The organism is Haloarcula vallismortis ATCC 29715 (genome assembly GCF_000337775.1).
Lineage (GTDB): Archaea > Halobacteriota > Halobacteria > Halobacteriales > Haloarculaceae > Haloarcula > Haloarcula vallismortis.
In genome coordinates this window covers 1-108,664 of sequence record NZ_AOLQ01000065.1, presented here as the reverse complement: position 1 = coordinate 108,664, position 108,664 = coordinate 1, and the positions used below count along the sequence as shown (strand labels likewise).

Here is a 108,664-nt window from a genome sequence, read left to right as displayed (position 1 = left end):
AGAACCTCGAACTGACCGCCGACAACGCCGAGGACATCGCCGAGATCGCGCTGGAGACCGACGACCACTCGCTCAACGTCGACAGTTCGACGATGCGCCGCATCCGCGAGTTCACCGACCAGGTCAACGACATCACCGAGCTTGCGGTTCAGGCGGCCGTCGACCGCAACTACGACACTGCGATTCAGGTCCGGGAGCTGTACAAGGACATCGGCGACAAGGAACACGAGATCCTCGACGACCTGCCGGAGATGGACAACGAGGCACTGCTGGAAGTGCGTGAAGTGCTCGTCAGCCTCCAGCAGACGGCCGAGTTCGCGGTCCGGAGCGCCGAGATTGCGACGAATCTCGCGCTCAACGAGGAGTCCGAACACACGACCATCGAATAGCTCGGTACTGTCGGACGTGGCCGACTGGCTACGGCTCTCTCCTATCCGAGGAGTCCGCCGTCGTCGGTCTCTGTTTCAGTCGGAGTGGCAGTCTCTGTCCCAGCTACAGACTCAGTCGGAGTTGGCGTAGCTGTGTCAGTCGCAGTCTCTGTCTCGCTGCCGTCCAGTAGGCCGTCGTCCGTTTCTGTGTCCTCGCTGCCCAGTAGGCCGTCGTCTGTCTCCGTCTCCGTGTCGCTCGGTGTCGGGGTCGCCGTCGATTCACCGTCTGTCGTCGAACTAGCTGCCCCGTCGCCGGAATTGTTAGCGGCCTCGTCGCCGGTCGGGTACTGTGCCTTGTTGCCGAAGATGTCCGTCTCGATCTCCTGCTGGTAGTCGATGGAATCGAGGTCGACCCGGAACTGCTCCCCGCCGCCCTCAAGCACGAGATAGAAGTCGATGTAGAGGTCCGTTCGCTGATTACGCTGGAGATGCGTCACCCACCAGCGGTCTAAGTTCTCGTTCTGGATGGCGGTGTTCGCTTCCAGCGTCGTCTCCTGACCGGGACTGAGGATGTAACCGCGGTCCGTCTCGCCCTCGCCGACGGTCACGTCGTTCATCCGAATCGTGTAGCCGACCTTCGTGACCGTGTAGGGGTACGGCTTGGGGTTGTACACGTCGAACGCGAGGTTCATCGGCGTCTCTGACTGGGTGAGGTTCTCCTGGTCCCACGCGCCGCGTGTCTCGTTGATGTAGAGTACGGGGTCCGAGACGAGCGGCTGGTTCGCTTCGACCGGGCGCGTCTCGCTACTGTTGAACTGTCCGAGGAGGTCCGTCTCGATGGTTCGTGCCTGGCTAGCGGACACCGACCGCCCGCCGAGCGCCGAGGACGTGACGGTGGCGTCGATACCGACCGTGGTCGTCTCGCCGTTGTCGATGTGGGTGACCCACCACGGCGGGATGCGGTCGTTTTGCATCTCGGTGCTGAACGGCAGCGTCGTGTTCCCAGTCCCAACTCCGACGCCCTCCTTGGCCCCTTGTGCCATTTCCACGCCGTTCATTGAGATGGTATAATTGATTGCCACGCCGCCAAGCTGGACACCGACGGGGTTGGGGTTGTTCACGGTCAGATTCGTCGCCACAGCGGTCGTCTGGTTCGAGACGCCCGCGAAGTGGTTGTCCACGGACGTGACGCTGGGCGCACCCAGCACGCCAAGCGCAACGCTGCCCCCCACGGCAGCGGCGGCGACGACGACCAGAACTCCAACTATTTTCAACCGGCCCATAGTTGCACATCCATCTTCGACGGGGAGGTATATGTCCTGTGGCTCCAGCCCGAATGAACTAAGTGGGCAACACCGAAAGCGTCGTACATGAGTTCCAAGGCGTCCAAAAGCGACATGGGGATGGGTCTGGCCCTGCTGTTCGGACTCGTCTCGGTCGGTGCAGCCGTGGCCACAGCAACCAACAGCTACAACTACGCTATTTTGCACGCACAGGAGCTTGATACCGGCAACCTGCTGGTGACATCGGGCGGCGCGTTCGGGCTCGCGATGCTGGCCGCGGCCGTGGCTATCGTGGCCATCCACGCCTACGACGCCTGATACCGGTATCAGCTGCGAGAGTGTGAAGGGAACCGTTAAAAACGCTGAGACCTATTCTCTAGTATGGCCGATTACAGCAAGGAAGACCGACGCATTCTCGAATATCTCCGGGACAGCGTCTCGCGTGGGGAGAGTTACTTCCGCGCGAAGAACATCGCTGAGCAGCTCGGCCTCTCGTCGAAGCAAGTGGGCGCGCGACTCCCACGCTTAGCTGAGGAGGCCGACGAAGTCGATATCGAGAAGTGGGGACGCGCACGGTCGACGACGTGGCGTGTCACGCCGACTGGATAGCGGCCGCCGGGTTTTGCGCACTGTGATAATCGGTGGATTCATCGGACAGTAGTTCTCAGTATTCCCCATGACTGTCCGGGTCGAACGAACGATGACTGTGCCGGCCACACCGGAGCGTGTCTGGGAATTCATCACTGACCCGGATAAACGGGCTCGGCCAATTAGTGTCGTCACCGACTGGGAAATCATCGACGACACGCACGCGAACTGGTCGATCGAGCTCCCGATTCCGGTGGTCAACCAGACAATGACGGTGAAAACTGAAGATGTCGAACAGCGTCGCCCGGAGTACGCTCGCTTCATCGGTCGTTCGAAGGTGATGACCGTCCAAGGTGAACACGAACTCGAAGAGACAGCCGACGGCGGCACGAAGCTGACGAACCGGTTCATCGTCGACGGCAAGCTGCCGGGCGTCGAACGATTCTTCAAGCGGAACCTCGACGACGAGATGCAGAACCTCGAACAGGCGCTGCGGGACGACCTCGAAGTCGAAGCATGAGGCTCACGCTCGCCCAGCTAGACGTGTCGTCGGGCTCGGTGGCCGAGAACGTCGGCCGTGCGACGACCGCTATCAGGGACGCGGCCGCGGACGGCGCGGACCTCGTCGTGCTTCCGGAACTGTTCAACGTCGGCTACTTTGCGTTCGACCGCTACGCTCGCGAAGCGGAAGGGCTGGCGGGTGAGACACTCGGTCAAATTCGAAGCGTCGCCACGGAGCACGACGTGGCGGTACTGGCCGGGAGTATCGTTGAGGACCTTGAAACCAGCGCTGACAGTGGGTTCGACGTGCCTACAGATGAGGGGCTGGCGAACACCGCTGTGTTCTTTGACCGTGACGGAGAGCGCCGGGCGGTGTACCGAAAGCACCATCTGTTTGGCTACGATTCTGCAGAATCGCAGTTACTGGAGCCGGGTGAGACAGTTCCGACTGTCGACTTCGAGGACTTCACGGTCGGGGTTACCACTTGCTACGACCTCCGGTTTCCGGAGCTGTACCGCCACCTTGTTGACGAAGGCGTAACGCTGACGCTCGTGCCAAGTGCATGGCCCTATCCGCGCGTCGAACACTGGAAACTGTTCGGTCGCGCTCGCGCCGTCGAGAATCAGCTGTACGTCGCCACAGCGAACGGCGTCGGGGAATTCGAGGACGCAGAACTGCTGGGTCGGTCGACGGTGTACGACCCGTGGGGAACGACGCTGGCCAGCGCCGACGACCACCCGGCGCTGGTGACTGCCACCCTCGACCCCGCTCGCGTCAATCAGGTCCGTGAGGAGTTCCCGGCGCTCGCGGACCGCCGGACGGACTGGTCATAACTGCAATCGTCGTTTTACAAAAAGCGGCTTTTGAGCGTTCGCCGTCATTATCCCGCTCTCAGGAGGAGTACGTCTCGTATGGCTTCGCGAATCAGGGTCCTCGCTGTCGTCGGTCTCCTCCTCCTTGCCGGTTGTACTGGCATGGGCGGGAGCGGCGATGCAAGCGAGGCACAGGGCGGCGGTGACGGCGCACAGATGTCCGGCGGCGACGGGTCAAGCCAACCCGTCGAAGCGGACGCCGGGGCAAGCGATGAGGCCGGCGAGAGCATTCAGGCCGGCGACGCAGCGGCTGACCGCGCTATTATTCGCAACGGGCGGATGGTCATCGAGGTGGAGAACTACTCCACGACAGCCGACGCAATCGCCGCCCGGGCTCGCACGACCGGTGGGTACGTGAGCGACTCGAACCGCGAACTCCACCGCGACGGCAACGAGACGTGGTACACCGGCTATATCGTCGTCAGAGTGCCCAGCGAGGAGTACGAACCGACGCAATCGATGGTGAGCAAACAGGGGACGGTGCGCTCCGAGGAAACGACCACAAACGACGTGACCGACAAACTGGTCGACCTCGAAGCGCGGCTGACGAACCTCCGGGAGCGCCGCGACCGGCTGCGGACCTTCTACGAGCAGGCAAACAGCACCGAGGAGTTGCTCCGAATCGAGGAAGAACTGTCGTCGGTCCAGAGCGACATCGAACGTCTCGAAGCCCAGAAGCGTTCGCTCGAACAGCGGGTCGCCTATTCGACGTTGCGTGTCGAAATCCGCGAACCAGCCCCGGAGCCGTCGGCTCAGCAAGTGCCGTACCACGAACGGTCACTGGTCGCTGCGTTCCTCTCGTCAGCCACCGACGTGTACGTGTTCACCCGAGGCCTGCTGGTGACTGCCGCGAGTCTCGCGCCGTGGCTCGTCGCCCTCGCCGTCCCAGTTGTCGGCGGCCGGCGACTCCTCCGCAATCGGTCGCTGCCGCTGCTGGGCCGACGTGGCGGGTCGGAATCTGGCACAGAGGGCGGCGGCAATGGTAGTGACGACCCACAGCGGGAATCCACTGCGGCACCGGATACAGAGTCGCCTGATGACCAGACGTAGCTGGAACCCGACACCGGGCCTTTTTTGCGTGTGCACTCGCTACGAGTAGCTGCCGGCAAGGCGCTTTTCACGTCGATGCCGGCGCTAACGCCCGTCTCGCTGCTCGGCCACTCGGCGTCGCTCGTCCGCCAAGGCTGTCCGGACAGCCTTTTCACTCCTATCCCGGAGTCGACCCTTTCGCCTCTCCTCGCCTTTCAGATACTACCGATCTAGAACGTTCACTCAGAAGATACTGCGACGACGATACGCAGCGGGCACTGCGAGCTACCGCGTCCGTTCCCGCGCCAGCGCTTCCCGGAAGTGTTCGGGGGTAATCTCCACTTCGCTGGCGTTCTCTGTCGCCTCTTCCGGGCCGTAGGCAGACGCGACCTCTCGGATCGCTAGCATCGACGCTTCCCGGACGACGGCCTCAAGCTCTGCACCGGAGAAGCCGTCAGTCTCTTCGGCGAGGTCCTCGATAGCGACCGTCTCCGCGAGCGGTTTCCCCTCGGTGTGGACGGCCAGAATCTCTTCGCGGGCTTGGTGGTCGGGGTTCGGCACTTCGACGTGCTGTTCGAGACGGCCCGGCCGCAACAGCGCGTCGTCGATCATGTCCCGGCGGTTGGTCGCGGCCAGCACGACCAGATTGGGGTTCTCGGTGATGCCGTCCAGTTCGGCGAGCAGTTGCGAGACGACGCGCTCGGTGACCTCGTTGCCCTGCCCGCGGTGGCTGGCGATGGCGTCGATCTCGTCGAGGAAGATGATACTCGGGGCAGTCTGTCGGGCGCGCTCGAACAGTTCCCGGACGGCTTCCTCGCTCTCGCCGACGTAGCGGTCCATGATTTCGGGACCGGCGACGTGGATGAAGTTCACGTCGCTCTCGCCGGCGACGGCCCGAGCGAGCAGGGTTTTGCCGGTCCCCGGAGGCCCGTACAGCAAGATGCCACTCGGCGGGTCGGTGTTGGTCGCGGTGAACAACTCACCGTACGACAGCGGCCACTCGATGGTCTCGGTCAGCGTCTGTTTGACATCGGACAGCCCACCCACGTCGTCGAAGGTCGCGCTCGGCGACTCGGCGACGTATTCCCGCATCGCGCTGGGGTCGACCGTCGCGAGCGCGCTTTCGAAATCGTCGCCGTGGACGTCGCCGTCGTCGCGGTCGGCCCGGAGCGCGGCCATCGCGGCTTCGGTGGTCAGCGACGCGAGGTCGGCCCCGACGAACCCGTGGGTCTGTGCGGCGATGCGGTCCAGATTCACGTCCTCGTGCAGCGGCATGTCCCGCGTGTGGACATCCATAATCTCGCGACGGCCGTTCTCGCCGGGGACGCCGATCTCGATTTCGCGGTCGAAGCGGCCGCCACGGCGCAACGCCGGGTCGATGGCGTCGACGCGGTTCGTCGCCCCAATGACGACGACCCGGCCGCGGTCTTCGAGGCCGTCCATCAGCGTGAGCAACTGGGCGACGACCCGGTTCTCCATGTCGGCGTCCTCGTCGCGAGAGCCGGCGATGGAGTCGATCTCGTCGACGAACAGGATAGCCGGGGCATTGGCCTCAGCCTTCTCGAAGGCCTCGCGCAGGCGTTCCTCGCTTTCGCCTTTGTACTTCGAGACGATTTCGGGGCCGGAGATGGTGTCAAAGTAGGCGTCAACTTCGTTGGCGACGGCACGGGCGATGAGGGTTTTCCCCGTCCCGGGCGGGCCGTGGAGCAACACGCCGCTTGGCGGGTCGATACCCAGACGGCGGAACTCCTCGGGTTCCGAGAGGGGCATCTCTATCATCTCGCGGATGCGGTCCAGTTCCTCGTCGAGGCCGCCGATGTCCTCGTAGCTCACCCCGGACTCAGTCTCGGCGGCCGGTTTGTTCGCCGCTGTTGCCTCATCGGATGGCGACTGACCCGTATCGCTGCCGCCGTCGAGGCCGGGCAGCACAGTCACTGCCGTCTCGCTGGTGACCCGAACCGGTCCTGACGGAGACGTTTTGCGGACGAGGAACGTCCCCAGTCCCTCGATGTGCGTCCGCTCGTCGGCCTGGATAATCTGGTCGACTAGCCGCTTTCTGGCCAGGCGCTCGTAATCCTCGCTGCCCGGCATCGGTTCGACCGGCTGGATGGCTATTTCAGTGGCTTCGGAGACTGTCCCGCTGGTCACTGTCACCGTGTCGCCGATGTTGACGCCGGCGTTCGCTCGGGTGTCTGAATCAATGCGGACGAACGAGCCGTCGTCGTCGTCATCTGGCCAGACCTTCACTACCGTCTTATCCTCACCCTCAATGATAACAGGTGAGCCACTCAAAACACGTAGCTCGCTGCGTGCCGAGTCTGGCAACCGTGCGATACCGCGCCCGGCGTCGCGCTTGTTCGCACCCTCGACGGTGAGTTCGATACCGGCGTCAGTGGACCCGCTCATGGCGCTTTCTTGCAATCGAACTTCCTTGAGGGTTCCCGTTGTGTTGCGGGAAAATAATATACGGGCGGCCGTCGGAATCTCTGGTATGGTTGTCCAAACCGAGCGAGACGAGGTCACGTGGTACAAGTGCGAGACCTGTGGCCTGATGTTCGACGACCAGAGCGACGCGCGTCAGCACGAGGAGAACTGTGACGACGAAGACCCGTCCTACATCCAGTAACGGTCCTCGTTCCGCGGTCACGTCCGCCTCACGCAGGCATCACGCCTCGACGATTTCGAAGCTCCGCTCGCCGAGTTCATCCTCCTCGAAGACGAACACGCGGCCGTTTGTCACCTCGTAGTCCACCTCGACTTCCGTCCGCATCTGATTGTCCCGAACCGTAACTCCCGGGAACAGTTCGTCTTCCTCGCCGTCGTCGAGGATGACACGTCCGACGCCCGTCTCTTCGAGAATATCGTCATGTGTGCGGAGGTCGTTGACGTACACGAGGATACCTGACGTCTCCGTCTTGTCGGTAATCAGGACGTGTGTGTCTTTCCCCGGCGCTGTCTGGATACTCCCTTCGACCGCCGTTGGGACGCCGTGATAGAACGCCTGCCGACCGTCGAGGTACTCCACGACGATGCCATCCTCGGTCAGCTCGACCGAGACGGTGTCCGGTGCGATGTCCGACCGGTTGCTCATACTGGCAGTTCCAGCGGCGCGCTGAAAAGTGACGCGTTGTCCGCTTCGTCCGGTGCTGGTCGGCAACTCACCTCGGACAGCACCAGCAGACGGGGTGCGAAAGGGACTAGTGACTCGCCTGTCTCCGTCTCAACATGACGAAGACCCTCGTCGTTGGCCTCGACGGAGCGAGCTGGGAACTGCTCGACCCGTGGATCGAGGCCGGCAAGCTCCCGAATCTGGCCGCGCTGCGGGACACCGGAACGTGGGCGGGGACGCGGAGCTGTCTGCCACCCGTGACCTTCCCGAACTGGAAGTGCTACTCCTCGGGGAAAGACCCCGGCGGATTCGGCGTGTTCTGGTTCGAGAACGTCGACCTCGCCGCGGGCGAAATCAACGTGATGAACGGCGGCGACTACGACACCGCCGAGCTGTGGGACTATCTCAACGACGAAGGCCAGTCGGCCGGCGTCATCAATATGCCCACGATGTACCCCCCGCGGGACATCGACGACCTCGTCGTCGCCGGCGGCCCGGACGCCGTCGAGGGCGAGTACCGCTCGATCAGTTCTGGCTACACCTCGCCGCCGGAGCTGGCGGAGGAACTCGAAAACCGGTTCAAATACAGCGTCCATCCGGACCCGCTCCTGTCCTCAAATGACGAGCGTGGCGCGGAGGTCGACGCTATCCTCGACCTCTTAGAGAAGCGCTTCGAGGTCGCGACAACGCTCATGGACGAACGGGACCTCGATTTCGTCCACGTGACGCTGTTCTATCTGAACGTCCTCCATCACTTCTTCTGGGACGACGAGCCGAGCCTGCGCGCGTGGCAGCTCGTCGACGAGTGGGTCGGCCGGCTCGACGACCGTACGGACCTGAACCTCGTCCTGATGTCCGACCACGGCTGTGACGCGACCCAGACGGAGTTCTACATCAACGAGTGGTTGGCCGAGAACGGCTATCAGGTCCGAGACACGAGCGTCGACGCCGTGCTCACCCGGGTCGGGCTCGACCGGGAGAACCTGCTCGCAGTGGCGAAGCGAGCCGGATTGGTGGATACGCTTGCTCGCGTCGTCCCGGAGTCCATCCAGCAACTGGTCCCGCAGAAAGACGGCGTCAAGCGGGACCGTAAACTGGAGGCCATCGACCTTGAACAGACGAAGGTCGTCGCGAGCGGCCAGGGGCCGGTGTACATCAACTCCCGGTTCGACGTGGAATCGGTCCGTGAGTCGTTGATGGCCGATCTGCGCGAGGTCGAGGATGAACACGGGCCGCTGTTTACCGACGTGTACCGGGGCGAGGACGTGTACAACGGCCCCTACGTCGACGCCGGTCCGGAGGTCGTCGTCGACCAGCGACCGGGCGTCCACGTCAACGACGGCATCGGCGGCGGGACCATCCAGAGCGGTCCCGACCGCTGGGCGGCCGAGAACACGCCGTACGGCATCTTTGCCGCCAGCGGGCCGGACTTCGAGCCACAGGGCGAACTCGACCGTATCAGCATTCTCGACATCGCACCGACGGTGCTGGCCGCCCACGGCTGTCCCGTCCCGACTGATATGCGCGGCGAGGTGCTCCCGGTGTTCGACGAGGACCCCGCCGTCGGCGAGCGCGACCCGCTTAGTATCGAGGATGCGGTCGGAAGCGACGACGGCGACGCCGTTGAGGACCGCCTGAAGCAACTGGGGTACATGGAGTAGCCCCGACCGTGTCAGCGACTGGCGTCGAATGAGTGAACCCAATGGGATAAGTAGCCGCTCCCGATACACTCCGGTATGGTTAGCATCGATCTGAACAACAGCCAGCGAACGATGCTTACGACGCTGGTAAACAGGTATCAACAGACCGGTGAGGCGGTCACCGGCGAGACAATCGCGGAAGAGATCGACCGAAACCCCGGCACGGTGCGGAACCAGATGCAGAGTCTGACCTCGCTGGGACTCGTCGAAGGCATTCCCGGCCCGACGGGCGGGTACAAGCCGACATCCGAGGCCTTCGACGCGATCGACCGTCAACAGATCGACGAGGCCGAGAGCGTCGTCGTCGCCCACGACTACGAGCGCGTCGACGTCACCGTCGAGGAAATCAACTTCACCAACGTCCACGACCCGGAGAAGTGCCGCGCCCGGTTCCACCTCCAGAGTTCGGTGCAGGACTTCAGCGAGGGGCAGGCCGTTATCCTCGGACCAACACCGATTTCAAAGCTCGTCGTCGCCGGGACGGTTGTCGCGGTCGACGAATCGAACAGCGAGATCCTCCTTGACGTTGCGAAAATCGACGCCCCTGTCGAAGAACCGGACAAGTAAGCGAGCCATACAGCTGGCAGGCTAAGACGGCTGCCTCAGAAGTCTTGATTCAGGGGTCGACCCGGTCAATCCACAGCGTCGGCGTCTCTATTTCGTCTTCGGTGGGGAGGGTGTCCGGTGAGTCCCAGACGCGCCCGGCCGCGGCGACGCCGCGGGCATCTGCGACTGTGTCGAAAAACGCTTTTCCGCGTTCGTACTGCTGTCGTTTCATCCCGAGACCGAGCAGCCGGCGCATGAGCGACGCGATGGGGCCACGTCCCTGTCGGCGCTGATCGACTTTCCGTCGCAGGTCGTCGTACTCGTCGTCGAAGGCGCGGTCCATCAGCAGTTCCGCGTACCCCTCGACGGCGGTCATCGTCGTGTCGAGTTCGCCGAGTGTCGCCCGGTCGATATTGCCGTCGGTGAGGTTGTCGATGGCGTCTTCCATCGCTGTTTCGAGGTGGTCGGACAGCCACGGGGCCGCGCCGAACTCCGCTGCGTGGGTGACCTCGTGGAACGCGATCCAGCGGCGGAATCGGTCCCGCTCGGCGTTCAACTGGTCGGCGACCCGGTTGATATTGGGGCGGACGAAGTACAGCGCGTGGGCGTCGTTGTCCGCGAGCAAGACGGGGTCGTACTGGCCAAGAACGTTATTGCCGAGGAACGACAGTGCAACAGCCATCGAGCCGGTGTTGACGACGCGGGCGATGCCGGGCATGTACTCGGCCTGCTGTTCAATCGGCTCCATCACGCGACTGAACGTAGCGACGTTGGCGTCGATCCAGTGGTGGCGGTTCTGGATTTCGACAGTTTCGGGCAGATCAAACGCGAGTTCACCGACCTCTCGGACGCGGTCTCTCGCGTCCCGAACGTCGGTCGCGTAGCCGTCGCGTTCGGGCGTCTCGACGGTGAGGTCACCTGTATCGGTGGCGCCCTTTGCGGCGTCGGCGACAGCACTCCAGTCGATGGGGCCGTCGCCGGTCGCGCCGGCGACAGCCTGCACACTGTGGTATAATCCCATACGTCTGAAATGTGGCGGGAGAAAATAGGCCTTCTCCCTGTGAAACCGACGACCCGCGTTCGGTTCGGAGGCGTGGCCTAGCCGCTACAGGTCGACATCGCTGTCGTCAGCGTCTCCGGACCCGCCGAGATACAGGCGCAAAATGAGCGCGACAGCGACGACAACACCGAGTCCGACAAGCGCGAGGCGACCGACACTGGGGCCACTGCCGCCTTCGGCGTCCGTTTCGTCGCTCGCTCTATCCGTCCGCGACCACCGCGACTTGCTGTCTGATTCGTCTGCATCGTCACTGGCGCTGAACGGCGCATTCGCAGCAAACTCCGCACCGTCGAGATGCACTTCGAGGAAGGTGAATTCTGCCATAGTGACAGTTCGACGCCGCGGCTCTTAGCCGTGGCGGTACCGAGTGATTCCGTCCGTGTGCAGTCCGCTGTTTTCATGACCACGGGGCAGTTATCGCACCTATGGACACACGACGACGAGAGTTCCTTGAATCGCTTCTGACAACGCCCGGCCCGTCGGGGTACGAGGCCGACAGCCAGCGGGTGTGGCTCGACTACGTCAGCGAGTTCGCCGACGAGGTCCGAACTGACGATTACGGGAACGCCGTCGCCAAAGTCGAAGGTGGCGACACGACTGTTGCGCTCGCGGGCCACGGTGACGAGATCGGCTTCATCGTTCGTGACTTCACCGACGACGGCTTCGTCAAACTGGGCCGCATCGGCGGCTCAGACAAGACCGTCTCGCGCGGGCAACACGTCACCATTCACACGGCCGACGGGCCGGTATCGGGTGTCGTGGGCCAGACCGCGATTCACCTCCGGGATTCAGACGACGACTCCGTCCCGGAGATCGCCGAACAGCACGTCGACGTGGGGGCCGAAGACGGCGACGAGGTCGAGTCGCTCGTCGACCGCGGCGACCCGGTGACGTTCGTCCAGACGCTGAGCGAACTGGAGAACGGCCGCCTCGCCGCGCGGGGGATGGACAACCGCATCGGTATCTGGGCGGCCGCGGAGGGGCTCCGACGCGCGGCAGAGTCGGATGCAGACGCAACGGTGTACGCCGTCTCCACGGTCCAGGAAGAGGTCGGCGTGCAAGGCGCGAAGATGGTCGGGTTCGACCTCGCGCCGGACGTGGCTATTGCCGCTGACGTGACTCACGCGACGGACGCGCCCGGCTCGCCCGGCAAGGCCGCGACGGGTGTCGAACTCGGCGCTGGACCGGTCGTCGCTCGCGGGAGCGCGAACCATCCGGTCGCCGTCGACGCCCTCCGAGAGACGAGCGACGCCGAGGACATCGACATCCAGTTGCAGGCGACGGGTATCCGGACCGGGACCGACGCGGACGCCTTCTACACCTCCCGCGGTGGGATTCCGTCGGTCAACGTCGGACTGCCGAACCGTTATATGCACACGCCGGTCGAGGTTATCGACCCCGACGACCTCGACGCGCTCGCGGACCTGCTGGCCGGCTTCGCCGTCCGAGCGGCCGACCGAGCGCCCTTTCGCGTCGACGTGTAGGATATCGGACCAGTAGGCGGCTGTGCCACCGCGCAAACGGTACGTTTAAGCGGCCATCACTATCCAAACCGTACATGAGTGGACGACCGCTGGATGTACTCGAAGCGTCCCTCGGTGAGACAGTCACCGTACAGCTGAAGGGTGGCGAGCTGTTCGAAGGGGAACTCACCGGCTACGACCAACACATGAACCTCGTCGTCGAGGATGAAGACACAACGATTATACGCGGCGATAACGTCGTCTCAATTACTCCATGACTGGCGCAGGAACTCCGAGTCAGGGCAAGAAAAACACCACGACGCACACGAAGTGTCGTCGCTGTGGTGAAAAGTCGTATCACACGAAAAAGAAGGTCTGCTCGTCGTGCGGTTTCGGCAAGTCGGCCAAGCGGCGTGACTACGAGTGGCAGTCGAAAGCGGGCGAATAACACACTCAACACAAATGCACGAGAAGTGCGGCGTTGTTGGCATCTCTTTGGAGGACCGTGACGCCGCCCGACCGCTTTACTACTCCTTGTACGCGCTTCAGCACCGCGGCCAGGAATCGGCCGGTATCGTCACCCACGACGGGTTCCAGCAGTACAGTCACGTCGAAATGGGACTCGTCGGTGACGCATTCGACCCCGGCGACCTGGAGGCGCTCAACGGCTCGAACGGCATCGGCCACGTCCGATACCCGACCGCCGGAAGCGTCAACGCCTGCTGTGCCCAGCCCTTTTCGGTCTCGTTCAAGTCGGGGTCGCTGGGGCTGTCCCACAACGGGAACCTCGTCAATGCCGACGAGATCGGCGACGAACTGGCCGACCTCGGCCACGCCTTCACCTCGGACGGCGACACTGAGGTCATCGCCCACGACCTCGCGCGTAATCTCCTAGAGGAGGATCTGGTTCGGGCCGTCAAGCGGACGATGAACCGCATCCACGGGTCGTACTCGCTGACCATCATGCACGACGAGACGGTCCTCGGCGTGCGCGACCCGCAGGGGAACCGACCGCTGTGCATCGGCGAACTCGAAGACGGGTACGTGCTGGCCTCCGAGTCAGCCGCCATCGACACGCTCGACGGCGAACTCATCCGGGATGTCAAGCCCGGCGAACTCGTCGTCCTGCACGCCGACGGGACCGGCTACGACACCTACCAGCTCGTCGAGCCCGAGAACACGGCCCACTGCTTCTTCGAACACGTCTACTTCGCGCGACCGGACTCGACCATCGACGAGAACCTCGTTTACGAGGTCCGGCGCGAACTGGGCCGCAAGCTCTGGGCGGAGTCCGGGGTCGAATCAGACGTGGTGTTGCCGGTTCCAGACTCCGGGCGCGCGTTCGCCTCCGGCTACGCCGAGGCCGCACAGGACGACGGCTCGGACATCGAGTTCGCCGAGGGGCTGATGAAAAACCGGTACGTCGGCCGCACGTTCATCATGCCGACCCAGGACGAACGCGAGCGGGCCGTCCGACTGAAGCTCAACCCCATCAAGTCGACCATCGAAGGAAAAAGCGTCACCATCATCGACGACTCTATCGTCCGCGGGACCACCTCGACCCAGCTGATTCAGCTGCTGAAAGACGCCGGGGCCGAGGAGGTCAACGTTCGCATCGGCGCGCCACCAATCGTCGCACCCTGTTACATGGGCATCGACATGGCCTCCCGGGACGAACTCATCGCCGGGAACCAGTCCGTCGACGAGATCCGCGAGGAAATCGAGGCGGACTCACTGTCGTATCTCTCTATCGACGCCATCGCGGAGACGCTTGATAAGAGCCAGACAGACCTCTGTCTTGGCTGTGTCACGGGCGAATACCCCTACGACATCGAGGGCGAGGCGACGGACCGCGACGTTGCCCGCCCCGATATCGGGACGCAGTCGAGGCCGGCTGACGACTAGCGTCGGCGGTGCGGGCTGTCACCACATTTTTCCGCAGTCCGAGCGAGGAATCGCGCATGCCAGGGCCGTCCTTCCTCGCAACCGACCGCACCGCCCTCCGGTCCCCGGAGCGAGACGATCTCGACTGGATACAGCGCGTCTTCCACGACGAGAAGGTCTGGGGACTGGGCACGTACGCCCGCCCCCCGACCAGCGACCAGATGGAGACCTTCTACGAGGAGACGCTCTCCGATGAGGACTCGGTTCATCTGCTGATCTGTGCCGACCCGGCTGGAAGTCCCGGCGCAGTCGAGGACCGAACCGAGCCAGTCGGACTTGTCGCCATGACAGACCACGACCCGGAGCGGGGCACAGCTGAACTGGCTTACTGGCTCGACCCGGACGCCTGGGGACAGGGGTACGCCACTGAAGCGGCGGGCAGACTGGTCCAGTATGGCTTCGACCAGCGGGCGCTCCGGAAGTGGTCGGCGAAGATCGTGGGCGGAAACGACCGCTCCGTCGCAGTGGTCGAACGACTCGGATTCACGGAGGAAGGGACCCACCGAGAGGAGTGGTATCTCGACGGCGAGTGGCGCGATATGCTGTGGTTCGGCCTGCTCCAAACGGAGAGCAACTGATAGTGACTATTGCGAGTCAGTACCACATCGACCGCACGACAGCGTGTGGTCGGAGCGGCAACCGGTCGCAACAATCACTGTGACGCTACCAGACCAGATACAGCATCACGTACACAGCGATGCCCATCGAGAAGGAGATCAGCCACAGCCCTGCGGCCAGCTTGCCGGCCCGCGGGTGGTTCGTCGACGGTAGCTCCGAGACAGGGTAGGTGTAGGCCAGCAGCAGGACGTAGTACACTGCCGGGATGGCGATGATGGCAAGCAGGATGTGGACAGCGAGAAACGGCAGGTAAAAGTACGTCTCGACGACTGACGGACCGGTGAACTCCGTTGGCCCGACAAGCGTTATCCGATAGAGGTACAGCACGAGAAACAGGGCGAACAGGCCAAACGAGGAGACCATTAGCTTCCGGTGTCGGGTGACGTTGCCACGGCGGATTGCTCGAACGCCACCGACGATTGTACCGATAGCGAGGGCGCTGACTACAGCGTTAGCGTGGGGGATCGCTCCGAGAACGCTCGCGGGCGCAGCGGGGAGAGCCGACTGGGGAATCGCCCCGAGAACGGCCCCAAACACGAGGGCGAGCGACACAACCGTCAACAGGCCAGTGAGTGCTGGCACGCGATACCGCGCCTGAAGATCCATATCACGACTCCGGACTGGACGCAAAATACGGTTTCGAGTCACGTACCGCGAGGCAGGATCGCTACGTGGGTTCCGCTGACGGCCGCTCAACGCCGGCTACGTTCAGCCGGACCCGTCCCATCGGTTCGTTGGAGAACCCGATTTCCCATCCGTGACCCTGTGCGATCTCCCGGATCACAGCGAGATGGAGCCCGACCCCCTCGTCACTGGAGGCGTAATAGAGTTCAAACGGGCCCTCGTTCTCCACCGCTACCGGGATACTGTCGTGCTCGAAGGCGAATCCGTCGGCCGTGTCGATGATCGTTATTTTCCCGGTATCCCCCTGCTCCATAGCAAGCCGGAAGAAGTTCTCTGCGAGCTGACACAGCCGGCTACTATCGGCCAGTATCGTCTCGGTACAGTCGATTTCGATAGTCGACCCATCGGTGTTGACCGTCGTCCAGGCGTCCGCCATCACGTCGGAAAGCGTGACCGGCTCGACGGTGTACTGCCGGCCGCCCTGTCGGGCGATCTCCATGAGGTCGTCGATGAGAAACGACATCCGGGTGTGGCTTCGCTGGATGGCGTCGAACTCCTCGGCGGCGTGTTCAGCAGCTAACAGGTCGACGCGTCCCATCGCCGCCTGAAGCGGGTTCCGGAGTTCGTGTGAGATTATCTGTGCGAGCTCTCGGAGCCGTTCTTTCTGCTGTTCAAGTTCCGTCGTCCGCTGCTGGAGCGCGTTTTTCGTCTGGCTCGCGTCGATAGCCAGCGCAATATTGTGGCCGACCTCCCTGAACGTATCCTGTTCTTCCGTGTCGAAGATATCGACACGGTCAGCGTACACTCCAAGGACGCCGTAGGACGTCCCATCGTACACCAGTGGGACGGCGAGAGCGCGAACACAGTCCGTCTCCAGTGCATTCGTGTCGTCCCCAGACGCTGTCGGGTCGATATCTGCAACGACCAGTCGGTCTTCTGATTCGGCACGGACCAGCGGCTCCGGCGCGGTGATAGTGACACTGTCGCGCTGTGACCCCAGCGCTCGAACGACCGGCCTGTCGTGCTGACAGGTCACCGTACAGGCCTCGCTGTACCTGTCCGTGCCCGCCAGAACCGCCGTGACATCGCGTTCGATGTCCATCCGAGACTGTGAGCGGATGAGGGCCTGATTGACGAGTCGGACGGCCTCGTTGAGATGTTTTCGTTTATTCGCCCGCTGACGGGCCGGGCTGGAAGCGACGGCTGCGTCGACCTGCGCCAGTAGCCGCTGGTGAGCGTCACTCACTGTACTCGGAACGTAGCCGAACACGTCACGGCTGTAGGCCTCGCGGGCGATGTCGCCGTTTGTCACCTCAGCAAAGAGGATAACCGGAAGCTCGGGCTGCTCCCGTTGCAGTCGGTCGAGAAGCGTCAATCCACCGAGGTACTGTGTTCCGTCCGGGTTCTCCACTTCGCAGTTCGTGACGACACAGTCAGTGTCGTACTCGTCAAGCGCACGCTCCAGATCACGGACACCGTCGAATTCGCGGACGGTGAGACCACTGTCCCGGAGCATCGAAATCGCAGCCCTGTCCTGACGTGGACTGCGAACGAACAGGACGGTGGGCTGTGGCTTCATCACCCTTCCGAGGAGATACACACATAAAGAAGTTACACCCTATCTTTCTCTACAGCTGTCATTTCCTCTTCTCAGCGACGCTACCGCCCAGTTCAGGGGACGATTTATACACACAGCACCGTATTCTCTGATGATGGCACACACGGGGCTGGAAACGCATCGGACCCAGTCGGCAGTCATCGCTGCGATACAATCACTTATTGACTCTGCTACCGAGAGTCTAACGATTGCGGTCCCGAAATCAGCTCTCTCTGTGTTTGTGCCCCAACTAAGCGCCGCTATCGAGCGGGATGTACTGGTGCTGTTACTGATCCATGGCGACGCCCCAGCGCCGACTCCAGCGTACGAGAATATTGCAACGGCGGTCAGGACAATCGAGAGCGGTATCACCCCGCTACTCGTGACCGCCGATGTTCGGCGGGGACTCACCGGCCACGTCGGGATGGTGACTGACTCGGGAGTGGACCGTCAGGCAACGGAGTTCGACAATGAGAACCTCGCTCACGACGAGTTCACGATGTTTCTCGGCACCCACTGGCTGATGGGGACGGAACACTACGTCGCTCCCGTGTGTGCGTTCCCGCGGACGTTCTCCACATTCCAGTTCGCAGTACTCATGGCAGCGCTGGCGCTGCGGGCGGGGACGCCGATCACTGCTCGTGCTCGGGTGGTCTCGACGACGGACCGAACGGAGACGACGATATCGGGACCGGTGATAAACGTCCGCCAGAGCATCGTTTACCCCGCATCGAGCAAGAACCCGGCCGAGCGGTCACTCACTATCGAAACCGATGCCGGACCGGTCACTGTCGGTGGGACCGGTGCTACGAAGGAAACCTATGAATGCCGCGAAATCACGCTGGACAGCGCTGACGGGGAATGACGTAGCGAAAAACCGCCTGCAGTGGGGAAAAGTCGGCGTCGGTGTGTCGACCGTCGTTACTGGAAGGTGCGGCTGGCCGTGCTCTCGTCGGCGACACCGGGTTCGGCCCGGTCGAAGCGCTGTTCGATTTCCTCGTAGCGCTCGCGGGTCTCCTCGGTGACGCTGGGACCGACTTCTTCGAGCGCGTGCTCGAAGTGGTCCATCGTCACGCGGACGTTGCTGACGCTGTCGCCGATTTCCTCGGGGTCCACGCTGTTGATGAACTCCCGGGTCGCGGCCATCGACGCCTCGCGGGCGACCGCTTCGATGTCCGCGCCGACGTAGCCGTCAGTGCGGCGGGCCAGTTCGTCGAGGTCGACGCCGTCGGCCAGTGGCTTGTTCCGGGTGTGGACCTGGAAGATGGCGCGGCGGGCGTCCTCGTCCGGGACGGGCACGTGAACGTGCCTGTCGAGGCGACCGGGGCGCAAGAGCGCGTCGTCGATGAGGTCCGGCCGGTTCGTGGTCGCGACGACCACGACGTTCTCCATCTCCTCGATGCCGTCAAGCTCCGTCAGGAGCTGGGAGACAACGCGTTCGCCAACACCGGAGTCGGTCGTCCCGCCGCCGCGTTCGCCGGCGATGGAGTCGATCTCGTCGAAGAACACCACAGTCGGGGCGTTCTCGCGGGCCTTGCTGAACACTTCGCGGACGCCCTTCTCGGACTCACCGACGAACTTGTTCAGCAGCTCCGGCCCCTTCACCGAGATGAAGTTGGACTGGGCCTCGTTGGCGACGGCCTTCGCCAGCAGCGTCTTCCCGGTGCCGGGCGGACCGTACATCAGCACGCCCTTTGCGGCTTCGAGGTCCATCGACTCGAACACGTCTTCGTACTCCAGAGGCCACTGGATGGTCTCTCGGAGCCGTTCCTTGGTGTCTTCGAGGCCACCGACGGAGTCCCAGGTGACATCCGGGACTTCGACGAAGACCTCCCGGAGCGCGGAGGGCTCGATGCCCTTCATCGCCTCGCGGAAGTCCGTGTCGCTGATTTCCAGGCGTTCGAGGACCTCGGCGTCGATCTCGTCGGATTCGAGGTCGAGCTCGGGGCGGATACGTCGGAGCGCGTTCATCGCGCTCTCTTTGGTCAGGGAGGCGAGGTCAGCGCCGACGAAGCCGTGGGTGTTCTCGGCGTAGTTCTCGATGTCGATTTTCTCGGAGAGGGGCATCCCGCGGGTGTGCACCTGCAGGATCTCCTTGCGGCCCTCCTTATCCGGGACGCCGATCTCGATTTCACGGTCGAAGCGGCCACCACGGCGCAGTGCCGGGTCGATGGCGTCGACGCGGTTCGTCGCGCCGATGACGATGACCTGCCCGCGCTCTTCGAGCCCGTCCATCAGGCTGAGTAGCTGGGCGACGACGCGCCGTTCCACGTCGCCCTGCGTCTCGCCGCGCTTGGGGGCGATGGAGTCGATCTCGTCGATGAAGACGATGGCGGGGGAGTTCTCCGAGGCCTCGTCGAAGATCTCGCGGAGTTGCTCCTCGCTCTCGCCGTAGTACTTCGACATGATCTCCGGGCCGGAGATGGTCGTAAAGTACGCGTCAATCTCGTTGGCGACAGCTTTCGCCATCAGCGTCTTCCCCGTGCCGGGCGGGCCGTGGAGGAGGACGCCCTTTGGCGGTTCGATGCCGAGCTGCTGGAACAGTTCGGGGTGGCGCATCGGCAGCTCGATCATCTCCCGGACCTGTTCGAGCTCCCGGTCGAGGCCGCCGATGTCCTCGTAAGTCACGTCGGGCGTGTCGCGGGCTTCGGGCGCACCCTCGCCGCTGTGGACCTGCTCGGCGGGCATCTCGCTAACCTGAATGTCCGTGGAGTCGGTCACGACGACCGTTCCGGATGGTTCGGTCTCAGCGATTTTCAGCGGAATCTTCTGGCCGGACATCGAAGAGAGCGGGCCAAGGCCGAAGCTCACTGGTACCGTCTGGCCCTGCGTGACGGCTTGGCCGCTGAGGTTGTTGCGAATCATCGGGCCGACGTTGCCCCGGACCCGAAGGTTCTGGGGCAGCGCGACGGTGACCGAGGTCGCGGGGTTCACGTCGGCTTTCTCGATATTCACGTGGTCGTCGATACCGACGTTGGCCTCCTGGCGGAGTTGGCCGTCGATACGGACGATGCCGTTCCCCTCATCCTCGGGGTAGCCAGGCCAGACACGGGCGACCGCGCGACTGTCCTGCTTTCCTTCGAGAACGATGTAATCGCCGTTCTCGAGATCGAGTTCGTCCATCGCGGCACGGTCGATAGCCGCGAGGCCACGGCCGGCGTCTTTCTGTTTGAGTGGTTTAACAGTAAGTCTCATCAGTTATCTCCCTCCTCCTCTGACAGTTCGATAGTGAGGACCCCGTGATTCATAAACGCTCGTGCGTCGCCGGCAGGGATCTCCTGTTCGTGCTGGTGGCCGTCCGCGACGACGATGACGGTCCCGTCGACCACATCGACACTCGCATCGGCGGCAGGTCCCACGTCCGCCGCGAGCACGACGGTGTCGTCGTACTCGAATCGGCGGAGGGGCGTCTCGTCGAACAACTGCTGTTCTGAAGTCATACTAACTCAAAGTAAGCGAGGTAAGTATATAAATCCATCGCAGAAATACGCCATACGGCAAAAAAATTCAGCGAGTTGCTTGAATGCGGTTCACACCTGTTCTTGTCGCGCCAACCTTTTATCCACACCGCTTCCGAACCGTGGTGCATGAACTGGGTCACCCACGACGGGCGAGTCACGACGTACAGACAGGCGCAGTCTGCTGGTACAGGACCGACAGCGCTGTATGTCCACGGCAGCGGCGCGACACACCGCGTGTGGGGGCATCAGTACGCCCCATCCGGACCGACCCATCCCGCCGTCGCGCTGGACCTGTCAGGCCACGGAGAGTCCGACGATATCGACACTGGGGCCGGGACCGCGACGCTCGACGCCTACGCAGACGATGTGGTCGCTGTGGGGCAGGAGACGGACGCAGATGTACTGGTCGGGAACTCGCTCGGTGGGGCCGTCGCCCAGTGGGTCGCGCTCGAACGGGACTGGTCGCTCGAAGCCATAGTGTTGCTGGGGACCGGCCCCGAACTCCCGGTGTTCGACGGGCTCCAGGAGTGGCTTGCGAACGACTGGGACCGCGCCGTCGAGTTCCTGCACGACCGGGACCGCCTGTTCCACGATACCGACCACGAGGCCCTGTCCCGCTCCCACGAGGAGATGGAAGATGTCGGGCAGGCAGTGACACGCCGTGATTTCATGACCTGTCACGAATTCGACGTGCGTGACCGACTCGGCGAGATTGACGTACCCGTGCTGGCTATCTGCGGCGAGCACGACAAACTGACTCCGCGTGCGTATCACGAGACGCTTGCCCGCGAGGTCCCCGACGGCGAGGTGTCGTTCGTCCCCGACGCTGCCCACCTGGCGATGGTCGAACAGGCCGGGGTGTTCAACGACATCCTAGCGGAGTTTATCGAGGATGCGGTTTGAGAGATCCTGCACCAGCGCCACCGAGACACACAACTACTGACTGTAGGGGGCTACAGCGACCGTCACAGTTGCGACTGTTCTGCTGAAGCCGATGGCAGTCGAATAGTGATGACCGAACCCCGTGGCGTATTTTCGGCAAACGTGATGGTTCCGCCGGAGGTAGTGATAGTCCAGTAGGCGATCCAGAGACCCAGCCCGTTGCTGTGCTTGAGAGCTGTCTCTGTCCCCGTTTCGATCACTTCCTGCTCCCGGTCAGGGAGCCCGGGACCGTTATCAGCGACCGCAACCGTAACTTTCCCGTCAGCCGTGGGTCCAGTGACTGTCACCGATACCTCTGGGACCGACTGGTCGTTGTGTTCGGCCGCATTTTCCAGAACGTTTCGCAGCGCGGAGTCGATCAAATCTACGGCAGATACCGTCGCCCGGTCCGGCCGTTCGACGCGAAACTCCGCGTCTGGATACGTCCGTTCGAGGTCAGCTATTACGTCTGCAACGACAGCGCTGAGATCGACGGTCGTAGTTTCGACTGCCCCGTCCCCGACGAACCGCTCTAGGTCGCGGGCCTTCTCGCTTAATGTGACAATATCCTCGCCTTTCCGTTTGATTCGCTTCAGTTGTGGCTGAGCCTGCTGTGATTTGAGGAGGTTCTCAGTGGTCCCCAGAATGACCTGCATATCGTTACGGATGTCGTGGCGGAGGACGCGGTTGACGACCTCCAGGCGCTGGCGCTGGCGCTCGATGCGTTGTTCGCGCTGTTTGCGCTCGGTTACATCAGTCAGTGTGATCAGTTGTCCCGTGACTGTGCCGTAGCCACGATACAGCGGTGTCTGTCGGACTTCGTATGCTCGCTCTTCGCCGTCCACGGGAACGGTAATTTCGGCACGGTCAGGGGAGTCGTCGGTTGGCGAGTCACGGAGGTCCATCAAACTGGGAAGCACATCTCCGAGTGGCCGGCCGATCCACGCTGCCCCCGATGTCCCGATAATGGCTTTCGCCTGTGGATTGAGATCGATGACAACGTCGCGTTCGTCGACGACGATGACGGCCTCTTGCATCGACGCGACGATCTCGTCCCGGGCGATTTCTCGGGCGGCAGGAATGATCTGTAGCAACTGCCGACGAAAAACAGCGCCCCCCAGAAGGACGCCGGTGAACACGAATCCGATCTTGGTCAGGTCAAATACGCTCGAGACGCCGGTCAGATACAGGACGTTCCCGCTCCACGGGAGGAGTGCTGCCAGGCTGAGTCCAAGTGCCTGCGTACGGTAGACGCGTCCTGAGAGTAGCGCCAACTTCAGAATGAGGCCGGTCCCCACAGCCATCACGGTATACGCGTAGGCGGTCCACGCCCAGAACGCGGGGCCTCGCTCTGTTACCAAAACGACGAGTGATCCGCTGAAGGCCAACTCCATCGAGGACCAGAACAGCCCATGGTACTGGTTCGTCCACGCGAGCGAGATCATCAGGGCAGGCCCGAGGAGTATGCCACCCAGCTCTTTCCGGGTCGGAAGGCGAGTCTGACCCGTGTACTGGATAGTGAACAGGAGCCACGCGACGGGAACGGCTCCAATTGCGGGATACATGAGCTTGAGTGCGAGGCGCTTAGTTGCAAGGTCGGCTGCCCCGAGTTCAACCAGAGACATCACCGACCACCACGCGATTGCAAGCATCAAAAAAGCCAGAGAGCGAGACCCCGTGCAGTCGCGATAGTACACGCCAACGCCAGCGATGAGAAGCGAAACTGCGGCGGATAGGAGTGGAGTAAACAGATACCAAGAGAACTGGAACTTCATTCCTACTGTTGAACTCCGTACCCCACATGTATGCGATTAATAGACTTTAAACTACCAGATACACCGCTCAATATCGAGCCTTATATGAGCCTAAGCGGAACTGAACGGCTGACGCTGTTGGCGTCTTACTCTCCGGGGTAGACCCACGGGCCGAGCGCGAAAAACAGCAGGGCAATAGCGAGCATCGCCCGTGGCCCGGCCCGGAAGAACGCCGTCGGCGCAACAACAGCGACCGTCTGCACGACACCCATCGGAACCGCGGTTTTCGGCCCCGGCTTTGGGTAGTCGAATGGCGCGACCATCGCAAGTGAGAGCGCGAGCGCGCCAACACTCAGCACCAGTGGGTTCGTGACGCCGCTCAGATACGCCGTCGCGATGATGATACTCCCAAGCGTGTTGGGCATCCCCGGCCGCTCGTCGGGAGAATCGAAGTACGTCGAGTAGAATGCCGTCCTGACGATGGAGCACACGACGTATGCGGAAGCGAGCAACACGAGGCCGACGAACACGCCCGGATTGGCGGACTCGATACCGCCGTATGCGTCTGTCAACAACACGTAAAGAAAGAGGCTCGGCGTCGCGCCGAACGAGACCACGTCAGTCACGGAGTCAAGCAGTGGGCCGACCGCCGAACTGTCGCCGTTCCGGGCGACGATTCCGTCGATTGCGTCGGCAATGACCGCCAGCAGGATGAGCCGAGCGGCCAGTTGCAGGTCGGTGAACGCGATGGCTCCGGCGACGAATCCGACGACGGCATTGCACAACGTCACCGTGTCGGCGACACTGAGTCGTCGGCGTACCTCGAAGCCCATGGTTCCCCGGTTGGCCACGGCGTATATGAAGGACTCGAAAGCGAACGCGCCGCGGTTCCGACCAGCCATCCATCACTCGTCTGGGAGTTCGTGGCCGAAGCGGAGGCGAGCAGCGGTGGCGAGCGACCCGACGACGAGGATGACCAGTTCCCAGCCGCTCCGGGCGATGGGGAACACGCGGTCGACGGCCTCAGGTTCTCGCTGTCCCGGGGTGGGGTCGACACCGGTACTCATCTGGACCTCGCTGGAGTTGCCCATCGATTGGGTGGTCGAGCCACCGCTTCCGTCGCTCCCGCCGCCGCTGGGTGTCTGAGCGGTTGGCTCGGGAAGTTCGACGAATGTCTGGACGATGCCGCGCTGGCTCGAAAGTTCGAGGTGGCCGCTGAGCTGATAGAACTGGTCGTACAGCGGCCAGAAGAGGTTCGCACCGCCCGTAATTAGGTCCAGCAGTACGTGACCCACTGCGTACACGATGACACAGAACCAACTGACCCGAACGCCGTAGGCCCCCCAGCGGCCCTTGATATACGACTCCTCCCGCACGTACAGGTCGACCGCGATGAGGAGGGCCAGCACCGCCGGGATGACGAGGTTCGTCGTCGCGGCCCGGTGGCCGGCCTGCCAGTAGAGGCCGATGAACGCGTCTATATCGGGGAATGTGACGACGAGTATCGACAGGAGAAGCGACCGTTTATCGAATGCAGCACCCAGTAGCGTCGCAGCGAGTAACCCCACAAAGGCGTAGTGAACCACCAGCGAAGGCATATAGATATCAGTACTACCACAAAAATGAGCGTTGTGGTGGGCTCTATCAGAATGAGAAACTACCCCACTTGATTAATATGGTCACAGTAAATACATTGTCAGTGGGGAACTGGTGGGGTGGAACGGCACCCATTAACACTTCTATCGATAGGAGCGACACGGCGAGTCAAAACAGCGAAAAAGAGAACCGCCTAGTCTGCCGTGATTTCCTGCTGTGCCGTGGTCGCCTCATTCTCCATCGGGACCACGAGCTTGTAGAGCCCGTACAGGGCCAGGACTAGGATACCGGCGAGGACCAGCCCAGTCCGCAGCGTCGGATCGATCATCGGAGTTGCGATTATCTCGCCCGCGTCGTTGGTCAGCGGTGCCGCGCTGTAGGGCTTACCCGCCAGTATCTCCACGATGCCGAGGACGACGACGCCCAGCAGCATCAGTCCGCCGCTGAGTGCCATCGCCGCTTTGTCGATGACGGTGGTGTGTTGTTGCATTGGTGGTCACCTCCTTAACCGAGCAGGTACCTGAGCTTCGGGTGTCGTTTGACCAGTTTGGTCTTCTCGATGATGGCGTCGAGGCCATAGTAGCGGCCGGTGGCCAGCACGATCATCGTCATGAACAGGAGCAGGCCCATGAAGTCGCTGTTGACCAGCCCGTGGCCGAACTCCGCGTTGCCGATCCAGAACAGGGACATGAAGAAGACCCCGAACACGGAGGCGAGCCTGACCAGCGCGCCGACCATCAGGCCGAGCCCGATGAGCGTCTCGCCAAGCGGGACCATCGCCTGAATGAGCCAGCCAAGGTGCTCGCCCATCAGCACGGGGATCGGACCGAGTGCCGTGCCGGTCATTTGCCTGAGGTACGCCGGCCCGTAGGTGTAGGCCAGTCCGTCCTCGATGAGCTTCGTTACGCCTGCGTGGAAGAACCACCAGCCGGTCACGACACGCAGGAACGCCAGCCAGTACGCGGTCCAGGCCCCGCCGAGCTCGAGTTCGAACTCGTCTGCCAGGGGGTTCGCCGCTTGATAGGACATCTGTGTCACCTCACATGTGTACCTGCGTGGTCAGGTAGCATATAAATGAGAGCGTGTTCCCACCGATTGAAAACACATCTCAGCGCCTGAGAAGGGAGATATCGGTGATTGATCATGTGACAATTCGTTCGGCTGCGGGTTTTTATGTACGTTGCCCAGCCGTGGGACCCACCCACGGGCCACCGTGAGGTTCAAACCCTCCATGCGACTACGCTACGACACCAATGGTACTCGAACTGACGGGCGAACACACCACGGCGCGGGTGATGGTCGACGACGAATCGCTCGTCGAAGCAGGGTGTCGGGAACAGATCGAGACGCTCATCGACCACCCGGCGTTCACCGAACCGGTTCGGATCATGCCGGACACGCACTGGGGGGCCGGCGCACCCATCGGCTTCACGATGCCACTTGGCGACCGTGTCGTCCCGAATATCGTCGGCGTCGACGTGGGCTGTGGGATGGCCGCGACGAACCTCGGTCCGAACCTCCCGTTAGAAGACGAGGAGCGCGAGCGACGCGTGCGCGAGGCGGTCCCGATGGGGCGGTCGGTTCACGATTACGACGACGCAGTCCACTTCGTCGAGGAGTTCCCGTTCGAGCGGGCCAACCGCGTCTTCGAGCAGTTCGACGCGGCCTACGCCGAGCGCTTCGGCGAGCACATCGACCCCGTCGAGTTCGACTTCGACGGCTACGACGAAGACTACTTCGAGGCGCTGTGTGACCGCGTGCTGGCCGACCAGCGGCAAGGAATGGGGTACATAATCAAGAGCGCTGGGACGCTGGGCGGCGGGAACCACTTCGTGGAGTTCGGCCAGGCCCGCGAGTCGGGCGACTACTGGCTGGTCATCCACAGCGGCTCCCGGTACCTCGGTAAGTCCGTCGCCGAGTATTGGCAGTCGACGGCGACGGACCGCCGGACCATCGGCGAAATCCGCGAACAGATTCCCGAGGAGTACGTCGAGTACCTGAAGTTCGACCCGGACACCGTGGAATCACGGGACCTCTACGCGTGGGTCACCGGCGGCATGGGCGAGTCATACATCCGGAAGGACCGACTTCGCCGCGAACTGGACGGTAAGGATATCGAGGACGCCTTCGACGAGCTGGGGACGGTACAGGACGCTATCCACAGCAGCGACGACGAGGACCGCAACACGGACCTCGATTGGCTCGAAGGCCGCGAAGCCCACGGCTACCTCGTCGACATGCTGTTCGCCCAGCAGTACGCCCGCTGGAACCGCGAACTGATGAGCGACGCAATCTGTGACGTGCTGGACGTCGACCCCGTCGACCGGTTCCAGTCGATTCACAACTACATCGACTTCCGCGACCTGACCATCCGCAAGGGGGCGACCCCGGCCCGCGACGGCCAGCGGCTACTGGTCCCGTTTAACATGGCCGACGGGTCGATTATCGCACGCGGGAAGGGTAACGATGAGTACCACCAGACAGCGCCACACGGCGCGGGTCGCGTGATGAGCCGTCGGCAGGCCCACAGCGATATCGACATGGACGAGTTCGCCGCGGCGATGGACGGCATTTACTCGGAGTCCGTTATCGAAGGCGTCCGGGACGAAGCGCCGATGGCATACAAGGACGCTGACGCGATTCTTTCGGCCATCCAGCCGACTGCCGAAGTCGTCGAGTACGTCGACGCCGTCCACAACCTGAAGGCGACAGAGTAAGCCAACCTGTTAGTCTGGCAGAAAGTGATTTGGCCGCGAAGGCCTTGGGTCCTGTATGACCATTCTCGTTGCGGTCGCCAACGACTCAGTCTCTCCGGCAGTCATCGATACTGCGGTGCGACTCGCCGACGGACTCGATGAGGAACTGTACGTCGTCCACCTCGTCGACGAAGACACCGCCGACGGCACGGCCATGCAACTCCGGGACGAGATGCGTGACCGGTTCCGCGACGCCACCGCCGTGGCAACGGTCGCTATCGAACACGTCGGTCGGTCTGCAATGCGCTCGGGCACACGGATTGGAAACGAACTGCTCGAACTCGCGGCTGACGTGGACGTTCAGCACATCGTCATGGGCCACGAGCCGAAGGGGCTGGCTGGCAAAATCCGTGAAGGCGACGCGGCGGTTTCCGTCATCGACGCCGCCGACGTCCCGGTAACAGTCGTTCCGGAGAGGTCGTCCGACGCCTGAGCGCCACAGGAGTCGTTATAGGCCAAGTTCCCGGCCGAGCACCATCCGCTGTATCTCGCTCGTCCCTTCGCCGATCTCCATGAGCTTTGCGTCCCGGTAGAACCGCTGTGGCGCGAAATCCGTCGTGTAGCCGTACCCGCCAAGCACCTGAACGGCGTCCTCGGCGACCTGCCGGCAGATTTCGCTGGCGTCGAGTTTCGCCAGCGACGACATGCGCGTCACGTCCTCGCCGGCGTCGTACATCGTCGCCGCCTTGTGGGTCAACAGGCGGGCGCGCTCGATCTTGCGGTCCATCTCGACGATCTTGTCCCGGACGGCGTCGAACTTCGAGATGGGACGGTCGAACTGCTCGCGCTCGGTGGCGTAAGACTTTGCGGCCTCGAACGCGCCCTGTGCCAGCCCCGTCGAGAGCGCGGCGATAGAGATGCGCCCGCCGTTGAGCGTCTTCAGCGTCTGCTCCCAGCCGTCGCCTTCCTCGCCGAGCAGGCGGTCCGCGGGAACCCGGCAGTCGTCGAACTGGAGTTCGCAGGTCGGTGAGGCGTTCAGTCCCATCTTCTCCCACTCGGTGGTCACTTCCCAGCCGTCGTCCTCGGGGGCAACGATGAACGTCGAGATGCCGTCGTAGCCGGCCTCGGGGTCGGTGACGGCCTTGACAAGTATCGACCCGGCGACTGAGGCGTTCGTGATAAACTGCTTGGTGCCGTTGACGACGTACTCGTCGCCGTCCCGCTCGGCCGTCGTGTCCATGTCGCTGGCGTCGCTCCCGCTGCCCGGTTCTGTCAGCGCCCACCCGCCGAGTTGGTCGCCCGAAGCCAGCGGCGTGAGCCACCGCTCCTTCTGAGCGTCGGTGCCGAACAGCTCTATCGGCTTGGTTCCCAGCGAGGTGTGGGCGACGTACGAGAGGCCGATACTCCCGGAGACGCGTCCGAGTTCCTCGGCGACCAGCGCGTACATCAGTGTATCGCCGCCCAGCCCGCCCCACTCCTCGCTGATAGGCACGCCCATCACGTCTAGCTGGCCGAGTTCCTCGAATACCTCGGCCGGGAAGCGATGCTCCTCTTCTATCTCCTGTGCTACCGGCTGAATCTCGTTCTCGCAGAACTCACGGACCGAATCCCGTATCATCCGGTGTTCGCCCGGCACGTCGAACTCCATACCAAGCGTAGGGGCTGTGTGAATAAATACCACAGGTGCGGACGCAAGCCATTTGCCCGTCGACGGCGTTTCCTAGAGAGAATGGCGTTCCGGCGACTCCTCCGCGGGACGGTCCCCTGGGAGCAACTCGAAGGCGTGGTGCAGGCGGTAATCGAACGGTATAACGAGCCCGCGGCCCACGTAACGTTTCTGGAGGCGGACAACTGGCTCTCGACGCCGCTGGTCGTCAACGACCAGTGGTTCGTGAAGGTCATCACGGAGCAGAACTCGCTGGTCCACACACTGTTGACCGCCGGCCGCAATATCGGCGCATTTTCCTCGGGGACGGAGGGCTTTTTCGAGCACTTCGGGACGCCCTACGAGATGGCGGAACACGAACTGGCGGCGACCCGGCGGATGCGAGAAATCGGCGTCAACGCTCCCAAGCCTATCGAGGCGTTCGAGTACGACGGGATGGGCATACTCGTGCTGGAGTACATCCCTGACTTCGAGCCGTTGGACAACCTTTCACCCGAGACGGTCAAGGGACACAGCCCGGCGGTGTTTGAGTTCCTCCACCGAATGCACGAGGACGGCCTGGCACACGGCGACTTCCGCTGTGAGAACGTGCTCGTGGCCCACGACGACCTGTACTTCATCGACGCAACGAGCGTCCGCGCGGCGGCAATCAGCGACGCCCGTGCATACGACTTAGCCTGTGCGCTGGGGGCGCTGGAGCCGCTCATCGGTGCGCCGGCTGCCGTCTCCGCCGCCGCACGCCACTACGATATGTCTGAGTTGCTGGCTGCGGAGGAGTTCCTCGACTTCGTCAACATCCGCCCGGACCACGACTTCGCCGCCGCTGAAATCCGTGGGGCCGTGGAGAAACGCGCATAGGCTGGCGCGGAACGGCCTCAGTCCGCTGGGGTTGCCTCGACTGCCCGGCTTCTGGCCACGACGCCGATACCGACGAGCACGACGGCCCCGCCGGCAATGGTCGACGGCCCGGGTAGCTCCGCGAGCAACAGCAGCGCCAGCAGCGCGCTCCCGACCGGCTCGCCAAGCAGCGAGACGCTGACCATGCTGGACTCGACGTGTGCCAGCGCCCAGTTGAGGACAGTGTGGCCGAACACGCCGGGGCCGACAGCCATCGCGAGAAACAGCGCCCACTCCCGCGGCGGGTAGCCGGTGACGGGGTGGCCCGATGTGATGACAAAGGCGAGCAGGCACACCGCCGCGACGCTGTAGACGACAGTCACGTACGGAATAAGTGGGAACCGCTGGCGGAGCGAGCGCCCGGCCAGCACGTAGCCAGCGGCCATGATGCCGCCAACGAGGGCCAGGGCGTTGCCGTACAGTGGCCGCGGGCCGATGGTCCCGCTGCCGAGCAGCTCGCCGATAGACATCACGACGATGCCACCGATAGCGACCAGAATGCCCGCGGCCGTGCCACGCGTGACGCGTTCGTCGAGCAGCGCCCAAGCGCCGACGGCGACGAACAGGGGCTGGCACTGGACCAGTGTGACCGATGCCGCGACACTGGTCCACGCCAGACTCTCGAACCACGCCGCGAAGTGAACGGCGAGTGCGACACCAGTCGCCGCAGCCGCCAGTACGTCCTGCCGTGCGAGCCGTCCGAACGCCGACCGATGCCGTCCCAGCGCTAGCGGGGCCAGCAGTGCCGTTGTCAACAGAACACGGTAAAACGCCGCCACCGACGCCGCGGCATCGCTCCACCGGACGAGAATCGCGCTCGTACTAACGGCGAGGACGGCGACGACGAGCCCCAGTCGCGGGTCGATTCGCGGCCCGGTCACGGCCATCCTGCTCCGTTGTGACGCAGCGACAGCACAGCCCAATCAGTTACAGCGACGACACGTCCTCTCATCCCGTGGCAGTATCCGACACGGGGATAAAGAAACACCGGATATCATAGTCGGGTCCGTCCCGTCCGCAAGCGAGGGTGTGCTACCCTTCGAGTAGTTCCTTCGTCTGCTGATGGCGATACCGAAACATCGGTTCCATCCCGAGACACCCGAATGGGCCAAGTGCCCGCCCAAGCGGCCCGCCGGGCAGTTCGAACTCGACGTGGTCGTGGACGAGCGTTTCCCTGTCGCTCAGCGCCCGAAACGTGTGCGTGTGCTCCCAGTGGGGGAACGGCCCCTCCGCCATCACGTCACGGAACATCGCTTCGTCCTCGCCCTCTTCACGGGCGACGATATTCGAGACCCACTGCTGGCGGGGCGGCACACCAAAGGGCTTTATCGAGGATTCGACGACCGACCCGGCGGTCAGTTCTTCAGGGTTTGGCTCGCCATCTGGTCCCCGTTCTGCCTCGATGCGGATGTTCATCCAGTCGGGAGTCAGGGCGACCAGTCCATCGCCCGTCGCGTGGAATTTCCAGACCTCTGACAGCGGAGCTTCGACGCGAACCTGCCGCTCGTAAATGTCCATACACGCAGTAGGGGAAGCGTTGGCAAAACACCCGCGATAGCCGCGACTGATTCCGGAATGCGGTCAGGGCCAGATGCCGCCTTCCTCGGCGGCGGCGACGACCCGCTGGATTGCGACGACGTACATCGCCGTCCGGAAGTTCGGCGCACCGGTCTCCTCATAGGTCTCGACAAGGTCGTCGAACGCGTTTGTGATGATGGTCTCCAGTTCATCGTTCACGCGGTCTTCGGACCAGTAGAACCGCTGGCGGTTCTGGACCCACTCGAAGTACGACACCGTGACGCCGCCGGCGTTGGCGAGGATATCCGGGAACACCGCCACGTCACGTTCGGTGAGAACGTCGTCCGCGTTCGGCGTCAGCGGGCCGTTTGCCGCCTCCACGACGATGTCGGCCTGTACATCCTCCGCAAGGTCGCCGTCGATAGCGTTTTCGAGCGCCGCTGGGACGAGCAGGTCCACACCCATCGTCAGCAGCTCTTCGTTCGTCAGCTCCTCTGTTGCGCCCTCGTAGCCGGCCAGCGACCCGGTCTCGCTCTTGAACGCCTTCGCGTCGCGTGCGTCGAGCCCATCGGGATTGTAGACCGCTCCCGAGGAGTCCGATACTGCGACGATGTTTGCGCCGAGGTCCTCGATGAGTTTTGCCGCCACGGAGCCGGCGTTCCCGTAGCCCTGCACAGCCACCGTTGCGTCTTCCATGTCTTTGCCGAGATAGTCGAACGCCTCGCGGGCTGTGAGCATCACGGAGCGGCCGGTGGCTTCCACGCGGCCTGCGCTGCCACCCGACTCCGGGGCCTTCCCGGTGATGACGCCGGGTTCAGTGGTGTTCTCCAGCGTCTCGTAGGTGTCTTTGATCCAGTTCATCTCGCGCTGGCCGGTGTTGACGTCTGGCGCGGGGATATCCCGGTCCTCACCGATAATCGGGCGAAGTTCCTCTGCGAACGACCGTGTTATCCGCTCGATTTCGCCAGCCGAGTACTGGCGCGGGTCGATTTCGATGCCGCCTTTCCCGCCGCCGTAGGGGATGTTTACCGCAGCACATTTATACACCATCCAACCAGACAACGCTTTGACTTCGTCACGCGTGACCTGTGGATGATAGCGGATTCCACCCTTGTACGGCCCTCTGTCACCGTTGAACTGTGAGCGATAGGCACGAAACACCTCGACGGAGCCGTCGTCCATCTCCACGGAGAGGTTCGTCTCAAGCACTCGCTCGGGGTGTTTCAGCCGTTCGAGTACGTCAGTCGAATATTCGAGATAGTCCGACGCGTCGTCGATTTGCTCCTGTAAACTCTCAAATGGGTTTACCTCAGGCGACATACGTGTAACGTCTCAGACTGTGGGCAAAAGGGTACCGCCGTCCATGGGATTTTCCAGACAACAATTACCCACAACGGAGCCCGTTGCCAAACGGAATGTCTGTGACGGCGTCGCCGTAGGCGACGCGAGCCGCGCGGGCTGTCGGTCCGGTGAGCGAACGAAAGCTGAGGACAGTCTCCCCCACAGGGTAGCTACAGGCTAATCAAGAGGGCCGTGTTGATCACGACGGCCACTACCCAGGGGAGCGCCAGTCCGAGCGGGACGACGACGCCACGCTGATCGCTCAGCAGTTGGCGGGTCACCCCCGCCAATCCGAGAACACCAACTTTCGTCGCTCCGAGGACAGCGATCCCGAACGTCTCTATCGCGGCCCGCATCACAGGGTTTCCCTCGTGTAGGCCGTGCTGAAGGCCAACGTGTGTCAGCCACACGTCGACGATAAGAGTCACGGCGACTACCAGCCATAGTTCTCGCTCGACGGCCGCGAGTTCGTCGAGCAGGGCGCTACACCACCCGTCGATGGTCCCTACCGGGACCGGTCGGTCCGTTGTGAACACGTCACCCTCCGCAACCACGCCCCCACGTGGTCTGTTATTCCATTGTCACCCCGTGTATTAAATACACACTGTTTACTACTGAAATCGAATATGTAGGGACTGTATACTCCAGAGAAACGTGATGCCAACGGGCACACTTTCAACAACGCGTTCGGTGCCCTGGTGGGTCTCGTCGATAGTCACCGCCCGACATTATCACCTCTCATAATGGTGGCGTACCATTGATATCGGGTGCCGGGCTACTCATGTACTATGAATGCCGCCGGTCACCCGCGAGAGACGCCGCTGTCGGCCGGGTGTCGTCGCTGGTGGCTTCCGCTTCTCGTGGTACTCCTATTGCTCCCGTTGCTCGTTGCCCTTACTTCTGGCACGGCCGCGGCCGAAGACACCGAGTCACCGGAGTGGGGCAATGCGACGCGGGGCAACGCTACGACTATCGAGGTGTCTCTGTACGACGACGGCGGGTCGCTAGACACGAGCACGATTCAGGCGGCGGATTTCGACCTAACTACTGGCCGAGTAGAGAACGTCTCGGTCGCATCGATCAACGCCTCCGGAGCAAACAGGACGGGGGTGCGCGTGTCACTGCTGTTAGAAACGAAAGTCGACACGGACAACGTCACCGTTAGCCTCCGTGACACCGGCATCATCACTGATGAAGCGGGGAACGAGCTTCCTCGCAAGTCAGTCACCGCTACCGGGATGGACTCCGTCGTACCGAAGTATCAGTCGTTCGATGTGAGCCGCGTCAATAGCTCCACCGCCCGCATTTCTGTCGGGATGCACGAACCGATACAGCAGCTCCGAGTCTCCGTCGGTGGCCCGTCGATAGACACACTCAACGTTTCGGGATTCACCGAACGCACCGGTAACACAGTCACGTATACACGAACGTACATGTTTCCGGAAGAAGGCGAATACTCGTTGCTTTTGATGTCAGTGACCGACGAGAACGGAAACGAGAACTCTTTCGGACGACAGCAAACGTTCCTCTACGACGACTCTGCGCCGAACGTCACCGTCACTGGGCCGGAGAACGCAACCGTCGGCGAGTCGGTGACCTTCTCCACAGCGGAGACGACAGACGATCAGGGCGTCGACTCGGTCCGGTGGCAAGTTGGGAGCGATACCATTCTGACCGGCGAGAACATCACCGTGGCGTTCGCCTCGCCCGGCAGTCACGAAGTCACAGTGACAGCTGCTGATCCGCTGGGCAACACGGAAACCGTAACCAGAGTCGTGTCTGTGACAGGGAATGGAACCGCCGGGAACGTGACCGTGCGGCAGCCGAACGCGACCACAGCGAACGTCTCAGTGAACGGATCCGGGCAGGCACAGCGGATTCAATCCCCGGCGGGGGCACTCGTCACCGGGCAGAACGGAACGCTGGAGCGACTTGCTGTGTCGTTCCCGCGTAACGAATCCGCCGCACTCGTTATCCACGCTCGTCAGCCTACGTCGGCGTTTGCAACCGCCACCGGCCACACCAGCATCAGCCGGTTCGACGTCGACCACGGCTCCGTTCCGGCCGAGGACGCGACGTTCACGTTTACTGTCGACCGTGATGCACTGGCGACGGTCGGTGCGGAACCCGATGCCGTGACACTGTTCCGGAGCGGCGACAGGTGGATGCCGCTGTCGACTGAAATCGCCAGCCGGAGCGAGTCACACATCGTCTACCGGGCCACATCGCCGGGCCTCTCGACGTTTGTCGTTGGTGTCGAGCAGACGCCAGCGACAGACGTGAATGCGGAGGCAGCGACGAATGACTCGGAAACGTCGGCGGCCGAATCTGAGACGACCGAGACACCGACAGAAGAGCCCGGGCAACCGGACATCGTGGTTACGAACGCCACGGCTGTTCCATCGACGCTCAGCCCGGGCGACCAGACTGTGATTACCGTCGAGCTGGAAAACCGGGGGTCTGCGAGCGGCGACCACAACGTTATCATCTCGCTCAACACCTCGATACTGACAACGCGGACAGTCACTGTCCCTGCCGGTGAGACGCGAACGACAGAGTTTGCCCGCTCTGTTCCGGAAAACACCACTGGAAAACTGACTGTCGATGGGCAACGCGTCGGGAACGTGACGGGCGACAGCGGTGGCCTCCCGATTCCAGCGCTCCCGTCGGTCGGGGTTCCGAACCCGCTTTCGCTTTGGCCTGACGGCATCGTCGGAACCGTTCTCGGCGGGCTACTGGGCGTCGCTGTCGGGCTGTACAGCGTCCTGAAAGCACTGGCAATATACCTCGGCTACTGACTGACAGAAGTTGGGTCGTCAGTCCATATTCGCTTCGAGCCGGTCGATCAGATCGTCGTTCCCGAGATACAGCGGCGTCCGTTCGTGTAGCTCGTCGGGTTCGATTTCGAGCAATGACTGTTCGCCGTCGGAGGACCGACCGCCGGCCGACTCGAGGATGTAGGCCATCGGGTGTCCTTCGAACTGGACCCGGAGCTTTCCTTCGGGGCGGGACTCCAGTGCGGGGTACGAGAAGATGCCGCCGTAGGTGAGCACCTGATTGATGTCTGCGACCATCGCCCCGCCGTAGCGGAGTTTGAGTTCGTGGCGGACGTCCTCAGCGTAGGATTCAAATTCGTCGGTCCAGGAGTCGACGCCGCCGCCGAACCCGAACACCGTGGGGTCTTCAGGGACCGACACCTCGTCGTCGACAATCCGCTTGTCACCGTCTTCGAGGATGTACTCGCGGACGGTGCCGTCCCGAGCGACGACCATCGAGGTGATGGGGCCGTAGATGACGAATCCGGCTGCGAGGAGATTGGTGCCGACGGTCGGCGGCTGCCCGGTGTAAACGCCGAAAATCGTCCCCATCCCGCTGTTGGGTTCGAGGTTGCTCGACCCGTCGAGGGGGTCCATCGCCACGTGGAGGCGACCATCTGTCGTTTTCACCTCTGCGCGTTCTTCGCTGGCGTAGGAGGCGACACCGTCGATATCCAGCACCCGCTGCTCGAAAAGTTCGTCGGCGCGCAGGTCAGCCGCAAGCTGGTCGTCACCGGTGGGGTTGACAGAGTTGCTCTGGCCACGGTAGTCGGCAACAGCGCGGCGGACATCCGGCGTCGTCGCGGCGATGGTGTCGATGACTTCCGTGACTGTCTGCTCGGCTTCGGTGGTCGAGATGTCGAGTGACTTACTCATTTGTCAGATGTAGGGGCAGAGACTGGCCGTACGGAGACCAGTCGGATTTTCTCCAAGCCTGCTGCCCGCAGGGCTCTCTCATCACAAGTTCCTTCTCCGGCACATCATAAGTATCTTTTTGCTGACATTTACTACATTTCGAGTGAATATTCTGCCGCGGGGCAGTGCTTGCCGCTAAGCCTGTGACAGAGTGTCTCGGTAGATTTCTGATTCTGTGACGATTCGATACCGTCGGCAGACTTACACGACCACCGGTCGAAGGCGCAAGTATGCATCTTGAAACAGTCGACACCGTCGGCGTCGTCGGCGCGGGAACGATGGGCAACGGCATCGCACAGGTCGCAGCGACAGCCGGCTACGATGTCGTCATGCGCGATGTGACAGACGAGCTAGTTGCCGCCGGATTCGAGGACATACAGGCGAGCTTCGAGACACTCGTTGCGCGCGACACAGTGACAGAACAGGAAGCAGAAGCGGCCACAGCCCGCATCACCGGGACCACCGAGATGGACGACCTCGCAGCTGCTGACCTCGTCGTCGAGGCCGTAACGGAAGACATGGATATCAAGCAGTCTGTGTTTGAGGAACTCGACGCTGTCTGTGGGCCGGACACGGTGCTAGCCAGCAACACGAGTACGCTCTCGATTACAACGATCGCCAGTGTCACCGAACGGCCCGAGCAGGTCCTCGGGCTCCACTTTATGAACCCCGTGCCAGTGATGAAAGGTGTCGAGCTTGTCGTCGGTGAGAAAACCAGCGACGAGACAGTGACGCTGGGCCGGGAGTTCGCCCACGACATCGGCAAGGAGACCTGGGAGGCCGACGACAAGCCCGGGTTCGTTGTCAACCGCGTGTTGATGCCCTGGATCAACGAGGGCATTCGAGCGTTCGACGAGGGTGTCGCCGACAAGGCCGACATCGACCGCGGGCTGACCCTCGGGACGAACGTCCCGATGGGACCGCTCGAACTGGCCGACCACATCGGCCTCGACGTGGTCCTTGACGCCTCTGAGACGCTGTATGAGGAGTTGGGTGACCGCTACAAGCCGGCATACCTCCTCAAACGGAAAGTCTCGGCCGGCGACCTCGGCAAAAAGTCCGGCAAGGGCTTCTACGACTACGACTGACAGGTCCCCGGTGGCAAATGCCGACCGTAGCGGACTGAGTACGATACCCGGCAACGGGCCGCGCGTTGGCCAACAGTAAAGACCCAACCAGCGTTACAATCTTTCATGGACTTTAGCCCCACACAGGAACAACGCCAGATACAGGACATGGTCGCGGACTTCGTCGACGAGGAAGTCAAGCCACGGGCGGCGGAGATCGACGAAACCGATGAGTTCCCGTGGGATCTCGTCGACGAGATGGCCGACCTCGGCCTGATGGGGATGCCGATTCCGGAGACGTACGGCGGGGCTGAACTGGACTACCACAGCTACGCCATGGCCCTCGAAGAGATTTCGCGTGGGAGCGGCGGGCTCGGCACAATCGTCGCCGCACACATCTCGCTGGCCTGCAACATGATCTACGAGTTCGGGAACGAGGCTCAGAAAGAGACCTATCTCACGCCGCTGGCAGCGGGCGAGGAAATCGGCGCGTTCGCCCTCTCTGAAGCGGGTGCGGGCAGTGACGTGCCGTCGATGGACACTACTGCCGAACCGGTCGACGGCGGTGACGCCTATCTGGTCAACGGCGGCAAGCTCTGGATTTCAAACGGGTCTGTCGCCGACACCGTTGTCCTGTTCGCCAAGACCGACCCCGAGGCCGGCAACAAGGGCATCTCGTCGTTTATCGTCCGCCCCGAGGAAGACGACGGCTTCATCGTCGAAGGGACCGAGCACAAACTCGGCGACAAGGGCTGTCCGACCGCCGAACTGCGGTTCGACGACATGCGAATCCCCGCCGACCGTATGCTCGGCGAGGAAGGCCGCGGGTTCGTCCACGCGCTCAAAACGCTCAACGGCGGGCGCATCACCATCGCGGCCCGCGGCGTCGGCATCGCTCAGGCCGCACTGGACGAGGCGCTGCAATACGCGCAGGACCGCGAGCAGTTCGACCAGCCAATCAGCGACTTCCAGGCCATCCAGCACAAACTCGCCGACATGGACACAAAGACCCAGGCTGCCCGCCTGCTGATGCACCAGGCCGCGGATAAGAAGATGGCCGGTGAGTCCTTCGTCAAGGAGGCCGCACAGGCCAAACTGTACGCCTCAGAGGTGTCTCGCGAAGTGGCGAACGAGGGCATTCAGGTTCATGGCGGCTACGGCTACACGAAGGACTTCCCGGCCGAGCGGTTCTACCGCGACGCCAAACTCAACGAGATCTACGAGGGGACCAGCGAAGTGCTGCGCAACACTATCGCGAGCGAACTGCTCGACTAAGGGAGCGAAAGCAGCCCTTCGACGACGACCGCGCGCGTGAAGTAGAACGGTTTGCCGTCCGCCCGGTAGCGGTTCGCGCTGATGGTCCCCAGCGCCAGAAGTACCGCCACGCCGACGGTCCCGGCGAGCATTCCGACGAGTGTCGATGGCTGCTTGGCCGCCTGTGCGAAGACGAACGTCGCGACGCTGGCGAGGGCTGCGAACGGGAGGGCGTCAAGGCCTGCCAAGAGGAGTGACCGAGACAGGGACATATTTTATTCTGTATAGGCATCCAGTAAAAAGATGGGGTCACCGCTTGGCAGTGGCGTCGCCACTCTCGGTTTAGTCCTCCTCGCCGAGCGCCTCGCGCATCCACTCGAACTGGTCCCGAAGCCGTTGCTCGCCGGCGTCTGTCAGCGAGTACTTGTCAGCGATACCGTCTTCGCGGTGGGAGACAAACCCGGCCGATTCCAGCGCGTCGAGCGCGCCGTAGAAGCTCTTCGGTTCGATTCGCGTGTCATAGCGGCGTTCGAGCCGCGTCTTCAGCCGCTGGCCGGAGAGTTCACCGTCCTCGGCGGCGGCCAGCAGGACACACATATCGCGCCGGCGGCCGCTCTGGAGCCACTTGGCCATAGGTGTCCGGTCACAGCCGCCCGGTTTCGCGTTTGCGGTTCCGAGCGGACCGCCAAGTTCGCATACCCCCGGTCCCTAGAACCGCCGATGACCGATTCCGAACTCCCCGTCGAGGCGTCGGCCGACGGGATCACGGCCACATATCGAGAGACGGACGAGGAACGGCTACTGATCTTTGAGAGCGATGGCGGGAGCGCCGCGGTCGCACAGAACATCGAGGGGTACGCGATGCTGAAGGTTCGGCCGACCGCCGACGGCGACGAACTGGAGCGGTACTACGGCTTCGACATGGCACTCGACCACGCGGCGGAACTGCTCGGTGTGTCTCCAAACGCGCTTCCGGTCCCAGAGCCGGCTGCCGACATGGGGATGTAGCCACCGGGCGACGGCGGCTGTCCGTGTGATTTGTGACCTGACAGCGTGACGGAATGCATTGCGTCGACTATCCGATTCGGCTACTGGTATGTAGGTGATGACGAATCGACTCGTGAGAGACTGTCATCGGAGCCATCCAGTACGTGTCCCGTAAAAATAGCAGTATTTGTGATATGTCCACCAGCGTAGCGGTATGTGTCGAACAGACACCACGAAACCGTTCCGGTAACCGTCATATAAGTATTATAAACTTCCTTTAATAATCACTGCCAGCCCTCACTCGCATGGTCGATTTCACTCGACGGCAGGTGCTTTCACAGTCGGTGGCTGCTGCGCTTGGGGCCAGCGTCATCGGCGTGGCAAGCGGGGAAGAGGTCAACGAATCGGACACACCGGGCGCGCCCAGCGTCGCCGGGAGTCTCAAACGCTTCTCGACGACGGCGTTCGGCGCGGAGGTGACCGGGCCGTTCGTCTTCGAGGACGGGTCGCTGCTGTATAGCCTCCAGCACCCGGAAGGGGAGAATCCCGAACCGTTCGGACGGGCCGCGGTGGGCTATTTCAGCGGTTTCCAGTTCGAGTTCGACGGGAGCAACGACGATTTCCCGGAGGTGGGGGTTCCGGACACCGAGGAAAAACAGCGTCAGGTCCGGTCCGCGGCCGGTGACTACGAGGTCCTTATTCAGGGCCGCGAAGAGATTCAGGGCGGCGAGGAGCGCCTTGGTGTCCCGCAGACACCCGACGGCGTCGACCTTACTGCGCTCAATGGAAGCAGTGGTGGCTATGGGCAAAATCCGGACTGCAACCAGTTCGTCGCAACAGACGACGAGGGAACCGAAGGATATCTGTTCACAAACTGGGAGAACTACCCTGGTTGCATCTCGCGGGTCCCGATAAGCCAGGATGAAAGCGGTGAGTGGAGTGCTGATGTCGGTTCGGACATGACGCTCAACGTCGTCAACACTGAGCCGTTCCGCGATATCGGCGGGACGTGGGTCAACTGTTACGGTGACCTCAGCCCGTGGGAGACGATGATTTCCGCCGAGGAGAACTACAGCCACCCGCGCGTCTCATACACGTACACAGTGGGCGACATCGTGGAGTCCGGCACCGGTGTCGGAAAAATCGGTGGCTGTCAGTTCTGGAACCGTCCGAACCCGTCGGAAATCGGGGCGGCACTCGGTGACTACGTTGAGGCCGGTGACATTGAGGAAGAGTTCACTATCCAGGGCTACTGGTCTCAGGCCGGCGTCGAGAAGGCGGCGTACTACCTCGGTGCGGACACGGTCGACCAGACTGAGGACGGGAACGATATGACGCTAATCGATGACGTCTACCCGAACCCGTACCGCTACGGGTACTTCGTCGACATCCGGGAACCGGCTGCCGAGACGCCGAGTCCGGTGAAGTACTACGTCATGGGTCGGGCCGCCTGGGAAGCACCCGATATCCAGGGCGACCAGCGGACTGTCTACGGCTGTTCTGACGGCGATAGCAAGGGCATCTACAAGTTCGTCGCCGACGAGCCAATTCCGGAGTACGACAACACCGACGACATCGCAGGCACGCTGTACGCGCCAAAGATTACCAACGACGCGGCCAACGTCGCCGAAGCCGGTCAGCGTAACTCTCCCGCACAGACTCCGCTGGAAATCGAATGGATAGAGCTCGGTCACGCCACGAACGGCGAGGCTGCCGAGTGGATCGCGGAGTACGACGACGTCACGCAGGCCGACTACATCACGGAGCACACCGAATACAGTGTAGACGAAATCGGGACGGATGTCTCGGTGTCCGACGCGGTCAGAGAAGCCGACCTCACAGTCCTCCAGAGCGCAAGCGGCAATCAGAGTTACATCACGAACGAGGAAATCGTCGAGTGGGCCGAGCAGTACGAAGCTAACGGCCCCAACGGCGTCGACGAGGAACTCCGTCGCGTCCCATTCCTTGAGACCCGTGCAGCCGCCAAAGAGATTGGCGCGTCTATCGAGTTCAACAAGGCCGAAGGCGTCGACAGTGTCGATAACTCCCAGCCCGGTGATTTCATTTACTTCGGCATCTCTGAGTTCAACGATGCGCTCGCGGACGACGAGGGCGACATCCAGATGGACCGCGTCGACGGCGGCGTCGTCTACCGCGGGGTGCTGGAATCGGACTACAACGTCTCGACGCTCGAACCGGTCATCACTGGCCCCGACTTCACCGACTCGCCGGAGGACGCCGACGATGCGCTTCGAAACGTCGACAACGTCTACACGATGCGTGACGGTCGCGTCCTCTGCTGTGAGGACGGCTTCGGCGGTCCCGCGCGCTCGTACCCGAACGACGGGCTCTACGTCTACCAGCCCGACGTCGTCGTCAGCGCTAACTCCGCCGCGGTCGGCAGTGGATCGACGGGACGTGTCCAACTGACTGCCTCGTCGCTTCCCGCTGGCTTTTCAGGCGCTCGGCTCACCGTCAGCGTCTCGAATCCCGAAATCGCGTCTATCACCGGCGTCTCATTCCCGGACGCGCTCGGACTCACTGAGAGTTCTATCAGCGACGACGGCTCGTCGGCGACAATCCGTGTTGCCGATGTCGACACCAACGTGCAGTCCGGCGCGATGGACATCTCACTCGCAACGCTCGATGTCCGAGCCAACGGCGGTGGTACAACCGACCTGCGCGTCTCCATCGAACAAATGGACGACGAGGCCGGAAACACCATCGAGGCAGAAACTCGAAACGGCATCGTCGTTGGCGGCCCGCAGACGGTCGTCGGCGACGCCGCGCCGACTGACCCTGATGGCGACGGCCACTTCGAGGATCTCAACGGCAACGGCCGCCTCGACTACGAGGACGTGCAGGTACTGTTCTCGAACATGGACTCCGACAGCGTCCAGCTGAACACCGGCGCGTACGACTTCAACGAGAACGGCAAGATCGACTTCGCGGACGTGACGGCACTCTACGAAGAGGTCAACTGACGACCGCGACCGAGACTCCTCCCATCTTTCGATACAGCAACACAATGACCGACGACACCACTTGTTCCATACGCGGTTGCGTCCGTGCCACAGGCATCCCGCTCGCGCTCGTCGCGCTCGTCTTCCTTGCAGGGACGGTCCCCGCGCTCTCTGCAGGGCAGAGCACGCCGACAATCAGCATCGAGACCGACCCCGTCGCCGCCGGTGAAACGGCGGCTGTCTCGGTCGTCCTCACCGGCGCGCCGGACGGACTGGCCGGCTACCAGATCGAACTCGCAGTTGGCGACCCCGCCGTCGCCCGATTCGAGAACGCGAGCTACCCCGACCGCCTCGGCCTCACGACCGACCCCGTCATTAGTTCAGACGGCGGGACGATCACGCTTGAGGCGGCTGATCTCGACGGGCAGATCCAACCCGGTGCCAGCGACGTGGGGCTCGCGACGGTCCAGCTCGCTGGCGTCAGCGGCGGCGAGACGCAGGTGACCGTCACGTCGAGTCAAATCGATGCCGACGGCGGCGGCGCAGTCGAGCCAGCGACTGAGCCGACAGCGCTTACAGTCTCGCCAGACGCGTCGACGGAGACAGCGGCCGCTGTGGCTGAAGCGTCTACATCCGCCAGCGAGGCCGCAGCCGAGTCAGCGGGCACCGCAAGCGCCGCGGGTGCCACAGAGGGCGATGCCGCGGGCGACGGCGGCGAGCAGCCGACGACCGGCGCGAACGGGTCACTTCCGATAATGTTGACCGTCGCCGCACTCGCCGTGATGGCGGCCCTCGCAGCTAAAATCAGCCGACAACCGTAACACCAGACCAACCGATCTATGCCACAATCAGACACCGCTGCCGCACCGACGGACAGCACCACCTACCGCGAGTACATCCTCGATATACGTATCGTCGAACGAACGACAGGCGAGGGTGACACACGGTATCGATTCGAGGCCCCGGACCACGAGGGCATCGAGTTCGATGCCCCCGAGATGGCGACGCTGTACGCCGACGTGTACTTCGACGTGAACGGCTTTCAGGAGGCCGGGACTGGCGAGCGCGGCGTGCCACCGACAGTCATACAGGCTGGCCGTGATACGCTGGTCGCTTACTTCCTCACCCAGCACGATGTCGATGTCCACTGGGCCGCATCGTTCTACGGTGAAAAACCGGAGAAAATCGAACGGTACGTCTCACGCGTTCGCAAGCGAGCGACCAAGATCCGCGACGGGGCAAAAGAGCAGGGCCACGCCTGATATCGGCCGCCGCCGGCTCACTTCCGACCGAACAGTCGCTCCCTGAGCGAGCGTGACGACGGCCGTTCGGTCAGCAGGACTGGTGTATCGAGCGTTTCGATCAGGTCGAACACCAGTGAGCCGCGGACGATACGCGAAAGTAAGCCGCGCTCTGTCGCACCGACGATGACCAAGCTGTAGTCGCGACCAACTCGCTCTATCGTGGTCTCGACATCGCCGGTTTCGATGTGAATGTCGGCATCCGACAGGTCGTGTTCTGTCGCCCACTCGCGGATGAATTCGCGACCGCTTGCATCCTCACCGGGGTCGACAACGTGAAGCAGTGAAACGGCCGCGTCGACAGTTTCCTGCAGGGCACTGGCGACCTCCGCCGAGAGGTCCGACGAGAGACCGCCGGCGGTCGGAACCAGAACGTCACTGATGTCCAGATCCTGCCCGTCCAGCACGAGGAAGTCACACGGCAAGTCGTGTGCCAGTTCGTCGAGCGTTCCTTCGGCGCGACCGCCAGCGAATCGGGTGCCGCCGTAGCCCATCACGACGGTGTCGGCGTCGTTCGTCTGGGCCGCGTCGAACACTTCCTCGATGCCGCGGTGTGAGAGAATCGTCTTCGTCTCGATTGGCACGTCGAACGCCGCCGCGTCGGCCTTCGCATCGTCCAGCAAGCTTTCGGAGGAGGCGTCGATCTGTGCCCGGTTCGCGGCGGCAGTCTCCAGTGCCGTCTGGTCGGGAACCGTCACAATGTGCGTCGCGAGCACCCGGCCGCCCTTATGTTTCGCCAGCGCGCCAGCGAGGGTGATGAGCGCGCTCTCGGTACGTGGGTTCGCCAGGGCGACCATGATGGTCGGTCCCCCGGTGCCGTTTGGTGCGACCGCGTCGGCCGCGTTCACCACCTGGTCCGGGAGCTGTTCCTCACGGTTGCTGATGTAGTCGGAGAGCACACCGTGCTGGGTGGTCTTGCCGCGTGCGTAGACGAAATACCAGACGATTGCGACGAGCACGAATCCGGCCGACAGCGCGATCTCGATACGGTCCATGAACGCGACGAGTCCGAGCGACAGCACTGCGCCGAGTATCGGCGTGATGGGGTAGAGCGGCACGGTAAAGTCCGGGTCGTACTCCGGCGTGTCGGCCTCGCGAAAGACGATGAGCCCCACGTTCAGCAGGGCGTAGACGATGAGATGGAGGACGCTGGCCGCCTTCGCCAGTACCTCGATATCACGGCCGAGGAACGCGATGAACACGATGATGAGGCCGCCAGTGACCAGAATCGAGCGATACGGCGTGGCGTAGTTCGGGTGGATTTCGTTGAGCCAGTTCGTGACGATCTTGTCTCGGCCCATCGCGAAGTTGATCCGGGCCGAGGCCAGAATCGACGCGTTCGCGGAGGAGGCCGTCGCCAGCAGCGCACCAACAGTCATTATCGCCGCAGCACCGGCGGCCACGCCGCTTATCGGGCCGATAGATGCCGGGAACGCGACCTGCGCGGCCTGTGCAACCGGCGCGTCCTGGCTGAGGTCGGGCCACGGGACGACGCCGAGCATTGTCGTCACGAGGATAGCGTAAATGACGGTTACGATACCGACACTGCCGATAATCGCAATTGGGAGGTTTCGACCCGGGTTCTTCAGCTCCTCGGCGACAGTGGCAATCTTCGCGTAGCCCAGGAACGAGACGAACACGAGTGCCGTTACCGGGAGAATCGCGCCGGTCCCGAACGGGGCAAGGCCGTCCTCTCCGGCGAGCGTGGCGTAATCAAACGAAAAGAAGCCCGCAGCGGCAAAGACGGTGAGAAGCGAGAGCAGGATGAAGACGATGACTGTCTGGACGCCGCCGGTCTCTTTGGCACCGATGTAGTTGACACCGACGAATATCGCCCCGGCGATGAGCGCCCCTATCTGAATGGAATTGAGGAAGGCCACGTCGGGCAACGGGACGAAGACAGCGAGATACTGGCCAAAGCCGATACAGTAGAATGCCGAGGCGAAGGCCAGCCCCATCCAGTCGCCCATCCCGGCTATCGAACCGAACATCGGCCCGAGCGATTTGTTGATGTAGTAGTACCCGCCGCCGGCTTTCGGCATCGCCGTGCCGAGCTCCGAAACCGAGAGCGCGTTCACCATCGCAATCAGCCCGCCGACGACGAACGAGACGACAACGATGGGACCGGCCGCGTTCGCGGCAACCCCCGGAAGGACGAAGATACCAGCCCCAATCATCCCCGATGCCGATAGTCATCGCCGATACCAGCCCGATGTCCTTCGCCAGTTCGTCGTCGCTCATCCGTCCGAATCCTGCTTTGGCAGTGCGATTACCGGAATCGCTGCGTTCGTTATGAGCTTCAGTGAGAGGTCCCCGGAGAGGAACTGCATTATACGGCCACCACCGCGGGACCGGTACGCGATAGCGCTCGCCCCGACCTCGTCTGCGGCCTCGAAGATGGCCTCAACAACGTTGCGAGCGTACGCGGTGTGGCCGTCGGCGTCAGGGAACACCGTCCTGACAGCCGCGTACGATTCCTCGGCCAGTTCTTCTGATTGTTCGACTGGCGTTTTATCGGGAACACCTTCGCCCTTCTCAACGACGTGCAGCGCCGTCACCCGTTCCGGGCCATACGGTTCGAGCCCAGTCGCAGTGCGAAGTGCATCGCTTTCGTTGGCAACCGGTAGCAAGACATGTTCGAGAATGTCCGTGGGTGCCTCGTTGTGGCTACTGCTCATACCTCGACGGAGTAGGTAGGTCGGTAAGAATGTATCTACTTTCATCGCTTATCCGAACCTAGTTTAAATATAAAATTCTGCCTCCGGAAAAATTGGCCACTGCTGACGAAACCGCCACAGCGGTCCCCGTCAGGACGTCAGGAGGAAGCAATAGTGTCACACTGTGCCAATCAAAGTCCCACACTGGCGTCGGGCTTCCAGTCGGCTGTACATCTGTACCGAATGTTGCGATATCAGTGTAGAAATCCCCGGAGATAGGACCAGTCAACAGTATCACAGTATATTCGGCAGACCGCGCTGTTGGAACGTGGGCCTTTTTCATATCGGGAGTATGAGCGTCTGTTAATGGTCGGTGATCAGTGATGTCGGTTCGCGTCGACTGGCGACAGAGTATCGCCTTGACCGGCACTGTGATCAAGTATCTCGCCGTCGCAATGCTGGTCCCACTCGGAATCGCTTTGCTGTACGGCGAAGATACCGTTGTCTTCCTGATTTCTATCGCGGTCGCAATCACGGTGGGCGTGGCGCTGGAGCAAGTCAGCGACAGTCACGAACTCGGGCCACGCGAAGCACTGCTGTTTGTCGGCCTCTCGTGGGGTGCTGTCGCGGTTATCGGCGCGATCCCCTACGTCATCGCCGGGCATGGGACTGAATCAGCGCTCGGTGAGCCTGTGAACGCGCTATTCGAGTCGATGTCCGGATTTACGACCACTGGCGCGACTGTCACCAACGAGATCTCCTTCGACCGCCACTCCCACGCGCTGTTGATGTGGCGACAGCTCTCCCAGTGGCTCGGCGGGATGGGGATTATCGTCCTGATGGTCGCCATTCTTCCGGAGGCAGCCGTCAACGGGACGCAGTTAATTGAATCAGAGGCCCCCGGCCCCGAACTCCAGAAGCTGACCCCGAAGATAGCCGAGACCGCGCGCCTCCTCTGGCTGTTCTATCTGGGTTTTACCGTTCTGTATATCCTCATCCTCTTGGGCCTCGGGCAGACCTCGCTGGCCCCGAACATGGACGCCTACAACGCCGTTGCCCACGGCTTCACGACGCTGCCGACCGGTGGGTTCTCGCCGCAGGCCGAGAGCATCGCCTACTTCTCACCGGTCGTCCAGTGGGCCGTCATTCCGTTCATGCTCATCGCCGGCATGAACTTCGCGCTGTTTTATCTCCTGCTGCAAGACGAGTACGCGGCCTTCCTGCAGGACCGCGAACTTCAGGCGTACCTCGGCGCGAACGCCGGCATGGCCGTCATCCTCTGGGGGCTGCTCTTTACCGGTTCAGCGCCGCCGCTGGAACTCGGTGGCGTGACTCAGGGGGCGCTGGAGAACTCACTCCGACAGGCGACCTTCCAGGTCGCGTCGCTGCTGAACTCGACCGGGTACGCGACGAGTAACTTCGCAGAGTGGGGCAACACTGCGAAAGGAGTCCTGCTGTTCACGATGTTCATCGGCGGCTCAGCCGGGTCGACCGGTGGCGGTATCAAAATCGTCCGATGGCTCGTCGTGTTCAAAAGTATCCGACGGCAACTGTTCACGACAGCCCATCCCAGCGCCGTCAAACCAGTTCGGCTCGGCGGGAAGGTCATCGACGAGGACGTTATTAATGCGATATACGGGTTCACACTGCTATACCTGCTCACGTTCGGTGTCGCGACGGTGTTTCTCCTCCTCGATGCAGGCCGTACCGGGCTCGAACTGACTGTCTTCGAAGCGATTAGCGCGAGTCTGGCGACCATCGGGAATATCGGTCCCGGGTTCGGGTTCCTGGGGCCGTTCGGGACCTACGAGTTATTCCCGGACACCAGCAAACTGCTGATGATATTCCTCATGTGGATCGGCCGACTGGAGATCATCCCGGTGTTCGTGTTGTTCACCGGTGCGTTCTGGAACGAGTAACAGCGGCGTTCGTTTCGCTCGGAACGTCTCCCACCGTGTCTGGCGGACTAATTATATGCTGTCCTGACGAACGTCTCAGTATGCCAAGTCCTTCTGACGAGCCGACGCCGCCTGCGGGGGTCCCAGCGGAACTGGCTACGGAACTATCACAGTGCACGCCGGACGAACTCCGCAATGCCATCATCTACGCACAGGAACTGCTGCAGTTCCACCATGAGACGGCGTCGCCAGTAGAGCCCGGGCCCAACGAGGAGATTCTCCGGGCAACCAAACGTGACGGCTACACTGAGGTTGTGAAGCGAACGACCTGCACCGAGGGCTGTGACGACTGTCCGCACGGTCCGTATCTCTACCATGTCAAAGAGGAGTCCCGTCCAGAGGGCGGGAAGCGGGTACACTGGATGTTCCTCGGAGATGTGTATTCCGATGACGAGTGAGTGGAAACAGGGCGAACACGCAACTACGGGTCCAGACCGTACAGCCCGGCGCGGATGAACACGAGTATCGGGATTATCTCTAGCCGGCCGACCCACATGTTGAGGACGAACATCCCCTCTGCAAGCGGGGACATCGACGGGCCGGTGATACCTGAAGAGAGGCCGACGTTCCCCTGTGCGCTGGCGACCTCGAACAGGGCGTCGGCGTAGCCAAACGCCGGGCCCGCGACGTTGGTGAGCACGATACTACTGGTGACGAGAATGATGAGCCACAGCAGCGTAACGATGGCCGCTTCGCTGAACTCCCGCTCCATCGACTCGCGGTCAAGCGTCCGGTCGCCGATGCGGGCCGTAATCACCGCGTTTGTCGGGAGGAACACTCGGGAGAACTGCCAGACGATACCGCAAACGATGGTGTACCCTCGGATGATTTTGATGCCGCCAACAGTGGACCCCGCGGCGCCGCCAAGCACCATCGCGCCGGCCACGAGCACCTTACCGCCGGCCAGCCAGCGACCGATTGGTGCCGACTGGAAGCCGGTACAGCTGAGGGCGCTGACCCACTGGAACGTCGAGTCCCGGACCGCATCGAGCTGTGCGGCGTCGAGCATCGGCACCGAAAACGGCAGGACCGACTGAGTGGCAAACGCCTCAGTCGTCGCGGGCACGGACCACACGTTCTGTGCGGAGAGACCGACGACACCGAGTGCAAGCAGGATGAACAGCCAGCGGGTCTGCAGGTCCGACACCAGTTCGCGCACCTGCCGGTCGTGCAGGACGACGTAGTGGACCGGGAACGCAACCGCGCCCAGAATCATAATCGGCAGCAGGACGGTCTCGACGAGTGGTGAGTTGTACGTCGCAATCGAGTTGTCCGTGACAGAGAACCCGCCGGTCGTGAGGCCGGTCATGGCGTGGTTGAGCGCCTGCCATGCGGCCTCCCATACTGGGAGGGACTCGGCGTACGCGCTGTCGCTTGCGAGGATGGCCCCGAACAGAAGGGCGAACGAGAGCACTGTGTAACCGACGACGAGTTTCCAGACCGTTCGGACGGTGGAGACGACGCTCGGATGGATTTTCTCATCGCGGGCCTCGCTCTGGTAGAGCGCGTAACTGCCGCTCCCGGGCCGTGACAGAATGGAGACGGTCAGGACGATGACGCCGACGCCGCCGACGTACTGGATGAACGACCGCCACCACTGGACTGCGCGCGGCAGCGAGGGCTCGTGGATCGCCATCGTCAGGCCGCTCCCGGTCCACCCGCTCATGCTCTCGAAGAAGGCGTGCAACGGGTTCCGGAAGTACGCCAGACTGGAGAGCGTCGTCGTGCCGCCGACCCTGATTGGCTCCCACGTACTCGTGTCCGTCCCGACTGGAACGAACGTGTCCATGACGGCAGGCGGCGTGAACCAGGCGGTCAACAGGAACGGTATCGCCCCGAACGTGGCCACCATCAGCCACCCGCCGGCGGCGATGACCATCCCGTGTTTCATCTGTGGGGCCGGTGCGTCGGTGAACCCACGGTTTGCGAGGCCCCCGACGGCGGCGGTCATCCCGGCCGCAGTGAAGAATCCCAGAGCGGCGTAGAACTCCCGAAAGCCCAGTGCGATAACGGCCGTGATCGTCATCAACCCGGCCTCCATCAGCAAGAGGGAACCGATGTCGCGGGCGATGGTCCGGATATCCGCCGGGAACAGCCCGTCGTTCCGCCGTGACATATCAGCTGTGGTCCTCGGAGTGACCGAAGATATCGGTCACTTCCGGTGTCGCCCCTTCGCCCGAGTAGACCGTGAGCAAGTCGTCGGCCTCGATACGCGTATCGCCACGGGGCGTTATCGGGTCGCCGTCACCGTTGCGCTCGATGGCCACGATGAGCGTCTGACCGCCGATAAGCCCCTCTTCGTTGGCCTCCTGCAGCGTTTTGCCCGCAATTGGCGCGCCCGGCGTGACCGTTATTTCGAACACTTCCGCCTCGTCGCCGATACGCATGAAATCGACGATAGACGGCCGCTTGACAGCCCGGTAGAGGTACTCGGCGATGAGCCGCTGTGGGTTCTGCATCGTGTTGACGCCGATCTGGCGGAACACGTTCATGTGCTCTGGGTTGTGGACGACAGAGACGATATCCGGCACTTCCAGTTCCTGTGCCAGCAGACAGACCATGATGTTCGTCGCGTCCTGATCGGTTGTCGAGATGAGCGCGTCTGCACGGTCCGCACCGGCGTCCTCCAGCGTGTCCTTCGACGTCGCATCGTCGTTGATAACGAGACAGTCGTACTGTCTCGATGCGCGTTCCGCCCGCTCTTCGTTCCGTTCAATGACGACGACTTCGTTGCCGCCCGCTGTCGCAATTTCGAGCAGCGGCGACCCGATATCACCAGCGCCGACGATGACGATATACATTTTTACCAGTGTACTGAACCGACGGTTGAAAGGCTACCGTTCTCAATTATTGGCCGAAAACTGCGGCAGTTCGTCCCGTAGGTACCGTCTGTTCCCAAAGCAATATACTGTCCCCGACTGAATCCCCCGGTATGGCACACCTACCCGGGCAGTTCGACCATCCGGCGTGGCTGACAGCCGCCGGGACGCTCGCCGGCTATGGCATCATCCTCCTGTTCATGTTCCTGTTGCTGTTTATTATCCCGTACCTCCTGTTCCCGGCCTGAGTCGAGTCCGTACCGCTCAAATTCACTCGTATCTCGAATCGATGAGAAACCCGAGCGAGATGAGGCCACAGACCATCGACAGGAACCCGATAATAGCGAGGCCAAACAGCGGGTCGTCGCCGGAATACGTTATGAGTCCGTCGAAGGACCCGACGCTGAGTGCCCAGAGCCCGACTGTCAACACCAAGTCCGCGTACGTGTTCCAGCTGTCCTCGACAGCGGGTTCGAGACGGGCGAGCCACCATCTAGGCGTGTCCTCCTGAGATGGCGGCCCGCGGCCAAGGAGCTGGCGAACTGCGGGCCGTCCGCCCGCGACGGCAAGTGCAGCAGTAGCAAGCGCCCCAATCCCCGCCAGCGCCGACACTGGGGCCGCCCGGACCTGCAACAACAGAAACAAGCTGACGTAGCCCAGAACCGCGATGCCTGCCGTGAGTCCCCGGAGTGCATTCCCGATGCGCATGCCTTGTTGCTGTTTCCTTCGAACTGACCGGTATAGTGTTGCCCGTCTTACTGGGACACAATCGCTTCGGCTGTGACGGCCACCGTGACCGTACAGGGGTATCGCAGTTAGTAAATAGGTCCACGCGGGAGTACAGGTCGATGGAAGGGAAGGCAGCAGCGCCCGCAGCGGGGACGGTGCTTAACGCGCTCGCGACCGGCCGCGGCGCGGCGTTTGCTATCGACGAGTACACGACAGCGACCGTCACGCTCACCACAGAGACCGACAGCGTCACCGGCGAGGTGGACGGTGCGCCCGACGCCGACACGCGGCTCATCGAGCGCTGTGTCGAGTACGTTATCGACGCCCACGGTGGCCCACAGAACGTGGGCGTCCCGGCGGTTTCTGGCGGAACCGTCCGCACCGAGAGCGAGGTCCCGATGGCCTCGGGACTCAAAAGCTCCAGCGCGGCCGCGAACGCGACCGTCATGGCGACGCTCGATGCGCTCGACGCGACCGAGCGGATGAGCCGTGAGGACATGGCTCGCCTCGGCGTCATGGCCGCTCGCGACGTGGGCGTCACCGTCACCGGGGCCTTCGATGACGCGTCGGCGTCGATGCTTGGCGGCGTCACCGTCACCGACAACGAGGACGACGCGCTCCTGGCCCGCGAGGAGATCGACTGGGACGTGCTCGTCTGGACACCGCCGGAACAGTCGTTCAGCGCCGACGCGGATGTCGAGCGCTGCCGGCAGATCGCACCGATGGCCCGCCTCGTCGAGGACCTCGCGCTCGACGGCGACTATCAACGGGCGATGACGGTCAACGGCCTCGCGTTCTCGGCCGCGCTGGATTTCGAGACGGACCCCGTACTCGACGCGCTCCAGCACGTCGAGGGCGTCTCGCTGTCCGGGACGGGGCCGTCCTTTACCGCCGTCGGCGAGCGAGCGGCACTCGAAGCTGTACAGGACGCCTGGGACGAGCGACCCGGGGAGACATGGCTGACGACGACACAGACCGAGGGAACACACACAGTATGAGTACAGACCCGAACCCAGAGGACATGTCGCTGGACGAACTGCGCGACGAAATCCGGACTATCGACCGCGAGATCGTCGAGAAGATCGCACAGCGGACCTACGTGGCCGACACCATCGCACAGGTCAAAGACGAGAAGGGCCTGCCGACGACCGACGAACAGCAGGAACAGGCCGTGATGGACCGCGCCGGGGACAACGCGGAGCAGTTCGATGTCGATGCGAACCTCGTGAAAGCGATCTTCCGGCTGCTGATTGAACTGAACAAGGTCGAGCAAAGAGAGAGTCGGTAGCTAGTACTCCCAGAGACGGTTGATCCGCGATTCGATGTCGGGATGGGCCGCACGGAGCGCGTCGACGTCGGTTTCACCGTCGATATTGATGACGTGGACTTCCCCCCGTTGACCGCCGTATACGTCCTGAAAATCGTAGACGACACCGAACACGTCGACAGCGTCGGGAACGTCGTCGCTGCTGGAGAGGAACTCGACCTGTCTGTCGACGTTGTACTCGACGAGTCGGTTGATCGCCGCCGCCCGCTCGATGTCCCCGGGGAGGTGTTCCAGCGCCGGTTCGAGGTGTGGCTTGAGCACGCCGAGACAGTGCTCGATACCAGCCGGCTCATCAAGGCCGTCGGTCAGGTCGTCATACGTCGCCGTCACCGCACCACAGCCGGTGTGCCCGATAACGACGGCCGTTTCAGTCATCGTATGCGCGATGGGATACAACACATCACCCGAGACCGCCTCGCCGGACGCGGTCCGCTGGATGACTCGGTTTCCGATATTACTGCAGGTAAAGAGATGCCCCGGCTCGCTGTTGCCCCACAAATGGTCCTGAAGGACCCGCGAGTCAGAGCAACAGACCGTGACAGCATCGGGGGTTTGGGAGTTTTGGACGTTGTCGAACCGGTCCCGGAACGCCGCCGCGTGATCGGCGTTTCCGGCAAGTAAATCACGTAATAACTGGCTCATGCGTGGGCAGATTGCCGCCATGAAGTAAACTCATTGGACTTCGGCAGTGTTGCCCTCTCAAACCCAACGCCGACTCGGGGCCGTGTCCTGAACACTCTGGCTACCTCAAGAGCGTTTTTGAAACCAGATTTGAAGGGGTTTAGACGTACGACTACGGTAAGAACAAACGAACAGACTGGTCTGGAAGAGTAATAACATGCAATCGGGAGGATTTCCACCCGACTGCGGGAGCCACTTCGTTCGTCTCGCGTGGCTCAAATCCGCCTCGCAACAGTTCTGCCGCTCGCGTTGTAGCTCGCCGCAGGAAATGGGGTCGGAGGGTAATCAGCAGACGGCGGCCGGATATTACCCTTCAACGATGCGACTGAACGACTGATTGTGTTGATACCTGTCATTCTTCTAACTCCAGTTGGTCGACGAACGCACGTCGTCGCTGTTCCAGTTTCTCGACATCGCTCGCCTTGTCGTAGTAGCGCCGGAGAGTGTCCGGGTCGCTGTTGACCCGCTCGCCCACGGCCTCAAAAGACAATCCAGAGTTCAGTTGCCACGTGATCGACCCCGTTCGGATCTGGTGAGGAGATCGGGACGATGGGCACTGACTCGCGTTCTTTCTTTGAGTCCACTCGCACGACCGTGCTTCCTTCCCGTGAGGACAAGGCGACGCGATACACGGCACCGTGGCGTGGTACACCCAATTCTGAATCGTTGAGGCGGCCGGTCGTCCCTGCCGCCCACACAGCAGCGGCCTCCGACCGCTGTCGTCTCGCTTGTCAGTCCGAACTTCTGCGAGATAGGTGTCGATAACCTCGCAGGTTTCAGCCGGCAATCCAACCGGTCGCTCGCCATCCTCTTTCTTCTTGAGCGGTGTCGACTCCGGATGGTGTCGGAACCACACGAGTTGTTCGTCCGGCTGATAGTCCGACACGTCAAGCGAATGAATCGCTCCGAGGCGGGCACCGGTGAACCAGAACAGTTCCAGCACAACGTGGCGCTGGCTCGCATACTTCACCTTCGAGTTCCGGTAGTGGTTGATTAGGGCTCGCGCATCGTCCGCCTCAAGCATCGTATCGTTGGTTTCATCGCTCTGGTCCAGCTTCGGGACATTGACCTTGTGGGAAAGCATGTCGTCGACGGCTTCGATATCAGCAGCGTATCCCAGCCACACGCGGAGCGAGGTCATTTGCCCCTTCACCGTGGTTGGCGCGAGATCCTGCCCCTGCCGGAACAGCTTGAACTGTTCCAGATGCCAACCAGTGATATCGCCGATAGACCCGATTGAGTCCTGGTCTTCGGCCCATTCGACGAACTGCCGAAGGCGCGTCTCGTAATCTCGAAGCGTTTCGTCGGTGTAGTCCAGCTTCTTGGCGTCGAGGAACATCTCGTACACCTCACGCACCGACAGTTCGCTGGGGTTCTCGACTGGGGCCGTCACAAGTTCGCCCCCTGCCCGAACCTTTCCGAGCAGCATCGCAGTGCTGCCTTGCGAGAGTGATACGCCGCTCCGCAGACGCACTCGTGTTTACCCTCGGACTCGCCACGCAGTCGGCGGGCCGCGTCGGCCCACGACTCGCCCTGGCCATCTGAGACGCCGACCGAGTCGATATCCGGCCCGACGTTCATCGGTCCGAGAGGTACGACTGGACTTTTTCGCCGCCGTCCGTCAGACCGTATATTCTCCCCTTCTTACGGTCTTCAGACACCAGCAGCTCCACGAGGTCATCCTCGCGCATCTCGTTCAGCGCACGAGAGATATGCGCGATTTCCTCGTGAACCGCCTCCGCGATTTCCGACGGCGTTGCGGGACCTTCCGCCAATTCCCGCACTACTGCCTCGCGGTACTTCGACGACTTCACTATCGAGACATCGTCGAAGTTCACATCAGCGCTCATGCCGGGAACACCCCGACATTCGCTGTCTTGGTCACCGCATACTTATCACGCTTCGATACCTCACTGTCGTTACGGGCCGGGATAAGGCCCGTCGCGTTGGTTTCGTACATCCTTCATCCACGGAACCACCTTTTCGGGTCTGCGTGCCAGCGCAGACCCATTACGATACTGAGATTCGTTCAGAGACCTCAGTGGTAGTTCCTACTCCCTACATGAACCTGCCATGTTATAGATGTTATGGTCGGGCTAATTGGTAAGTAAGCACTCCTTAATAGTACTATCCGCCGGATTCAGGTGCCGAGTCCATCGAATAGTATTTGATGAGGCGATCTGGGGCTTGGATGACTATCTGGGATGATCGTATCCTCGAAATCGCCAGAGAACGTGATTCAGTAACTCCTAAAGAACTCGATGAATCCGGATATTTTAGAGTCTCGAAACAGCAGATATCCCGTCGTCTCGCCAAGCTCCGAGACCACGGTTTGATTCAACACCTTGGGAACGGTGTCTACGTGATCACGGAGCGCGGTGAACGCTACCTTGATGGGGAGATATCGACTTACGTCGACGAACCCGATGAGGTTCCTGATGCGAATGGGGGCGACGATGGTGCGGCAGGTGCGAGTGAACCAGAAACGCAGGGTAACAGACAATGAGAAAGAGCGCACGCTGGATGACAAGAGAGGATGATCGGATACTTGACCACCTGTCGGGTGAACGTTGGTCGACGCCAGAAATCATGTCACAAGAACTGTTCAAACAGGTCTCTCCGGGACATGTTAACGACCGGCTTCTCTACCTCGAATACGCCGGGCTGGTAGCTCGGATGCATAACGACACATGGGAGCTGACTTCTCGCGGACAGCAATATCTCAGCGGCGATCTCGATGCGTCACATCTACCGCGGCCCTCACGTGGGGCCGTATTTGGCGAATTCACGCCGAGCCCGCTGCTTCCGCACTTATGAGCCCGGCCGGTGCTACCTCTCCGCGAGCTGGCAGACGAAGAGATCGTGGAATTAGAGGACGAGCTTCAGTCGTGAACCTACTAACAGCACGCGAGAATCCCTGATTAGTTGCACACGCTAATTTTCTGCAACAAGGTCGTGCTGTGAGTCGGTGATCCGTGCTGTCAGCAGGCCATCCTAATCTTCCGAGAAACTGATATAATCGCGGTGGAACTCGTCTGTTCGGTACCGTTGTTGACCCAACGTCATGAACCGACTGGCGCGGATCGGCGGGCGCTTCCGTTCGGAGTCTTCGAGGTGCTGTCGCCGGGCCTTCGTGTTCGCGGCCACCCACGCGTTGTAGGTCGTCATTCCGAACAGGTACAGATACGTCCGCATCCCGAGGTTCGTGCTCTTGGTCGTCGGAAGGAAGTGCTGCTTGTAGACTGAATACGCCGATTCTACTGCCCACCGATAGTGATAGTACTCCCGCAACGCGCGGGCCTCTGCCTCTGAAACGTCCAGATTCGTAATGAAGGTGAACCACCGCATTCGATTGTTCGCCTCGAAAACGTCCTCTGCATCTTCCTCTTCAACGAACTTGGCGAGTGTAGACTGGTCCTGCCGCCCGGTCGCCCACTCCGCCTCGGGATCGATAAAGTCCGCGAGACGCTTCTGTGCGTCATCACTGGACGTACCGAGCTTGGACTGGTACTCTCCGAACAGCGTCACGTCGGCCCGCTGCGGCGGTGTCTTCGACTTGTTAATCGTGTAGTCCGTGGCGCCGAACGTCTGTCCGGCGTTCTCCCACTCGTCGGTGTACTTGGCGACGTGGTGTCGCGGGTACGAGATGACGAAGTCGATTCCGCGCCCTTTCAGGTGGTTGGCGATGCGACCGCTGGCGAAGTCCGCGTCCGCGAGGATCAGCCCGATGTTACAGCCACGGTCTTCGATGGCATCGAGGAGATCGTCAAGACGTTCGTCCCACCGTTCACCGTCCATCTGGAGCTCGTGCGCGAGCTGGAACGGCATCCCGTCCGAGACCGCGACCCCGGAAAGGATCTGGTAGGCGTAGTGCGTGTTCTTCAGCTTCTCGGTACCGACCACACCGTCCATCTCCCCGGGTTCACTGCTCCACGTCGGGATGTTCGTGGTGTCGATGGAGATCGGCAGGTCGCGCGACCGAAGCGTTTCCGGATACACCGCATCGAGCAGCCGCTCAGTCCACTCGTCGAATGTTGCTTCCCACTCCTCGATGCCGACGCGGTAGATGTCGTTTCGGAACGTCTCGGCGTCCTTGAACACGTCTGCGCCCTTCTGGAGTCCCCGATTGTCCGCGAAGTTCTCCAGTTCCCCTTCCGGCGTCCCGTTGCTGTCGCAGAGGTGAAGGCTGAAATCGAAGTGTTGGCCGTAGTCCGTCCAGGTGGCGAGTTCCTCGTTCTTGGAGATGGGCATGTCGTCTCGGAGCAGATCGAGCACGCCGTGAGCGTAGCCGCGCTTGCGCTCGACGGGGATCTCCGTGATTCCGCCGTTGTTCGACAGCCGCCGTTCGTCGATGTCGGGGAACTCGTAGCCGCGTTTGATACCAGCGATTTCGAGCTTTCGAGCCGTGTTGTTCACGTACTCGGTCATCCGTGAACCCATCCGGTCGTTCAGCGAGTTGCGGATCGTGTTCTGGTGCGGGATCGAATCGAAGCCGAGAATCTTGTGAACGGGAACGTCATCCTGTGCGTTCGACCGAATGAGGTGCCGCCGCAGCTGCGGTGCGTTCCTGAAGCCAAGGATCTGGTCGTAGACTGCGAGTCGAATAACCGGGGCATACAGCAGCGCATCACGGCGTTTGGTGTTATCGTCCTGCCACGGGGCGAGCCCTTGGTCGGCGTGTCCGGCGAGCACGGCGATGTGTCGTCGCCACTCCCCGCCCTCGAAGGCGTTCAGGTCACAGCCCCACAGGTCGCTCGCGGTGTGGATGTACCCCCACTCGCCTTTCAAAAAGTCGGCGTCGGCGTTGGGATCGATGTACGTTGGCAGGCGGTCGTGTGCCGGGGGGATTTCGTTGGGCTCCTCTTCGTCAGAATCAGAGTCAGGAGCCACGGTTACTCGTTCTGAGACATTCTGGATATTTATACGGTCAGGGTACCGATTTCACTCTAAGTCCCTTCTCGGGTTTTCCTCACCACCATCAGGGAAGACCTCACGGAGCCGCTCATCACAGTCAGGACACCGTTTGGTGGTGTTGAGTTCTTCACCTGTCCGCTGACACTCGGGGCAGATCCATTCGATACGCTCGCTTCGCTCCTCTGCAATTTCAAGCATCGACTCCCCGATCTCCATTCGGTCGCCATTCGAGGGAAGAATCCGCTGCTCCTCGACGACACGGACGGTCGTCGTATGTCCCGTCTCTTCCTCGTGTTCCTTACGGAGTTTCTCCGCTAAGTCCCATATACTGTGTTCACCACCGATTGATTCGTCACAGTCCTCGCATTCCCATCCGATAAGCCACCGTTCGCTGCTACTCATCGAAACTCACCACCTCGGGGGCAACCGTTCCAACGCCTTCACAGAGCGGGCACTCGCGTTGCTTCACTATCTTCGCCGGGCCAGGGCCGACCGTTCCGTACCGGCGTTTCACCGTTCCTTCGCCCCAACAGTAGGGACATTCTTCGGCTCTGTCTTCAGTTTCATCAGGCATCTGGATCACTCGCCACCCTGACGAAGTAGGCCAGAACCCGGCAGTTGTCGTTATCACACCGCCACTCTTCCCACGCCTCGGGGCGCTCCCCCTGAGTGAGATCGTGTGTGCCGTGTTGAGCGCAGTTCGGGCAACACTCTGCGTCTCGACGTATTTGTTCCTTAACGCTCTCAGACATGCGGATCACGCTCCAGTACCGTCGTTCGCCAGTTCGCCGGGACTTCCTCGCGGTCTACTTGCTGAACTGCCTTTGGGATGATCGTCCCGTCGCCTGCACGCGTCCAGTCGTCGATTCGATACCACGTCTCGCCGTCAGGACTACGTCCCCATCGGACGCTATCAAGCATCTACTTAGCCCCCTCTACGATGAAGTACCGACCATCGAACCGCCATACGCGACCGCATTCACAGGTGTGTTTCTCACCTTCTTCTGCGGTGTTGGGTAACGGACAGTCCAAATACGATTCGTGCTCAACTGACTTTTGGCTCATGCGAAATCACCCAACGCACTCTGCCCGCTGTTCCCGGCAGCAACGCTCGTGTTGAGTTTTTCGCGTGTGGCCTTCGTGTGGCAATCCGGGCACATCCCGCCGTAGAGAATACCTACATACCGTTCATCGCCACATCGTTCACAGATGAGCGGCCAGTCTGTCACCTCGAACCACCTTCTTCGGAGAGCGTCCTGGCCCACACGTCTTCGTCGTACCAGAGACACTCGGGACAGTCCATCCACGTCGAAATGGGATGTCCGCAGGTCGGACAATCGTAGTAGTGCCTGGTGACTTCCCCCTCGATAGAGTCTTGATGCGTCTCAGCGCCGTCGTAATCGAGCGTGTCAACACAGACCGCGGGCCGTCTAATTTTCCCATTAGACATCCTGACCACCGTCCGATGGGAAGGAGTCGGTGATTTCACCGACTTTGGTGTGCAACGATTCGGCTGTTTCTCTGTCATCTGAGTATTGAACGTCCCTCTTCCCGACTTCCTGTTTCATCATCTCCCACAGATACTCTGCTTCATCCTCTGTCAGGTTGAGCGGCGGTACCTTGTCGCTCATGATCCACCTTCGATGCTCCCCTTTTGGTTTGAAGCAAACGGCTTCTCTGGTCCACTTGCGTTGAGACAACCGATCACGATGTCGGTCCCCCCGTCCTCGAACTCGTAGTATCGGCCACCTACACGGTCGCAATTTGGGCACCTGGCCCACTGAATACACGCTTGGTCGTTACACTCGGCTCCGCCTTCTTTGCCGAAGTGAAGCGTCTCTCCGCAATCGCACCAAAATCCAGAGCGTTGGTCTTCACTGGACATCCAGACCACCTTCGTTTTCTACGAACATGTTCCCACACCAGTGGCAAAACCAGTCAAACTGGTCATCCATATCTGAAATCTCATCAAGCTCAGGATTGTCGCAACCTTCTACTGGACATGATCGCTCTTCTTGGCTACTCTGCGCCATACCAGCCGATAACGTCTCCATCTCCATAAATCTATATGTTGTAAACTACATCGTATGTGACACCGTTAAGATTACAGTCGTAAAGGACAAAGTGAACATAGAGGACGAGAGACGTGTCTATCACAGTGCCACACGAACTGAACCGGGCGGACAAGCGCATACTCACCGCTCTACAAGGCGGTGTCCGGAATCCAAGCTGGTTGGCCGAAGAACTGGACTACTCGCGGCAGTACATCCACCAGCGGCTCCAGCTGCTCGTGGCCGCTGAGTACGTCTCGAACCTCGGCCACGGACTCTACGAACTGGAAGAGCTTCCGGACGAGATCGAGGACGAGTAGAACTGTGTCAAGATTAGGTTAAGTCCGATAGTAAACGACACAAATAACGTAACTAACCCGAAAAGAAATGGCAATAAAACTCAGAGAATCAGCGTGTGCAACTAATCAAGGATTCTCGCGTGCTGCTAAGTCGCCGAAACTGTTGTAGACCCTGTTGCGACCGTCTCACCATCGTTTTGGAGGCGAATTGTTAGCTCATGGTCGCCCGTCGAAACGAGCAGGTCATCAGGATATACATATTCAGTATTGCCACTCCCTGATTCAACGGTCGCCGCTGAACCGACGGATGCCGTCTGAGTTACGCCATCGATGCTGAGTTCAACAGCATCATATTTCAGTGGTAAATCGCCCGTGTTCCGCACCGAAAATGACAAAGACGAGAGTTCGACTTTGTCCGTTCCATACTTCCCGAAGAACGTCGTGTCAACATCGCCGATATCACCCTGTGCCCCGCTGAATCCATTCTCGACTGTCTGGGATTCAGAAGACCCGCCACTCTCGATAGTGAGCGTTACAGGAACTGTTCCACCCGATTCAGCAGTGTACATATGGCTATAGAAGATTGTGGAATCGTCGGCCGGCTTACTGTACTCGAATGTTGTAGTCCCGTTGTCTGCTGTGAACGACTCGCGCAGGTGATCTTCGCCAGCCACTGTGGCATGTGCAGTTAGATCACCAGGCACTTCGCCGGTATTCTTGACTGTGAACTCTACTACCTCCAGATTTTTCCCATCCCACTGCGGGCTGACCGATTGGAGTGTGAGATTCGCCGCGGTGGCCGTATGAGGTATCCGCTTCTCATCAAATCCCGCCGGCGATTTTGCCAATATCTCCACCTGTATTTCGCCCGCCGTCGTCTGTTTGAACAAATCGCCATTCATTTCGTAGGTAGTCGTGCCACCGGGCGAAACTGTGTCGTTGAACGTTCCAGCGAACTGTTCTCCCTGGTGACTGAGTTCGACATTCGATTTGGTTTGAAGGTCGCCAGTGTTGGCTACGACGACTGTGGCACTCGTTAGCGTCGCTCCATCCCAAGACGTATTCACAGACTTGATCGAAACGCTGGCCGCATCGAACGACTCATTGAACGCCCCTGTACGAGTTCCTTTGTCGAAATCCATTGAGATGCTCCCGCGTACGTCCCCAGGATCCTCGATTTGGATTTCACTATACCGGAGTGGTACAGTCACTGTCTCCGTTTCATTCGGTTCAATCCACGCCGATTGACTCACTTCTTGAGACATCCCACGAGCTTCGACCTCGCTACCTTCCAGCTTCGCGGGTAAATCGCCCCGATTTCTGACATCCACCCGGACTGTCTTGAGTGTCTCTCCCGACCATGAATCCCTCACCGAGACGACTTCAACATCTGAGCCATTGAACGTCACTGAGTGCTCTACTTGCGTCTCGCCGCCTTGTTGGACGATGATTTTGTACTCTCCAGGCCGCGGATCTGGCATGTACATCGCCCCGACCGATTGATTTGGTTCGAGGGTGTCTTCGTTGACAACAGCGCCACTGGGGCTTTGAAGCAAGACTTTCGAGTAGTCACTCACGGTATAATTGAACGTAACTGCTGGCCCCGATTCCGCCACAGTTGTGCGGACATCTGATACTGACGGTCCAGACATGCCCAGAAACCCGGTACAACCCGCAAGAAGCATTGTCGCTGCAACTGCTAAACTCACAACCGCGTGCCGCTTACTTACCATTTGTCTACACTACTCAATCAAGTGTGGGATAATCAAATTCGGGGTTTACGTCCGCTCTTCCAGCTTCGCCGCCCGCTTCTCGCCGATCCCGTCGACCGCCCGAAAGTCCCCAGCATCGGCCGCCCGTAGGTCCGCCACGCTGTCGAACTCGCGGGCGATCTCTCGCGAGAGTTCCTCGCCGATGCCGTCGACATCATCGGCCATGTCACGAACGACCCGTGCTCGGTCGTCGACCAGCACCTCCAGACGGCGCTCCAGCTCGGCTTCCGAGAGGTCGCCCTCGACGTAGGCCTGATGCACCTGCTCGACCGGCGTCAGCTCCGGCTCGTTGCTCTCCAGGCGGTCGACAACCCACTGTGAGAGCCCGGACCCACGGATTGATGCGAATGTCAACACGGCCCCGATGACTCCGGCCCAGAGTTCCGGGTTCATATCTCGGTGCGATTCCGCCCGCAGGCCGGACACCAGCCCGTCCGCCGTTGTTCCGCCGCACAGCGTACGCAGGCCACGAGCGTCACGTCATCGGTGCTCATGAGTCCTCCGGACTGCCCCAGTAGCGCCGGACGTAGACACCTTCGAGCGTCGTCGGCTGGAGCACCCAGTTCACTGTTTCGCCCTCGTTCGGTGCGTATTCGTCGCCGACCACGACGACTGGCGCGTACTCACTCCGCGGCCGTGTCTCTCGCCACGGCAAGAGGCGATCCAGTCGGTCCGGTTGCTCGCCCACTGCCAGCACGACGACCGTATCATCGCCGGCGAGTTCATCGAGCCGCCGGCCCGTCGTGTAGTTCTTGCGCTCCTCGTGGTCAAGCACTTGTATCACGTCGCCCAGCACCTCTTTTGGCGTACCGCCACCCACCTTTGCCGGCGTCGTCGCTGTGCCCCAGTAGCTGATGAATTGGCCGATCCCCATCGCTGTGCCTATCACCCCGACCAACAGCGCCGTCGAATCGTTGGCATAGACGCCCAGCGACAGGACGACAGCGCTCGAAGCGAGTAGCGACAGTTTGACTTTATGCGCCCGAACCTCCGCTTTCAGATCGCTTGGGACTCTCGAATGTGACATTACAGTGCCTCCGCGATTGCTTTCAGTGTCGCCGATGCGCCGTCTCGAAGCATTTCGCTGGCCGGCCCGAGAACGCCATCGAGAGCGTCGTGCATCAGCTCTGGATTCGGATCGAGCCATCCCAGCCCGATCGCCACAGCCAGCGCCACCAGTACCACGACGCCGTAGACGACCATCGAGCCGCCCACTGCCGCCGCCATGCCCGCGTACTTCTTTCCTTTCAGCAGGTAGTACGCCGCCATCACGAGCGAGCCCGCAACCATCACCTGCCCGCCGACCCCGAGCTGGCTGAGCAGGTCCAGCAGAACGCTCATTTCTGGTTCCCTCCGTCGGCCTCGATGACGATGTTCTGCGTTTTCTCCGGCGAGCGAATCGACTGAATGAGCTGATACGCCAGATACAGGCCGCCAGCCACCAGAATCGGCCACACCTGTGAGTTGACGATGGCCGTCAACAGCGATTCATCGCTCAGTACCTGGAGTGAAACGACCGTCGCCGAGACGACGATGAGCGTCCAGCGTTCCATGCTGAACTCGTCGAACTCCCGGAGCGCCACGAATGACAGCGCCGAGACGGCCGCCGTCGCCACGATTACCAGCGACCCCGACGGCAGCACGATGATCTCGGCCTGGATAGCGGCCAGCCCGATCGCCGTCGCGACTGCCACCGCGACCGTCTGGTTTCCGAGCACCGTGCGGACGAGCTGCGCGCCGCCGCGGGTCAGCCCGCCGAGCACGCCGCCGACCGCTGGCCCCAGAACTGGAATAGATGCAGCAGCTGACTCGATGCCTTCAGCGGCGTTATTCCCGGCGTTCGTGACCTCTTCGTCGCGGCGAGCTATCACCAGCAGCGCACCGATGGCGAGTGCGACGCCCAGCAGTGGGACGATGTTGCCCAGCGGGTCCTGTGTCGAGACGCGGGACAGTGTGCCACCGCCTCCGTCGCCGCCGGAACTGCTCGCTGTCGAGTTCTCCAGCAGGAACGTCAGCGTCTCGCCGCTGTCGTCGTCGGTCAGCGTCAGCGGCGAGTTCGCCGTCCCCGAGTCTCGGCCGATGCCGTGGGTCTGTGAGTACAGCGTGTACTTCTCGCCATCCTGAGCATTGATGAGCGTGTAATGCACCGTGTCCGGGTCCGTCTGACCCTGTTTCGCCGTCCAGACTGGCTGTGTCTTGTTCGCGTCGTCGACTGTGACGACCACGTCGCCCGAGGTCGCGTTCGCCTCGACTGGAATCGTCGAGACGTTCAACTGCTCATCTGCCGAGGCCTTCGGAATCCGGAGGCGTTGGTCGCCACCCGACAAGACGCGCACGTCCTCGGACGCATCAAACGTCGCGTCGTGGACGTAGTGGATGCGGTGGTACTCGGCGGTCTGTGGCACCTGAATGTACGAATCCGAGTTCCACGAGTCGACGCGAATTCGGCTGTCGAGTGGGTCACCGGTCGTCGTCGGCTCCGTGACCGTGATCGCACCGTTGTTTACATCTGCCATCGAGCCCGTCGTCCGCACTTCGATTTTATCACCAGCCACGACAGAGCCCAGCTGCACAGTCAGCTCCGTGTTGTTCAGATCGTAGTTTCTGGAGTCGACTGACGACCATGAGCCGCCGTTGACGCGCTTCTCGACCCGCTTAATCGATAGCACCTCTTTCTGGTGCGGTATCGTCAGCGTCGCCGACGAGCGGTTTGAGGCGTAGGTTTTCGAGACGTTGTACTGTTCGAGCCATTCCGTCTCTGTCGTCGTCGTCGAAATCTTGTCGCTGGCGTCGTGACTGTAGTCGAAGCCGACCTGTGGCGTCGGGGCGTCAGCTGACAGCGTCCCATCGCCGACAGCAATATCTACCGTGTTCGTGCCGGACTGGAGCCATGCCGTATCGGTCGTGAGTGGTGTTTTTGAGCCGTCTGCCAGTGTCCCGGAGTGTGTCGTCGTGTTGCCATTGACCGTCACCGCCGGATCGACCGTCTGTGTGCGCTCGGTCATGCTAACTTCAACGTCCACAGCCCCGGTTGTCGTCGAAATTGTTGCCGAAGATCCTGTATCGAGGTTTGGTAAACTCTTGGAGCTGGTCTCGCCTTCGGGTAAGATGCCAGAGTAACTCGCGTCAGGCGAGTCGTCTCCGTCGATGTCGATGCTCGGGTCCTCGACCGCGGTCCGCTCCGTCCATGAGAGATCCCACGAGGGAGCCGGGCCGGCCGCAGTTGTGGTCGAGACGCTGTTATCGCCGGTCGAGAGTCCGTCGACGGACTTGGTTGTGGTTGACTCCCCGGTCTTGTAAATACCCGACCACGACGCTTCTACGTACCCGTCGCCGTCGATATCGATGTCGGGGTCCTCGACCGCGGTCCGCTCGGTCCAGTCGAGAGAGTAGTCAATTTCGTGTCCCGCCGAGCTTGAGAAATCCAACGATGACGAGGCTGTGGATAAGTCAATTGTGCGCGTCTTAGTCTCTCCATCGTTGAAATTGCCGAAGGTAGCCGTTGCACCGTCATCCGTAGATGCCGAGAGGTCCGTTACCTGTCCATCTATGGACACATCAACATCAACAGCTTGCTGGTAGCTATACCAACTACCTGTGTACTTTGTGGCCCTAACACTGCTTGGGGCAGTGTCTACTGCGAGATTTAATGTGTCCGAAGTCCCATCATTATCGGTGTTTGTGGACACAAATTCGAGATGGTACGTATTCCCTGCTGTGACCGACTGTGGGTTATCAACGGGAATGGACTGATCTCCCGTCGACCAACTTGGGTCCCAACTGTTTGTTATCTTATTGTCTTTTGTGAGAGATTGGTCAGCTTCTCCGCTAACTAAATAAACATCAACAGCGGGATTATAGTCATCTCCGTAAGTGCCCGCGACGTTGATTGATAGACTCTCTATGTCTCCAGTTGAACCGGGAGTTATCTCTATTTCGGACGAATGTTTCGTGTCACTGCTGCCGTCTCCGATTGCCAGAGACATATCATCATCCGTCGTACCATCCCCATAGTCGTTAACTGGGTTATAAGTCGACGACGAGCCGTAGCCCGTCACGGTCAGAGTTGGGTCGCCGCCGCTCCCGTCCGTTGGTTCGAGATTCCCGCCGACCGAGAGCGAGGTCGACGTTGACGGTGAGACACCATTTGCGGATACCGAGTCCGTAGTTGTGGAGGTATCGCCGGTCAATTGGACGGACTCATCGGTCGGGTTGACGTTTCCGCCGACTGAGACAGTCCCGCTCCCGGTCCCGGACGCGGTCGCGGATGCGGTCTCCTCGTGACCGGAAAACGTCACGGATGCATCGGTCGCGGGGTCCGTCCCCGCTATCTCCAGATCGAGAGAGTCTCCGTTAGCGAGCGCGGCTCCGGAGACGGTCTCGGTCTCGGTTGAGGTCCTGCCCGTCAGGTTGATATCGAAGTTCGATACGCTGTCGAGATCGTTGATATCGTACTGGTACTGGGTGCCATCGGCTGCCTGCGATCCTGACAAGACGACTTCGCCGCTGAACGTGACCGTGTTCGTCGAGAACTGCTCGACGTAGAAAGCCACATCGTCCCCTCGGACGTGCGTCGGCGTCGCGTAGGACTCACCACTCTCGTGCTCGATGTACGCGGTCTGTGGGACGCCGCCGACGGACTCGTTGAACCAGTTCGCGGGCACGGACACCCATCGTCCCTCGTGGACACGGGAGTCGTCCAGCACCAGCGCCGGCTCGCCGTCGACGGTCGTCGCCGACACATCCATCGTCTGTGAGCCTGCCGACGCCGAGACTTCTGTGGGCGCTTCGACACCGCCGCTGGCCGTCTCAGTGTGGCTCTCAGGCAGTGCTCGCAGTTTATCAGGAGCCTCCGTGTCCGCTCGCGCGGTCTGGACTGGTTCCGGCGTCGAGAGCGTCCCCTTCTTGACAGTCTCATTGGTCGCTGGCTCGCCCCCACCGAAGAACACTGGAGCCGCGACTGCTGAGGCGACCAGCGCCATCGCGATGACGACGATCTGGAGCTGCTCGCCCGAAAGAGGCAGGTCGTCAATCACACCGACTCACCCCCATACTCGACTTTCAGCGAGTGGTCGATCGGGCTCGGGAAGTACGGGATGTTCGGGAGCGGGTACTGGAACGCCGATTCGTTCCACGGTAAAAACTGCCCGACCTGCCGCCCTGACGTGATATTGCGGTCCATCGGCACGTCCGAGAACCCGACCACGTCGCCCTTGCTCGTCGGATTCGCGCCGGGTGCCATCGAGATACGCCAGCGGATCTTCCGCCGGATCATCGAGTGGATGTCTTTCTCGCTGTGGCCGAACATGAATATCGAGAGGCCCGTTTTCCGGGCGTCGACCAGTGCATCGCGGAACATCTCGATTTTCTGGTAGTGTGCGAACTCGTCGGCGCGGGCCGCTTCGGGAGCCACGTCGCCGATCTCGTCGAGAATCACACTCATCCAGTTGTACGGCCCTTCCTCGACGCGGGCGAGTAGCCAGCCGAACCACCAGTGTGACAGCGGGTCCTCAGCCGTGAACTCGACCTCGTCGTACTGCTTCTCTTCGGCGTTCTCGTAGATATCTTGGACGCCGCGCATCTCCGGATCGGGATACACGACGTGGAACATGCCCGGTTCGATGAGTTCTTCGTTCAGTTGTACTGGGTTCTCGTACCGGACGACCTCGCGGACAACGTCCTCCAGGGGCACGCGCACGGTCTCGTCCGAGGGCTTCTTTGGGACGAACTTCGCCGTCACATCGAGCCCTTCCGGGAGACAAATGCGGGCGTAGCGGTGGAACGGCAGCCATTCGGAGCGAGACGGCGAACCTCTCCAGATGATCGCCTCGTCGTTGGCTTCCATCAGGCGAGCCGCCAACCACAGCGCCGTGTTCGACTTGCCCGAGCCGGGTTCGCCGATCGCCAGCCAGTCCGTGCCGCCGTCGTGGAACTTCGGATTGTCCGAGTCCCACGTGTGCTGGATGATGTCCGGCAGCAGTTCCTGTTGCCACTTGTAGCCGCCAGCCTCTGCGTAGGATCTGCCTTTGGCCTCCTCGTGGCCGTATGTTGCCTGCCAGTCGATGCTCCCGAAGCCCGAGAACTGGTCTTTCATCTCCCGTACATCGGACTTCCGGCCGCCGTGGCCGGTGAACTGCCGACTCTTCGTGAATGGGTCCGGGAGCTGTTCCAGTAGCTTCTCGCGCTGTGCCGCCGTATCTTCCGGTGATTTCAAACTCATGCGTCAAGCGTGTCCTGTCCGTTGCTGCTGTTTTCGACCGCTTCCTGTGCTTTCTCGCCCATCTCGCGAGCGCCTCGGATGCACGACGAGAGCGGTTCTTGCAGGAGGTACTGATACCGCCCTGGATGGGACTCGCCAGTATCTGTCTGGAGAATCCCGTAGGCCCACGAGTGCCGAGACTTCGCGATCGGGTAGTCCGATGCGTCGACCCACTCGCCGAAGGTCGCCGCCTGGAGGTCGCGTTCCCACTCAGCTATCGCTTGGCGCGACCCGAATCCTGTCAGTGCATCTGTCAGCGCTGCTTTCTGGCGCTTTTCGAGTTCGGTCAGCGCCGGTCGGAACGCTACGGCACCGCCGAACATCTCGATCTCCGGCGTCTGGTCGTCGACGTACTCGGTGACGTTCTCGCGGAACTCGCGATAGGCGGTGTCTGCCGCCGACGTGACCGTGATGGCGAGTTGGTCGCGGTACGTGCGCGCTGTGTCTGTGTCGACGGCTCGGCTGCTGTACTGCCTGCCTGTCAAGTACTGTGCGTCGAGTCGTTTGACGAACTGCTGGTAGAACTGCGGGTCGAGCTTGCCGAGTGTTCTGACGTTCGCTCGCGCCGCCCACGAGAGGATTTCCTCCAGCGATTCGAAGCCCTCTCTGAGGTCCGCGATCATCTCGTCTTGGTCGCGCTGGAGCTTTGCCAGCGCTGGGCGTTGATGCCGCTCGAACTCGTGGCGGCGACCACCCCCCGGGCCGCCCCACTCTGTACTACGCGCGCGTGTCTCTGCGCTCGCGCGCTGATCCGCGCCGGCGTCGGTGTCGCTAATCGTCACCCACCCCCTGATTCTGCGTCGTCGACTGCGTTTCGTCGATTTCCCACGAATCGCGGATGTTCTCGCCGAATCGGTCCCGGAGCGTCTCGATCACGTCATTGATCTGCTCGATCGTCTCGAAGTCCTGGTCGGCAACCAGCTCGTGCAGGTCCTCGAACGTCGAGGCCTCGCGGTACGTCGCTCGCTCGTGGGCAAGCACCGCGCGCGCTTCCGAGAAGTGGTACGGTGCGGGCTCGAACGACAGCTCGCCGTCGCGGGCCGTGTAGCCCGACACGACGCCCGGCAGCAAACCACCGAGCATTGCCAGCGACGGCACGCCGAACGCCGCCAGCAGGCCGTGGTAGGCGATGAAACCGCCACCGACTGCGGTCGCGATGAACGGCCAGTTCAGCCGACCGAGTGGCGAGAGGAGCTTATCGAGCGTCGACTCTGGCGGTTCCGCGTCGTCGTCGGGCTCGGTGACGATCGTTGGCGAGAACTCCAGTCGCGCCGGCTTGTGATGTAGAGTCTCGTCGGCCACCGGATCGATCTCGTATTTTTTCGAGACATCGCCTTTCGCGTTGTTGACCGTCTCCAGTTCGCTCTCGTCGACTGAGGCGGCGTCAGCCCAGTAGCGAGCGAGAAACGGCCGAATGCCCGTCGCCGGCATGTAGACCTTGCCGTCGCGGCGGACGATATCCCGGAGTAAGATCTCTTCCTCGCGAGCGTCCTTCGACTCGTCGCCGCTGACGGCCGTGACGCTTTCGAGGTCCTTCTGGTTGAATTCGGCTTTCTCAACGTCCTGATCGCGGATGCCGAGCATCGCAACGAACGACAGGACGGCGATCGAGAGGCCCGCGATGTAGGGTGCTTTCGACAGGACGGCGGCCGTCTGCCACGTCGCAGCGATCAACAACAGCAGCGCCAGGAATCCGAGGATGAACAGCCACCACGTCGTTCCCTTCCGAGCGCTCGTGACGGTTCGGTCGAGGAAGTGGACGGCGGCCTTCCGGCCGACGAAGATTCCCGGGATTGCTGGCAGTAGGATGTTCATCGCACCCCAGCGCCAGAGGTCGCCCTTGCTGTTGATGTCCGTTCCCGGCGCGGCCGTGAGCGGGTTGCTCCGGTGCTCGTACGTCCAACGAGCGCCGTCGACACGTTCGCCGTCGCGCTCCAGCCACATCGTCATCTGAACGCGGTCGTTGTAGTGAGAGTACAGCCCGATCGGGATCTGGTTGTAGCCCGCGCTCATGTTGAACGAGACGCGCTGTACCGACTGATTCGCCGCGTACTGAAACTGCGTCCCGTTCTCGGTCGAGCGCGTGTGGTCGTTCCAGTAGACCACGACCAGCTCGTACTCGCCGACTGCGTCACCGTAGGCCGTCCCGTAGAGCTGGATGCGGTCCGACTGGATGTTCGTCCCCGGGTCGGCCCAATTCATGCTGGTCTGGAGCGGGCTCGGTGGAGAGTGTCGCACCCCGACCGACCCGGAGATGGGTTCGCCGAGATTCCGCACTGATGGCGGGGCTTCGGCGTCGTGCACGCCGCCGGTTGTGAGGTCCGACCGCTCGAACGGCCCCGGCGGCGTCCAGTCCGACGCCGGACGGGGCGTCGCGGTCGCCGTCTCGTTTGCTTGTGCGGCCACTGCCGGGGCCAGCAACGTTGTTGCTACGAGTAGCGATACAACGACCGCGACGCCCCGCCTCATAGCAGGACGCCTCCCACGTCAGTGAGAATCGGAGCCACGGCGGCCCCGCCGCCCGCGACCGCGTCGACGATGGCGTCGGGAGACATCTCCCACGGCAGGCCGCCGAAGATGCCTGTCAGCGTATCGCCTGCGACGCTTGCGGCCTTTTCCAGGCCGACTGTCGCTTCTGTGATGGCCGTTCCGGCGATGCCGCCGCCAGCCGCCTGTCCGGCGCTGATATCCGGTGCCATCAGCGCCCCCCTCCGTTACGGAGATGGCTGTAGAACCACAGGGCATTCCCCGCGATGTACAGGAGAATGGCGGCCGCCGCGACCACATCTACAGATGGGTTTCGGGTGATGCTCAGCAGCATCACTCCGAACACCCCCAGGTTACTCGCTAACATCAGCCCGCTCCCGTCGCCGGTTTTTAGACGGGCTGGTAGCTGCTTGAGGCGGTGGGCCGCCATCAGCTTCCCCTCCACGAGTCGAGTTTATAGACCGCGAGGAAGATGCTGATTCCAATCAACAGGAACTGAATCCCGCTAATATTGCCCAGTAGGCCCTCAATTCCCAGCGCGCCTGCGACGCCTGCCAGCATCGTCGTGAACGCGAAGGGCTCGGCGGAAATCGCCATCACCAGCTGGTTGCCCATCTCCAAGCCGATACCCGCGCCGGCCAGCCCGGCTGTCCACGACGACGTAGCGACGCGCTTCGTCCCCGATGCCGCTGTGCCGGCTGCTGACGCTGTTCGATCTGTTCCCAGGGCCACGACGACGCCGACAACTGCGACCGCTGCCAGCAACGCTGTCGCCATCTCAGGCATGGCCCTTTCCTCCGATTCGAGTCGTACCGCTGTTTGCGTGTGTCATTGGTCTACCTCTGCGATTACTTTCTCAACGACCTGAGTGAGCAGTTTGAGCCCGTAGGCGACGCCCAGCACAACAGCGACTATCTGGACGTTCCCAGACAGCCACGACAGTGCGCCGAGTTCGACGTTTGGTAGCACGGTGAACGCGAAGATCGACGTGCCCGTGAACAGGATCGACAACTGCCCCCACAGGACGCCCAGCACCGCGTCGATGACGGGGAGCTGGAACAACTGTGCGAGTGACGTGACGACGACGCTCAGGGCCGTCGCTGGATGTCTGACTATCTCTCCTACTGATATCATTTTATCAGCCCCCCGCCGCCCGGGATCACGTCGATGATGATGTAGACGACCCGCTCAAGCAGCAGGACGACGACAATTACCTCAGCGACGACAATCGCCGCGATGACGATTGGGCCTGCCACGCCAGCCGCTCCGGCGAGGTTGAAGATCGGCTCGTTCAACGACTCGATACCCGACAGAATTGCGTCGCCGGCCGGTCGCGCGCTACCGATGACTGCATTCGCGATCGCCACCGGTAGGTCCGCCATCCCGATCTGTTCCTCAGTTGCGCCGTCAAAAACGGCGGGCTGTGTTCCAGCCAGTACGACGATGATCCCGTTGAGAATCGCCGTCATGATGCCGAATATCCCCTCAAGCAGCGCCGAGAGGATGGCCCCCAGAACGAAATTCCGCGGGTTGTTCAGGAACTTCAGCATCACGTCCGAGTTCGGCAGCACGCCCAACACATCGTCGCGGGATATCTCCAAGTCGACTATCGGTGCCATCAGAGATACCTCCCTTTGAGGAAGTCGATGCCCGCTGAGACGACGTAGAACGTCGCCAGAACAACGATAATCGATATCGGGAGTGCCAGCACGCCGAACTCTGCGAGCGAGAACGACCACGCGCCACGGATCGCCGCGATCCCGGCGTCGACCGTGACCTGATACAGACCGTCGCTCGGTCGACTCAGGAACGGCGCGTCTGGGATCGGCTCAGTGCCGCCGAAGAAGAACGACTGGATGGCTTCGAGATACCGCGTTGCTGCCTCGACGGCACCCTGGACGATGGCCGACACACCCGTCGCGATAATCGCCACGGTCGAGCCGATGATCGCCGCGCCGAGCCTCGTCCATTTCACGCCGCTTGCGAGTGGGAACGAGTTCTCGCCGAGGTTGACGAGCTTCATCGTCCCGTCGTCGTTCTTCACGACTTCAAGGAGTTTCTTGAAGCCGCCCAGTGCCGGTATCGTCTCCGACCCGTCGAGCAGGCGTGCCATGCGGCCGCTGTCGCCGTCAGCCATCGCTACGCACCCCGTTGACGGTCTGGGGAGGCGATGGCCGAATCATGTTATTCGTCCTCTCCCTTCTCTTCGTCTGTTCCGACCGCCAGCGGGCCGATATCCGGAATATCCGGGAAGCCCGGAATGGCGATGAAGTCCGGCGTCTCCTCCTCTTCGAGGAACTGAATCATGATGAAGAACGTCACCAAGACGGTCACCATGGCTGCCGGGAGTGCGAACGGACCGAACTGGTTGGCGATGCCGATAGCAGACGCTTCTGCGCCCGCTGTCAGCACGCCGAGCGGCTCAATTACCGTCGCCTCGAAGAACGCCGGAACAAGTTCCGCGCCGGAGTCCAGCGGACTCACCAGCAGTGCGAACACTGACTGAATGAAGTTGATCCCGCCCTGGGATATTGAGAGGCCGACCCCGAAGATCGACCCCTGGAGCAGCTTGCCGAGCGAGCCGCCACTGTTCAGGAAGTTAATCGTCCCGTTAAGGACAGAGTTCGGGCTTCCATCCCCGAAATCCAGTTCTGCCATTGGCTTAGAACACCCCGATCTTGCGCCCGGTGACGAACGAGAGCAGTCCGCCGATGATCGCGCCGGGGAGGCTGACGATCGTGTCGACGATGCCGCCGGAGCCGCCGCCAAGGACACCGCCGCCCTTACTGTCGGTCGTGTCGGACTGGAGTTCCTGCTTTTCGTCGCTCGTGATGACGTAGTCGTAGTGGATGACCATGTTCGTCCCGACGCTGACAGTGCTGTCAACCGAGACGTTCGCGCCCTGCGTACCGTAGGAGCCGGTCTTATCCGTCCACGAGGAGATGTTCGTCATCTCCGTGTCGCCCGTGCCCTCCGCGTATTCGACGGTCTGGTACCGGGTGTCGGGCATCTCGACCGTGTCCTTCAGCTCCGCGTTGCTGTACGAGAGGTCGTAGGATTCCGGAAGCTGGAGTCGGTAGTAGGCGTCGACACGGCTGTCGAAGCTCGGGTAGCCCTCAGCTGCGGAGAACTCGAACAGCGTGTCTTCGGATTCGAGTTCGCTTGCCTCGAACAGCATCGGCACGGTCACGTCGTTCAGCCGCGCATCGTCGAACGTGCTACCCAGCGTGTCCAGACCAGTCACGGAGATAGTGCCGGCGTTGGACTCGTTGACCTCGTAGACGGTTTCGGAATCGTCGAGTTCACCGTCGCCATCCGTGTCGATGCGCTGGGTTCCGAAGTCCCACTTGCCGAACTTGTCGGCGTTCAGCGCGTAGATATCCACGTCAGCGTTCGCGTCGGAGACGACCACGACGGTCTTCTGAATCTCGCCCATCGTGCCGTCACCGGAGCCGCTGACGGCCATCTTGCCGACCTGTCGCTGGAACATGTAGCCGTCGCCAGTCGCGGAGGCGATCTGCTCCTCGCCGCCGGTCTGGGACGGGTTCGCCGTGGCACTGACGTAGTCGCCGTCAGCATCGACCGCGCGCACCTCGACGGTCGCGCCGGATTCCAGCGTGTTGATGTTCATACCGACCTGAAGCATTCGCTTCTCGGCGTCCGAGGTCACGGAGAAGTTGCCCATCGTGAACTTCGCCACGTCGCCGCTGGCCTGCGAGCTCGTCGAGAGCGAGACCGCGTCGACGCCCGGTTCGGGACTCGTGTCCGCGATGGTCCCCGTCCCGGCGGAGCCGCTCATATCCTTCGTCCACTCGACCGCCTCAAGTGCTGAGGTGTCCGATTTGGCGTGTGGGAACGCGCCGTAGTCCGTTTCGTTGACGCCGTCCAGGGCGTACGAATACGGGTTCTCGACGCTACTGTTCAACCGCGCGTTCATCGATTTCAGTTCTCCGTTGTCGGCCTCATACTGCTCCGCCGACCAGCCCATTTCGTGCGTGGACTTGGTCACGTCGACCTCTACTTCCGGATTCTGTGCGACACTGCTGTTGAAGTTCGCCGCGGCCGCGATGCCGGCGAGTGGCGACGCTGCCACCAGCACCAGCATCCCGAGCGCGATCACTGTCTGTCGTTTACTCATTGATTAGGAGTGGCGGTGTTCCGGTCGCCAGCCGTGGTTTCGAGTTCGTTCAGAAGCGCCTCGTCGCGGACCGCCCCGCTGCCGTGCTCCTCGATCCCGTCGATGAGCTGCTCGCGACGAGATCGGCCGTCGCCGTCGGTCGCGAGTGTGTGAGCCGAGCCGCGCTCGTCGAGGTTCTGCTGAGCGCGCTCGGTTAGGTGGCCGACAAATCGACGGCCGCCGAGGTACAGCGCCGCGGTGACGATGGGGGCAGCCATAACCAGTGCGGAGAGGCCGGCCCAGTCTGCGGTCGCCAGGACCGCCGTGATTGAGGCGTAGCCCCCGAGGAGAACGAGTCTCACGCGCCACCTCCTGGCGCGGCCCGAATCTGATCGTCGTCGACGTAGGTCCCGACGGCGAGCACGAGGCCGCCCAGGACACTGCCAGAGAGAGCCATCGCGACGGCTGTCTCAATCACACGCCACCTCCGACCAGTTCCCTGGCGGGAAGATCGCGGCTCGCGCCAGCGGCTTCCTGGTGGGCTCGCTCGCGGCGGCGCTCGTCGACGTTGTGCCAATCGATACGATACGGTCGTTGCGCGGTCTCGCCCGCGCTGTCCGGCGGATTCTGGCCGCCGGCCCGTCTGGTTGACATGGGTAGGGGTACTCCCCCGCGGCTTCGCCGCGGGTTAGGCGCGTCGGCCAGACGGTCTGGTATAAGTGTCCGTAATGGCGTTCCGCTCGGATATCCGAGTGGCTGGCCGCCCGGTATCCTTATGGGATACCGTCTCGCCGCCGCTCATATGGCGAACATCCACCAACTACGTCGCATCGGCTCGAACTCATCTGGCGATAAAGTCGGTGTCGAGCTGCCCCGAGACGATATCGAACTCGAAGGGCTACTGGATGAAAATGGAGAACTGACCGATACACCACAAGTCGCCATCAGCCGCGTCGACGACGGTGAATGGCGCATCGAACGGCTCGGCGACCAGGCCTAACCAGTCGATCATTGTTCGTGCCATCTCCAGAACCGGTCTACTACGATTCCTAAAACCATCACTATCGGCGCAGCAGCAGTACCGAGAGCCTCGATTAGTGTGAACGCGCCCATCATCGACGCGAGATATCCCCATCCTGCTACCCAAGTTCGCCAGTAGAGCAAGATCCCGACCGCCGTTTCAAGCAGTGAGCGGTTATCTTCGTCCGGCCCGTTCCGAATCCAGTAGCCGAGCTTTTCCGTCGTCTGGGACGGAGTGTTCTCAGTCACACTCTGTCACCTACTCCGATATCCCGTAGGCACGTTCGACAGATTGCCCCTTTCGCGCTCTCATGAGCCGGGTAAACGTCATTTCCGCAATAGTCGCACTCCTGCACATAGTCCTCTCTGTCGATACTAACCGGCTTGGGCGTATTCTCGGGGTTCAAATCAACTCACCACACTTTGGACAGCGGAACATTTTCAGTCCGGTCCCAACGAGTTCCGTTTCTATCTCGCTGGGGTCCGACCGCTCCCCGCACTCGGGGCATGGTGGACCCGCCGAAATACCCTCAAGGATAGGTTCAGATTCGCCAATCAAACTGTTGACCAATTCCCCAATCATTTCACGTATCCTCCGTTCCATCGGCGTTCGTAGGCGGCCACGAAGGCCCTCGTGCGAGCAGGTGGACGCACTCTACGCAGTACTCAGTTCGTTCAGTCGCGCTCGTTCGACAGCCGTAGCTTTTGCACCACGTCATGACGAGTCCTCCGTTCCTTTGCCGGAATCGGACCCTTCGATACTGGCATGGTTTTCGGTTGCGAGTTTCTTTTTCCGCCGCTCAAAGCGCCGCTTGCGCTTCCTGTCCAGGCACTCAGTCACGAGGTCGTAGGCATCCTCGTTGAAATCATAGCTATGCAGCGGGTAGTCGAACGACTCCGCGGCGATAGGTGCCACTGAGATGCCGTCTATCTCTATCATCAGGGCGCTGTCTCCGTTGACCAATTCAACAGTGCGGCCGTCTCGGAGCGATTGGAAAATCACGTCCGATAGTGTGCGGTCAACGCTGTGGGCGCTATCACGAGTGGGTAGGTACATCATTGATCTGTTTCCGTGCCGTCGTTGCGCATCTCCTCCGGGCGCTCGCCGAAGAAGATAGCCCGAAGATTCCGCTTTCGGGCGGTATTGAAGACTTTGGGGAGGCGGCTCGTGTCGTCATCTTTCGGCGTATTTCCGGTCATGGTTGTTTCAGGAGATCGGGACAGTCCTCGGCCCGTCGCTCCGGATTAGGGTCGCAATCAGGATGATAGTAGTCCGCTCCGTAGCTATGCCACTGTCCGTTTATTTCCTGACCGCACTTTTCACACTCCGGTACGGGCGTAGCGTCGGTCATCGTTCCTCCAGCACGTCACGCGGCTGTTCCTCGATCGTCGGTGCGTCGAAAGTCCGCCCCCAGTCGCACGACTCACAGCGCATCGCGGTCATGTGGTCCGGCCCGCATTTCACCTTAGTAGCGCCGCCACAGTCGGGACAGGCGAACTTGCTGTCTCGCCACTTGTACGGCGGCACTATTCAGAACCCTCCGTTCCGTCGGCAGCCTGCCGGTCAGCGTACTCTGCCGCCCGAATCAGCGCCTGCCCGAGCTGGCGAGCGCTGTCGGGATCGAGCCTCGCACCGGTCGACGCTTTCCGGGACTCGCCTTTCCAGAACCCGGCGAGATAGACGGACCCGCCGTAGATCTCGTCGACGCGCCACCGTGCTTGGATCTCTTCGGCGTACGCGTCGAACGACTCCCCGGACATCCGGAAGTCTGAGTTCGCCGTTGGTTCGACTTCGTACACCTCGCTCGCGTCACCGAGATCGTCGTCTCGGATCGCCTCGTTGTCGCTGCCCTGCATCCATCCGGGATAGGTCCACCCGTTCATCAGAGCCATCCCACCTTTTCCCGCTCTCGGGCCTGTACGTCTGGCGAGAAGGTCCCGCGGTAGGCGTCGAGGAACGTTTCGAGATCTTCCCAGCCGCCCCAGTCACAGACCAGCAGTGCGTCCACCTCCGCGCCCTTGAGCGAGGTCGCCCAGGTTCGCCGGAGGTCGTGCATCGTCAGATAGGACCAGCGCGGGTCCTCAGATTCCGCCAGTTCTTCGCGGGCCGTCCCTATCCAGCGCCGGAGAGTTCGCGTCGTGACGCCGACCTGCGAGCTTTGCGAGGTCACGATGGGATGGCTGTCCGATTCGGCACGATACTCCGCGGCCGTCTCGATCGTGTTCTTCAGACTCGCCGGGATTGGTGTCTCGCGGTACTTGTCTCCCTTGCCCTCGTGGACCAGCAGCATCGGCCCCGCGTCTGTGTCGACTACGTCGTTGTCCGTCACTCGCGTCACCTCTTCGGAGCGCAGGCCGCACCGAGCGGCCAGCGCGAACGCCAGTCGCTGGGACGGACCCGATGCCGTCTCCAGCAGCAGTTCCACTTCGTCGTTCGAGAGCCATACTTTCCTGCCGTCGCGATCGTCGTGTTCTGTCGTGTTCATAGTGTCCGGTTGGCTGGTTTCGCGGTCAGTTTCGGCACTGTTCGACTGGTCTGGGGAGTGATTCGGGAGTCAATTCGGGGGTGAACTGTCCGAGACTCCACCAGTTCTCGGACACTCACTGCTCACCACCTCCGACGATGGCCGGGTCGAGAATCTCCGACCACCGCAGCTGGGCGCACGTGACTTCGCTCCTGTCGACATCGTACCACCGGCCGCGGAGATGCTCATCGACGATGCTCGCCGGGACGACTGCTCGGTTCCCCCGCATCCGGGTCTCGTGAACCCACAGGTAGACCTCGCGAGCGTTGTCTCGGAGCCGCGAGTAGCGGTCACACGCCGCCGCGAACTGCTGGCCGTCCTTCGTCCACCGCAGGACGAAGCCCGGATCGTCCGGGTTGGCATTGGCTCGTGGCAACGTGTTCGTCTTCGTATGTGAGTTGCCGATGGATGCACGCCACTCCTCGGGGTCGAGACGATCCATCTCCGTCGCGATGTCCTTCGTCGTCTGTGCGAGCGACGCCTCGAAGTCCCGGTTCGGTTCGCGACGACTGGCCGGCGTTCGGTCGAATCGAGCGGGCCAATCGATGCCCGTCATGCCGACTCACCCCAGTTGAACTGGACCCCGCCGTGTGCGACGGCATCATCGTCGTAGACGAGACTCGTCGGGATATCATGGCAGTGAGCCAGCATCCGGGCCATCTTTCGGGCGACTGTCGCGCAGTGTGCGTTTGTTCCACTCACCCAGATCACGTCGTCCTCGACGGTGTAGATGCGGTCGTTGAACTCACGTGAGAGGATTTCCGACACTTCCTCCCGGTCACTGACAGCCGCGTTCATGCGAAGATCACCCGGACGCCGTTGAACTCGTGCTCAACTGGATTCCCGCACTCGGGGCACTCGACCGGTCGGCCCGGAACGTGGATGCGGTTGTTTTCGTCGATGTAGGCCGGTTCGTCCAGCTCGATAGTTTCGGGCTCGTGGTCGCAGTACTCCGGATCTGACGGGTCGATGTGGTTGCTCGCTGCGACCCCGCACTGGAACTCGACCTCCGTCTCGCCTTCGAGGTGCTTCTCTGCTGGCGTCGTGAAGTCGTCTAAGTCCTGCCCGCCGTCGGTGACGAGCTGGTCGTCGTCGAGGTCGAACTGGTCACGAAGCCAGTGCGTCAGCGGCTTCGTCCGCCCGTCCCAGTAGTAATAGTGGCTCTCCGTGATGGCCTCGATCTGCATCAGCGTGCGAACGTCAGTCGCCCCTCGCTCGATGTCGTAGACCTCTTTCGCCTTTGCGAACCCGGCTGCGTAGGCCTCCAGCAGCCCCTCGTTCAGTTCGTCACGCTTCTGCTCGTAGTCGCCGGTACGCCCGTCGCTGTCGGTGTTCTCGCTCATGGATTCAGTTGGCTTGTCAGTCATCGCGCTGTCCTCCGTCGGTCGCGACCGCGTCTCTCGGGATGTCTTCGCCGTCGGGCGTCTTTCGCTGGCGGTAGCGCGTGTCGAGTCCTGCCGCCTGCCGCTCGATAGTCGCCGGGTCGGCACAGGACGGGCAGCCGTGTAGATCGCCGTCCCGGCCTTTGCGAACTCGGTAGTAGCGCCGTGAGACGTGCGCTCCGCAGGCATCGCAGGACGGCATCAGTTCTCACCTCCGTAGCGTCGGCGGTTGAACGCCGCTGCGAGGTCTTGCTTGCGCGATTTGATTCCCTGAATCCGCGAATCCAAGGTCTCGAAGTACTCCTCCATTTCTGCCGTCGTCGTGGCGACGTAGTAGCCGGAGTTGCTGGCGACGATCGGGAGGTCGCGGTCGATCATGACCTCCTTGATGAGTTCCCGCGTTTTCGGGCTCGCTTCGCCGTCGCCGATCTGGAGTTTCTCAGACAGTTCGGCCGACGTGATGGCTTCCTCGGGCGAGGTCCGCCCGCGGAGTTCGTCGTGGATCTGGTCCGCCAGCGGTTGCGAGGTCGGACCAGCTGCGTCGGTCGACATCATCGACCACCCCACGAGTGGTTTTCCGAGATGTGTTCGTCCACGCGGTTCGGCGGGATGTCCGCCTCGCAGAATCCGCACTCGACCGGCGCGATCGTCACGAGGTCGACTCCCCACATGCGGGTGTCCGCTTCGAGGAGTCCCATCGCGCTGAGCGGTCTGAGCAGGTTCCGGCGGACCAGCTTCTTTTCTACCTGGGTGAGTTGGGCTATGTGCGTCTCTGCCGTCTCCAACTCCACCCGGCCGCCCTGCTCGTCCAGCCACTCGTAGGCCGTTAGCTCGTCGTCTGAGAGGTCCGCCATCCGCAGCGTGCCGTCCGCGGTCGCCTCCGTTCGGATGGCGTCTCGAATCGTCTCAGACTTGTTCTCCGCCGAGTCGAGATGTTCGCGGAGTTTCGGGTCGCTGATTTCGACCGTGTAGCGCTTGGACTGCTTCGACTGGTTCGACGCCATCAGCAGGACACCTCCCCGGCCAGCCGTGCGTGTGCCCCCTCGCGCGTAACGCTATATTTCCGCGCTCGGTCGCGCCCCCGGGCACGTAATAGACTATTATGAGCACCGGGGAGGGGGTTTATGAATTTTGGTAGATGTGCAGCGTTAGGTTCTGAAACTTCGGAAACCTGCGTTTGAGCAGTTATGAACTCGGTCCCAGAATTATGAATTTTCGCGGCGATCATCGGCGAATCCCCCCATCGGTCGCCGCTCGAACATCCGGTTCGGCGGCGTGGTCCGCGATCTCTTGCTGACCGTCACGCACTTCGACGCTGATAGCTTCCGGCTTCGCTCGCGGTATCTCGACCAGTCCGCGATGTTCAGCGCGCCAGACGCCGCAGAGATGGCTGCACGGCCCGTCGTTGTATTTGAACCCGTCACAGTCGCACTGCCCCCAGGCGTGGCCGACCGCTTCGACCAGCTCGACGACGTGCCCCTGGTCGCCCTCGGTCCGTTCGACGGCGAACTGACCGCCGCCGAGTGATTTGATGCGGTCCGCTGCGAGGTCGACCTTATCGTATCGGTCTGAATGCGCGTCGAGAACGCGCGAAAATTCGAGTCGCTTCAGATCAAACATCGCTATCACACTCCGGGCAGACCTTTCGAGGGATTCCTCCGGCTGTGCTCGTGAGCGTGAGGCGTGCTGCGCAATCAGGACAGAACCTCATGGCGCACACCTCCGACCGTCGTCAGTAGCTGGACAGCGCTGCTCGTCGTCCTCGATCACGAGGCCACAGAACTCGCAGATGAGTGGGAGCCCTTCCGGATTGGACCCTTTGAGACTCACTGCGAACCACCCCGATTAGCCGGCTGCTGGGGCTGTTTTTGGGTGGGTGAAAGCGGTAAAATAGACCGCTTTACTTTTATAGTGTATGGGGTCGGAGGGATTTGAACCCCCGATCGGCTGATATCTCCGTCCTGCGCCTCGGAACTCCAGAGGGTCATCGTCGCGAACCGGTGATCAGCCGGCCGCTCAGTATATCAGCCCTCGAAGTGTCGTCCCAGGCGCGTGGCCTCTGGAGTCAGCCGCCTTCCCGGACTAGGCCACGACCCCGCACTCCGGCGTAAGCCGACTCGCATTAAAGGGATTTCGATTGCCAGACGGCGATCAGTCGCGGTCGGTGTCAGACCAGTCACACTCCTGGCATTTGTACCCAGTAACAAACTCCAGCGCAGATGGCATGTACCCCACGGAAATGACGTTCTCGCCGCATTCGGGGCAGTCGTCGTCAGCGTCTTCGATAGGCTCTGCGTCCATGACGTTCTCGCCTTCGATGAGTTCGGCCAGGCTCTCGGGAGTCTGCATCCGGCCTTGGACCACGCGATTGTCGCTCATACCGGACAGCCGGGCCTAGTGGGCCTAAAAGTTCTCCCTTGTCACAGCCACGGGGCGCGTTCCTGATCGGGTTCGTACTCGACCGCAGCTCCTTCGTCGGTCTGCTCGTCGGCGGCGACGCCCTGGGACGCGCCGCCGTCGGCGAAGGCGGCAGTGAGGTCGACGGCGTCGGGGCGGTATTCCGTGTGACGCGTGCGAGCGTTCTCCGGGTCGAACGACAGCAGTGCCGTGACGGCAAGCACAGCCAGTGCCACTGGCGCATCGGTCGGCATCACGCCGAGGACAGAGAGGGCGAGGACGCCAAGCGCGACAGCGCTCCCGAAGCGGAAGCGGTCTATGTCGACGGCGTTTCGGAGCCACGGACTCGCCAGTGCGACGGCGAGGGCGAAGCCGATACCGACGCCGGTGGTGGCGGCCGCCCGGAGCAGGACGCCGGGTTCGATGGCGGTGACGAGCTTCGCGCCGGCTGGGTCAAGGCTGGCCAGCAGGCCGAGTCCGACGATGACAGCCGGCCGCGGCAGATATTCGCCGATTCGGGCGCTTGCGGTCTGTGCCGCGATGGCAAGGATGACGAGGCCGGCGAAGCGTTCAAGAGTCCCCAATTTGACGATTCCCGCGATGGTCGGCGCGAGTGCCGCTTCGATGAGCGCAATCGGCATCAGGACGGCTCCGATGAGCAGGACGGCTCGGGCTTGCTGCCGGGGGCCACCTTCGAGTTCGGCTAACACGACGGCAACAGTTGCTGATCCGCCGAAGACAAGCAAACCCACTTCGAGGACGCCCATCCATGTCGAAAGCGCCCCTGCGAGGACGAGCACCGGGAAGATGCCGTCGACGAGGGGGAGACCCATGACGGTCGCAAGCAGCCGACCACCGCGGCCGACCTGCTGCTCGATGTCGAGCGCAATCGGGTGTCTAGAGCTACTCATGTCGTGTTACGGTCGAGCGTAACCCAACTCCCGTCGGGAGGTTCTCACTCGGTCCTGACGAACACGACAGGCTTGCCAGAACTTGTTACCGAACCACGTGAACGTTGTGTTGCCCGACGCTGTGGACGTCATCTGACGGGCAGTACCGTTCCGTGCGGGTTCGGTAAGTCGCATGTTTTTAATTATCCTTCATTCGCACATAATCGTTGCGTGAGAACTGCGCACATACGCCACCACTTCTCCGGAATACACCGTCGTTTGTGGACGAATGTCTCACCTTCTCCAACAGGGCCTGACAATTGAGGTGTCGGCGACGTATTTCTGGAAAGGGCCTCCGGGGACAAGTGTGGCATCGAACCCCACGTAGCGCCGAGTCTCGCAACGTTTTTGCCGGGCCGTCGTGGACGATTTACATGGCGAACGATTCCGAGCCTTTCTCAGAGAAGCTCCGAGTGCCGGAGGCGCTGACGTTCGACGACGTACTCCTCAGACCCAAGGAGTCTCGCGTCGAACCGGACGAGGCAGACACGAAGACCCAAGTCTCGAAGTCGGTCGAACTGACCGTCCCTGTCCTCTCCGCGGCGATGGACACCGTCACCGAGAGTGACATGGCAATCGCGATGGCGCGGCAGGGCGGTATCGGTGTCCTCCATCGTAACATGAATGCCGACCAGATGGCGACTGAAATCGAGCGGGTCAAACGCGCCGACGAACTCATTATCCGCGATGTCGTGACGGCCAGCCCGAATCAGACCGTCCGCGAGGTCGACGAGATGATGGAACGCGAGGGCGTGTCTGGCGCGCCGGTCGTCGATGACGACAACGGCGAAGTGCTTGGCATCATCTCCGGGACGGACATCCGGCCGTATCTGGAAGTCGGCGAGGACGACGCCGTCACCGATGCGATGACCGACGAAGTCGTCACCGCTCCCGAGGACGTGACACCGCGCGAAGCGCTGGAGCTGATGTACGACCACAAGATCGAGCGTGTCCCTATCATCGACGGCGAGAACCGACTCGTCGGGCTAGTCACGATGCAGGGCATCCTCCAGCGCCGCGAGTACGACCAGGCCGCCCGCGACCACGACGGCTCACTCCGCTGTGGTGCCGCTGTCGGTCCCTTCGAGATGGACCGCGCGCAGGTCGCCGACGAGGCCGGCGCTGACATCTTGTTCATCGACTGCGCACACGCCCACAACGCGAACGTCATCGAGAGCGCCCGCGAGATCAAGGCCGAAGTGGACGCCGACGTAGTCGTCGGCAACATCGGGACCCGGGAAGCCGCCGAGGCCGTCGTCGACTTCGCCGACGGCGTCAAGGTAGGCATCGGCCCCGGCTCCATCTGTACGACCCGCGTGGTCACCGGTGCCGGGATGCCCCAGATAACCGCCGTCTCGCAGGTCGCCGACGTGGCGAGCCAGCACGACGTGCCGGTCATCGCCGACGGTGGCATCCGCTACTCCGGCGACGCAATCAAGGCCATCGCCGCCGGTGCTGACGCGGTGATGCTCGGCTCGTACTTCGCCGGCACCGACGAGGCCCCGGGCCGCGTCATCACGATGAACGGCAAGAAGTACAAGCAGTACCGCGGGATGGGCAGCGTCGGCGCGATGAACGAAGGCGGCGGCGAACGCTACCTCAAGGACGACGAGGAGGGCGAGGAGTTCGTCCCCGAAGGCGTCGAAGCCGCGACGCCGTACAAGGGCTCGCTGGCCTCCGAACTCCACCAGCTCGTCGGCGGGATGCAGTCCGGGATGGGTTATGTCGGAGCCGAGACGATTCCCGAATTCAAGCAACGCGCCGAGTTCGTGCGGGTCTCCGCGGCCGGACAGCAGGAGAGTCACCCCCACGACGTGATGATTACGGACGAAGCGCCCAACTACAGCCCCGACAGCTAAGGCTGACAGCTGTAGCGGACGCAGAAGGACCGCAGCCGAGTATTACGCGGTTTCGCAGGCCGGACTACACGCTTCCGTCTGGGCTGCGTTCGCGTCGGGATACGCTTTGAACGACTCACCACAGCTCGAACACTCGAACGTGTCGAAGTCGGACATAGCGGACGGCTGTTCTCGCGCCGCGGAAAAAATCATTGCGGATACGTCAGTCAGTCGTAGTAGTCTTCGTCTAGTGGCAGCTCCGTCCCGGACGACGTGACCTTGTCGACGGTTGTTTCCAGACGCAGTGTCTCGCTGCACTCGGGGCAGATGACCGCCACGTCGACCTGAAGAGAGTCATCGGTTTCGTAGATACCCAGAACCTCCGCGTCAGAGGCGTACAGATACTCCGCCGACAGTTCGTGCTCGTGGTCACGAGCGTAGTCGTACGTCATACGTGCCCGCTACACCCGCGTCTGTGTTGATGGTTTCGGCGATTCCCAGTAACAGCACATACAGGGGACCCGCTCGAAGCGACGACCATGAGTGACTTCGAAGTCGATGTCGGCACCTGGAATGCGTTCGCAGACGCGGCAACAGCCGTTCGAAAAGCGGTGTTTGTCGAGGAACAGGGTGTCTCAGAGAACGAAGAACTCGACGGAAACGACTCGGACGCCGTTCAGTTTCTGGCTCGTGACGGCGAGTATCCGGTCGGCACTGCCCGGCTCCGGTTTCCCGAACCCACGGTCGGCAAAGTCGAGCGGGTCGCGGTCCGCCAGCCGTATCGGGGCGATGGCGTCGGCACAGCACTGATGCGAGCCGTCGAAGACGCCGCGCGTGATGACGGCGCAACAGTGCTCAAACTTCACGCACAGACCCACGTCGAGCCGTTTTATGAACAACTCGGCTACGAAACGGTTAGCGACGAATTCGAGGAAGCGGGCATCCCACACATCGAGATGCGAAAGCGACTGGACGGCTGAACTGGCTTTACAGTAGCCTCTGAAAGCAGACCTGCCGTAGGGCTACATATCGCCGGCGACTAGTCGTAGCTGTCTCGTTCCGCCAATCATCTCAACACAAATATGTTTCCCTGCTTGCGCCCTTTTCCGGATATGGCGCGACGAGCTGAGTGGGTGGCAACTGCGAAGACAGTCGCCAGTATCGCGTACGGGAGCGATATCAGGTACATCGCGACGTCGCTGGCGTACTACGCGTTCATCTCGCTCATGCCGGTGCTGTTGCTCGTTTTCATCGTCTTCGGCCGGCAACTGGCCGGCGTGGTATCAGTTACGGGCGCGCAGTTTCTCACCCCTGACACACAGCAACTGCTGTACGAAGGATTGACGGCGGCAACGGGCCGAACAGCGGCGACAATCCTCTCCATGGTCGTGCTGGCGTGGAGCGGTGCTAACGTTGCCGTCGGCTTCCTGACCGTCGTCGAACGTATCGAGGCGGTGACGGAGCAGCCACTCGCACGGCAGGTGTGTGACGCCGCAACTGTCCTCGGGACGCTTACGGCCGCCGTTCTCGTGATACTCGTCCAGAGCGTGTTTCTGGCTCTCTTCGCTGCCGGCCCGCTGAGCGTCCTCGTCGGGTTCGTCATCCTGTTCGTCGCGCTGACCGTCACGCTGCTGCCCCTGTATTTCGTCCCGTCACGCGTCACGAGCTCGCCGCGCGATGCCCTCCCCGGCGCGATGACGACCGCGATGGGCTGGACCGCCCTCCACGCGGCGATCCAGTTCTTTGCCACCAACGCCGGACAGTACGCCGTCTACGGCGTCCTCAGCGGGCTCATCCTCATCCTCACGAGCACGTACGTGGCCGCTATCGTCCTGATGGTCGGCGTCGTCATCAACGCGGTGCTCGCCACCGACGCTGACGACCTGTACGACGTGAGTGGCTGAGCCTGTGAACATCTCTCCTTTCCGCCGCTCGTTCCATAGTTCAAAACCGCTTCGTAGCCGCTTTGCTCCTCACGAAATGTTCGTCGCAAAAGCGGGCCGGAAGGGATTTGAACCCTCGACCGACGGCTTAAGAGGCCGTCGCTCTGCCAGACTGAGCTACCGGCCCAGTGCACTCATTGCTCTGGACGGCCCGGTAAAATAGGTTTTCATTCGGACGCCTCGTGTCGGTCGGTCTCACGATTCTTGTACACATCAGTCAGCTAGCGGTGCTGAACTGAGAGACCAATCGCACAGGGTCCGACTATGCCCACGCTAGACGCCCTTTGACGGCTTCTCGACCCGGTCTTTCGGGAAACGGTTCCCAGTTGTTGGGGAAATAGCTGGCATTAAAGAGGCTTGACGCCAAGCGATACAGACACTAATGAGTACAGCCAGCGGCATCACGATGGCCTCTATGTCGACCTACGCCATCCTCGGGTGTGGGAGTGTTGGCCACGCCGTGGCGGAGGAACTCGTCGAGGAGGGGAAAGACGTACTCATCCTCGACGCGGACGAGGGGCGAGTCGAGGCACTCCGTGATCAGGATCTTAACGCACAGCAAGCTGACATCTGTGAGACTGACGTCGCCCAGACGGTTGCCGACCGCGACGTGGTTCTCATCATGTCCCCGGACGTGAACGCCAACGCCGAAGCAGTGCAAAACATCCGCGAGTCCGGTGGCGAGCAGTTCATCGTCGCTCGCGCCGACGACCCGGTGTCGGCCGACGACCTCACTGAGCTCGGTGCGGATATGGTCATCAACCCCTCCGCGGTCATCGCGGACTCGGCGCTCCGAGCGCTCGAAACGGGCGAACTGGAGTACAAGGCCTCACAGCTGGGCGATGTCATCGACGGAACCGAGGAGCGCATGGCGATTCTGATTCACCGGTCGCCAGACCCGGACTCTATCGCTTCGGCAGCCGCGTTGCGGGCCATCGCCGCGAGTCGCGACGTCGAGGCCGACATCATCTACGAGGGGGAAATCGGCCATCAGGAGAATCGCGCGTTCGTCAATCTCCTCGGCATCGAACTGACCTCGAACGAGGATGTTGACCTCGACGAGTACGATACGTTCGCGCTGGTCGACGTCGCCAAGGGCGGCGAACCAGCCATTGACTCGGTCGACATCGTCGTCGACCACTACGAGCACGAACACGAACTGGAACACGACGCCACGTTCTCCGATATCCGGCCGAACATCTCCGCCACGTCGACGATTCTGACGAAGTATATCCAAGAGTTGGACCTCAATCTCGACCAGAGCGTCGCCACGGCGTTGCTGTATGGTATCCGCGCCGAGACGCTGGATTTCAAGCGAGATACGACGCCAGCGGATCTAACGGCCGCGGCGTATCTGTATCCGTTCGCCGACCACGACACGCTCGAACAGGTCGAATCGCCGTCGATGAGCCCGGAAACGCTGGACGTACTCGCTGAAGCAATCCGGAACCGCGAGGTGCAGGGCAGTCACCTCGTCTCCAACGCCGGGTTCATCCGGGACCGCGACGCGCTGGCACAGGCGGCACAGCACCTTCTCAATCTGGAGGGCATTACGACAACAGCGGTGTTCGCCATCGCCGATGACACCATCTACCTCGCTGCACGGTCGAAGGACATCCGGATGAACATCGGGAAAGTGCTGTCGGACGCGTTTGGGGGAATGGGCGAGACTGCGGGCCACTCCACCGACGCAAGCGTCGAGATACCGCTTGGCATCTTCACCGGCCTCGACACGAGCGACGACAACCGGGATACCCTGCTGGAACTCACTGAAGAAGCGGTCAAACGGAAGCTGTTCGAAGCGATGGGTGTCGACAGTTCCAGTAGCGAGAGTTCGAACGGCAACTAGGCGGGGACTTCCTCTTCTTCGTCGCCGGCCTCGGGCTGACGGAGCCGTTCGACGATATCGTTGACGATGATGACATCGCCGACAGCCTGGACCCACCGGTACGGAATGATGACGCCCCGTGCTGCGTTTACGTCCTCGTCAAACAGCTCCGTGTTGAGCTGGTGGAGTGCCAGCCCTGTCACTTCCTTGCGGTCGAGTTCCAGCCGGAGGTCCTCGACTTCGCCGACGAACACGCCGTTTTTCGAATACACCTCGCGACCAACGAGGGCAGTAATCTCCTGTGGCAGATTCTCCATTCCCATACGACGGTGGTTGGTCGGACGGCTTATAAAGCTTCTTTGCGACTGAAACGTCTCCGTCCCGGGGGCGAAAATGTCAGCGGACACTCCCAGAGAGGCACTGCTTTGGTCACTCTGATTCCGTATCAGCGTCCCCATACAGAGAGCAATCGCCTCTCTGGGTCGCGGGACTTTTGTCCCGCTTCCCCGTTCTGTCAGTATGCTCAGCCCCGGCGATCCAGCCCCGGACTTCGACCTGCAGGGGACGGCTGACGGAGATGTCGGTGCCTATCGACTGTCGGCCGCAACGAACCGTGCGCCGGCAGTCGTGGCTTTCCTCCCCGGCGATGACCCCGATTCCCGAGCCCTTCTGACCGAGTTAGCGCAGACAGACTGGGCGAGTGTATCGGACGCTGTCGCGGTCTTCGGCGTTATCGCGGCAGATATCGACGACTGCCGGGCGCTTGCGGCATCGCTGTCGCTCCCCTATCCGCTGCTGGCAGACACCCACGGCGTCACTGCCCAGTTCGGCGTCGGAAAACAGGACGGGACCGTGCAGCGAGCGGCGTTTGTCGTCGACCGGCGCTGTCGTGTTCGGGCGGTGACAGCGTTCAACGACATCGGCGAGACCGTGCCGGACCTTGATACGGTTCTCCGCGGCCTTGCCGAGTTGTAGCTACTCGCCGCGGTCCAGTTCGCTTTCTAGCAGCCCGTAGAGGTACACGTCTTCGTAGCGGCCGTCTCGGAACCAGTGGTCCCGCATCGTCCCTTCGCGCTGGAACCCCGCCTTTTCGAGCACACGCTGGGACCCCTCGTTGCCAGCGAAGACTTTCGCGTACACCCGGTGGAACCGCCGCTCTTGAAAGGCGTACTCGGTGAGCGTCCGAGCGGCGTCGGTCGCGTAGCCGTTGCCCCACGCGTCCGGCGTGAGCCAGTAGCCAAGCTCGGCCATCCCGATCCGGTCTGTGACGTCGTTCAGCCCGATGATGCCGACCGCCTCGCCGTCAACACAGACGAGTAGGTGGACGTCATCGGTCTCGCCGCTGGCGACGGATTCGACCCACTCGCGTTCAGCCCGCTCGGATATCGGCTCTGTGGCTGAGAGGCCGTGTCTGACATCCGGGTTGTTGATAGTCTCTTGCAGGAACGACACGTCTTCGTCTTCGACCGTTCGGAGCGTTATCGTCTCGCCCCGGAGGAACACTGGTCCGGGCATACACAAGCCGACGAGGGGGGACTGAAAGAAGCTTCGGTAGGTGTGAGGGACCGTCACGAATTCCACTCGTCAGCGAGCAGGCCATACTCCAGCAGGTCGACGTACTCCCCGTTGACAAAGGCGTGGTCGCGGCGTCGCCCCTCCTGCTGGAACCCAACTTTCTCCAGCACACGCGCGGAGGCCGGATTAGTGGCGTAGCAGTCCGCACCGAGTTTGTTCAGTCGCAGTTCCTGAAACGCATACTGTGTGAGACAGTCGACAGCGTCGGTCGCGTAGCCGTTGCCCCAGCGCTCCGGACAGAGTGAGTACCCTAGCACACCAAATCCCCACGGGTGGCGGTCTTCGTGAAGCAGACACGTCCCAACCGGCTCATTATCCACGCAGACGACAAAATGCGTGTCGGCATCGCCGCTATCGAGATCTTCGGCGGCAGGCTCGGAGAGTGGCTCGTTGAAGCCGATGTTATGCCGGACCTGCGGGTCGTTTAATAACCGCTGAAGCAGGTCGCTATCGGTTGCTTGCTGTGGGTGAAGCGTCACCTGCTCGCCGTGGAGAAACACTGGTCCTGGCATGGAGGAACCCACACACAGTTGACAGAAGGGCGTTATTGTGATATGAGATGTAATAGCACACGAGAGTAGACATTACAGAACGACACGTCAAAGGGAACCCAGCACTGCTCTGGGGTATGGGAACGCCGCTGGAGTCACGCGAGGAACAGGCAACAGAAGTCGTCGACCGACTACACGAGGAATACCCTGATTCGACTATTTCACTGAATTACAGCAACCGGCTTGAGTTGCTGATTGCCGTTGTCCTTTCGGCGCAGTGTACCGACGAGCGAGTCAACGAGGTCACTGCGGATCTCTTCGAGAAATACCAGAGCGCCGAGGACTACGCCGCGGCCTCCGAGGAGCAACTCGCTGAGGACATCTACGGCATCACGTTCCACAACAACAAGGGCGGCTATCTGCAGGGGATCGGGGAAATTCTGACAGAAGAACACGACGGCGAGGTCCCGGACACGATGTCTGCCCTCACTGACCTCCCGGGCGTCGGGCGCAAGACGGCCAACGTCGTCCTCCAGCACGGCCACGACATCGTCGAGGGTATCGTCGTCGACACGCACGTCCAGCGCCTGTCACGACGGCTGGGGCTCACAGAGAAGGACCGGCCGGAGGCTATCGAACAGGACCTGCTCGACGTGGTACCCGACAGCGAGTGGCAACAGTTCACACATCTGCTCATCGACCACGGGCGAGCGGTGTGTGGCGCGCGCTCGGCGGACTGCGACGCGTGTGGACTCGCGGATATCTGTCCCTCGGAAAAGGGCGACAGCGAGGTCGACCTCGCCAGCGGCGAGGCGTGGTAGCTCCGCGGCCGGGGCTCACGTTGTGTCGTCACCGAGGCGCGCAGTGAGCACGGGCACGTTGGATGTTCGAACGACCTTCTCAGCGACGCTACCGAGTAGATACCGTTCGATTCCCGTCCGGCCATGGGTCCCCATGACGATGAGATCGATGTCGTTCTCGTTGGCGTAGTCGAGGATCGCGCTGTGCGGTGGACCGCGTTCAACAGTCGTAATGGTGTCGACTGTGTCGACCTCGTCCGCCGCCGCCTCGACGATAGCCTGTGCTCGCTCCTGTAGCGACGACTCGACGTTGTGTTCTTCGCCGACCATACCCGGCTCTGATTCGTCGTGCTCCTCCGCAACCATGCCGGTCGTCGCTCCCTCCGGACCGGCGGTGGTCATCCCGATATGTGGCGACGACGTATCGATCACGGTCATGATGTGTAACGTTGCATCGTGCGTCTCGGCGAGATTCCGTGCATGTGCCAGCGCGGCTGCTGCTCCGTCACTACCGTCCGTCGGGAAGAGAATGTGTTCGTACATTGGAACCACAGCTAGCGATAGACATGCAATACTAATGAAACATCTAGCCTATTCGCAGAAACCGAGAATCAGCCCCGCGTTCGACGGCGCTCACGCCACGTAGCGGAGGGCGTACCGAGCGATACCGACCAGATACGCCAGCAGCCAGAAGATGACGTATCCGAACACGCCGATACGGAGCCGCGAGCGCCAGTGGCTGAAGGTCTCATCGCCGATCTCGTCCAGCAACAGGTCTTCGTCGTAGTCATTGTAGAGGTCGTGCTCCCGCTTTGCACGGAAGATACGAACGATTCCCGTTCCGCCGAAGGCAAGTAGTGCGTACGCTTGGAGCCCGAGCATCGCGTGGACGGCCGAGAGGCCGCCGAGTTGGTCCGGGAGGCGTGGGATCATCCAGAACACCATCGGGACGGTGGTCAACACCAGCCCGGTCGTGACGAACTTCAGATGATGCACGAGCACGTCCCAGGTGACCGGCTCCGTCTCGATGATGTAGTACGCGCCGTACAGGAAACAGGGGAGACTGAGAGTCACCGACAGTAACACGACTGTGGCCACGAGGCCGTCCGACACCATAGACCGACCTAGGGACAGTGCTCGCTAAAGACTGCCGGATGCAGAAGGTCAGAACTTGTAAGCCGTCGCGGTCCATACAGTCGGACAATGGCCGACCCGGACTCGACGTCTCCCACGGAGGACGAGCGCGGGAACACCCCTGCGGACTCGATAGCCGCCGAAACCGAACCCGGAACCGAAGGCGAGTCCGGGGACGGGGAGACGGGCGACAGTGGCGAGTCGGGCGAAGAACTCGATACGGAGGCGCTTCGGAAGCAAGTCGAAGAGAAGTACGACTTCGACAACTTCGGCCCGGCTGACATGGCCGAGATGACCGCCGAGGAGTGGGACGTTGCCTTCGACGAGGACTCCTGGATCACCGGCGACGAGCTCCTCGACCGGGTCACGCGGGACCTTCGGAACCGCGTCGCAAACCGCGACGTGTTCGCCCGCATCGAGCGCCACCGGGACCCGCCACGGGTGCTCGCGTACTCCGACGAGGGATACGCTGTCGTCTATCCCGACGGGAGCCTCGAAGGCGAGGGGACCGTCATGCGTGACGTAAAGCCCACGGTCGCGCTGTGTTCTATGGATTCCTACGACGCACCTGAGAACGTCCCCGACAGACCCCTTCCCAAGCCGGAAGAGGTTCCCGAGGGTGGCGGCGAACTCGGGAACTGGATGCTGCAAGCGATTGCTGGGGCGCAGTTCTTGGCCGGGATTGCACTGCTCGGGGGCGCAGTGCTCGCGACTGCTGGCGTCATCGGCAACAGAGGCACCAGCATTGCGTTGTTGGTCGTGGCTGGCGTCGCTTTCATCGGCGTGTCGCTCGTTCTCTTTTTCACTGTCGCAAACGCGCGACTCTCGGATACGTTCCGCTCCGAAGAGTACAGAGACAGACTGCGTGCCATCGGGCTTGAGGACGGCGAACGACCGGAGTTCGTCCCGGAGCTCGGCCCGCAGAATTCGGGGTCTGAAGCGGGGGCTGGCGAAACTGACGAAGCCGGGTAATGACGGTTCCTGCGGGTGGTATTCGGTGGGTTTATACAAACTCAGTCCTGACTCAAGAGTGTATATGAATAGACGGGAGTTCGTCCGGACAGCAGGGGGGGCCGCCGGCGCTGCGGCGACCCTCAGTGCCACCGGCGCCGCCGCCGCACAGGAGGAAGGCGGTGACGGTGGCGAAACCGTCCCGGACTACGGCGGTTACCTGGACCAAGTCGGGAACTTCGACGGTTCGACCGCTGACGCGACCGGACAGGACACAGTGACTGTCGAGGTCGGCGTGCAGGCCAACGGCGGGGCGTACGGGTTCGGTCCGCCAGCCGTCCACGTCGACAACGGCGCGACCGTCCAGTTCGAGTGGACGGGCAACGGCGGCGGCCACAACGTCGTCTCCGACGGTGACGGGCCGCTAGATTCCGGCAGCACGGTATCGCAGGCCGGCGTCAACTACGAGCATACCTTTGAGGAGGACGGTATCTACCCGTACCTCTGTGTCCCCCACGAGGGACTCAACATGAAGGGCGCTATCGTCGTCGGCGAGGAGTACCCGACAATGACGATTGGCGGCGGCGGCCCGGTCGAAGTTGACCCCCACTATGCTGGCGTCCCAATCCAGCCCCACTTCGTCGGGTTCGGCGCTGGGCTTGCAGTCATCATCCCGCTGATATTCACCTTCTTCCAGCTGAAGTACGGCGAATCGCCCCACACTAGCGGAGGGAACAACTGATGGCATCCGAAGGCTCCACCTACGGCGACATCCACCGCTACGAACCGCCACGAGAGAGTACGGCGGCGGCTGTCGGCATCGTGCTCCTGACGATTATTCAGGTCGGTCTCGTCGGACTGTTCACCTACGGCATGATCGCTGGGTGGGCGTCCGGCATCGGCACGGTGCTAACGGTCCGCCTCATCGAAGCCAACATGTTCCTTGGTGGCGTGCTGACGGCGATTTTCATCGACCTAGCGTTCATCATGCTGCTGTACCGCAAGGAGTTCCTCCCCGACGTGATGATCGTCAAGAAACGCCGCCGGAAGTGGGAAGACCTCTACATCCGTCAGGAAGACGTCGACGGTACGACGGTGGCGGACGGCGACGAACTCGCAGAGACGTTTAAACGCGCAGTGTACCCATACTACAAGAAATAATATGCCACTTGATGAAGACAAATACCCGGCCGAAACAGGCCGTCGTCGCTTCGTAAAGGGCGTCGTCGGGAGTGCCGCGCTCTCCGGCGTTGGCGTCGGTGGCGCTGCAGCCGTCGACGCGACGACAGACTCCGCTGGCGAAGGTGGCGGGACGACCCCGTTCGTCGCCGTGGAGAATACTTCTGGACCGGCCCCGCGGGGGATGCCGATTATCCCCATCGAAATCAACGGCGGCGAAATCAGCGGCCTCTGGCCGGAGTACGACGAGACCGCCGGCGCAGCCGTTGCACCGGACTTCGGCGGGAGCGGTATCGACTACTCCTCGCAGTGGTTCCAGTACTGCGGTATCCAGAGCACTGCAGCTATCTACCCGCAATCGGACCGAAACAACACGTTCCTCAACGACACTGGTACGTTCACCTGGCAGGGTGAGTACGAGTCCGGCAAACCGCTCACGGTCGACATGTTCGAGGACTACCAAGACTGGGGTAACGGCATCGGCGACCCCGGCGTCGGGAAGCCCGCAAGCGTCGTCTGGCGGACCAACAGCGACGGAAACAACGGCGCTCCGGTGCAGATAATCCGGTCAGTCGAAGTCGAGAAGATGGCCAACGGCGAGGGCGAGTACGCGGACCTCCCCGGGAGCGTTCAGTCGTTCATCTCCGAGGCGACTGACCAGGGCTTCATCGCCTGGCTGAACAAGTGTACGCACTTCTGTTGTGTGCCTGGATTCAAGACTCAGGAAGGGAGTGCGAACTTCGGCGGCGCAAACGCTATTTACTGTCAGTGCCACCAGTCAGTGTACGACCCGTTCAGTCCCGTGCAATCGACGTTCGTGGCGCTGCCACGCCCACCACAGACGGAGTAACCAATGAGTCTCGAACGCAAAGACGAACACGACCACAAAGGCTGGATGGAATCGCGCGAGCTGACGCCGATCGAATCGGTGTACCTGACTGTGCTCGTCTGGCTCGACAGGCGGCTGCGCGTCGTTGACTATCTGGAGATTCTCGAAGATCTCTACTACAAGGTCAACATGCAGATGCCCAAGAGCCACACGGAACAGTACAACCTCGACAACAAGTTCTGGTACTGGTACCCGCTGTATGCGCTCGGGTCGTTCTCGACAGTCGCATACATCGTCGCCGCCATCTCCGGTGCGCTGCTGGGCTTCTACTACGCGCCGGCCGCCGCGGCTGCCGACGGGTCGCCGACGGTCGCGTACGACTCAGTGATGCTCATTATGGGGCAGCTCAACCTCGGTTACTTCCTGCGGTCGGTTCACCGCTGGGCCGCGCAGATCATGGTCGCCGCCGTGTTCCTGCACATGCTCCGCGTGTACTTCACCGGATCGTACAAGGAACCACGCGAACTGAACTGGCTCATCGGGATCGTCCTGATCTCGCTGACGCTGGTGTTCGGATACACCGGCTACCTGCTGCCGTGGAGCCAGCTCTCGTTCTGGGCCGGCCAGATCGGCGTCGAGATGTCCCTCTCCATCCCACTTATCGGTGAGTGGGTCGCACAGCTGATGTTCGGCGGGTTCACGCTCTCGCAGGCAACGCTACAGCGGATGTACATCCTGCACGTGTTCTTCCTGCCGTTCATCACGACTGCCATCATCGCGGTCCACATCGGCATCGTCTGGATGCAGGGGATCGCTGAACCACACTAATACTATGAGCGACAACGACACAGACGACGTTCGCACGGACGGTTCCGGCACCGGTATCGTCTCGCCGGACGACGAGACCCCCGCGTGGTCCGAACGCAAGGAGCGGACCCAGGGGCTCTCCCGGCTGACTTACGAGTACTTCGAGCGGGCGCGCCGCGAGGACCAGGACCTTCGTCAGGAGTCCGACTACATCGAGCGTGACGTGCTCGCGTTCCCGGCCTGGCCCCACGAGATGATGCGTAACATCGCACTAACGTCTTTCTTCGTGGGCATGATCCTGTTCGTCTCGGCGACGCTACCCCCGGAGATGCCAAACCCCGCTAACTCCAGTGTGACGCCGGCGATTATCCTGCCTGACTGGTATCTCTACTGGTCCTTTGGCCTGCTCAAGCTCGGCCCACTGAACCCGGACCTGAGCATCCTCGGCGGCTCGAAGCTCATGGCCGACCGAACCTACGGTGTGTTGGCAAACGTCGTCGTCGTCGGCTTCGTCGCCATCGTGCCCTTCCTGAATAAGGGGTCGGCCCGCCGTCCCGTCGAGCAGCCGTTCTGGGCTGCGGTCGGGATGTCCGGCGTCATCTTCAGCCTGACCATCGCCGCGCTGTCCATCAAGAACCTCGTTCCGATGGACTCGCACCTGCTGTTTGACCTAACCTTCCTCGTCCCCATCGTCAGCGCGACCATCACCTACGCAGTCCTCAAGACGATGCGCGAGGGCTACATGTTCGACCTCAACCGCCGGTACTACCGGCTTCGGCCCCCGAAGTAACCTGGGCCGTCAGTTCGGTTTTCTTCTCGCTGTTTCCATTCGTTGCACTTCCGAGCGTGGCGCTCGGGTCTCGCCGCAGTAAAGTGGCTCCCGTCCCTAGTGGTAACGATGACAGAGGACCAGCCAGCGGGGACAGAAGGCGGTTCGGACCGGCGGGACGTCGTGGTCCCGCTGCGCGTGTACAAGGCCGTGACAGTGTTCTCGACACTATTTGCGGTGCTGAGCGTCGTCGCCGGCTTCATCCTCGTCGACGTGGCGACACAGCGAGCATCAGCGCCAGCCTCGGAGATTGACGTGCCAGTCGGCATCGCCGGAATAGCGTGCATCCTCGCTGGTACAGTCGTGTATGCGTTCTCGACGCGATTCCGAACCGAGGAAATGGGAAAGTCTAAAGACGACGCTACCTAACGTTCGGATAATGGCTGACGAGTTCATGAAGGGGTTCGCGTGCCTCATGGTCGGCGGACTGGGCTGGATGACCATCAAGGGCTGGTACAACACGCCGAGCTTCGAGGGGGCACAGCTCACCGGCGAACTTACTATCGAGGAACCGACCACGTTCGACCAGATCGCCCTGTTCATGGGCGACGCGTTCTTCTGGTTCGCAGTACTGGGCGCGCTGACCTTCTGGGTCGTGCTCCCGCTAATCAGTGAGTTCCAGGCGTACCTCAACGAGCGGTCGGCGTAACAGTACGCAGTAGCCGTGTCTTTCTAACTGGGACCGACGACGCTCTCAGTTTGCAGTCTGATCGATTGGTGTGCTGTCCTCGTCACGTACCTGAATCCCGCGGGAGCGAAGTGCAGTCGCGAATTTTGTTGGCGACACCCCGCTGTACGTCGCTGCTTCTTTGAGTGTGAGTGTTTCCCCGCGATACAGTGTCAACGCCGTTGTGAGGGACCTGTGTGACATCTTCGTCTACAACGACACGAACGCTTTGATGGTATTAAACTATTTCGGCTAGTTCTGAAGTGATTAATCGAGTTTTCCAGTTAAAAGCGCACATATACAGTGTATTTTAGACAGTAACTGCACGAAAGTCGAGATACTGCGCGTGGCGTGTCGACCATACACGCAGTGCTATCGGCGCGTGCCGCCAGCGGAGAAGTGAGTCGGCAAAAGCCGGGACCGTGGTCAGACGATAGCGCTCCAAGGACCCTCAATGACCCAGAACAGGCTCTGGTAGCCAGCGTACATGAACACTACGAGGGCGGCGACGATGGCTCCTTTTGGCCGTTCCAGCGGAATGTCGCGGCGTGCTTCGACCTTTCGCGACTCGAACTCGAAGAAGTCAGTGATGACTGCGCCGAGTACGAGCACGGACAGGACCATCCCGCCGTGATGGTGGAGCGTCATGTAGAAAAACGATAGCACGACCAGTGCGATGTTGGTGAACGTGTGTGCCGGGTGGCGGCTAACCGCGTCCGCGCCATCGTTTTTATACTGTTTGACGTGGCTTCTGTGGGCGAGCTGCCGCGTGAGGAAGTTGACAATTACCACTCCGAAGATGATGTATTCGATGAGGAGCGCACCGCCGACTGTGGGGCTCCCCAGAATGGTGTCCAGTGGCCCAAAGAACGTTACGGATGGCTGCATATGCAAAGCTCTGTCCACCGTCCATTAGTGTCTTTCCAATCTCACTCGAATCTGGACCGACTCTCGTCAACGACGGCGGTTCGAACGGGGGACCCGAGCGAGATTGTGATACGTTCCTGATAGCTAACGGGCCGCGATATGCGGTCATCGACGAGTAACTCGACAGTCGCCTCGTCGCGTTCGATTAAAACGTTGAGGCCGTCGGCTGGCAACACCCAGTGGTCCGGGTCGGTCGCAAACGGTGCTATCGGTGCCACAACTGCCTGCTCCGACGGTGCCAGAATCGGGCCGCCGACGCGATGGGCGTAGCCCGGTGAGCCGGCGGCCGTAGCGATAACAACGCCGTCAGCTCGGAACTGGCCGATGCGGTCCGAAGTCGATGCGATAGTGAACTCGGAGATGCGGGCGGCGTCAGCGGTGACGAGGGTCACATCCCAGAACGCCTGTTCGACCGTCCCATCAGGCATTGTCACATGGAGCACTGGATGCGTCTCGACCCGGGCGTCGGCAACCCCCGACACAGCGGCGACAGCGTCGTTACGAGGCACTGACCGGACGCCGCGACCAGCCGCGACCGGCAACACGAGCGGGTCACTCTCAGCCCGTGCGACGGCAGCCACGGCGTCCTCGCCGACGGCGACGACCCGGTCAGTATTCGGGACAGCGCCGTCACTACCCCGTTCAACAGCTACGCCAGCGTCTCGAAGCACATCTGCCAGCGCGTCGTCACCGACGACACCAACGGGGGTTCCCATCACCTGAAACTCCGGGCCGGCGGAAAAAAACCTGCCGCACTTCGCGCGGTCACTTCAGATATCGAGGCGACGGCGGGCGTATTCGACGAGAATCGGCATGTCCGAGAGATGAGTTAGCTTCGCAATCGCTCGACGGTCGCCGCCGTTGATCTGTCTGAGTGTGTCCTGTCCGGTACTCCGGAGGTCTTCCATCAACTGATCGTACCGGTCGTTGGGGGCGAGATACAGCAATTCCGTCATCATCAGGCGGGCGTTGTGTTTCGGGGCTACCTCGCTGTGCCAGAGCTGATCGTAGATAGAGAGGTTCTCCGCCGACGTGTCTGGTTCGTCAGGCTTGAGCGCCGAATCGGCCGTCGCGGCGGCGGCACGAGCCGACTTCATCCCCTTGTGAATCCCTTCGCCCCACAGTGGGTCGACAGTCGGGACAGTGTCACCGATGGCCATGAAGTTGTCCGTGCTCATCGAATCGGGTGGCTGGATGTGGGCGGACCCGCGGTGGGCCTGCGTGCCCTCGATCTTTTCGGCGTCGTCGAATCTCGGGTCCGAATCGAGCCAGTACTCCAGATAGTCGTCGATGCCCATCCCGTCCTTTGCGTACTTCTGGTGAGAGCCGTTCTGAATGTAACAGAGGCCAACCTTCGCCGTGTCTTCGCCGGTGTGGAAAATCCAGGAGTAGCCACCCGGGGCGAGGTCGTGATCTAGACGGAGCATCATCGCGTCTCGGAGGTCGGCGTAGTCGTCATGGTCGACTTCGACGCCCTCGAACTCGTACTCGATACCGATAGCCTGGCGGTCCCGCTGGAGGTTACACACATCGAGCTTCTTCGCCAGCGGCGCGGCAGGGCCGGTGGCGTCGATGACGATGTCCGCGTACGCCTCTTCGTCGCCGTCATAGCGGACGCCAACAATCTCGCCGTTCTCCATGATAGGAGCCGAAACGCGGGAGTCAAATCGGTAGGTCGCACCGTTGTCCCGCCCTTCCGAGACAAGCCACTGCTTGAACTCCGCGAACTCCAGGACGGCTCCGGTCTGATTGCGGACGTAGTGGTCGTTTGGGGACTCGAGCACGACGTCGTCCGTATAGTTCATCACCACGTCGTCAGGAATAGCAAAGCCCGTCATCGCCGACATGAACGTTCCGGCGGTGGACTTGTTGCTCTGACGCGGGAACTCGTCTTCGGACTCAGTTTCGAGAACGAGCACCTCGTAGTTTCGCTCCGCTAGATCACGGGCACATTGCGCCCCGGCGGGCCCGGCTCCGGCTATCACCACGTCAAAGCGCTCGCGCATGGTTATGGGTGTGTCCTGTACGTAATCAGTCTTTCCGAATCGGCCGACGGCAGTCTCGAAAGGGTAAAGACGGCCCCACTACCATGACGGGAACACCCGGGGCGATATACAATGGTTCTCAAGACAGGCGCGGGCGTGCTCGCGGACAGGCGGCAGCTGCCCACGGCGCTACGGGCGGTGCTGGGATACTACGCGGACACCGGCGTGTTCGACGCCGGCAGCCTCTCACTGAAATCCGAGATTGACGACCGTACCGAAGCAATGGTCGACGACGTGACGGACCGCATCGAGGATGCCCTCGAAGATGAGTTCGGCTGTCCGGTCGAGTTCTCCTATGACACGAAGCTCATCCTGCCCGCACAGCTGACGCTGGGCTACGTCTACCGTAACGCCCGTCAGCAGGCACCCGGTGACCCTGTCATCGATGCTATCGCGGATGGTGTTCCGACTGTCGACGAGACAGCGCTGGAACAGGGGCCGGCACAGGACCTTGCGCCCCGCGAGATGGTCGTCCGGGCCGAGCAGATGACTCGCCTCTCAATCGAAGCGCTCATCGACGGTGACATGCGCGACGCCATCAACGACGACGAGTTCGAGGACTTCGAGGTCGAATTTACTGACGGCGAACCGTTGAGCGGGAGCGAGGCTGACCGCCGTCGCGTCGCCGAGGTCGCCCAGTCCGCGCTTCAGTCCCACCTCGACGGTTTACTGGAGGATATGCCGCCTGTTGTCGAGAACGGTTATCAGTGGGCCGTCGACTACAGCGAGGCACATCAGGACCGGGACGACCACTTCCGGGCGCTGATGACCGCGACCGAGGACGGTGACGCCGATGCACTGACCGATATCCGCGAGGAATACAAATTCGCCGGGTACGATGAGGAGCCGGCAACCCTCACCGAGACGGAGAAGGAACTCCCCTACAGCAAGACCCAATACGCCCGCGTCGGCGTCCTTTACGACGGTATGTTGGACCTCTACCGACTCGCCGGCCTCGATATCGACGACGAGTTCGCGAAGGCCATCGTCCTCGCTATCATCGGTGCACAGGTGTGGCTCGATGACGTGGATGACTACGATGACGACCGCACAGAGGGGCAATTGACGCCCGTCACCGCCGAGTACCTGCTCGCGCCAGACGACGAAGCCGCCTACCGGCGCGTCGTCGATGTGACCGAACAGTACCTCGACCTCGCGAAGTCGTACGCGACAGCAGCCGACTCGCCGCTGACCGGCGTCGCTGTCGAGTACATCTACCGCTCCGGCGACCCGGATGTCCTGCCCGGCAAGCCCGAGTAGGCACACGGGCAACAGCGACTCAACCCAAGCGCCAGAGTTTATATCCCACCGCCCACATCGAAATTTGAATGCTTCATTCGCAGGCGGGCAGGGTCGCAGCTATCTGTGGACTGCTGGCCATTTTGTTCGCACTCATGATCGGACTCGGTACGGCCACACCGGCTCCCGAACTGGGCGACTATCCCGATGGAGATGCGCTGGCTCAGCATCCTGCCAACCATATCGGTGAGTCCGTTCAGGTGACCGGCAGTGTCACCGGGACCGAACCGGTCGAAATTGCCGTCGAATACGAGTACGCTGCCAGCGGCGAGTACCACAGCGGCACGCTCATGATCACGGTCCGGAACGTCGACACCGCCGTCGCTGAAGGCGAGTCGTTGCAGGTATACGGGACGTTCGGCCCGGACCGGACCATCACTGCGGAAAACAGCGTGCGCGTGCCGGCAGTGAACTACACGGCGATGTATGTCGTTTCTGCCCTTGCCGGCCTGTGGACGCTGTGCCGATTGGTCTGTGGCTGGCGGCTGAACTGGCAGACAGGGGCACTGTGCCGGCGTGAGAAACCGCTCCGCCCGATACAGGCGCTCCGAACGAGGGTGCAGGAGGTGCGTGCCTGATGCCGGATTTGCTCTCGCATGCCTTCATCGCATTCACAATCTGCACCCTTCTGTCACTGCGGTACGACTGGCTCACTGGCGAGTACGTCACCGTTGGGATGGCCGGCGCGTTCATTCCGGACATGGCGAAGATCAAGATTCTCGTGGACGCTGCAGCTGTCGAGGCAACGCTGGGTATCCCGTTCGACTGGCTGGGTGTTCACACGCTCGGCGGCGCGTTCGTCGCCGTCCTCGTAGGGACGGTCGTCGTGAACCGAGCTGACCGACGGCGCGTGTTCGGGCTACTGTCGCTCGGGGCCGCGAGCCACCTGTTCGCCGATGCGCTCCTGCTAAAAGCATCTGGACGGTCCTACGAAGTGCTGTGGCCGCTGACGCAGTACCACCCGCCAACGCCGGGGCTGTACCTGAGTACGGATATCTGGCTCACGGGGGTCACCGGTACCATCGCGGTGGCGACGTACCTCTTCGTGCAGTACAGAGCATAGCGTCGCCCTGAACCCGACCGCTTCAGCGCTTCCCGAGCGCCGCCTCGAAAACGCGCTGTGCTCGCTCGTAGGCGGCGTTCCGGTCGACGATTGGGTGGTAGTAGCCCGGAGCCAGTTCCTCACGCTCGCCGTCCGAAAGCGTCGGCCAGTCGACGATTTTGTTCGCCGGAACGTCACGAAGCTCCGGCACGTACTCCGTGACATAGTCCGCTCCGCTGTCGTACTTGCTCATCTGTGCGACTGGGTCGAAGATGCGAACGTCCACGGAGTCGGTGCCGGTCGAGGCCGTCCACTGCCAGCTGGCGGCGTTGTTGGCAGGGTCGTGGTCGACCAGTCGCTTCCGGAAGTGCCGCGCGCCTTCACGCCAGTCGACAAGGAGGTGCTTTGTGAGAAACGAGGCGACGTTCTGGCGCGGCCGGTTGTGTATGTACCCCTCCCGTTCGAGCTGGCGCATGCCGGCGTCGACGAAGGGATACCCCGTCTCACCGCGCTTCCAGGCTTCGAGATTGTCCTCGTCGTTTTCCCACTCGATTGGGTTCGGAAACGACTTGTAGTTCTCCGACAGCAGCGTCGGGTTGTAGTACAACAGGTGGTAGCTCTGTTCGCGCCAGGAGAGTTCGTAGCGGTACTTCTGGATGTTTCGCTGGGCGTCGCCGGTGGCTTCGGTGTGGCGCTCTGACGCGTCGCGCCACATCTCACGGATACCGATCATCCCCGCAGCGAGGTACGGCGACATACGCGAGACAGCGCTGGTCGGCCGTTCGACAGCGGCCCGCATATCATCTCGGGTGTCGTTGTACGTTTCGATACCACCGGTGAGAAAGTCGTCGTAGCGCTGTCGTGCGCCCTCGTAGCCGGGCGTGGGCAGGTCGATGTCGGTCTCGATACTCGGGGCCGTTGTCGGGTCCGAGGCGTCGACGAGCGAGTCCGCTTCGGGCCGGCCGACGGGCGGTAGCTTGTGGTGGGCCTGCCAATCATCGTAGAACCGGCTGTGGTTCTTGTACTGGCTATCGAGCCCGGCGGGGTCGACCAGCACGAGGTCGGTCAGCGACTTCGTCGGGAGCGCCTCGTCGACGCGGCGCTGACGGTTCCGCCGCGCGGGCCGGTAGTGCTCGTTGTAGTACACCCGGTCGGCGTCGTACTCGTCGACGACATCCGAGAGTACGTCAACAGCAGTCCCCTTCCTGACGAGGAGGTCCCCACCGTGATCTCGGTATGCCCCTTTCAGCGCCCGCACGCCGGCCAACAGGAACGCCCGCTGGCGCTTGCCGATATTTGACAGCAGGTCTGTGTCGAGAACGTACACCGGTAGCACTTCGTCGTCCGCGGCGGCAGCAGTCAGCCCCCGGTTGTCCGGTATCCGGAGGTCACGCTGGTGCCAGAAAACGTGCATACTTGCTGTTAGGGATGCCCGCATATGGGTCCAAACCCGATTCTATTGTGTACCAAACGGTCCGGCTGATGCCGCTTCTCGGGTGATCGGCGAGACGAGAAATCACTGCGGTCATCGTACGGCGGCCGCAGGCCGCCGTTTCACCGGAATCGAGGCTCGGCCTCGATTCCGGCCTTTTTAGCGTAGATTTTTGCGCCGAGAGGTGCGCGAAGCGCACCCGAGGCGGAAAAAGGTACTAGTAGAACTCGCGGACGAGATCCATCGCGCCCTCTGGCGCGCCGTCAGGAATCTCGGCCATCGAGCCCTCGACGCCTTCGCGTTCCTCGAACGGGACGGAGTCCTCGTCCTGGTAGAGGACGCCCATGTACTCTTTCTCGCTCTCGAGGATTTTGTCCTTGGCCTGGTCGCGGTCGGACGGGTCGTGGTCGGTCTCGTCGAGGTCGACGATGGCGTCGCGGAAGTAGTCGTAGGTGTCCACGTCGTTGAACGTGACACACGGCGAGTAGACGTTGACGAAGCCGAAGCCGTCGTGTTCGACGGCCTTCTGGACGATTTCCGCGTGTCGCTGCGCGTTCGAGGAGAACGACTGCGCGATGAACGTCGCGCCGGATGCCAGCGCCAGTGCTTTCGGGTTGACCGGCGGCTGGTTCGGGCCGTCGGGCGAGGTCGAGGTCTCGAAGTCCTCGCGCGAGGTTGGCGAGGCCTGCCCCTTGGTCAGCCCGTAGATGCGGTTGTCCATCACGACGTAGCTCATGTCGACGTTCCGACGAACGGCGTGGATGAAGTGGCCGGCACCGATGGAGTAACCGTCACCGTCGCCGCCCGAGACCATCACTTCGAGGTCCGGGTTGGCCATCTTCACGCCGATGCCCACCGGCAGGGCGCGGCCGTGGACGCCGTGGAGCGCGTAGCTGTGCATGTACGTCCCGATCTTGCCGGAACAGCCGATACCGGCGACGATGAAGGTGTTGTCGGGGTCGTTGCCCGTCTCCGCCAGCGCCTTCATCATGCCGTTCATCGTCCCGAAGTCACCGCAGCCGGGACACCAGGTCGGTTGCTTGTCGGATTTGAAGTCTGTGAAGCGAACGTCGGAACTCATTGTGTTGCCTCCGCGGGTGTGTCAAGCGTTTGCTTGATCTCGGTCGCCAGTTCGTCTGCTTTGAACCGGACGCCGTTGTACTTGTTGATGCGCTGGACCCGTTCGAGGACATCGTGCTCGATGACGTCCGCGAACTGGCCGGTGGCGTTACATTCGACGACGATGACATCCTCGGCGGCCTCGATTTCCTCGGTGAGGTCCGGTCGCGGGAAGATGTACGGTACCGAGAGGAATCGGACATCGTAGCCGTCCTCCTCCAGCAGCGTCAGTCCCTCGCGCAGGGCCCCTTCGTTGGAACCCCAGGAGATGACGAGCGTGTCTGCCTCGGGGTCACCGAACTCGCGGTAGTCGAAGTCCTCCTGTTCGCGGGCGGTCTCGACTTTCCGCTGGCGCTTGTCGACCTGTTCGAGGCGCACGTCGGTATCTTCGGTCCGACGACCGAGTTCGTCGTGTTCGAGACCGGTCGTCATGTGCGCGCCGTCGGTCGTGCCGGGGAAGGCACGCGGTGAGACGCCGTCGGCGGCTGCGAAGTGGGCCTGGAAGCGCCCCTTCTCATCGAGCCACGTGTCGATCTCGTTTTCGTCGACGACTTTCCCGCGCTCGATCTCGACCTCGTCCATGTCGAAGGTCTCGGGCGAGAACGTCTGTTCGGTCACGGCCATCGCGAGGTCCGAGACGAGGAACACGGGCGTCTGGTACTTCTCGGCGAGGTTGAACGCCTCGACGGTCTTCCAGAAACACTCCGAGACGGTGGTGGGCGCGACGACGAACCGCGGAATCTCGCCGTGGCCGCCGTACAGTGTCATGTTGAGGTCGCCCTGCTCTTGCTTGGTCGGCATCCCGGTCGAGGGACCGGAGCGCATCACGTCACAGATGACAAGCGGGGTCTCGCTGGTGGCGACCAGCCCGAACGTCTCGGTCATCAGGTCGATACCCGGGCCGGAGGTTGCGGTCATAGCTCGGGCACCGGCACGGGCCGCGCCCAGCGCCATGTTGATCGCCGAGAGCTCGTCCTCGGCCTGGACGACCTTGCCGCCGAACTGGTCGACGCGGCCGGTCATGTACTCCATCACGTCCGTCGCCGGTGTGATGGGGTAGCCAGCGTAGAAACGACAGCCGGCGGCGATAGCGCCCATACCGATGGCCTCGTCGCCGTTGAGGAGCACG

General features: G+C 61.9%; 134 protein-coding genes, 2 tRNA genes and 1 pseudogene (1 of these 137 cut by a window edge). 51 read left to right on the top strand and 86 right to left on the bottom strand.

Translation table 11 applies throughout. From position 1 onward, the window contains the following. Positions 1-389 carry the final stretch of a phosphate uptake regulator PhoU gene (locus tag C437_RS15475; RefSeq protein ID WP_004517932.1) on the top strand. 646 nt of this gene lie to the left of the window's left edge, so 389 of the gene's 1,035 nt are visible here — the last part of the coding sequence; its start codon lies off the left edge, out of view; the stop codon is at positions 387-389. Between the two features lie 41 nt (positions 390-430). On the opposite strand, the gene C437_RS15470 is transcribed toward C437_RS15475, so the two are convergent. After that, entirely contained in the window at positions 431-1,651 is a 1,221-nt protein-coding gene (locus C437_RS15470) for an LEA type 2 family protein (protein ID WP_004517931.1), read from the bottom strand. A gap of 87 nt (positions 1,652-1,738) precedes the next feature. Here C437_RS15470 and C437_RS15465 point away from each other — a divergent pair, with 87 nt between their 5' ends. The 5 genes from C437_RS15465 to C437_RS15445 all read left to right on the top strand — a co-directional run bounded on the left by C437_RS15465 (position 1,739) and on the right by C437_RS15445 (position 4,663). Beyond that, entirely contained in the window at positions 1,739-1,969 is a 231-nt protein-coding gene (locus C437_RS15465; RefSeq protein WP_241431695.1) for a DUF7525 family protein, read from the top strand. A gap of 63 nt (positions 1,970-2,032) precedes the next feature. After that, positions 2,033-2,260: a DUF7123 family protein gene (locus C437_RS15460; RefSeq protein WP_004517929.1), complete on the top strand. Its 228-nt coding sequence runs from the start codon at positions 2,033-2,035 to the stop codon at positions 2,258-2,260. Positions 2,261-2,327: 67 nt separating this feature from the next. Further along, the gene (locus C437_RS15455; protein ID WP_004517928.1) at positions 2,328-2,759 is read left to right on the top strand and encodes an SRPBCC family protein; all 432 of its coding nucleotides are present in this window, start codon (positions 2,328-2,330) and stop codon (positions 2,757-2,759) included. After that, the gene (locus C437_RS15450; RefSeq protein ID WP_004517927.1) at positions 2,756-3,574 is read left to right on the top strand and encodes a carbon-nitrogen family hydrolase; all 819 of its coding nucleotides are present in this window, start codon (positions 2,756-2,758) and stop codon (positions 3,572-3,574) included. Before C437_RS15455 ends, C437_RS15450 begins: the two co-directional genes overlap by 4 nt. Before the next feature lie 78 nt (positions 3,575-3,652). After that, a complete protein-coding gene (locus C437_RS15445) occupies positions 3,653-4,663 on the top strand; it encodes a DUF4349 domain-containing protein (RefSeq protein WP_049919851.1) in 1,011 nt (336 codons plus the stop codon). Positions 4,664-4,927: 264 nt separating this feature from the next. Here C437_RS15445 and C437_RS15440 read toward each other — a convergent pair whose 3' ends face one another. Next, a complete protein-coding gene (locus C437_RS15440; RefSeq protein WP_004517925.1) occupies positions 4,928-7,048 on the bottom strand; it encodes an AAA family ATPase in 2,121 nt (706 codons plus the stop codon). 85 nt (positions 7,049-7,133) lie between these two features. Here C437_RS15440 and C437_RS21155 point away from each other — a divergent pair, with 85 nt between their 5' ends. Continuing rightward, positions 7,134-7,268 (top strand): DUF7128 family protein, encoded by a 135-nt coding sequence (locus C437_RS21155; protein WP_004517924.1) that lies wholly within the window; start codon positions 7,134-7,136, stop codon positions 7,266-7,268. Positions 7,269-7,307: 39 nt separating this feature from the next. Here the strand turns inward: C437_RS21155 and C437_RS15430 are convergent, their stop codons facing one another. After that, on the bottom strand, positions 7,308-7,733 hold the full coding sequence (locus C437_RS15430) for a DUF5796 family protein (protein WP_004517923.1): 426 nt from the start codon (positions 7,731-7,733) through the stop codon (positions 7,308-7,310). Positions 7,734-7,867: 134 nt separating this feature from the next. Here C437_RS15430 and C437_RS15425 point away from each other — a divergent pair, with 134 nt between their 5' ends. Beyond that, on the top strand, positions 7,868-9,412 hold the full coding sequence (locus tag C437_RS15425; RefSeq protein WP_004517922.1) for an alkaline phosphatase family protein: 1,545 nt from the start codon (positions 7,868-7,870) through the stop codon (positions 9,410-9,412). 75 nt (positions 9,413-9,487) lie between these two features. Next, positions 9,488-10,018, top strand: coding sequence for an Rrf2 family transcriptional regulator (locus C437_RS15420; protein WP_004517921.1), 531 nt, complete (start codon positions 9,488-9,490; stop codon positions 10,016-10,018). 49 nt (positions 10,019-10,067) lie between these two features. On the opposite strand, the gene C437_RS15415 is transcribed toward C437_RS15420, so the two are convergent. Next, entirely contained in the window at positions 10,068-11,018 is a 951-nt protein-coding gene (locus tag C437_RS15415; RefSeq protein ID WP_004517920.1) for a zinc-dependent metalloprotease, read from the bottom strand. 84 nt (positions 11,019-11,102) lie between these two features. Further along, positions 11,103-11,381, bottom strand: coding sequence for a hypothetical protein (locus tag C437_RS15410; RefSeq protein ID WP_004517919.1), 279 nt, complete (start codon positions 11,379-11,381; stop codon positions 11,103-11,105). A 101-nt stretch (positions 11,382-11,482) separates the two neighbouring features. Between C437_RS15410 and C437_RS15405 the strand changes: the two genes are divergently transcribed. From C437_RS15405 to C437_RS15390, 5 genes are all read left to right on the top strand, one after another. Next, complete coding sequence (locus C437_RS15405; protein ID WP_004517918.1) at positions 11,483-12,541, top strand: M20/M25/M40 family metallo-hydrolase; 1,059 nt, start codon at positions 11,483-11,485, stop codon at positions 12,539-12,541. Between the two features lie 74 nt (positions 12,542-12,615). Next, entirely contained in the window at positions 12,616-12,798 is a 183-nt protein-coding gene (locus C437_RS15400) for an LSM domain-containing protein (RefSeq protein ID WP_004517917.1), read from the top strand. Continuing rightward, a complete protein-coding gene (locus C437_RS19970; RefSeq protein WP_004517916.1) occupies positions 12,795-12,968 on the top strand; it encodes a 50S ribosomal protein L37e in 174 nt (57 codons plus the stop codon). Before C437_RS15400 ends, C437_RS19970 begins: the two co-directional genes overlap by 4 nt. A gap of 14 nt (positions 12,969-12,982) precedes the next feature. Beyond that, the gene (gene purF / locus C437_RS15395) at positions 12,983-14,425 is read left to right on the top strand and encodes an amidophosphoribosyltransferase (RefSeq protein ID WP_004517915.1); all 1,443 of its coding nucleotides are present in this window, start codon (positions 12,983-12,985) and stop codon (positions 14,423-14,425) included. A gap of 56 nt (positions 14,426-14,481) precedes the next feature. Next, the gene (locus C437_RS15390; RefSeq protein WP_004517914.1) at positions 14,482-15,042 is read left to right on the top strand and encodes a GNAT family N-acetyltransferase; all 561 of its coding nucleotides are present in this window, start codon (positions 14,482-14,484) and stop codon (positions 15,040-15,042) included. A gap of 85 nt (positions 15,043-15,127) precedes the next feature. Here the strand turns inward: C437_RS15390 and C437_RS15385 are convergent, their stop codons facing one another. Both C437_RS15385 and C437_RS15380 read right to left on the bottom strand, forming a co-directional pair. Next, positions 15,128-15,688 carry a DUF420 domain-containing protein gene (locus C437_RS15385; RefSeq protein WP_004517913.1) on the bottom strand — a complete coding sequence of 187 codons (561 nt, stop codon included), beginning with the start codon at positions 15,686-15,688 and terminating at the stop codon, positions 15,128-15,130. 61 nt (positions 15,689-15,749) lie between these two features. Beyond that, positions 15,750-17,285 carry a hybrid sensor histidine kinase/response regulator gene (locus C437_RS15380; protein WP_004517912.1) on the bottom strand — a complete coding sequence of 512 codons (1,536 nt, stop codon included), beginning with the start codon at positions 17,283-17,285 and terminating at the stop codon, positions 15,750-15,752. A gap of 130 nt (positions 17,286-17,415) precedes the next feature. Between C437_RS15380 and C437_RS15375 the strand changes: the two genes are divergently transcribed. After that, positions 17,416-18,168, top strand: coding sequence for a TrmB family transcriptional regulator sugar-binding domain-containing protein (locus C437_RS15375; RefSeq protein WP_004517911.1), 753 nt, complete (start codon positions 17,416-17,418; stop codon positions 18,166-18,168). A 56-nt stretch (positions 18,169-18,224) separates the two neighbouring features. Here the strand turns inward: C437_RS15375 and C437_RS15370 are convergent, their stop codons facing one another. Together C437_RS15370 and C437_RS15365 are read right to left on the bottom strand one after the other, a co-directional pair. Continuing rightward, complete coding sequence (locus C437_RS15370) at positions 18,225-20,498, bottom strand: CDC48 family AAA ATPase (protein WP_004517910.1); 2,274 nt, start codon at positions 20,496-20,498, stop codon at positions 18,225-18,227. After that, on the bottom strand, positions 20,498-20,743 hold the full coding sequence (locus tag C437_RS15365) for a DUF7127 family protein (RefSeq protein WP_004517909.1): 246 nt from the start codon (positions 20,741-20,743) through the stop codon (positions 20,498-20,500). Before C437_RS15365 ends, C437_RS15370 begins: the two co-directional genes overlap by 1 nt. A gap of 147 nt (positions 20,744-20,890) precedes the next feature. Here C437_RS15365 and C437_RS15360 point away from each other — a divergent pair, with 147 nt between their 5' ends. Further along, on the top strand, positions 20,891-21,667 hold the full coding sequence (locus C437_RS15360; protein ID WP_004517908.1) for an alpha/beta fold hydrolase: 777 nt from the start codon (positions 20,891-20,893) through the stop codon (positions 21,665-21,667). A 62-nt stretch (positions 21,668-21,729) separates the two neighbouring features. On the opposite strand, the gene C437_RS15355 is transcribed toward C437_RS15360, so the two are convergent. From C437_RS15355 to C437_RS15335, 5 genes are all read right to left on the bottom strand, one after another. Continuing rightward, positions 21,730-23,460: a histidine kinase N-terminal 7TM domain-containing protein gene (locus C437_RS15355; protein ID WP_049919850.1), complete on the bottom strand. Its 1,731-nt coding sequence runs from the start codon at positions 23,458-23,460 to the stop codon at positions 21,730-21,732. A gap of 125 nt (positions 23,461-23,585) precedes the next feature. Next, positions 23,586-24,272, bottom strand: a complete 687-nt coding sequence (locus C437_RS15350; RefSeq protein ID WP_049919860.1) for a protein sorting system archaetidylserine synthase — start codon at positions 24,270-24,272, stop codon at positions 23,586-23,588. Between the two features lie 72 nt (positions 24,273-24,344). Beyond that, positions 24,345-25,037 (bottom strand): metal-dependent hydrolase, encoded by a 693-nt coding sequence (locus C437_RS15345; RefSeq protein ID WP_004517905.1) that lies wholly within the window; start codon positions 25,035-25,037, stop codon positions 24,345-24,347. Between the two features lie 191 nt (positions 25,038-25,228). After that, a complete protein-coding gene (locus tag C437_RS15340; RefSeq protein WP_004517904.1) occupies positions 25,229-25,525 on the bottom strand; it encodes a hypothetical protein in 297 nt (98 codons plus the stop codon). Between the two features lie 14 nt (positions 25,526-25,539). After that, positions 25,540-26,064, bottom strand: coding sequence for a DoxX family membrane protein (locus C437_RS15335; protein ID WP_004517903.1), 525 nt, complete (start codon positions 26,062-26,064; stop codon positions 25,540-25,542). 224 nt (positions 26,065-26,288) lie between these two features. Between C437_RS15335 and C437_RS15330 the strand changes: the two genes are divergently transcribed. Both C437_RS15330 and C437_RS15325 read left to right on the top strand, forming a co-directional pair. Further along, complete coding sequence (locus C437_RS15330) at positions 26,289-27,752, top strand: RNA-splicing ligase RtcB (RefSeq protein ID WP_004517902.1); 1,464 nt, start codon at positions 26,289-26,291, stop codon at positions 27,750-27,752. Between the two features lie 55 nt (positions 27,753-27,807). Beyond that, positions 27,808-28,224: a universal stress protein gene (locus C437_RS15325; RefSeq protein ID WP_004517901.1), complete on the top strand. Its 417-nt coding sequence runs from the start codon at positions 27,808-27,810 to the stop codon at positions 28,222-28,224. Positions 28,225-28,239: 15 nt separating this feature from the next. Here the strand turns inward: C437_RS15325 and C437_RS15320 are convergent, their stop codons facing one another. Beyond that, a complete protein-coding gene (locus C437_RS15320) occupies positions 28,240-29,379 on the bottom strand; it encodes an acyl-CoA dehydrogenase family protein (protein ID WP_004517900.1) in 1,140 nt (379 codons plus the stop codon). An 81-nt stretch (positions 29,380-29,460) separates the two neighbouring features. Between C437_RS15320 and C437_RS15315 the strand changes: the two genes are divergently transcribed. Continuing rightward, entirely contained in the window at positions 29,461-30,255 is a 795-nt protein-coding gene (locus C437_RS15315; protein ID WP_004517899.1) for an RIO1 family regulatory kinase/ATPase domain-containing protein, read from the top strand. A 17-nt stretch (positions 30,256-30,272) separates the two neighbouring features. Here C437_RS15315 and C437_RS15310 read toward each other — a convergent pair whose 3' ends face one another. The 4 genes from C437_RS15310 to C437_RS15295 form a co-directional block, all read right to left on the bottom strand. Next, positions 30,273-31,181, bottom strand: coding sequence for a DMT family transporter (locus tag C437_RS15310; protein ID WP_004517898.1), 909 nt, complete (start codon positions 31,179-31,181; stop codon positions 30,273-30,275). A 145-nt stretch (positions 31,182-31,326) separates the two neighbouring features. Further along, positions 31,327-31,812: an SRPBCC family protein gene (locus C437_RS15305; protein ID WP_004517897.1), complete on the bottom strand. Its 486-nt coding sequence runs from the start codon at positions 31,810-31,812 to the stop codon at positions 31,327-31,329. A gap of 63 nt (positions 31,813-31,875) precedes the next feature. Further along, positions 31,876-33,132, bottom strand: a complete 1,257-nt coding sequence (locus C437_RS15300) for a Glu/Leu/Phe/Val family dehydrogenase (RefSeq protein WP_004517896.1) — start codon at positions 33,130-33,132, stop codon at positions 31,876-31,878. Between the two features lie 191 nt (positions 33,133-33,323). Further along, positions 33,324-33,707, bottom strand: coding sequence for a DUF5658 family protein (locus C437_RS15295; protein ID WP_004517895.1), 384 nt, complete (start codon positions 33,705-33,707; stop codon positions 33,324-33,326). Positions 33,708-33,941: 234 nt separating this feature from the next. Between C437_RS15295 and C437_RS15290 the strand changes: the two genes are divergently transcribed. Then, the gene (locus C437_RS15290; protein ID WP_004517894.1) at positions 33,942-35,951 is read left to right on the top strand and encodes a PKD domain-containing protein; all 2,010 of its coding nucleotides are present in this window, start codon (positions 33,942-33,944) and stop codon (positions 35,949-35,951) included. Between the two features lie 18 nt (positions 35,952-35,969). Here C437_RS15290 and C437_RS15285 read toward each other — a convergent pair whose 3' ends face one another. Next, positions 35,970-36,845: a class 1 fructose-bisphosphatase gene (locus C437_RS15285; RefSeq protein WP_004517893.1), complete on the bottom strand. Its 876-nt coding sequence runs from the start codon at positions 36,843-36,845 to the stop codon at positions 35,970-35,972. Positions 36,846-37,114: 269 nt separating this feature from the next. On the opposite strand from C437_RS15285, the gene C437_RS15280 reads away from it, so the two are divergent. Both C437_RS15280 and C437_RS15275 read left to right on the top strand, forming a co-directional pair. Next, complete coding sequence (locus C437_RS15280; RefSeq protein WP_004517892.1) at positions 37,115-37,972, top strand: 3-hydroxyacyl-CoA dehydrogenase family protein; 858 nt, start codon at positions 37,115-37,117, stop codon at positions 37,970-37,972. Between the two features lie 105 nt (positions 37,973-38,077). Further along, positions 38,078-39,226 carry an acyl-CoA dehydrogenase gene (locus C437_RS15275; protein ID WP_004517891.1) on the top strand — a complete coding sequence of 383 codons (1,149 nt, stop codon included), beginning with the start codon at positions 38,078-38,080 and terminating at the stop codon, positions 39,224-39,226. On the opposite strand, the gene C437_RS15270 is transcribed toward C437_RS15275, so the two are convergent. Continuing rightward, complete coding sequence (locus tag C437_RS15270; RefSeq protein WP_004517890.1) at positions 39,223-39,477, bottom strand: hypothetical protein; 255 nt, start codon at positions 39,475-39,477, stop codon at positions 39,223-39,225. The two genes, C437_RS15275 and C437_RS15270, sit on opposite strands and share 4 nt — an antisense overlap. A gap of 70 nt (positions 39,478-39,547) precedes the next feature. Further along, entirely contained in the window at positions 39,548-39,838 is a 291-nt protein-coding gene (locus C437_RS15265) for a PadR family transcriptional regulator (RefSeq protein ID WP_004517889.1), read from the bottom strand. Positions 39,839-39,925: 87 nt separating this feature from the next. On the opposite strand from C437_RS15265, the gene C437_RS15260 reads away from it, so the two are divergent. From C437_RS15260 to C437_RS15245, 4 genes are all read left to right on the top strand, one after another. Beyond that, entirely contained in the window at positions 39,926-40,213 is a 288-nt protein-coding gene (locus C437_RS15260; protein WP_004517888.1) for a DUF7111 family protein, read from the top strand. Between the two features lie 284 nt (positions 40,214-40,497). After that, complete coding sequence (locus C437_RS15255; protein WP_004517887.1) at positions 40,498-43,176, top strand: alkaline phosphatase PhoX; 2,679 nt, start codon at positions 40,498-40,500, stop codon at positions 43,174-43,176. A gap of 44 nt (positions 43,177-43,220) precedes the next feature. After that, entirely contained in the window at positions 43,221-43,976 is a 756-nt protein-coding gene (locus tag C437_RS15250) for a hypothetical protein (RefSeq protein ID WP_004517886.1), read from the top strand. An 18-nt stretch (positions 43,977-43,994) separates the two neighbouring features. After that, the gene (locus C437_RS15245) at positions 43,995-44,417 is read left to right on the top strand and encodes a hypothetical protein (RefSeq protein WP_004517885.1); all 423 of its coding nucleotides are present in this window, start codon (positions 43,995-43,997) and stop codon (positions 44,415-44,417) included. A gap of 17 nt (positions 44,418-44,434) precedes the next feature. Here C437_RS15245 and C437_RS15240 read toward each other — a convergent pair. Both C437_RS15240 and C437_RS15235 read right to left on the bottom strand, forming a co-directional pair. Continuing rightward, positions 44,435-46,697, bottom strand: a pseudogene (locus C437_RS15240) (amino acid permease). Next, positions 46,694-47,134 carry a universal stress protein gene (locus tag C437_RS15235; RefSeq protein ID WP_004517883.1) on the bottom strand — a complete coding sequence of 147 codons (441 nt, stop codon included), beginning with the start codon at positions 47,132-47,134 and terminating at the stop codon, positions 46,694-46,696. Before C437_RS15235 ends, C437_RS15240 begins: the two are co-directional and overlap by 4 nt. Before the next feature lie 362 nt (positions 47,135-47,496). Between C437_RS15235 and C437_RS15230 the strand changes: the two genes are divergently transcribed. Then, positions 47,497-49,032 (top strand): TrkH family potassium uptake protein, encoded by a 1,536-nt coding sequence (locus C437_RS15230; protein ID WP_004517882.1) that lies wholly within the window; start codon positions 47,497-47,499, stop codon positions 49,030-49,032. A gap of 80 nt (positions 49,033-49,112) precedes the next feature. Then, positions 49,113-49,469, top strand: a complete 357-nt coding sequence (locus C437_RS15225) for a hypothetical protein (protein ID WP_004517881.1) — start codon at positions 49,113-49,115, stop codon at positions 49,467-49,469. Between the two features lie 23 nt (positions 49,470-49,492). Here C437_RS15225 and C437_RS15220 read toward each other — a convergent pair whose 3' ends face one another. Together C437_RS15220 and C437_RS15215 are read right to left on the bottom strand one after the other, a co-directional pair. Then, positions 49,493-51,187 (bottom strand): potassium transporter TrkG, encoded by a 1,695-nt coding sequence (locus C437_RS15220; RefSeq protein ID WP_004517880.1) that lies wholly within the window; start codon positions 51,185-51,187, stop codon positions 49,493-49,495. Between the two features lies 1 nt (position 51,188). Further along, complete coding sequence (locus C437_RS15215; protein WP_004517879.1) at positions 51,189-51,872, bottom strand: potassium channel family protein; 684 nt, start codon at positions 51,870-51,872, stop codon at positions 51,189-51,191. A 131-nt stretch (positions 51,873-52,003) separates the two neighbouring features. Between C437_RS15215 and C437_RS21150 the strand changes: the two genes are divergently transcribed. Further along, positions 52,004-52,138 (top strand): hypothetical protein, encoded by a 135-nt coding sequence (locus tag C437_RS21150; RefSeq protein ID WP_004517878.1) that lies wholly within the window; start codon positions 52,004-52,006, stop codon positions 52,136-52,138. Positions 52,139-52,160: 22 nt separating this feature from the next. On the opposite strand, the gene C437_RS15210 is transcribed toward C437_RS21150, so the two are convergent. Then, positions 52,161-52,598, bottom strand: coding sequence for a hypothetical protein (locus C437_RS15210; RefSeq protein WP_004517877.1), 438 nt, complete (start codon positions 52,596-52,598; stop codon positions 52,161-52,163). 140 nt (positions 52,599-52,738) lie between these two features. Between C437_RS15210 and C437_RS15205 the strand changes: the two genes are divergently transcribed. Then, positions 52,739-53,617, top strand: coding sequence for a shikimate kinase (locus C437_RS15205; RefSeq protein ID WP_004517876.1), 879 nt, complete (start codon positions 52,739-52,741; stop codon positions 53,615-53,617). Continuing rightward, positions 53,614-53,907, top strand: coding sequence for a chorismate mutase (locus tag C437_RS15200; RefSeq protein WP_004517875.1), 294 nt, complete (start codon positions 53,614-53,616; stop codon positions 53,905-53,907). The genes C437_RS15205 and C437_RS15200 overlap by 4 nt, the downstream gene beginning before the upstream one ends. Here C437_RS15200 and C437_RS15195 read toward each other — a convergent pair whose 3' ends face one another. From C437_RS15195 to C437_RS15185, 3 genes are all read right to left on the bottom strand, one after another. Beyond that, positions 53,908-54,588 (bottom strand): carbonic anhydrase, encoded by a 681-nt coding sequence (locus tag C437_RS15195; RefSeq protein ID WP_049919849.1) that lies wholly within the window; start codon positions 54,586-54,588, stop codon positions 53,908-53,910. Between the two features lie 391 nt (positions 54,589-54,979). After that, positions 54,980-56,056 carry a tyrosine-type recombinase/integrase gene (locus C437_RS15190; RefSeq protein ID WP_004517872.1) on the bottom strand — a complete coding sequence of 359 codons (1,077 nt, stop codon included), beginning with the start codon at positions 56,054-56,056 and terminating at the stop codon, positions 54,980-54,982. Positions 56,057-56,204: 148 nt separating this feature from the next. After that, complete coding sequence (locus C437_RS15185) at positions 56,205-56,477, bottom strand: winged helix-turn-helix domain-containing protein (protein ID WP_004517871.1); 273 nt, start codon at positions 56,475-56,477, stop codon at positions 56,205-56,207. A 320-nt stretch (positions 56,478-56,797) separates the two neighbouring features. Here C437_RS15185 and C437_RS19965 point away from each other — a divergent pair, with 320 nt between their 5' ends. Further along, positions 56,798-57,133 (top strand): helix-turn-helix domain-containing protein, encoded by a 336-nt coding sequence (locus C437_RS19965; RefSeq protein WP_004517870.1) that lies wholly within the window; start codon positions 56,798-56,800, stop codon positions 57,131-57,133. 488 nt (positions 57,134-57,621) lie between these two features. Here C437_RS19965 and C437_RS15175 read toward each other — a convergent pair whose 3' ends face one another. From C437_RS15175 to C437_RS20400, 7 genes are all read right to left on the bottom strand, one after another. Then, positions 57,622-59,517 (bottom strand): transposase, encoded by a 1,896-nt coding sequence (locus C437_RS15175; protein WP_004517869.1) that lies wholly within the window; start codon positions 59,515-59,517, stop codon positions 57,622-57,624. A gap of 51 nt (positions 59,518-59,568) precedes the next feature. After that, the gene (locus C437_RS15170; RefSeq protein ID WP_004517868.1) at positions 59,569-59,943 is read right to left on the bottom strand and encodes a hypothetical protein; all 375 of its coding nucleotides are present in this window, start codon (positions 59,941-59,943) and stop codon (positions 59,569-59,571) included. After that, a complete protein-coding gene (locus C437_RS20245; protein WP_152418765.1) occupies positions 59,936-60,115 on the bottom strand; it encodes a hypothetical protein in 180 nt (59 codons plus the stop codon). Before C437_RS20245 ends, C437_RS15170 begins: the two co-directional genes overlap by 8 nt. A 170-nt stretch (positions 60,116-60,285) precedes the next feature. Beyond that, on the bottom strand, positions 60,286-60,462 hold the full coding sequence (locus tag C437_RS20405) for a hypothetical protein (RefSeq protein ID WP_160163024.1): 177 nt from the start codon (positions 60,460-60,462) through the stop codon (positions 60,286-60,288). 304 nt (positions 60,463-60,766) lie between these two features. Further along, the gene (locus tag C437_RS20240; protein ID WP_152418764.1) at positions 60,767-60,991 is read right to left on the bottom strand and encodes a hypothetical protein; all 225 of its coding nucleotides are present in this window, start codon (positions 60,989-60,991) and stop codon (positions 60,767-60,769) included. Further along, complete coding sequence (locus tag C437_RS15165) at positions 60,984-61,172, bottom strand: hypothetical protein (protein WP_004517867.1); 189 nt, start codon at positions 61,170-61,172, stop codon at positions 60,984-60,986. Before C437_RS15165 ends, C437_RS20240 begins: the two co-directional genes overlap by 8 nt. A gap of 243 nt (positions 61,173-61,415) precedes the next feature. Next, positions 61,416-61,574 carry a hypothetical protein gene (locus tag C437_RS20400; protein WP_160163023.1) on the bottom strand — a complete coding sequence of 53 codons (159 nt, stop codon included), beginning with the start codon at positions 61,572-61,574 and terminating at the stop codon, positions 61,416-61,418. Between the two features lie 113 nt (positions 61,575-61,687). Between C437_RS20400 and C437_RS15155 the strand changes: the two genes are divergently transcribed. Further along, a complete protein-coding gene (locus C437_RS15155) occupies positions 61,688-61,912 on the top strand; it encodes a MarR family transcriptional regulator (protein WP_206537051.1) in 225 nt (74 codons plus the stop codon). A 125-nt stretch (positions 61,913-62,037) separates the two neighbouring features. Here the strand turns inward: C437_RS15155 and C437_RS15150 are convergent, their stop codons facing one another. The 17 genes from C437_RS15150 to C437_RS15065 form a co-directional block, all read right to left on the bottom strand. Continuing rightward, positions 62,038-63,468: a hypothetical protein gene (locus tag C437_RS15150; RefSeq protein ID WP_004517864.1), complete on the bottom strand. Its 1,431-nt coding sequence runs from the start codon at positions 63,466-63,468 to the stop codon at positions 62,038-62,040. A gap of 201 nt (positions 63,469-63,669) precedes the next feature. After that, a complete protein-coding gene (locus C437_RS15145) occupies positions 63,670-64,056 on the bottom strand; it encodes a helix-hairpin-helix domain-containing protein (RefSeq protein ID WP_004517863.1) in 387 nt (128 codons plus the stop codon). A 97-nt stretch (positions 64,057-64,153) separates the two neighbouring features. After that, positions 64,154-64,690 (bottom strand): DUF7526 family protein, encoded by a 537-nt coding sequence (locus C437_RS15140; protein WP_004517862.1) that lies wholly within the window; start codon positions 64,688-64,690, stop codon positions 64,154-64,156. Continuing rightward, complete coding sequence (locus tag C437_RS15135) at positions 64,690-65,004, bottom strand: hypothetical protein (RefSeq protein WP_004517861.1); 315 nt, start codon at positions 65,002-65,004, stop codon at positions 64,690-64,692. The genes C437_RS15140 and C437_RS15135 overlap by 1 nt, the downstream gene beginning before the upstream one ends. After that, complete coding sequence (locus C437_RS15130; RefSeq protein ID WP_004517860.1) at positions 65,001-68,699, bottom strand: hypothetical protein; 3,699 nt, start codon at positions 68,697-68,699, stop codon at positions 65,001-65,003. The genes C437_RS15135 and C437_RS15130 overlap by 4 nt, the downstream gene beginning before the upstream one ends. Further along, on the bottom strand, positions 68,696-69,883 hold the full coding sequence (locus C437_RS15125; protein WP_004517859.1) for a hypothetical protein: 1,188 nt from the start codon (positions 69,881-69,883) through the stop codon (positions 68,696-68,698). Before C437_RS15125 ends, C437_RS15130 begins: the two co-directional genes overlap by 4 nt. Next, positions 69,880-70,704: a hypothetical protein gene (locus C437_RS15120; protein WP_004517858.1), complete on the bottom strand. Its 825-nt coding sequence runs from the start codon at positions 70,702-70,704 to the stop codon at positions 69,880-69,882. Before C437_RS15120 ends, C437_RS15125 begins: the two co-directional genes overlap by 4 nt. Continuing rightward, positions 70,694-72,391 carry a hypothetical protein gene (locus C437_RS15115; RefSeq protein WP_004517857.1) on the bottom strand — a complete coding sequence of 566 codons (1,698 nt, stop codon included), beginning with the start codon at positions 72,389-72,391 and terminating at the stop codon, positions 70,694-70,696. Before C437_RS15115 ends, C437_RS15120 begins: the two co-directional genes overlap by 11 nt. Beyond that, entirely contained in the window at positions 72,388-72,621 is a 234-nt protein-coding gene (locus C437_RS15110; RefSeq protein ID WP_004517856.1) for a hypothetical protein, read from the bottom strand. The genes C437_RS15115 and C437_RS15110 overlap by 4 nt, the downstream gene beginning before the upstream one ends. A 217-nt stretch (positions 72,622-72,838) precedes the next feature. After that, on the bottom strand, positions 72,839-73,195 hold the full coding sequence (locus C437_RS15100; protein WP_004517854.1) for a hypothetical protein: 357 nt from the start codon (positions 73,193-73,195) through the stop codon (positions 72,839-72,841). Between the two features lie 42 nt (positions 73,196-73,237). Beyond that, positions 73,238-73,543, bottom strand: a complete 306-nt coding sequence (locus C437_RS15095; protein ID WP_004517853.1) for a hypothetical protein — start codon at positions 73,541-73,543, stop codon at positions 73,238-73,240. Continuing rightward, complete coding sequence (locus tag C437_RS15090; RefSeq protein ID WP_004517852.1) at positions 73,540-74,028, bottom strand: hypothetical protein; 489 nt, start codon at positions 74,026-74,028, stop codon at positions 73,540-73,542. Before C437_RS15090 ends, C437_RS15095 begins: the two co-directional genes overlap by 4 nt. Then, positions 74,028-74,546, bottom strand: coding sequence for a hypothetical protein (locus C437_RS15085; protein ID WP_004517851.1), 519 nt, complete (start codon positions 74,544-74,546; stop codon positions 74,028-74,030). The genes C437_RS15090 and C437_RS15085 overlap by 1 nt, the downstream gene beginning before the upstream one ends. A 47-nt stretch (positions 74,547-74,593) precedes the next feature. Continuing rightward, complete coding sequence (locus tag C437_RS15080; RefSeq protein WP_004517850.1) at positions 74,594-75,067, bottom strand: hypothetical protein; 474 nt, start codon at positions 75,065-75,067, stop codon at positions 74,594-74,596. A 4-nt stretch (positions 75,068-75,071) separates the two neighbouring features. After that, complete coding sequence (locus C437_RS15075; RefSeq protein WP_004517849.1) at positions 75,072-76,547, bottom strand: hypothetical protein; 1,476 nt, start codon at positions 76,545-76,547, stop codon at positions 75,072-75,074. Then, the gene (locus tag C437_RS15070; protein ID WP_004517848.1) at positions 76,544-76,888 is read right to left on the bottom strand and encodes a hypothetical protein; all 345 of its coding nucleotides are present in this window, start codon (positions 76,886-76,888) and stop codon (positions 76,544-76,546) included. Before C437_RS15070 ends, C437_RS15075 begins: the two co-directional genes overlap by 4 nt. A gap of 112 nt (positions 76,889-77,000) precedes the next feature. After that, positions 77,001-77,180, bottom strand: coding sequence for a hypothetical protein (locus C437_RS15065; RefSeq protein WP_004517847.1), 180 nt, complete (start codon positions 77,178-77,180; stop codon positions 77,001-77,003). A 148-nt stretch (positions 77,181-77,328) separates the two neighbouring features. Between C437_RS15065 and C437_RS15060 the strand changes: the two genes are divergently transcribed. Continuing rightward, entirely contained in the window at positions 77,329-77,526 is a 198-nt protein-coding gene (locus tag C437_RS15060; RefSeq protein ID WP_004517846.1) for a hypothetical protein, read from the top strand. Positions 77,527-77,534: 8 nt separating this feature from the next. Here C437_RS15060 and C437_RS20235 read toward each other — a convergent pair whose 3' ends face one another. From C437_RS20235 to C437_RS14990, 18 genes are all read right to left on the bottom strand, one after another. Continuing rightward, the gene (locus tag C437_RS20235) at positions 77,535-77,795 is read right to left on the bottom strand and encodes a hypothetical protein (protein ID WP_004517845.1); all 261 of its coding nucleotides are present in this window, start codon (positions 77,793-77,795) and stop codon (positions 77,535-77,537) included. A gap of 466 nt (positions 77,796-78,261) precedes the next feature. Then, positions 78,262-78,606 (bottom strand): hypothetical protein, encoded by a 345-nt coding sequence (locus C437_RS15055; RefSeq protein ID WP_004517844.1) that lies wholly within the window; start codon positions 78,604-78,606, stop codon positions 78,262-78,264. Continuing rightward, positions 78,603-78,746, bottom strand: coding sequence for a hypothetical protein (locus C437_RS20395; protein ID WP_160163022.1), 144 nt, complete (start codon positions 78,744-78,746; stop codon positions 78,603-78,605). Before C437_RS20395 ends, C437_RS15055 begins: the two co-directional genes overlap by 4 nt. Then, entirely contained in the window at positions 78,743-78,898 is a 156-nt protein-coding gene (locus tag C437_RS20390) for a hypothetical protein (RefSeq protein WP_160163021.1), read from the bottom strand. Before C437_RS20390 ends, C437_RS20395 begins: the two co-directional genes overlap by 4 nt. Then, positions 78,895-79,074 carry a hypothetical protein gene (locus C437_RS15050; protein WP_049919846.1) on the bottom strand — a complete coding sequence of 60 codons (180 nt, stop codon included), beginning with the start codon at positions 79,072-79,074 and terminating at the stop codon, positions 78,895-78,897. The genes C437_RS20390 and C437_RS15050 overlap by 4 nt, the downstream gene beginning before the upstream one ends. Continuing rightward, entirely contained in the window at positions 79,074-79,430 is a 357-nt protein-coding gene (locus C437_RS15045) for a hypothetical protein (protein WP_004517843.1), read from the bottom strand. The genes C437_RS15050 and C437_RS15045 overlap by 1 nt, the downstream gene beginning before the upstream one ends. Further along, the gene (locus tag C437_RS15040; RefSeq protein WP_004517842.1) at positions 79,430-80,032 is read right to left on the bottom strand and encodes a tyrosine-type recombinase/integrase; all 603 of its coding nucleotides are present in this window, start codon (positions 80,030-80,032) and stop codon (positions 79,430-79,432) included. Before C437_RS15040 ends, C437_RS15045 begins: the two co-directional genes overlap by 1 nt. Before the next feature lie 115 nt (positions 80,033-80,147). Then, positions 80,148-80,627 carry a hypothetical protein gene (locus C437_RS15035; RefSeq protein ID WP_004517841.1) on the bottom strand — a complete coding sequence of 160 codons (480 nt, stop codon included), beginning with the start codon at positions 80,625-80,627 and terminating at the stop codon, positions 80,148-80,150. Beyond that, on the bottom strand, positions 80,624-80,869 hold the full coding sequence (locus tag C437_RS15030; protein WP_004517840.1) for a hypothetical protein: 246 nt from the start codon (positions 80,867-80,869) through the stop codon (positions 80,624-80,626). Before C437_RS15030 ends, C437_RS15035 begins: the two co-directional genes overlap by 4 nt. Next, complete coding sequence (locus C437_RS15025; protein ID WP_004517839.1) at positions 80,866-81,438, bottom strand: hypothetical protein; 573 nt, start codon at positions 81,436-81,438, stop codon at positions 80,866-80,868. The genes C437_RS15030 and C437_RS15025 overlap by 4 nt, the downstream gene beginning before the upstream one ends. After that, positions 81,431-81,655 (bottom strand): DUF7563 family protein, encoded by a 225-nt coding sequence (locus C437_RS15020; protein ID WP_004517838.1) that lies wholly within the window; start codon positions 81,653-81,655, stop codon positions 81,431-81,433. The genes C437_RS15025 and C437_RS15020 overlap by 8 nt, the downstream gene beginning before the upstream one ends. Next, positions 81,655-82,005, bottom strand: coding sequence for a hypothetical protein (locus C437_RS15015; RefSeq protein ID WP_049919844.1), 351 nt, complete (start codon positions 82,003-82,005; stop codon positions 81,655-81,657). The genes C437_RS15020 and C437_RS15015 overlap by 1 nt, the downstream gene beginning before the upstream one ends. Then, a complete protein-coding gene (locus tag C437_RS15010) occupies positions 82,005-82,457 on the bottom strand; it encodes a hypothetical protein (protein WP_004517836.1) in 453 nt (150 codons plus the stop codon). Before C437_RS15010 ends, C437_RS15015 begins: the two co-directional genes overlap by 1 nt. A gap of 220 nt (positions 82,458-82,677) precedes the next feature. Beyond that, positions 82,678-83,073, bottom strand: a complete 396-nt coding sequence (locus C437_RS15005) for a hypothetical protein (protein ID WP_049919843.1) — start codon at positions 83,071-83,073, stop codon at positions 82,678-82,680. A gap of 87 nt (positions 83,074-83,160) precedes the next feature. Then, positions 83,161-83,283, bottom strand: a complete 123-nt coding sequence (locus C437_RS21145; RefSeq protein WP_275040395.1) for a hypothetical protein — start codon at positions 83,281-83,283, stop codon at positions 83,161-83,163. An 86-nt stretch (positions 83,284-83,369) separates the two neighbouring features. Beyond that, a tRNA-Trp gene (locus C437_RS15000) sits at positions 83,370-83,550 on the bottom strand. A 54-nt stretch (positions 83,551-83,604) separates the two neighbouring features. Beyond that, complete coding sequence (locus C437_RS14995; RefSeq protein ID WP_004517834.1) at positions 83,605-83,832, bottom strand: DUF5795 family protein; 228 nt, start codon at positions 83,830-83,832, stop codon at positions 83,605-83,607. A 41-nt stretch (positions 83,833-83,873) separates the two neighbouring features. Beyond that, positions 83,874-84,761 (bottom strand): DUF5794 domain-containing protein, encoded by an 888-nt coding sequence (locus C437_RS14990; protein WP_004517833.1) that lies wholly within the window; start codon positions 84,759-84,761, stop codon positions 83,874-83,876. A gap of 413 nt (positions 84,762-85,174) precedes the next feature. Here C437_RS14990 and guaB point away from each other — a divergent pair, with 413 nt between their 5' ends. Next, a complete protein-coding gene (guaB, locus tag C437_RS14985) occupies positions 85,175-86,659 on the top strand; it encodes an IMP dehydrogenase (RefSeq protein WP_004517832.1) in 1,485 nt (494 codons plus the stop codon). Positions 86,660-86,865: 206 nt separating this feature from the next. Here guaB and C437_RS14980 read toward each other — a convergent pair whose 3' ends face one another. Continuing rightward, positions 86,866-87,090, bottom strand: coding sequence for a hypothetical protein (locus tag C437_RS14980; RefSeq protein WP_004517830.1), 225 nt, complete (start codon positions 87,088-87,090; stop codon positions 86,866-86,868). Positions 87,091-87,177: 87 nt separating this feature from the next. Between C437_RS14980 and C437_RS14975 the strand changes: the two genes are divergently transcribed. Next, entirely contained in the window at positions 87,178-87,618 is a 441-nt protein-coding gene (locus C437_RS14975) for a GNAT family N-acetyltransferase (RefSeq protein WP_004517829.1), read from the top strand. Between the two features lie 132 nt (positions 87,619-87,750). Then, positions 87,751-88,542 (top strand): YihY/virulence factor BrkB family protein, encoded by a 792-nt coding sequence (locus tag C437_RS14970; RefSeq protein WP_004517828.1) that lies wholly within the window; start codon positions 87,751-87,753, stop codon positions 88,540-88,542. Between the two features lie 92 nt (positions 88,543-88,634). On the opposite strand, the gene C437_RS14965 is transcribed toward C437_RS14970, so the two are convergent. Then, a tRNA-Lys gene (locus C437_RS14965) sits at positions 88,635-88,708 on the bottom strand. Between the two features lie 255 nt (positions 88,709-88,963). Between C437_RS14965 and C437_RS14960 the strand changes: the two genes are divergently transcribed. Beyond that, positions 88,964-90,430 (top strand): DHH family phosphoesterase, encoded by a 1,467-nt coding sequence (locus tag C437_RS14960; RefSeq protein ID WP_004517827.1) that lies wholly within the window; start codon positions 88,964-88,966, stop codon positions 90,428-90,430. On the opposite strand, the gene C437_RS14955 is transcribed toward C437_RS14960, so the two are convergent. Continuing rightward, entirely contained in the window at positions 90,427-90,726 is a 300-nt protein-coding gene (locus C437_RS14955; RefSeq protein ID WP_004517826.1) for a PRC-barrel domain-containing protein, read from the bottom strand. The genes C437_RS14960 and C437_RS14955 overlap by 4 nt on opposite strands. A gap of 202 nt (positions 90,727-90,928) precedes the next feature. Between C437_RS14955 and C437_RS14950 the strand changes: the two genes are divergently transcribed. After that, entirely contained in the window at positions 90,929-91,384 is a 456-nt protein-coding gene (locus C437_RS14950; protein ID WP_004517825.1) for a redoxin domain-containing protein, read from the top strand. Here the strand turns inward: C437_RS14950 and C437_RS14945 are convergent, their stop codons facing one another. Further along, the gene (locus C437_RS14945; RefSeq protein ID WP_004517824.1) at positions 91,385-91,924 is read right to left on the bottom strand and encodes a GNAT family N-acetyltransferase; all 540 of its coding nucleotides are present in this window, start codon (positions 91,922-91,924) and stop codon (positions 91,385-91,387) included. Between the two features lie 53 nt (positions 91,925-91,977). After that, on the bottom strand, positions 91,978-92,496 hold the full coding sequence (locus C437_RS14940; RefSeq protein ID WP_004517823.1) for a GNAT family N-acetyltransferase: 519 nt from the start codon (positions 92,494-92,496) through the stop codon (positions 91,978-91,980). 116 nt (positions 92,497-92,612) lie between these two features. On the opposite strand from C437_RS14940, the gene nth reads away from it, so the two are divergent. Further along, a complete protein-coding gene (nth, locus tag C437_RS14935) occupies positions 92,613-93,296 on the top strand; it encodes an endonuclease III (protein ID WP_004517822.1) in 684 nt (227 codons plus the stop codon). A 15-nt stretch (positions 93,297-93,311) separates the two neighbouring features. Here nth and C437_RS14930 read toward each other — a convergent pair whose 3' ends face one another. Together C437_RS14930 and C437_RS14925 are read right to left on the bottom strand one after the other, a co-directional pair. Next, positions 93,312-93,818 carry a universal stress protein gene (locus C437_RS14930; protein WP_004517821.1) on the bottom strand — a complete coding sequence of 169 codons (507 nt, stop codon included), beginning with the start codon at positions 93,816-93,818 and terminating at the stop codon, positions 93,312-93,314. A gap of 90 nt (positions 93,819-93,908) precedes the next feature. Continuing rightward, the gene (locus tag C437_RS14925) at positions 93,909-94,391 is read right to left on the bottom strand and encodes a DUF7321 family protein (protein WP_004517820.1); all 483 of its coding nucleotides are present in this window, start codon (positions 94,389-94,391) and stop codon (positions 93,909-93,911) included. Between the two features lie 87 nt (positions 94,392-94,478). On the opposite strand from C437_RS14925, the gene C437_RS14920 reads away from it, so the two are divergent. The 8 genes from C437_RS14920 (at position 94,479) to C437_RS14885 (ending at position 99,653) form a co-directional block, all read left to right on the top strand. Beyond that, on the top strand, positions 94,479-95,381 hold the full coding sequence (locus tag C437_RS14920; RefSeq protein ID WP_004517819.1) for a DUF7319 domain-containing protein: 903 nt from the start codon (positions 94,479-94,481) through the stop codon (positions 95,379-95,381). A gap of 64 nt (positions 95,382-95,445) precedes the next feature. Next, the gene (locus C437_RS14915) at positions 95,446-96,102 is read left to right on the top strand and encodes a halocyanin domain-containing protein (protein WP_004517818.1); all 657 of its coding nucleotides are present in this window, start codon (positions 95,446-95,448) and stop codon (positions 96,100-96,102) included. Further along, a complete protein-coding gene (locus C437_RS14910; RefSeq protein ID WP_004517817.1) occupies positions 96,102-96,521 on the top strand; it encodes a DUF7318 family protein in 420 nt (139 codons plus the stop codon). The genes C437_RS14915 and C437_RS14910 overlap by 1 nt, the downstream gene beginning before the upstream one ends. 1 nt (position 96,522) lies before the next feature. Then, positions 96,523-97,389 (top strand): Rieske 2Fe-2S domain-containing protein, encoded by an 867-nt coding sequence (locus C437_RS14905; RefSeq protein WP_004517816.1) that lies wholly within the window; start codon positions 96,523-96,525, stop codon positions 97,387-97,389. A 3-nt stretch (positions 97,390-97,392) separates the two neighbouring features. Beyond that, the gene (locus C437_RS14900; RefSeq protein WP_004517815.1) at positions 97,393-98,196 is read left to right on the top strand and encodes a cytochrome b; all 804 of its coding nucleotides are present in this window, start codon (positions 97,393-97,395) and stop codon (positions 98,194-98,196) included. Between the two features lie 4 nt (positions 98,197-98,200). Beyond that, positions 98,201-98,965, top strand: coding sequence for a cytochrome b family protein (locus tag C437_RS14895; protein ID WP_004517814.1), 765 nt, complete (start codon positions 98,201-98,203; stop codon positions 98,963-98,965). 108 nt (positions 98,966-99,073) lie between these two features. Continuing rightward, positions 99,074-99,373: a DUF7315 family membrane protein gene (locus tag C437_RS14890; RefSeq protein ID WP_004517813.1), complete on the top strand. Its 300-nt coding sequence runs from the start codon at positions 99,074-99,076 to the stop codon at positions 99,371-99,373. A 10-nt stretch (positions 99,374-99,383) separates the two neighbouring features. Continuing rightward, complete coding sequence (locus C437_RS14885; RefSeq protein WP_004517812.1) at positions 99,384-99,653, top strand: DUF7314 family protein; 270 nt, start codon at positions 99,384-99,386, stop codon at positions 99,651-99,653. 45 nt (positions 99,654-99,698) lie between these two features. Here the strand turns inward: C437_RS14885 and C437_RS21315 are convergent, their stop codons facing one another. The 4 genes from C437_RS21315 to C437_RS14870 all read right to left on the bottom strand — a co-directional run bounded on the left by C437_RS21315 (position 99,699) and on the right by C437_RS14870 (position 102,604). Next, complete coding sequence (locus C437_RS21315) at positions 99,699-99,875, bottom strand: DUF7317 family protein (protein WP_004517811.1); 177 nt, start codon at positions 99,873-99,875, stop codon at positions 99,699-99,701. A 222-nt stretch (positions 99,876-100,097) separates the two neighbouring features. Next, positions 100,098-100,559 (bottom strand): DUF7313 family protein, encoded by a 462-nt coding sequence (locus C437_RS14880; protein WP_004517810.1) that lies wholly within the window; start codon positions 100,557-100,559, stop codon positions 100,098-100,100. Between the two features lie 41 nt (positions 100,560-100,600). Next, a complete protein-coding gene (locus C437_RS14875) occupies positions 100,601-101,314 on the bottom strand; it encodes an NAD(+)/NADH kinase (protein WP_004517809.1) in 714 nt (237 codons plus the stop codon). A 54-nt stretch (positions 101,315-101,368) separates the two neighbouring features. Further along, positions 101,369-102,604, bottom strand: a complete 1,236-nt coding sequence (locus tag C437_RS14870) for a digeranylgeranylglycerophospholipid reductase (protein ID WP_004517808.1) — start codon at positions 102,602-102,604, stop codon at positions 101,369-101,371. A gap of 111 nt (positions 102,605-102,715) precedes the next feature. Between C437_RS14870 and C437_RS14865 the strand changes: the two genes are divergently transcribed. The 3 genes from C437_RS14865 (at position 102,716) to C437_RS14855 (ending at position 105,005) form a co-directional block, all read left to right on the top strand. After that, positions 102,716-103,903 (top strand): hypothetical protein, encoded by a 1,188-nt coding sequence (locus tag C437_RS14865; RefSeq protein ID WP_004517807.1) that lies wholly within the window; start codon positions 102,716-102,718, stop codon positions 103,901-103,903. A 68-nt stretch (positions 103,904-103,971) separates the two neighbouring features. Beyond that, positions 103,972-104,520, top strand: a complete 549-nt coding sequence (locus tag C437_RS14860; protein WP_004517806.1) for a hypothetical protein — start codon at positions 103,972-103,974, stop codon at positions 104,518-104,520. Then, positions 104,520-105,005: a metal-dependent hydrolase gene (locus C437_RS14855; RefSeq protein WP_004517805.1), complete on the top strand. Its 486-nt coding sequence runs from the start codon at positions 104,520-104,522 to the stop codon at positions 105,003-105,005. Before C437_RS14860 ends, C437_RS14855 begins: the two co-directional genes overlap by 1 nt. 22 nt (positions 105,006-105,027) lie before the next feature. Here C437_RS14855 and C437_RS14850 read toward each other — a convergent pair whose 3' ends face one another. From C437_RS14850 to C437_RS14840, 3 genes are all read right to left on the bottom strand, one after another. Next, a complete protein-coding gene (locus tag C437_RS14850; RefSeq protein WP_004517804.1) occupies positions 105,028-106,398 on the bottom strand; it encodes a cryptochrome/photolyase family protein in 1,371 nt (456 codons plus the stop codon). A 235-nt stretch (positions 106,399-106,633) separates the two neighbouring features. After that, positions 106,634-107,497: a 2-oxoacid:ferredoxin oxidoreductase subunit beta gene (locus C437_RS14845; protein ID WP_004517803.1), complete on the bottom strand. Its 864-nt coding sequence runs from the start codon at positions 107,495-107,497 to the stop codon at positions 106,634-106,636. Continuing rightward, a partial coding sequence (locus C437_RS14840) for an oxoglutarate--ferredoxin oxidoreductase (RefSeq protein WP_049919842.1) occupies positions 107,494-108,664 on the bottom strand: 1,171 nt, incomplete at its 5' end. The genes C437_RS14840 and C437_RS14845, both read right to left, overlap by 4 nt.

Coding starts and splice junctions, on each gene's coding strand:
- C437_RS15470 (WP_004517931.1), bottom strand. CDS start 1,651: ATGGGCCGGTTGAAAATAGTTGGAGTTCTGGTCGTCGTCGCCGCCGCT.
- C437_RS15465 (WP_241431695.1), top strand. CDS start 1,739: ATGAGTTCCAAGGCGTCCAAAAGCGACATGGGGATGGGTCTGGCCCTG.
- C437_RS15460 (WP_004517929.1), top strand. CDS start 2,033: ATGGCCGATTACAGCAAGGAAGACCGACGCATTCTCGAATATCTCCGG.
- C437_RS15455 (WP_004517928.1), top strand. CDS start 2,328: ATGACTGTCCGGGTCGAACGAACGATGACTGTGCCGGCCACACCGGAG.
- C437_RS15450 (WP_004517927.1), top strand. CDS start 2,756: ATGAGGCTCACGCTCGCCCAGCTAGACGTGTCGTCGGGCTCGGTGGCC.
- C437_RS15445 (WP_049919851.1), top strand. CDS start 3,653: ATGGCTTCGCGAATCAGGGTCCTCGCTGTCGTCGGTCTCCTCCTCCTT.
- C437_RS15440 (WP_004517925.1), bottom strand. CDS start 7,048: ATGAGCGGGTCCACTGACGCCGGTATCGAACTCACCGTCGAGGGTGCG.
- C437_RS21155 (WP_004517924.1), top strand. CDS start 7,134: ATGGTTGTCCAAACCGAGCGAGACGAGGTCACGTGGTACAAGTGCGAG.
- C437_RS15430 (WP_004517923.1), bottom strand. CDS start 7,733: ATGAGCAACCGGTCGGACATCGCACCGGACACCGTCTCGGTCGAGCTG.
- C437_RS15425 (WP_004517922.1), top strand. CDS start 7,868: ATGACGAAGACCCTCGTCGTTGGCCTCGACGGAGCGAGCTGGGAACTG.
- C437_RS15420 (WP_004517921.1), top strand. CDS start 9,488: ATGGTTAGCATCGATCTGAACAACAGCCAGCGAACGATGCTTACGACG.
- C437_RS15415 (WP_004517920.1), bottom strand. CDS start 11,018: ATGGGATTATACCACAGTGTGCAGGCTGTCGCCGGCGCGACCGGCGAC.
- C437_RS15410 (WP_004517919.1), bottom strand. CDS start 11,381: ATGGCAGAATTCACCTTCCTCGAAGTGCATCTCGACGGTGCGGAGTTT.
- C437_RS15405 (WP_004517918.1), top strand. CDS start 11,483: ATGGACACACGACGACGAGAGTTCCTTGAATCGCTTCTGACAACGCCC.
- C437_RS15400 (WP_004517917.1), top strand. CDS start 12,616: ATGAGTGGACGACCGCTGGATGTACTCGAAGCGTCCCTCGGTGAGACA.
- C437_RS19970 (WP_004517916.1), top strand. CDS start 12,795: ATGACTGGCGCAGGAACTCCGAGTCAGGGCAAGAAAAACACCACGACG.
- purF (WP_004517915.1), top strand. CDS start 12,983: ATGCACGAGAAGTGCGGCGTTGTTGGCATCTCTTTGGAGGACCGTGAC.
- C437_RS15390 (WP_004517914.1), top strand. CDS start 14,482: ATGCCAGGGCCGTCCTTCCTCGCAACCGACCGCACCGCCCTCCGGTCC.
- C437_RS15385 (WP_004517913.1), bottom strand. CDS start 15,688: ATGGATCTTCAGGCGCGGTATCGCGTGCCAGCACTCACTGGCCTGTTG.
- C437_RS15380 (WP_004517912.1), bottom strand. CDS start 17,285: ATGAAGCCACAGCCCACCGTCCTGTTCGTTCGCAGTCCACGTCAGGAC.
- C437_RS15375 (WP_004517911.1), top strand. CDS start 17,416: ATGATGGCACACACGGGGCTGGAAACGCATCGGACCCAGTCGGCAGTC.
- C437_RS15370 (WP_004517910.1), bottom strand. CDS start 20,498: ATGAGACTTACTGTTAAACCACTCAAACAGAAAGACGCCGGCCGTGGC.
- C437_RS15365 (WP_004517909.1), bottom strand. CDS start 20,743: ATGACTTCAGAACAGCAGTTGTTCGACGAGACGCCCCTCCGCCGATTC.
- C437_RS15360 (WP_004517908.1), top strand. CDS start 20,891: ATGAACTGGGTCACCCACGACGGGCGAGTCACGACGTACAGACAGGCG.
- C437_RS15355 (WP_049919850.1), bottom strand. CDS start 23,460: ATGAAGTTCCAGTTCTCTTGGTATCTGTTTACTCCACTCCTATCCGCC.
- C437_RS15350 (WP_049919860.1), bottom strand. CDS start 24,272: ATGGGCTTCGAGGTACGCCGACGACTCAGTGTCGCCGACACGGTGACG.
- C437_RS15345 (WP_004517905.1), bottom strand. CDS start 25,037: ATGCCTTCGCTGGTGGTTCACTACGCCTTTGTGGGGTTACTCGCTGCG.
- C437_RS15340 (WP_004517904.1), bottom strand. CDS start 25,525: ATGCAACAACACACCACCGTCATCGACAAAGCGGCGATGGCACTCAGC.
- C437_RS15335 (WP_004517903.1), bottom strand. CDS start 26,064: ATGTCCTATCAAGCGGCGAACCCCCTGGCAGACGAGTTCGAACTCGAG.
- C437_RS15330 (WP_004517902.1), top strand. CDS start 26,289: ATGGTACTCGAACTGACGGGCGAACACACCACGGCGCGGGTGATGGTC.
- C437_RS15325 (WP_004517901.1), top strand. CDS start 27,808: ATGACCATTCTCGTTGCGGTCGCCAACGACTCAGTCTCTCCGGCAGTC.
- C437_RS15320 (WP_004517900.1), bottom strand. CDS start 29,379: ATGGAGTTCGACGTGCCGGGCGAACACCGGATGATACGGGATTCGGTC.
- C437_RS15315 (WP_004517899.1), top strand. CDS start 29,461: ATGGCGTTCCGGCGACTCCTCCGCGGGACGGTCCCCTGGGAGCAACTC.
- C437_RS15310 (WP_004517898.1), bottom strand. CDS start 31,181: ATGGCCGTGACCGGGCCGCGAATCGACCCGCGACTGGGGCTCGTCGTC.
- C437_RS15305 (WP_004517897.1), bottom strand. CDS start 31,812: ATGGACATTTACGAGCGGCAGGTTCGCGTCGAAGCTCCGCTGTCAGAG.
- C437_RS15300 (WP_004517896.1), bottom strand. CDS start 33,132: ATGTCGCCTGAGGTAAACCCATTTGAGAGTTTACAGGAGCAAATCGAC.
- C437_RS15290 (WP_004517894.1), top strand. CDS start 33,942: ATGAATGCCGCCGGTCACCCGCGAGAGACGCCGCTGTCGGCCGGGTGT.
- C437_RS15285 (WP_004517893.1), bottom strand. CDS start 36,845: ATGAGTAAGTCACTCGACATCTCGACCACCGAAGCCGAGCAGACAGTC.
- C437_RS15280 (WP_004517892.1), top strand. CDS start 37,115: ATGCATCTTGAAACAGTCGACACCGTCGGCGTCGTCGGCGCGGGAACG.
- C437_RS15275 (WP_004517891.1), top strand. CDS start 38,078: ATGGACTTTAGCCCCACACAGGAACAACGCCAGATACAGGACATGGTC.
- C437_RS15270 (WP_004517890.1), bottom strand. CDS start 39,477: ATGTCCCTGTCTCGGTCACTCCTCTTGGCAGGCCTTGACGCCCTCCCG.
- C437_RS15265 (WP_004517889.1), bottom strand. CDS start 39,838: ATGGCCAAGTGGCTCCAGAGCGGCCGCCGGCGCGATATGTGTGTCCTG.
- C437_RS15260 (WP_004517888.1), top strand. CDS start 39,926: ATGACCGATTCCGAACTCCCCGTCGAGGCGTCGGCCGACGGGATCACG.
- C437_RS15255 (WP_004517887.1), top strand. CDS start 40,498: ATGGTCGATTTCACTCGACGGCAGGTGCTTTCACAGTCGGTGGCTGCT.
- C437_RS15250 (WP_004517886.1), top strand. CDS start 43,221: ATGACCGACGACACCACTTGTTCCATACGCGGTTGCGTCCGTGCCACA.
- C437_RS15245 (WP_004517885.1), top strand. CDS start 43,995: ATGCCACAATCAGACACCGCTGCCGCACCGACGGACAGCACCACCTAC.
- C437_RS15235 (WP_004517883.1), bottom strand. CDS start 47,134: ATGAGCAGTAGCCACAACGAGGCACCCACGGACATTCTCGAACATGTC.
- C437_RS15230 (WP_004517882.1), top strand. CDS start 47,497: ATGTCGGTTCGCGTCGACTGGCGACAGAGTATCGCCTTGACCGGCACT.
- C437_RS15225 (WP_004517881.1), top strand. CDS start 49,113: ATGCCAAGTCCTTCTGACGAGCCGACGCCGCCTGCGGGGGTCCCAGCG.
- C437_RS15220 (WP_004517880.1), bottom strand. CDS start 51,187: ATGTCACGGCGGAACGACGGGCTGTTCCCGGCGGATATCCGGACCATC.
- C437_RS15215 (WP_004517879.1), bottom strand. CDS start 51,872: ATGTATATCGTCATCGTCGGCGCTGGTGATATCGGGTCGCCGCTGCTC.
- C437_RS21150 (WP_004517878.1), top strand. CDS start 52,004: ATGGCACACCTACCCGGGCAGTTCGACCATCCGGCGTGGCTGACAGCC.
- C437_RS15210 (WP_004517877.1), bottom strand. CDS start 52,598: ATGCGCATCGGGAATGCACTCCGGGGACTCACGGCAGGCATCGCGGTT.
- C437_RS15205 (WP_004517876.1), top strand. CDS start 52,739: ATGGAAGGGAAGGCAGCAGCGCCCGCAGCGGGGACGGTGCTTAACGCG.
- C437_RS15200 (WP_004517875.1), top strand. CDS start 53,614: ATGAGTACAGACCCGAACCCAGAGGACATGTCGCTGGACGAACTGCGC.
- C437_RS15195 (WP_049919849.1), bottom strand. CDS start 54,588: ATGAGCCAGTTATTACGTGATTTACTTGCCGGAAACGCCGATCACGCG.
- C437_RS15190 (WP_004517872.1), bottom strand. CDS start 56,056: ATGCTGCTCGGAAAGGTTCGGGCAGGGGGCGAACTTGTGACGGCCCCA.
- C437_RS15185 (WP_004517871.1), bottom strand. CDS start 56,477: ATGAGCGCTGATGTGAACTTCGACGATGTCTCGATAGTGAAGTCGTCG.
- C437_RS19965 (WP_004517870.1), top strand. CDS start 56,798: ATGAGGCGATCTGGGGCTTGGATGACTATCTGGGATGATCGTATCCTC.
- C437_RS15170 (WP_004517868.1), bottom strand. CDS start 59,943: ATGAGTAGCAGCGAACGGTGGCTTATCGGATGGGAATGCGAGGACTGT.
- C437_RS20245 (WP_152418765.1), bottom strand. CDS start 60,115: ATGCCTGATGAAACTGAAGACAGAGCCGAAGAATGTCCCTACTGTTGG.
- C437_RS20405 (WP_160163024.1), bottom strand. CDS start 60,462: ATGCTTGATAGCGTCCGATGGGGACGTAGTCCTGACGGCGAGACGTGG.
- C437_RS20240 (WP_152418764.1), bottom strand. CDS start 60,991: ATGTCTAATGGGAAAATTAGACGGCCCGCGGTCTGTGTTGACACGCTC.
- C437_RS15165 (WP_004517867.1), bottom strand. CDS start 61,172: ATGAGCGACAAGGTACCGCCGCTCAACCTGACAGAGGATGAAGCAGAG.
- C437_RS20400 (WP_160163023.1), bottom strand. CDS start 61,574: ATGGCGCAGAGTAGCCAAGAAGAGCGATCATGTCCAGTAGAAGGTTGC.
- C437_RS15145 (WP_004517863.1), bottom strand. CDS start 64,056: ATGAACCCGGAACTCTGGGCCGGAGTCATCGGGGCCGTGTTGACATTC.
- C437_RS15140 (WP_004517862.1), bottom strand. CDS start 64,690: ATGTCACATTCGAGAGTCCCAAGCGATCTGAAAGCGGAGGTTCGGGCG.
- C437_RS15135 (WP_004517861.1), bottom strand. CDS start 65,004: ATGAGCGTTCTGCTGGACCTGCTCAGCCAGCTCGGGGTCGGCGGGCAG.
- C437_RS15125 (WP_004517859.1), bottom strand. CDS start 69,883: ATGAGTTTGAAATCACCGGAAGATACGGCGGCACAGCGCGAGAAGCTA.
- C437_RS15115 (WP_004517857.1), bottom strand. CDS start 72,391: ATGAGGCGGGGCGTCGCGGTCGTTGTATCGCTACTCGTAGCAACAACG.
- C437_RS15110 (WP_004517856.1), bottom strand. CDS start 72,621: ATGGCACCGGATATCAGCGCCGGACAGGCGGCTGGCGGCGGCATCGCC.
- C437_RS15100 (WP_004517854.1), bottom strand. CDS start 73,195: ATGCCTGAGATGGCGACAGCGTTGCTGGCAGCGGTCGCAGTTGTCGGC.
- C437_RS15095 (WP_004517853.1), bottom strand. CDS start 73,543: ATGATATCAGTAGGAGAGATAGTCAGACATCCAGCGACGGCCCTGAGC.
- C437_RS15090 (WP_004517852.1), bottom strand. CDS start 74,028: ATGGCACCGATAGTCGACTTGGAGATATCCCGCGACGATGTGTTGGGC.
- C437_RS15085 (WP_004517851.1), bottom strand. CDS start 74,546: ATGGCTGACGGCGACAGCGGCCGCATGGCACGCCTGCTCGACGGGTCG.
- C437_RS15080 (WP_004517850.1), bottom strand. CDS start 75,067: ATGGCAGAACTGGATTTCGGGGATGGAAGCCCGAACTCTGTCCTTAAC.
- C437_RS15075 (WP_004517849.1), bottom strand. CDS start 76,547: ATGAGTAAACGACAGACAGTGATCGCGCTCGGGATGCTGGTGCTGGTG.
- C437_RS15065 (WP_004517847.1), bottom strand. CDS start 77,180: ATGTCAACCAGACGGGCCGGCGGCCAGAATCCGCCGGACAGCGCGGGC.
- C437_RS15060 (WP_004517846.1), top strand. CDS start 77,329: ATGGCGAACATCCACCAACTACGTCGCATCGGCTCGAACTCATCTGGC.
- C437_RS15055 (WP_004517844.1), bottom strand. CDS start 78,606: ATGATGTACCTACCCACTCGTGATAGCGCCCACAGCGTTGACCGCACA.
- C437_RS20395 (WP_160163022.1), bottom strand. CDS start 78,746: ATGACCGGAAATACGCCGAAAGATGACGACACGAGCCGCCTCCCCAAA.
- C437_RS20390 (WP_160163021.1), bottom strand. CDS start 78,898: ATGACCGACGCTACGCCCGTACCGGAGTGTGAAAAGTGCGGTCAGGAA.
- C437_RS15045 (WP_004517843.1), bottom strand. CDS start 79,430: ATGAACGGGTGGACCTATCCCGGATGGATGCAGGGCAGCGACAACGAG.
- C437_RS15040 (WP_004517842.1), bottom strand. CDS start 80,032: ATGAACACGACAGAACACGACGATCGCGACGGCAGGAAAGTATGGCTC.
- C437_RS15035 (WP_004517841.1), bottom strand. CDS start 80,627: ATGACGGGCATCGATTGGCCCGCTCGATTCGACCGAACGCCGGCCAGT.
- C437_RS15030 (WP_004517840.1), bottom strand. CDS start 80,869: ATGAACGCGGCTGTCAGTGACCGGGAGGAAGTGTCGGAAATCCTCTCA.
- C437_RS15025 (WP_004517839.1), bottom strand. CDS start 81,438: ATGACTGACAAGCCAACTGAATCCATGAGCGAGAACACCGACAGCGAC.
- C437_RS15020 (WP_004517838.1), bottom strand. CDS start 81,655: ATGCCGTCCTGCGATGCCTGCGGAGCGCACGTCTCACGGCGCTACTAC.
- C437_RS15015 (WP_049919844.1), bottom strand. CDS start 82,005: ATGTCGACCGACGCAGCTGGTCCGACCTCGCAACCGCTGGCGGACCAG.
- C437_RS15010 (WP_004517836.1), bottom strand. CDS start 82,457: ATGGCGTCGAACCAGTCGAAGCAGTCCAAGCGCTACACGGTCGAAATC.
- C437_RS15005 (WP_049919843.1), bottom strand. CDS start 83,073: ATGTTTGATCTGAAGCGACTCGAATTTTCGCGCGTTCTCGACGCGCAT.
- C437_RS14995 (WP_004517834.1), bottom strand. CDS start 83,832: ATGAGCGACAATCGCGTGGTCCAAGGCCGGATGCAGACTCCCGAGAGC.
- C437_RS14990 (WP_004517833.1), bottom strand. CDS start 84,761: ATGAGTAGCTCTAGACACCCGATTGCGCTCGACATCGAGCAGCAGGTC.
- guaB (WP_004517832.1), top strand. CDS start 85,175: ATGGCGAACGATTCCGAGCCTTTCTCAGAGAAGCTCCGAGTGCCGGAG.
- C437_RS14980 (WP_004517830.1), bottom strand. CDS start 87,090: ATGACGTACGACTACGCTCGTGACCACGAGCACGAACTGTCGGCGGAG.
- C437_RS14975 (WP_004517829.1), top strand. CDS start 87,178: ATGAGTGACTTCGAAGTCGATGTCGGCACCTGGAATGCGTTCGCAGAC.
- C437_RS14970 (WP_004517828.1), top strand. CDS start 87,751: ATGGCGCGACGAGCTGAGTGGGTGGCAACTGCGAAGACAGTCGCCAGT.
- C437_RS14960 (WP_004517827.1), top strand. CDS start 88,964: ATGAGTACAGCCAGCGGCATCACGATGGCCTCTATGTCGACCTACGCC.
- C437_RS14955 (WP_004517826.1), bottom strand. CDS start 90,726: ATGGAGAATCTGCCACAGGAGATTACTGCCCTCGTTGGTCGCGAGGTG.
- C437_RS14950 (WP_004517825.1), top strand. CDS start 90,929: ATGCTCAGCCCCGGCGATCCAGCCCCGGACTTCGACCTGCAGGGGACG.
- C437_RS14945 (WP_004517824.1), bottom strand. CDS start 91,924: ATGCCCGGACCAGTGTTCCTCCGGGGCGAGACGATAACGCTCCGAACG.
- C437_RS14940 (WP_004517823.1), bottom strand. CDS start 92,496: ATGCCAGGACCAGTGTTTCTCCACGGCGAGCAGGTGACGCTTCACCCA.
- nth (WP_004517822.1), top strand. CDS start 92,613: ATGGGAACGCCGCTGGAGTCACGCGAGGAACAGGCAACAGAAGTCGTC.
- C437_RS14930 (WP_004517821.1), bottom strand. CDS start 93,818: ATGTACGAACACATTCTCTTCCCGACGGACGGTAGTGACGGAGCAGCA.
- C437_RS14925 (WP_004517820.1), bottom strand. CDS start 94,391: ATGGTGTCGGACGGCCTCGTGGCCACAGTCGTGTTACTGTCGGTGACT.
- C437_RS14920 (WP_004517819.1), top strand. CDS start 94,479: ATGGCCGACCCGGACTCGACGTCTCCCACGGAGGACGAGCGCGGGAAC.
- C437_RS14915 (WP_004517818.1), top strand. CDS start 95,446: ATGAATAGACGGGAGTTCGTCCGGACAGCAGGGGGGGCCGCCGGCGCT.
- C437_RS14910 (WP_004517817.1), top strand. CDS start 96,102: ATGGCATCCGAAGGCTCCACCTACGGCGACATCCACCGCTACGAACCG.
- C437_RS14905 (WP_004517816.1), top strand. CDS start 96,523: ATGCCACTTGATGAAGACAAATACCCGGCCGAAACAGGCCGTCGTCGC.
- C437_RS14900 (WP_004517815.1), top strand. CDS start 97,393: ATGAGTCTCGAACGCAAAGACGAACACGACCACAAAGGCTGGATGGAA.
- C437_RS14895 (WP_004517814.1), top strand. CDS start 98,201: ATGAGCGACAACGACACAGACGACGTTCGCACGGACGGTTCCGGCACC.
- C437_RS14890 (WP_004517813.1), top strand. CDS start 99,074: ATGACAGAGGACCAGCCAGCGGGGACAGAAGGCGGTTCGGACCGGCGG.
- C437_RS14885 (WP_004517812.1), top strand. CDS start 99,384: ATGGCTGACGAGTTCATGAAGGGGTTCGCGTGCCTCATGGTCGGCGGA.
- C437_RS21315 (WP_004517811.1), bottom strand. CDS start 99,875: ATGTCACACAGGTCCCTCACAACGGCGTTGACACTGTATCGCGGGGAA.
- C437_RS14880 (WP_004517810.1), bottom strand. CDS start 100,559: ATGCAGCCATCCGTAACGTTCTTTGGGCCACTGGACACCATTCTGGGG.
- C437_RS14875 (WP_004517809.1), bottom strand. CDS start 101,314: ATGGGAACCCCCGTTGGTGTCGTCGGTGACGACGCGCTGGCAGATGTG.
- C437_RS14870 (WP_004517808.1), bottom strand. CDS start 102,604: ATGCGCGAGCGCTTTGACGTGGTGATAGCCGGAGCCGGGCCCGCCGGG.
- C437_RS14865 (WP_004517807.1), top strand. CDS start 102,716: ATGGTTCTCAAGACAGGCGCGGGCGTGCTCGCGGACAGGCGGCAGCTG.
- C437_RS14860 (WP_004517806.1), top strand. CDS start 103,972: ATGCTTCATTCGCAGGCGGGCAGGGTCGCAGCTATCTGTGGACTGCTG.
- C437_RS14855 (WP_004517805.1), top strand. CDS start 104,520: ATGCCGGATTTGCTCTCGCATGCCTTCATCGCATTCACAATCTGCACC.
- C437_RS14850 (WP_004517804.1), bottom strand. CDS start 106,398: ATGCACGTTTTCTGGCACCAGCGTGACCTCCGGATACCGGACAACCGG.
- C437_RS14845 (WP_004517803.1), bottom strand. CDS start 107,497: ATGAGTTCCGACGTTCGCTTCACAGACTTCAAATCCGACAAGCAACCG.